At 41.3% G+C, this 115,343-nt stretch carries 87 protein-coding genes, 1 tRNA gene, 2 pseudogenes and 2 riboswitches (2 of these 92 only partly in view); of the genes and pseudogenes, 49 read left to right on the forward strand and 41 right to left on the reverse strand.

Annotated features, from left to right (window positions below):
• Nucleotides 1–1,070, reverse strand: the 5' portion of a protein-coding gene (gene mgtE, locus ABWU87_RS14230) for a magnesium transporter (protein WP_353331830.1). It extends 271 nt beyond the left edge of the window; only the first 1,070 of its 1,341 coding nucleotides appear in the window; it begins with the start codon at nucleotides 1,068–1,070; the stop codon falls past the left edge of the window.
• Nucleotides 1,071–1,091: 21 nt separating this feature from the next.
• Complete coding sequence (gene rsmA, locus ABWU87_RS14235) at nucleotides 1,092–1,898, reverse strand: 16S rRNA (adenine(1518)-N(6)/adenine(1519)-N(6))-dimethyltransferase RsmA (protein ID WP_353331832.1); 807 nt, start codon at nucleotides 1,896–1,898, stop codon at nucleotides 1,092–1,094.
• Between the two features lie 113 nt (nucleotides 1,899–2,011).
• Between rsmA and ABWU87_RS14240 the strand changes: the two genes are divergently transcribed.
• The 6 genes from ABWU87_RS14240 to meaB all read left to right on the forward strand — a co-directional run bounded on the left by ABWU87_RS14240 (nucleotide 2,012) and on the right by meaB (nucleotide 18,984).
• Entirely contained in the window at nucleotides 2,012–2,992 is a 981-nt protein-coding gene (locus tag ABWU87_RS14240) for a lysylphosphatidylglycerol synthase transmembrane domain-containing protein (RefSeq protein WP_353334486.1), read from the forward strand.
• Between the two features lie 5 nt (nucleotides 2,993–2,997).
• Nucleotides 2,998–4,458: an aminoacyl-histidine dipeptidase gene (locus tag ABWU87_RS14245; protein WP_353331834.1), complete on the forward strand. Its 1,461-nt coding sequence runs from the start codon at nucleotides 2,998–3,000 to the stop codon at nucleotides 4,456–4,458.
• Nucleotides 4,459–4,742: 284 nt separating this feature from the next.
• Entirely contained in the window at nucleotides 4,743–10,625 is a 5,883-nt protein-coding gene (locus ABWU87_RS14250) for an alpha-2-macroglobulin family protein (RefSeq protein WP_353331836.1), read from the forward strand.
• A gap of 240 nt (nucleotides 10,626–10,865) precedes the next feature.
• Nucleotides 10,866–16,706: an alpha-2-macroglobulin family protein gene (locus ABWU87_RS14255; protein ID WP_353331838.1), complete on the forward strand. Its 5,841-nt coding sequence runs from the start codon at nucleotides 10,866–10,868 to the stop codon at nucleotides 16,704–16,706.
• Between the two features lie 92 nt (nucleotides 16,707–16,798).
• Nucleotides 16,799–17,887, forward strand: coding sequence for a DUF1573 domain-containing protein (locus tag ABWU87_RS14260; RefSeq protein WP_353331840.1), 1,089 nt, complete (start codon nucleotides 16,799–16,801; stop codon nucleotides 17,885–17,887).
• A complete protein-coding gene (gene meaB / locus ABWU87_RS14265; RefSeq protein ID WP_353331842.1) occupies nucleotides 17,884–18,984 on the forward strand; it encodes a methylmalonyl Co-A mutase-associated GTPase MeaB in 1,101 nt (366 codons plus the stop codon). Before ABWU87_RS14260 ends, meaB begins: the two co-directional genes overlap by 4 nt.
• 75 nt (nucleotides 18,985–19,059) lie before the next feature.
• On the opposite strand, the gene pfkA is transcribed toward meaB, so the two are convergent.
• The 4 genes from pfkA to porQ form a co-directional block, all read right to left on the reverse strand.
• A complete protein-coding gene (gene pfkA, locus ABWU87_RS14270; protein ID WP_353331844.1) occupies nucleotides 19,060–20,040 on the reverse strand; it encodes a 6-phosphofructokinase in 981 nt (326 codons plus the stop codon).
• A gap of 114 nt (nucleotides 20,041–20,154) precedes the next feature.
• Nucleotides 20,155–21,024 carry a 4-hydroxy-3-methylbut-2-enyl diphosphate reductase gene (locus tag ABWU87_RS14275; RefSeq protein ID WP_353331846.1) on the reverse strand — a complete coding sequence of 290 codons (870 nt, stop codon included), beginning with the start codon at nucleotides 21,022–21,024 and terminating at the stop codon, nucleotides 20,155–20,157.
• Nucleotide 21,025: 1 nt separating this feature from the next.
• Nucleotides 21,026–21,733: a (d)CMP kinase gene (gene cmk, locus ABWU87_RS14280; RefSeq protein WP_353331848.1), complete on the reverse strand. Its 708-nt coding sequence runs from the start codon at nucleotides 21,731–21,733 to the stop codon at nucleotides 21,026–21,028.
• Between the two features lie 22 nt (nucleotides 21,734–21,755).
• Entirely contained in the window at nucleotides 21,756–22,733 is a 978-nt protein-coding gene (gene porQ, locus ABWU87_RS14285) for a type IX secretion system protein PorQ (RefSeq protein ID WP_353331849.1), read from the reverse strand.
• Nucleotides 22,734–22,979: 246 nt separating this feature from the next.
• Here porQ and ABWU87_RS14290 point away from each other — a divergent pair, with 246 nt between their 5' ends.
• From ABWU87_RS14290 to ABWU87_RS14315, 6 genes are all read left to right on the forward strand, one after another.
• The gene (locus ABWU87_RS14290; protein WP_353331851.1) at nucleotides 22,980–23,675 is read left to right on the forward strand and encodes an energy transducer TonB; all 696 of its coding nucleotides are present in this window, start codon (nucleotides 22,980–22,982) and stop codon (nucleotides 23,673–23,675) included.
• Nucleotides 23,676–23,707: 32 nt separating this feature from the next.
• Nucleotides 23,708–24,682, forward strand: coding sequence for a polyprenyl synthetase family protein (locus ABWU87_RS14295; protein ID WP_353331853.1), 975 nt, complete (start codon nucleotides 23,708–23,710; stop codon nucleotides 24,680–24,682).
• 20 nt (nucleotides 24,683–24,702) lie between these two features.
• Nucleotides 24,703–25,404 (forward strand): hypothetical protein, encoded by a 702-nt coding sequence (locus tag ABWU87_RS14300; protein WP_353331855.1) that lies wholly within the window; start codon nucleotides 24,703–24,705, stop codon nucleotides 25,402–25,404.
• Between the two features lie 964 nt (nucleotides 25,405–26,368).
• Nucleotides 26,369–27,142: a TatD family hydrolase gene (locus ABWU87_RS14305; protein WP_353331857.1), complete on the forward strand. Its 774-nt coding sequence runs from the start codon at nucleotides 26,369–26,371 to the stop codon at nucleotides 27,140–27,142.
• A gap of 62 nt (nucleotides 27,143–27,204) precedes the next feature.
• A tRNA-Ser gene (locus ABWU87_RS14310) sits at nucleotides 27,205–27,292 on the forward strand.
• A gap of 741 nt (nucleotides 27,293–28,033) precedes the next feature.
• Complete coding sequence (locus ABWU87_RS14315) at nucleotides 28,034–28,381, forward strand: hypothetical protein (protein WP_353331859.1); 348 nt, start codon at nucleotides 28,034–28,036, stop codon at nucleotides 28,379–28,381.
• Between the two features lie 137 nt (nucleotides 28,382–28,518).
• Here ABWU87_RS14315 and ABWU87_RS14320 read toward each other — a convergent pair whose 3' ends face one another.
• On the reverse strand, nucleotides 28,519–28,788 hold the full coding sequence (locus ABWU87_RS14320; RefSeq protein ID WP_353331860.1) for a zinc ribbon domain-containing protein: 270 nt from the start codon (nucleotides 28,786–28,788) through the stop codon (nucleotides 28,519–28,521).
• A gap of 100 nt (nucleotides 28,789–28,888) precedes the next feature.
• Nucleotides 28,889–30,145, reverse strand: a complete 1,257-nt coding sequence (locus ABWU87_RS14325; protein ID WP_353331862.1) for an LruC domain-containing protein — start codon at nucleotides 30,143–30,145, stop codon at nucleotides 28,889–28,891.
• A 743-nt stretch (nucleotides 30,146–30,888) separates the two neighbouring features.
• Between ABWU87_RS14325 and ABWU87_RS14330 the strand changes: the two genes are divergently transcribed.
• From ABWU87_RS14330 to ABWU87_RS14345, 4 genes are read left to right on the forward strand one after another with little or no spacing between them, the layout of a single operon-like run.
• Nucleotides 30,889–31,689, forward strand: coding sequence for a MotA/TolQ/ExbB proton channel family protein (locus tag ABWU87_RS14330; protein ID WP_353331864.1), 801 nt, complete (start codon nucleotides 30,889–30,891; stop codon nucleotides 31,687–31,689).
• 16 nt (nucleotides 31,690–31,705) lie between these two features.
• Nucleotides 31,706–32,164, forward strand: a complete 459-nt coding sequence (locus ABWU87_RS14335; RefSeq protein WP_353331866.1) for a hypothetical protein — start codon at nucleotides 31,706–31,708, stop codon at nucleotides 32,162–32,164.
• On the forward strand, nucleotides 32,161–32,751 hold the full coding sequence (locus ABWU87_RS14340) for an ExbD/TolR family protein (protein ID WP_353331868.1): 591 nt from the start codon (nucleotides 32,161–32,163) through the stop codon (nucleotides 32,749–32,751). Before ABWU87_RS14335 ends, ABWU87_RS14340 begins: the two co-directional genes overlap by 4 nt.
• Entirely contained in the window at nucleotides 32,748–33,203 is a 456-nt protein-coding gene (locus tag ABWU87_RS14345; protein WP_353331870.1) for an ExbD/TolR family protein, read from the forward strand. The genes ABWU87_RS14340 and ABWU87_RS14345 overlap by 4 nt, the downstream gene beginning before the upstream one ends.
• Before the next feature lies 1 nt (nucleotide 33,204).
• On the opposite strand, the gene ABWU87_RS14350 is transcribed toward ABWU87_RS14345, so the two are convergent.
• Complete coding sequence (locus tag ABWU87_RS14350) at nucleotides 33,205–33,756, reverse strand: GNAT family N-acetyltransferase (RefSeq protein ID WP_353331872.1); 552 nt, start codon at nucleotides 33,754–33,756, stop codon at nucleotides 33,205–33,207.
• A gap of 9 nt (nucleotides 33,757–33,765) precedes the next feature.
• A complete protein-coding gene (locus ABWU87_RS14355; protein WP_353331874.1) occupies nucleotides 33,766–35,007 on the reverse strand; it encodes a M64 family metallopeptidase in 1,242 nt (413 codons plus the stop codon).
• A 172-nt stretch (nucleotides 35,008–35,179) separates the two neighbouring features.
• On the opposite strand from ABWU87_RS14355, the gene ABWU87_RS14360 reads away from it, so the two are divergent.
• Nucleotides 35,180–35,656, forward strand: coding sequence for an Lrp/AsnC family transcriptional regulator (locus ABWU87_RS14360; RefSeq protein ID WP_353331876.1), 477 nt, complete (start codon nucleotides 35,180–35,182; stop codon nucleotides 35,654–35,656).
• A 4-nt stretch (nucleotides 35,657–35,660) separates the two neighbouring features.
• Here the strand turns inward: ABWU87_RS14360 and ABWU87_RS14365 are convergent, their stop codons facing one another.
• Genes ABWU87_RS14365 through ABWU87_RS14375 form a run of 3 tightly spaced genes read right to left on the reverse strand, consistent with a single transcriptional unit; the run spans nucleotide 35,661 to nucleotide 37,940 of the window.
• Nucleotides 35,661–36,155, reverse strand: a complete 495-nt coding sequence (locus ABWU87_RS14365; protein WP_353331878.1) for a dihydrofolate reductase — start codon at nucleotides 36,153–36,155, stop codon at nucleotides 35,661–35,663.
• 13 nt (nucleotides 36,156–36,168) lie between these two features.
• Complete coding sequence (locus tag ABWU87_RS14370) at nucleotides 36,169–36,963, reverse strand: thymidylate synthase (protein WP_353331880.1); 795 nt, start codon at nucleotides 36,961–36,963, stop codon at nucleotides 36,169–36,171.
• A 56-nt stretch (nucleotides 36,964–37,019) separates the two neighbouring features.
• Nucleotides 37,020–37,940 carry a DMT family transporter gene (locus ABWU87_RS14375; protein ID WP_353331882.1) on the reverse strand — a complete coding sequence of 307 codons (921 nt, stop codon included), beginning with the start codon at nucleotides 37,938–37,940 and terminating at the stop codon, nucleotides 37,020–37,022.
• Nucleotides 37,941–38,158: 218 nt separating this feature from the next.
• Between ABWU87_RS14375 and ABWU87_RS14380 the strand changes: the two genes are divergently transcribed.
• Together ABWU87_RS14380 and ABWU87_RS14385 are read left to right on the forward strand one after the other, a co-directional pair.
• Entirely contained in the window at nucleotides 38,159–39,427 is a 1,269-nt protein-coding gene (locus tag ABWU87_RS14380; RefSeq protein WP_353331884.1) for a hypothetical protein, read from the forward strand.
• A 12-nt stretch (nucleotides 39,428–39,439) separates the two neighbouring features.
• The gene (locus ABWU87_RS14385; RefSeq protein ID WP_353331886.1) at nucleotides 39,440–40,240 is read left to right on the forward strand and encodes a phosphate ABC transporter substrate-binding protein; all 801 of its coding nucleotides are present in this window, start codon (nucleotides 39,440–39,442) and stop codon (nucleotides 40,238–40,240) included.
• 65 nt (nucleotides 40,241–40,305) lie between these two features.
• Here the strand turns inward: ABWU87_RS14385 and ABWU87_RS14390 are convergent, their stop codons facing one another.
• Together ABWU87_RS14390 and ABWU87_RS14395 are read right to left on the reverse strand one after the other, a co-directional pair.
• Nucleotides 40,306–42,288 (reverse strand): OmpA family protein, encoded by a 1,983-nt coding sequence (locus ABWU87_RS14390; RefSeq protein WP_353331888.1) that lies wholly within the window; start codon nucleotides 42,286–42,288, stop codon nucleotides 40,306–40,308.
• Between the two features lie 105 nt (nucleotides 42,289–42,393).
• Nucleotides 42,394–44,409: a DNA topoisomerase 3 gene (locus tag ABWU87_RS14395; protein ID WP_353331890.1), complete on the reverse strand. Its 2,016-nt coding sequence runs from the start codon at nucleotides 44,407–44,409 to the stop codon at nucleotides 42,394–42,396.
• 181 nt (nucleotides 44,410–44,590) lie between these two features.
• On the opposite strand from ABWU87_RS14395, the gene ABWU87_RS14400 reads away from it, so the two are divergent.
• Complete coding sequence (locus ABWU87_RS14400; protein WP_353331892.1) at nucleotides 44,591–45,820, forward strand: ROK family protein; 1,230 nt, start codon at nucleotides 44,591–44,593, stop codon at nucleotides 45,818–45,820.
• Nucleotides 45,821–46,203: 383 nt separating this feature from the next.
• On the opposite strand, the gene scpA is transcribed toward ABWU87_RS14400, so the two are convergent.
• Together scpA and mutA are read right to left on the reverse strand one after the other, a co-directional pair.
• Entirely contained in the window at nucleotides 46,204–48,354 is a 2,151-nt protein-coding gene (gene scpA, locus ABWU87_RS14405; RefSeq protein ID WP_353331894.1) for a methylmalonyl-CoA mutase, read from the reverse strand.
• A 7-nt stretch (nucleotides 48,355–48,361) separates the two neighbouring features.
• Nucleotides 48,362–50,260, reverse strand: a complete 1,899-nt coding sequence (gene mutA / locus ABWU87_RS14410; RefSeq protein ID WP_353331896.1) for a methylmalonyl-CoA mutase small subunit — start codon at nucleotides 50,258–50,260, stop codon at nucleotides 48,362–48,364.
• A gap of 239 nt (nucleotides 50,261–50,499) precedes the next feature.
• On the opposite strand from mutA, the gene ABWU87_RS14415 reads away from it, so the two are divergent.
• Nucleotides 50,500–52,179, forward strand: coding sequence for a putative transporter (locus tag ABWU87_RS14415; RefSeq protein ID WP_353331898.1), 1,680 nt, complete (start codon nucleotides 50,500–50,502; stop codon nucleotides 52,177–52,179).
• 158 nt (nucleotides 52,180–52,337) lie between these two features.
• Here the strand turns inward: ABWU87_RS14415 and ABWU87_RS14420 are convergent, their stop codons facing one another.
• The 4 genes from ABWU87_RS14420 to ABWU87_RS14435 form a co-directional block, all read right to left on the reverse strand.
• Entirely contained in the window at nucleotides 52,338–52,967 is a 630-nt protein-coding gene (locus ABWU87_RS14420) for an AAA family ATPase (RefSeq protein WP_353331899.1), read from the reverse strand.
• Nucleotides 52,968–53,194: 227 nt separating this feature from the next.
• Complete coding sequence (locus ABWU87_RS14425) at nucleotides 53,195–53,524, reverse strand: DUF5056 domain-containing protein (RefSeq protein WP_353331901.1); 330 nt, start codon at nucleotides 53,522–53,524, stop codon at nucleotides 53,195–53,197.
• Nucleotides 53,511–54,056: an RNA polymerase sigma factor gene (locus ABWU87_RS14430; RefSeq protein WP_353331903.1), complete on the reverse strand. Its 546-nt coding sequence runs from the start codon at nucleotides 54,054–54,056 to the stop codon at nucleotides 53,511–53,513. The genes ABWU87_RS14425 and ABWU87_RS14430 overlap by 14 nt, the downstream gene beginning before the upstream one ends.
• Complete coding sequence (locus ABWU87_RS14435) at nucleotides 54,053–54,769, reverse strand: DUF6249 domain-containing protein (RefSeq protein ID WP_353331905.1); 717 nt, start codon at nucleotides 54,767–54,769, stop codon at nucleotides 54,053–54,055. Before ABWU87_RS14435 ends, ABWU87_RS14430 begins: the two co-directional genes overlap by 4 nt.
• A gap of 141 nt (nucleotides 54,770–54,910) precedes the next feature.
• On the opposite strand from ABWU87_RS14435, the gene ABWU87_RS14440 reads away from it, so the two are divergent.
• Nucleotides 54,911–56,296: a methyltransferase RsmF C-terminal domain-like protein gene (locus tag ABWU87_RS14440; protein ID WP_353331907.1), complete on the forward strand. Its 1,386-nt coding sequence runs from the start codon at nucleotides 54,911–54,913 to the stop codon at nucleotides 56,294–56,296.
• A 279-nt stretch (nucleotides 56,297–56,575) separates the two neighbouring features.
• Entirely contained in the window at nucleotides 56,576–57,307 is a 732-nt protein-coding gene (locus tag ABWU87_RS14445) for an SDR family NAD(P)-dependent oxidoreductase (protein ID WP_353334487.1), read from the forward strand.
• A gap of 66 nt (nucleotides 57,308–57,373) precedes the next feature.
• Here ABWU87_RS14445 and ABWU87_RS14450 read toward each other — a convergent pair whose 3' ends face one another.
• The 3 genes from ABWU87_RS14450 to ABWU87_RS14460 form a co-directional block, all read right to left on the reverse strand.
• Entirely contained in the window at nucleotides 57,374–58,786 is a 1,413-nt protein-coding gene (locus ABWU87_RS14450) for a DUF4434 domain-containing protein (protein WP_353331909.1), read from the reverse strand.
• A 179-nt stretch (nucleotides 58,787–58,965) separates the two neighbouring features.
• On the reverse strand, nucleotides 58,966–60,603 hold the full coding sequence (locus tag ABWU87_RS14455; protein WP_353331911.1) for an ABC-F family ATP-binding cassette domain-containing protein: 1,638 nt from the start codon (nucleotides 60,601–60,603) through the stop codon (nucleotides 58,966–58,968).
• A gap of 12 nt (nucleotides 60,604–60,615) precedes the next feature.
• Nucleotides 60,616–62,703: an RNA degradosome polyphosphate kinase gene (locus ABWU87_RS14460; protein ID WP_353331913.1), complete on the reverse strand. Its 2,088-nt coding sequence runs from the start codon at nucleotides 62,701–62,703 to the stop codon at nucleotides 60,616–60,618.
• 62 nt (nucleotides 62,704–62,765) lie between these two features.
• On the opposite strand from ABWU87_RS14460, the gene ABWU87_RS14465 reads away from it, so the two are divergent.
• From ABWU87_RS14465 to ABWU87_RS14475, 3 genes and pseudogenes are all read left to right on the forward strand, one after another.
• Entirely contained in the window at nucleotides 62,766–63,257 is a 492-nt protein-coding gene (locus ABWU87_RS14465) for a metallophosphoesterase family protein (protein ID WP_353331915.1), read from the forward strand.
• 39 nt (nucleotides 63,258–63,296) lie between these two features.
• Nucleotides 63,297–64,097 (forward strand): hypothetical protein, encoded by an 801-nt coding sequence (locus ABWU87_RS14470; protein WP_353331917.1) that lies wholly within the window; start codon nucleotides 63,297–63,299, stop codon nucleotides 64,095–64,097.
• A gap of 44 nt (nucleotides 64,098–64,141) precedes the next feature.
• Nucleotides 64,142–64,231 (forward strand): annotated as a pseudogene (locus ABWU87_RS14475) (metallophosphoesterase family protein); the annotation flags it as partial.
• On the opposite strand, the gene ABWU87_RS14480 reads toward ABWU87_RS14475, so the two are convergent.
• Nucleotides 64,232–64,861 carry a hypothetical protein gene (locus ABWU87_RS14480; RefSeq protein WP_353331919.1) on the reverse strand — a complete coding sequence of 210 codons (630 nt, stop codon included), beginning with the start codon at nucleotides 64,859–64,861 and terminating at the stop codon, nucleotides 64,232–64,234.
• 275 nt (nucleotides 64,862–65,136) lie between these two features.
• Between ABWU87_RS14480 and rfbA the strand changes: the two genes are divergently transcribed.
• From rfbA to ABWU87_RS14515, 7 genes are all read left to right on the forward strand, one after another.
• The gene (rfbA, locus tag ABWU87_RS14485; RefSeq protein ID WP_353331921.1) at nucleotides 65,137–66,009 is read left to right on the forward strand and encodes a glucose-1-phosphate thymidylyltransferase RfbA; all 873 of its coding nucleotides are present in this window, start codon (nucleotides 65,137–65,139) and stop codon (nucleotides 66,007–66,009) included.
• Between the two features lie 3 nt (nucleotides 66,010–66,012).
• Nucleotides 66,013–67,152, forward strand: a complete 1,140-nt coding sequence (gene rfbB / locus ABWU87_RS14490; protein ID WP_353331923.1) for a dTDP-glucose 4,6-dehydratase — start codon at nucleotides 66,013–66,015, stop codon at nucleotides 67,150–67,152.
• Entirely contained in the window at nucleotides 67,149–68,291 is a 1,143-nt protein-coding gene (locus tag ABWU87_RS14495) for a DegT/DnrJ/EryC1/StrS family aminotransferase (RefSeq protein WP_353331924.1), read from the forward strand. The genes rfbB and ABWU87_RS14495 overlap by 4 nt, the downstream gene beginning before the upstream one ends.
• Nucleotides 68,278–68,862: an acyltransferase gene (locus tag ABWU87_RS14500; RefSeq protein WP_353331926.1), complete on the forward strand. Its 585-nt coding sequence runs from the start codon at nucleotides 68,278–68,280 to the stop codon at nucleotides 68,860–68,862. The genes ABWU87_RS14495 and ABWU87_RS14500 overlap by 14 nt, the downstream gene beginning before the upstream one ends.
• Nucleotides 68,863–70,683: 1,821 nt before the next feature.
• Nucleotides 70,684–71,310, forward strand: a complete 627-nt coding sequence (locus ABWU87_RS14505; protein WP_353331928.1) for a hypothetical protein — start codon at nucleotides 70,684–70,686, stop codon at nucleotides 71,308–71,310.
• 65 nt (nucleotides 71,311–71,375) lie between these two features.
• The gene (locus ABWU87_RS14510; RefSeq protein WP_353331930.1) at nucleotides 71,376–71,762 is read left to right on the forward strand and encodes a hypothetical protein; all 387 of its coding nucleotides are present in this window, start codon (nucleotides 71,376–71,378) and stop codon (nucleotides 71,760–71,762) included.
• Between the two features lie 552 nt (nucleotides 71,763–72,314).
• Nucleotides 72,315–72,788: a hypothetical protein gene (locus ABWU87_RS14515; RefSeq protein WP_353331932.1), complete on the forward strand. Its 474-nt coding sequence runs from the start codon at nucleotides 72,315–72,317 to the stop codon at nucleotides 72,786–72,788.
• A gap of 421 nt (nucleotides 72,789–73,209) precedes the next feature.
• Here the strand turns inward: ABWU87_RS14515 and ABWU87_RS14520 are convergent, their stop codons facing one another.
• The gene (locus tag ABWU87_RS14520; protein ID WP_353331934.1) at nucleotides 73,210–74,106 is read right to left on the reverse strand and encodes a 1,4-dihydroxy-2-naphthoate polyprenyltransferase; all 897 of its coding nucleotides are present in this window, start codon (nucleotides 74,104–74,106) and stop codon (nucleotides 73,210–73,212) included.
• A 218-nt stretch (nucleotides 74,107–74,324) separates the two neighbouring features.
• Here ABWU87_RS14520 and ABWU87_RS14525 point away from each other — a divergent pair, with 218 nt between their 5' ends.
• Nucleotides 74,325–74,786 carry a hypothetical protein gene (locus ABWU87_RS14525; RefSeq protein ID WP_353331936.1) on the forward strand — a complete coding sequence of 154 codons (462 nt, stop codon included), beginning with the start codon at nucleotides 74,325–74,327 and terminating at the stop codon, nucleotides 74,784–74,786.
• 77 nt (nucleotides 74,787–74,863) lie between these two features.
• Nucleotides 74,864–75,712, forward strand: a complete 849-nt coding sequence (locus ABWU87_RS14530) for a metallophosphoesterase (RefSeq protein ID WP_434533892.1) — start codon at nucleotides 74,864–74,866, stop codon at nucleotides 75,710–75,712.
• On the opposite strand, the gene nadD is transcribed toward ABWU87_RS14530, so the two are convergent.
• From nadD to ABWU87_RS14545, 3 genes are read right to left on the reverse strand one after another with little or no spacing between them, the layout of a single operon-like run.
• Entirely contained in the window at nucleotides 75,700–76,278 is a 579-nt protein-coding gene (nadD, locus tag ABWU87_RS14535) for a nicotinate (nicotinamide) nucleotide adenylyltransferase (protein WP_353331938.1), read from the reverse strand. The two genes, ABWU87_RS14530 and nadD, sit on opposite strands and share 13 nt — an antisense overlap.
• Before the next feature lie 34 nt (nucleotides 76,279–76,312).
• On the reverse strand, nucleotides 76,313–76,879 hold the full coding sequence (gmk, locus tag ABWU87_RS14540; RefSeq protein ID WP_353331940.1) for a guanylate kinase: 567 nt from the start codon (nucleotides 76,877–76,879) through the stop codon (nucleotides 76,313–76,315).
• 1 nt (nucleotide 76,880) lies between these two features.
• A complete protein-coding gene (locus tag ABWU87_RS14545; RefSeq protein ID WP_353331942.1) occupies nucleotides 76,881–77,756 on the reverse strand; it encodes a YicC/YloC family endoribonuclease in 876 nt (291 codons plus the stop codon).
• A 67-nt stretch (nucleotides 77,757–77,823) separates the two neighbouring features.
• A riboswitch (cobalamin riboswitch) is annotated at nucleotides 77,824–78,020 on the forward strand.
• Nucleotides 78,021–78,136: 116 nt separating this feature from the next.
• On the opposite strand from ABWU87_RS14545, the gene accC reads away from it, so the two are divergent.
• The 11 genes from accC to ABWU87_RS14600 all read left to right on the forward strand — a co-directional run bounded on the left by accC (nucleotide 78,137) and on the right by ABWU87_RS14600 (nucleotide 90,545).
• A complete protein-coding gene (gene accC / locus ABWU87_RS14550; protein WP_353331943.1) occupies nucleotides 78,137–79,651 on the forward strand; it encodes an acetyl-CoA carboxylase biotin carboxylase subunit in 1,515 nt (504 codons plus the stop codon).
• 14 nt (nucleotides 79,652–79,665) lie between these two features.
• Nucleotides 79,666–80,181, forward strand: coding sequence for a biotin/lipoyl-containing protein (locus ABWU87_RS14555; protein WP_353331945.1), 516 nt, complete (start codon nucleotides 79,666–79,668; stop codon nucleotides 80,179–80,181).
• Nucleotides 80,182–80,188: 7 nt separating this feature from the next.
• Nucleotides 80,189–81,721, forward strand: coding sequence for an acyl-CoA carboxylase subunit beta (locus tag ABWU87_RS14560; protein WP_353331947.1), 1,533 nt, complete (start codon nucleotides 80,189–80,191; stop codon nucleotides 81,719–81,721).
• A gap of 70 nt (nucleotides 81,722–81,791) precedes the next feature.
• On the forward strand, nucleotides 81,792–82,481 hold the full coding sequence (gene tsaB, locus ABWU87_RS14565; RefSeq protein WP_353331948.1) for a tRNA (adenosine(37)-N6)-threonylcarbamoyltransferase complex dimerization subunit type 1 TsaB: 690 nt from the start codon (nucleotides 81,792–81,794) through the stop codon (nucleotides 82,479–82,481).
• Between the two features lie 30 nt (nucleotides 82,482–82,511).
• Nucleotides 82,512–83,111: a DUF4290 domain-containing protein gene (locus ABWU87_RS14570; protein ID WP_353331950.1), complete on the forward strand. Its 600-nt coding sequence runs from the start codon at nucleotides 82,512–82,514 to the stop codon at nucleotides 83,109–83,111.
• A gap of 18 nt (nucleotides 83,112–83,129) precedes the next feature.
• Nucleotides 83,130–84,440, forward strand: a complete 1,311-nt coding sequence (murA, locus tag ABWU87_RS14575) for a UDP-N-acetylglucosamine 1-carboxyvinyltransferase (protein WP_353331952.1) — start codon at nucleotides 83,130–83,132, stop codon at nucleotides 84,438–84,440.
• Nucleotides 84,437–84,976, forward strand: coding sequence for a ribosome maturation factor RimM (gene rimM, locus ABWU87_RS14580; protein ID WP_353331954.1), 540 nt, complete (start codon nucleotides 84,437–84,439; stop codon nucleotides 84,974–84,976). The genes murA and rimM overlap by 4 nt, the downstream gene beginning before the upstream one ends.
• Nucleotides 84,977–86,002, forward strand: a complete 1,026-nt coding sequence (locus tag ABWU87_RS14585; RefSeq protein WP_353331956.1) for an ABC transporter ATP-binding protein — start codon at nucleotides 84,977–84,979, stop codon at nucleotides 86,000–86,002.
• A gap of 335 nt (nucleotides 86,003–86,337) precedes the next feature.
• On the forward strand, nucleotides 86,338–87,498 hold the full coding sequence (locus ABWU87_RS14590; protein ID WP_353331958.1) for a 1-deoxy-D-xylulose-5-phosphate reductoisomerase: 1,161 nt from the start codon (nucleotides 86,338–86,340) through the stop codon (nucleotides 87,496–87,498).
• A 13-nt stretch (nucleotides 87,499–87,511) separates the two neighbouring features.
• Nucleotides 87,512–88,864 (forward strand): RIP metalloprotease RseP, encoded by a 1,353-nt coding sequence (rseP, locus tag ABWU87_RS14595; RefSeq protein ID WP_353331960.1) that lies wholly within the window; start codon nucleotides 87,512–87,514, stop codon nucleotides 88,862–88,864.
• 217 nt (nucleotides 88,865–89,081) lie between these two features.
• A complete protein-coding gene (locus ABWU87_RS14600; protein ID WP_434533927.1) occupies nucleotides 89,082–90,545 on the forward strand; it encodes an arylsulfatase in 1,464 nt (487 codons plus the stop codon).
• A gap of 39 nt (nucleotides 90,546–90,584) precedes the next feature.
• On the opposite strand, the gene nrdG is transcribed toward ABWU87_RS14600, so the two are convergent.
• From nrdG to ABWU87_RS14625, 5 genes and pseudogenes are all read right to left on the reverse strand, one after another.
• A complete protein-coding gene (nrdG, locus tag ABWU87_RS14605; protein WP_353331964.1) occupies nucleotides 90,585–91,055 on the reverse strand; it encodes an anaerobic ribonucleoside-triphosphate reductase activating protein in 471 nt (156 codons plus the stop codon).
• A gap of 203 nt (nucleotides 91,056–91,258) precedes the next feature.
• Nucleotides 91,259–93,646, reverse strand: a complete 2,388-nt coding sequence (locus ABWU87_RS14610; RefSeq protein WP_353331966.1) for an anaerobic ribonucleoside triphosphate reductase — start codon at nucleotides 93,644–93,646, stop codon at nucleotides 91,259–91,261.
• A gap of 165 nt (nucleotides 93,647–93,811) precedes the next feature.
• Nucleotides 93,812–93,997: riboswitch (cobalamin riboswitch) on the reverse strand.
• A 304-nt stretch (nucleotides 93,998–94,301) separates the two neighbouring features.
• A pseudogene (locus tag ABWU87_RS14615) lies at nucleotides 94,302–95,939 on the reverse strand (amino acid permease); the annotation flags it as partial.
• 248 nt (nucleotides 95,940–96,187) lie between these two features.
• Complete coding sequence (trhA, locus tag ABWU87_RS14620; protein WP_353331968.1) at nucleotides 96,188–96,838, reverse strand: PAQR family membrane homeostasis protein TrhA; 651 nt, start codon at nucleotides 96,836–96,838, stop codon at nucleotides 96,188–96,190.
• 8 nt (nucleotides 96,839–96,846) lie between these two features.
• Nucleotides 96,847–98,277 (reverse strand): CCA tRNA nucleotidyltransferase, encoded by a 1,431-nt coding sequence (locus ABWU87_RS14625; protein WP_353331970.1) that lies wholly within the window; start codon nucleotides 98,275–98,277, stop codon nucleotides 96,847–96,849.
• Between the two features lie 106 nt (nucleotides 98,278–98,383).
• On the opposite strand from ABWU87_RS14625, the gene ABWU87_RS14630 reads away from it, so the two are divergent.
• A complete protein-coding gene (locus tag ABWU87_RS14630) occupies nucleotides 98,384–99,211 on the forward strand; it encodes a hypothetical protein (protein WP_353331972.1) in 828 nt (275 codons plus the stop codon).
• 290 nt (nucleotides 99,212–99,501) lie between these two features.
• On the opposite strand, the gene ABWU87_RS14635 is transcribed toward ABWU87_RS14630, so the two are convergent.
• The 4 genes from ABWU87_RS14635 to ruvA all read right to left on the reverse strand — a co-directional run bounded on the left by ABWU87_RS14635 (nucleotide 99,502) and on the right by ruvA (nucleotide 110,309).
• Nucleotides 99,502–100,131, reverse strand: coding sequence for a CHASE domain-containing protein (locus ABWU87_RS14635; RefSeq protein WP_353331974.1), 630 nt, complete (start codon nucleotides 100,129–100,131; stop codon nucleotides 99,502–99,504).
• Between the two features lie 298 nt (nucleotides 100,132–100,429).
• Complete coding sequence (locus ABWU87_RS14640) at nucleotides 100,430–100,942, reverse strand: hypothetical protein (RefSeq protein ID WP_353331976.1); 513 nt, start codon at nucleotides 100,940–100,942, stop codon at nucleotides 100,430–100,432.
• 1,369 nt (nucleotides 100,943–102,311) lie between these two features.
• A complete protein-coding gene (sprA, locus tag ABWU87_RS14645; RefSeq protein ID WP_353331978.1) occupies nucleotides 102,312–109,715 on the reverse strand; it encodes a cell surface protein SprA in 7,404 nt (2,467 codons plus the stop codon).
• Nucleotides 109,716–109,718: 3 nt separating this feature from the next.
• On the reverse strand, nucleotides 109,719–110,309 hold the full coding sequence (gene ruvA, locus ABWU87_RS14650; RefSeq protein WP_353331980.1) for a Holliday junction branch migration protein RuvA: 591 nt from the start codon (nucleotides 110,307–110,309) through the stop codon (nucleotides 109,719–109,721).
• A gap of 224 nt (nucleotides 110,310–110,533) precedes the next feature.
• Between ruvA and ABWU87_RS14655 the strand changes: the two genes are divergently transcribed.
• Nucleotides 110,534–111,433, forward strand: coding sequence for a diaminopimelate dehydrogenase (locus tag ABWU87_RS14655; protein ID WP_353331982.1), 900 nt, complete (start codon nucleotides 110,534–110,536; stop codon nucleotides 111,431–111,433).
• Nucleotides 111,434–111,445: 12 nt separating this feature from the next.
• Nucleotides 111,446–112,267: a prolipoprotein diacylglyceryl transferase gene (gene lgt, locus ABWU87_RS14660; RefSeq protein ID WP_353331984.1), complete on the forward strand. Its 822-nt coding sequence runs from the start codon at nucleotides 111,446–111,448 to the stop codon at nucleotides 112,265–112,267.
• A 235-nt stretch (nucleotides 112,268–112,502) separates the two neighbouring features.
• On the opposite strand, the gene ABWU87_RS14665 is transcribed toward lgt, so the two are convergent.
• The 3 genes from ABWU87_RS14665 to ABWU87_RS14675 all read right to left on the reverse strand — a co-directional run.
• Nucleotides 112,503–113,705, reverse strand: coding sequence for a threonine/serine ThrE exporter family protein (locus tag ABWU87_RS14665; protein ID WP_353331985.1), 1,203 nt, complete (start codon nucleotides 113,703–113,705; stop codon nucleotides 112,503–112,505).
• Between the two features lie 421 nt (nucleotides 113,706–114,126).
• A complete protein-coding gene (locus ABWU87_RS14670; protein ID WP_353331987.1) occupies nucleotides 114,127–115,026 on the reverse strand; it encodes an alkaline phosphatase in 900 nt (299 codons plus the stop codon).
• Nucleotides 115,027–115,163: 137 nt separating this feature from the next.
• Nucleotides 115,164–115,343 carry the 3' end of a M24 family metallopeptidase gene (locus tag ABWU87_RS14675; protein WP_353331989.1) on the reverse strand. Its footprint extends 990 nt past the window's final position, so the window shows 180 of its 1,170 coding nt (coding positions 991–1,170); the start codon falls outside the window, past its right edge; the stop codon is at nucleotides 115,164–115,166.

A 115,343-nucleotide genomic window follows, 5' to 3' on the forward strand; every position in this document is an offset into this window, starting at 1 on the left:
GATTCTTTTCCAACCTGTTTGAATGTTTCTTCCACTTCCAATGAACTGTTGGCTAACCCCTGAACAACGATCGCGGACGATTGTGTTCCCACATTTCCACCGGTTCCGCCAATCAAGGGGATATAAAGAGCCATTTCGGGGTGAGTCGCAAAGGTTTCATCGAAATTTCCTAATATCATGGAATTGCCTATTCCTCCAATCATTCCAATAAGTAACCATGGGAGACGGGCAGTTGTTTGTCGTGCTACATTATCGTGTGTTTCCACGTCTTGAGAAAGACCTGATGCCAATTGATAATCTCTTTCTGCCTGTTCACGGACTTCATCCATTACGTCGTCAACGGTAATTCGTCCCACCAGTCGCCCAATACTGTCGACTACCGGAATAGCTACAAGGTCATATTTTTCAATTGTCTGTACTACTTCTTCTATTGGGGTGTTTACATGAACTGAGATGGGATCTTTCTTCATCACATGTCTTACTTTTGAGACCGATGGACTAGTTATCATCTTTTTCAGAGGAAAAACCCCTTTCAGCCTTTCATCGTCATCGACCACATACACATAATATATTTCGTCCATCTCTTCTGCCTGCTGACGCATCTCTTTCAGACATTCGGGCATACTCCAGTTCTCGTTTACCACCACCATTTCCGTGCCCATTAAACCGCCGGCAGTGTCTTCATCGTATTTAAGCAGATCAACAATATCGCCAGCTTGCTCAATATCTTCAATGTGTGACAGGACTTCCTCCTGCTTGTCCTCGTCCATTTCACGGATCAGTTCTACCGCATCATCGGTATCCATATAATCCAGAAAACGTTTGGCAATGATTTCAGGTGGCAATAAATCCAGGAATTCTTTGCGGACGTCCTCATCCATTTCGATGAGCACATCGGCGGCTAGCTCATTATCCAGCAACAGATAGACAAAACGTGCCTCTTCAGGACTAAGCTCATTGCAAAGCTCTGCTATATCAGCAGGATGGAGGTCGATGAGGAGCTCCTTTACCATATCAGAGTCTTTTTGTTCAATTAACTCTTTTACTTTTTCAATTACTTCTTCCTCCATTTTGCCAGAATCAAAGGGTTGTTACTCGATTTGTATCTCCGGTTGTTCTGCCAGTGCTTTTTCAACGCGGTTGGTCAGGCTGATAAATTCAGCCACAGACAGTTGCTCGGGACGTTTATTAAAGATTTCATCCCTATAAATAGGGCACTCTTTACCCAGAATGGGTTTTATAGAATTTCTTAATGTTTTTCTCCGTTGGTTGAAGGTCGTTTTTACCACCTGTTTAAAAAGTTTCTCGTTACAGCCCAGCTCTTGTGTCTCGTTACGTGTCATCCGTATTACTGCGCTTTTTACCTTTGGTGGTGGGTTGAAAACCGTTTCGCTTACGGTAAATAGATACTCTACATTGTACCAAGCCTGAATCAGTACGCTCAGAATGCCATATGTTTTGCTGCCCGGACCGGCGGCAATCCGTTCTGCCACTTCTTTCTGAATCATTCCAGTGCAACAGGGGATAAGATTTTTGTTATCGAGCATCTTGAAAAATATCTGACTGGAGATATTGTAGGGATAGTTACCTGTCAGAACAAACTGCTGTCCGTCGAACACCCTTTCCAGTTTCATTTTCAAGAAGTCATCCTCGATGATATGGTCTTCCAGGGAAGGGAAATTCTCGCGAAGATAAGCTACCGACTCGAAGTCAATCTCCACTACCTTCACAGTTCTTTGTTTCTTAACCAGAAATTGAGTGAGCACTCCCATACCCGGTCCTACTTCCAAAACGGGAAGTTCGGGCACTACATCTACTGTATCCGCAATATCTTGGGCTATTTTTAAATCTTTCAGGAAATGTTGCCCGAGGAATTTCTTTGGTTTTACTACTCTCATTCTGTTAATTTAATTGTTTAATTCTTCGCTCTTTTTCAGATAACCTATTATCTTTGCAGCTTACAAAGGTATTAATAATAATTCATTTATTTATAATTTTGGGAACAGCTCCGATTAAAAAGATAGTAAAAAAGACTCTTCAAATTGCTCTGCCTATTGTTTTAGGTGGGTTTATTCTGGTTTGGGTCTATCGGGATTTTGACTTTTCAAAAGTAGGTCATGTCCTCCTTCACGAAACAAATTATTGGTGGATGTTTATCTCCCTTATCTTTGGAGTGCTAAGCCACGTATTCAGAGGGTTACGATGGAAACAGACGCTGGAACCACTTGAAGCCTACCCCCGGACAAGCAATTGCGTGAATGCCATTTTTATATCCTATGCAGCCAATTTGGTTTTACCCCGTGTAGGAGAGGTGTCACGGTGTACAGTGCTTACAAAGTATGATGGAGTCTCTTTCTCAAAGTCGCTGGGAACGGTTGTCACCGAACGAATCATTGACACCATCATGGTAGCGGCAATCACAGGAACTACATTGTTGCTTCAGTTGGGTATATTCAGAAGTTTCTTTGCACAGACAGGGACCAGCCTCGATTCTATAGGCGATGTTTTCATATCCCCTAAATTCTATATCATTCTACTGTGCATAATCGGAGTCTCTATATTGCTTTATCGCATGGTAAAGCTGCTTTCGTTCTTCGAAAAAGTGAAAGGGATAGTTCTCAATGTGTGGGAAGGTATCCAGACACTGAAACATGTAAGGAATATACCTCTTTTTGTTTTATATACATTCCTTATTTGGTTCAGCTATTTCATGGAGTTTTATCTCACGTTCTTCTGCTTTGATTTTACATCAAACCTAGGAATTATGTGCGGACTGGTTTTGTTTGCTGCTGGTAGTGTGGCGGTAGTTGTTCCTACTCCTAATGGCGCCGGACCGTGGCACTTTGCAATAATCTCCATGATGGTTCTTTACGGAGTCAATCCCGTCGATGCAGGAATATTTGCTCTGATTAAGCACGGAGTACAGACTTTATTATTAGTTTTGTTAGGAATATATGGTTTAGCGGCGCTGCCGTTCACAAATAAAAAATAATGCGTATGAAAACAATTCAATCGTTAGCTCCTGAAGCTGTGTGGAAGCATTTCTACTCTTTGACCAGAATACCTCGTCCATCAGGCTTTTTGAAACCTGTAACCGATTTTTTGGTGGACTTCGGTAAGAGTTTAAATCTGGAAACATTCACCGACGAAGTAGGCAATGTTATTATCAGAAAACCGGCTACTCCGGGAATGGAGAACCGTAAGGGCGTAATTCTTCAGGCGCACATGGACATGGTTCCGCAGAAAAACAACGATAAAGAACACGACTTTGAAAAAGATCCCATTGAAACAATCATTGATGGCGATTGGTTAAAAGCCAACGGAACGACCCTTGGAGCCGATAATGGCATGGGGGTTGCTGCAATCATGGCTGTTCTCGAAGATAACACTCTGAAGCACGGTCCACTGGAAGCATTGATTACTGCTGATGAAGAAACAGGAATGTTCGGAGCATTCGGTCTGAAAAAAGAATCAATCAAGGGAGAGATTCTTTTAAACCTCGACTCGGAAGATGAAGGCGAACTCTATATTGGCTGTGCCGGTGGCATTGATGTAACTGCCACTTTCCAATATAAAGAAACCGAAGTGGAAGAGGGTGATATTGCAGTTAAAGTTACCTTGAAAGGGTTGCGCGGTGGACACTCCGGTCTCGAAATCAATCAGGGACGTGGCAATGCCAACAAGCTGATGGTTCGTTTCCTTCGCGAAGCGATTGCCACTTACGAAGCCAGACTGGCTGTTTTTGAAGGTGGAAACATGCGTAATGCTATTCCTCGTGAAGCATACGCCATCGTTACCATTCCTGCTGAAAACGAAGAGGAACTAAGAGAATTGGTAGAATACTGCGAAAACCTCTTCAATGAAGAGTATGCAGGAATCGAGGAAAACATCAGTTTTCAAGCTGAAAGAACTGACCTTCCTAAAGGACTGGTTCCAGAAGAAATTCAGGATGATATTATTAACTCCATTTTTGCCTGCCAAAATGGTGTGATGAGATTTATTCCTTCAATTCCCGATACCGTGGAAACTTCGTCAAACCTAGCCATCGTAAAAGTAGCCGACGGAGTGGGAGAGGTGAAGATTCTTGCCCGCAGCGCTTCCGATTCCATGAAAGAGTTCCTCACTACCAGCATTGAGTGCTGTTTCAGTATGGCCGGAGCCAAAGTGGAAATGTCTGGCGGCTATTCAGGTTGGGATCCCGATGTGAACTCTCCGATTCTGAACGCCATGAAATCATCCTATAAAGCTCAGTTTGGTGTTGAACCAGCAGTGAAAGTTATTCATGCCGGATTGGAATGTGGCATCATCGGAGCTAATATTCCGGGATTGGATATGATCTCTTTCGGACCCACATTGCGTTCTCCTCACTCACCAGACGAACGTGTTTATATTCCTTCCGTGAAGAAATTCTACGACTTCCTGATTGCCACCCTCGAACAGACTCCTGTAAAAGCGTAACAAAAAGTCGTAAAAAGAAATATTCAGTGCGGGAAAGAGCAATCTTTTCCGCACTTTTTTATTTATTCACGACCAATTAAAATTATCCTGTACAAAACAATTCATTCTTTCGTAGAGAACAATTAATTCTTTTGTACAGAAGATTGCATTCTTTTGTACAAGATAATTCAGACTTATCTAGTAGTTTTTGAAATTATTCTTTTTCTTTTTTCATTCTTCCATGCATGGTTTTCAGGTTTAAATCGTTTACTTTGTTAGTAATACTAGAATAATAGATGAAAGATATGAAAATCAGACTGTTTAGCCTTTTGGTGTTTGTCATGACAGGGCTCTCTTTATTTGCCCAGAAACAGACTTACGAGAAGATGTGGAAAGAGGTGGCGACTTTGGAAAAGAAAGACCTGCCCAAATCGGTTATTAAAAAAACAGGTGAAATCTATCGCAAGGCGCTTGCCGAGAAAAACTCTCCGCAAATGTTCAAAGCCTATCTCTACAAAGCGAATGCAAAGTTGAGAATAGATGCCGATAGTTTTTATGTCAACCTGAAAGGTTTGGAAAAGTGGGAAGCTGAAACGAAAGTCCCCATGGATAAGGCTATTCTGAACTCCATGATCGCCGAATTTTATGCTGATTATGCGAAGGAGAATTCCTGGCAGTTACGCAATGGCAAGCAACTAACTGGAGAAACACCCGAGGATATCCGCGAGTGGAGCGCCAATCTTTTCATCCGGAAAGCCTTTTCCTGTCTGCGCCTTTCACTGAAAGATCCGAAACTGTTGCAGAACACTTCCACTTCCTCTTATGCTCCCATCGTGAATAAAGGGTGGACGAGCGACTATTTCCGTCACGACATGTTTCATCTGTTGGCTAAACGTGGGCTTTCCATACTCACTTCACTGGAATATCTTTCAAAAGATGTTTATCCACAGACCTTGCTGAAATCGGAAACAGCTTTTGCAAAAACAGCCGATTTTCTGAAAACCCAGATTCCTGCCGCAAGCGAATGCGATGTTGTTGCAGAGAAATACCTTATTTATAAAGAGTTGGCAGGTTATTACCAGTTGGAGAACAATAAGGATGCCGTTTTACTTACCGAACTGGAACGGTTGGGATATAGTAAATCCAAGTTTGCTGAGACAAATGCCAATGAATGGGAAGCCATTCAAGAAATGGAACTTGCCAGCAATCCATATATTGTAGCACTGAATAGCCTGATTTCTCAGAATGCTTCCAGTGACGTTTGCGCGGAAGCCTATTTGGTAAAGGCAAACTATGTTTCAGGAAAGCAGAACCTTCCTCTGGCATTGGAAATATTAAATGATGGCATTCAGAAATATGCCCGATATGAACGGATCAATGCGTTGCAAGAACAGAAAGAATCCATCTTGACTTCTGCTTTGAGAGCGGAATCTCCCCCGATCATCTATCCGGGTGAAACGTTTGGTTTGAAAGTCTCTCACAAGAACCTGGATGGATTCACGGTTAATTTTTACAAAGTGAATCTTCCGGTCACTTCTCCCCAATTAAAGGAAAACATAGACAAGAAGTTTATTGAGAAATATACCCAACCATTCACCACCGAGCATTATTCCCTGGTGAAGCCGTCCGATTATAAGCAGAAAGATTCTTTGTTTAAAGTGAAAGCCCCAGCGTTGGGACTCTATCTGCTGGAAATTGTTCCCGACTCAAAGGTGGAAAATGTTTCGGCAAAGTTAATTTCATCTTCAGCTTTTAAAGTTCTGACACGTGATCTTGCAGAAAATAAAACTGAAATTATTACGCTCGATGCCAAAAGCGGTCAGCCAATACCCGAAGCTACAGTCACTCTTTATGTGAACAGTAAAGGTGAGCAAAAAGAACACTCAAAAGTAATCACCAGTCATAATGGGAGTATCGTTATTAACAATATTGATGAACTGAGATGGCTGGCAGTCTCAAAAGATGATGACATGGCTTTGCCGTTGCAGAATATATATGTCAGCCGATATAATTTTCAGGCAACTGAAATAGAAGAAGATGAAGATGAGGATGAAGGAAAAATAGAAGAAGATGAAGAAGAAAGAGGAGACGAAACAATCACCCTACTGACCGATCGCAACCTTTATCGTCCTGGTCAAACCGTTTATGTGAAAGGCATTGCTTATAAAAAAGCATTGAATTCAGCATCAGTTGTGCCGAAAAAAGCCTATACTCTAATATTATGCGATGCCAATAATAAAATGATTGCCGAGAGGAGGCTTCTCACCAATGAGTTTGGTTCTTTTACAACGGATTTTTCTCTGCCGGCAAACGTACTGAATGGTCAGTTTGAGCTCCGAACCATTCACGGACAAACCGTTATCCGTGTGGAAGAGTACAAACGCCCCTCTTTTGAGATCACGTTTCAACCCTTGGAAGGCAGTTATACATTCAATGATTCCGTAAGGGTGAAAGGTTCTGCCAAAACATACTCCGGTGTTGCGCTACAGGGGGCTCATGTGAAATATACCGTAACTCGTGCTCAGCCATTCTGGTGGGAATGGGCAGAAGATGATGTAGATGAGGTTGCTTCAGGTGAAGTGAAAGTGGATGAGAAAGGAGATTTTATAGTCCCGTTCCGTTTGACTCCGAACCTTAAAGACGATCTTGAAGATTGCTATTATATTTATAAGGTTAAGGCAACGTTAACAGACAATGCCGGAGAAACACAAGAATCAGAAACATCCGTATCGGTTGGGAGCACATCATTCATTCTTTCTTCCAACTTAGGTGATGAAATCTGTCGGGACAAACCGATTTCCGCCATATTCACGGCTGACAATCTAAGCAAAAAACCGGTAGACGTGGAAGTTACATACCATCTTTATAAGAAAGGAGATAAAAAACCTCTCATGGAAGGAAAGGTTGCTTCAAATAAAGTACAAGACCTGTCGACATGGAAGAATTTACCTTCAGGGGAATATTTCCTTGAACTTTCTGCTTTTGACGTGAAGGGGAGAGAGGTGACTGAAGATAAATTGTTTGTGCTTTTTTCATTGAATGATCAAAAGTCACCCGTTTCCAAGCCGATCTGGTGCAAACTGATGGACGATACTTTTGCTCCTGACAAGCCCGCAACCATATTGTTCGGTTCCGTCGAGAAAGATGTGCATGTGCTTTACGATGTATTTGTCGGTGGCAAGCAGATTGAAAGCCGCCGCATCACTCTTTCCGACTCCGTGCAACGATTCGAATTCCCTTATAAGGAAGAGTACGGCGATGGCATTTTCGTGAATTTCTGTTTCGTAAAGAATGGAATAGTTAGCCAGCAGGGCAATCGTATTCAGAAAGTTTTGCCTGATAGGAATTTGACCTTGAAATGGGAAACATTCCGTGATAAATTACAACCCGGACAAAAGGAAGAATGGAGATTAACCATTAAGAATTCAAAAGAAAAACCTGTCAAAGCAGAACTCCTGGCTAAGATGTACGATGCTTCTTTGGATAAAATATGGAAAGGAAATCAGGGATTGTATATAAATTATAACAGGAATATTCCTGAAGTAAGGTGGGAATTTGAAAACGGTTATAGTAATTTTTACAATTTTTATTTTTCTCTAAAAGATCATTCTTTTAAGAATCTTGCTTATGATTATTTTTTGAGAATCGGTACAAGACCTTATTATCTCGGCGACTTTGATGATGTCGGTGTGATAGGTTTTGGTATGAAAAAGGATAAAAATGTGGTGGTGCGTGGTGTAGCTTCTACTCTTGAAGGGAAGATAGCAGGGGTAAAAACGGCGAATTTAGCTTATTCTGTGGTATCTGTTGATGAAGAGGATTCCGAAGAACCAAATAAATCCCAGGACGAACCCTTAGACACCACCGTCCCGGTTCGTGAGAACTTCAACGAAACGGCTTTCTTCTATCCTCAGTTAAGAACCAACGAAAAAGGGGAAATCAGTTTCTCCTTCACCGTGCCCGAAAGCCTTACCCGCTGGAAGTTCAAGGGGATTGCCCATACCAAGGAGATGCTTACCGGAACCATCGATGGCGAGACAGTTACCAGTAAGGAGTTTATGCTCTCTCCCAATATGCCGCGCTTTGTTAGGGTGGGAGACCGCAGTTCCATTTCGACCCGCATCATCAATGTTTCCCCGAAAGATGTGAAGGGAGAGGTGAAGATGCAACTGTTCGATCCGGCAACAGAAAAGGTGTTGTTCACGCAAAAACAACCTTTCTCTGTAAAAGCAGGTGAGACCGGCAGTGCTTCGTTTGAATTCATGGCCGATGAAAGTCATTCACTGCTGGGCTGCCGGTTGGTGGCCGATGGTGGCACCTTCAGCGATGGCGAACAGCACCTGCTTCCTGTGTTGAGCAACAAGGAACGGGTTATTGAAACACTGGCCATGCCCATTCGTGGGAACCAGACACGTGAGTTCTCCACGAAGGAGCTTTTCAACGGAAACTCAAAAACTGCTACCGAGCGTAAGCTGACGGTGGAATTTACAGGCAATCCGGCATGGTATGCCGTGCAGAGTCTGCCCAGCCTTTCCAACCCGACCAACGATAATGCAATATCCTGGGCCACGGCTTACTATGCCAACTCTCTGGCTTCGTCCATTATGAACACGCAACCCCGCATGAAACTGGTGTTCGACCAGTGGAAGTCGGAAGGAGAAACCAAGGAAACGCTGTGGAGCAACTTGCAGAAGAATCAGGACGTGAAGAATATCCTGCTCGAAGAATCTCCCTGGCTCACCGAAGCCACAAACGAAGCTGAGCAGAAGCAACGGCTGGCTGTGCTGTTTGATTTGAATACCATTCAGTACAAGAACGATCATGCTTTGGCAAAACTGAAAGAGTTACAGCTGTTTGATGGTTCATGGCCTTGGTACAAGGGAATGAGCGGTAGTCGTTACATCACCCAGTTTGTACTCGAAACCATGGGACGACTGAGCAAACTTTCCGCAAAACCGCTGGAAGGTGATGCCTTAGATATGCAGCAATCGGCATTCAGTTACCTGCACAAAGAGATGCTACAGAAATACAAAGAGTTGAAGAAAGACGAAAAGAAGAACGGTCCTTCCCTGGGCTTGGACGATGAGTCGCTGCACTACCTTTATCTTTGCGCACTGACCGGAGAGAAGATTCCTGCGGAAAACACGGAAGCCTATAACTATTACCTGAGTAAGGTGAACCAGACAATGACCAACCAGACACTGATGGGAAAAGCCCTCTCGGCCATCGTTCTGGCAAAAGCGGGCAAGCATGCCGAAGCTAAGGACTTCCTCAACTCGATGAAAGAGTACGCAGTCAATACGGATGAGATGGGCATGTTCTATGCCTCAAGCGTGAATCCTTATTACTGGTACGGCAATAATATTAAAATGCAGACCGCCATACTGGAAGCCTTTGACGAAACATCAAAGGATGCTGCTTCGGTGGAAGAACTAAAAATGTGGCTACTGAAGCAGAAGCAGGCGCAATCCTGGGATTCTCCCGTTTCTACGGTGAATGCCGTTTATGCATTATTGAAGCGAGGCAGCAACCTGCTGGATAGCCCGGGTGATGTGCGCATTACTTTCGGCAACGAGGTGCTGGAGACCTATTCTCCGGCCAAGACAACGGTGCCTTCAACCGGATACATCAAGAAATCGTTCGAGGACAAGGCTGTTACCTCTTCGCTGAATAAAATTACGGTGGAGAAACGCGATGCCGGCATTGCCTGGGGAGCCGCCTATGCGCAGTATCTGGAAGAGATAGACAATATCAAGCAGCAAGGCAAGGAGCTGAATGTTTCTAAGACGTTATATGTGGAACGCCAGGTGAACGGAGTGAAGGAACTCCACACATTGAAGGGGAATACCACTCTGAAAGTGGGTGACAAGGTGGTTGCCCGCCTTATAATCAAGGTAGATAGGGACATGGACTTTGTGCAGTTGAAGGATCAGCGTGCCGCCTGCTTTGAACCGCTCGAATCCCTGTCGGGTTACCGCTGGGGAGCTGGCACAGGATACTACGTTGCCGTGAAAGATGCTTCCACGAACTTCTTCTTCGATGCCCTGAGAAAAGGAACCTATGTGTTGGAACACTCCTTCTTCGTGACCAGAGCAGGAAACTATTCCTCTGGAATTGCCACCCTGCAGTCGGTCTATGCACCGGAGTTCGCCTCCCATTCCGCTTCGGAACGGGTAGTTGTGGAGTAGTTATACCTTTAAAAGAGCCATATTCAATCTTTTTTGCAGATTGAATATGGCTCTTTTTATTTTGAAAAGTTACAAATTATAATTCTTTCAGATTTATAAGTGCCCTTTGATACATCTACTTTCAAAAATGATTGAAAAGATGTTGTATAAAATATTATCCTTTTTTTATTCTTCCATATATGGTTTTTTTAGTTTAAATTGTTTACTTTGCTGAAAAAGTAAAAATAATAGATGAAAACTATGAAAATCAGACTGTTTAGCCTTTTGGTGTTCGTTATGGCAGGGCTCTCCTTGTCTGCTCAGAAACAAACCTACGAGAAGATGTGGAAAGAGGTAGCGGTTTTGGAAAAGAAAGACCTGCCCAAATCGGTTGTCAAAAAGACAGATGAAATCTATCGTAAGGCACTTTCCGAGAGAAACTCTCCGCAAATGTTCAAAGCCTATCTATACAATGCGAATGCAAAGTTGAGAATAGATGCCGATAGTTTTTATGTTAACCTGAAAGGTTTGGAAAAGTGGGAAGCCGAAACGAAAGTCCCCATGGATAAGGCTATTTTGAACTCTATGATTGCCGAACTTTATGCCGATTATGCGAAGGAGAATTCCTGGGAATTACGCAAAAGTAAGCAGCTAATCGGTGAAACACCCGAGGATATCAGTGAGTGGAGCGCCAATCTTTTTATCCGGAAAGCCTTCTCCTGTCTGCGTCTTTCACTAAAAGAACAGACGTTGCTACAGAATACTTCCACTTCTTCTTATGCTCCTATTGTGAAGAAAGGATGGACAAGCGACTATTTCCGTCACGATATGTTTCATCTGCTGGCCAGACGCGGACTTTCAATCCTCTCTTTCCTGGAAGGACTTTCAAAAGATGTTTATCCACAGACCTTGCTAAAATCGGAAACAGCTTTTACCAACACAGCCGATTTCCTGAAAACCCCAATTTCCGACGCAAGCGAATACGATGTGATAGCCGAAAAATTGAGAATTTTTCAGATGCAGCTGGCGTATTACCATTCAATTGGTAATAAAGAGGCGGTATTGCTCACAGATCTTGAACGACTGGAATGCATAAAAAATCAGTTTGAGGGGGAAAATGGCGACGAATGGGAAGCAATGAAAAAAAGAGAGCTGACCAACGATCCGGTTATTGCCGCATATAACTATCTGATTCAACAAAATCCTTCCACTGAAGTTTGTGCAGAGGCCTGTTTAGCAAAGTCAAACTATGTTTCAGAAAAGAGCAATTTACCTTTGGCATTGGAAATATTAAATGATGCAATTAAGAAGTATCCTAAATATAAGTGTATTGATATTTTGAAGTACCAGAAAAAAATGATTATAAGCCCGGATTTCAATGCAGTATCTCCACAAGTTGTATATCCAGGTAAGGAGTTTGATCTGAAAGTAAACTATAATAATTTGGCTGGATTCACGGTTAACTTTTACAAAGTGAATCTTCTAATTACTTTTCCCAAATTGGATGAATGCATCAAAAAGAAATCTTTTAAGAAGCATCTTAAATTAATTACTTCTGAACATCATTCTTTGGTAGGACCATTGGATTATCAGCATAAAGATTCTTTGTTTAAAATAAAAGCTCCAGCAGTAGGGCTATATCTGATGGAAGTTGTTCCCGATTCAAATAACGATTATGTTTCTGGCCAACTTTTTTCCTCCTCAGCTTTTAAAGTCCTGACACGTAATCTCGCAGAGAATAAAACAGAGATTATTACACTCGATGCCCAAAGCGGACAGCCAATATCTGGAGTAACAGTTACTCTTTATGTGAACAATAAAGGTGATCAAAAAGAACATTCAAAGGTAGTCACCGGTCATAATGGAAGTGTGGTTGTTAATAATCCGAAGAAGTTGAGCTGGCTGACTGCCTCAAAAGGAAATGATGTGGCTTTGCCATTGCAGGATATAGTTGTAAGTCAATATAATTTTGAGGAAACGAACCGTAATAAGGAAAAAATCACTCTGCTGACCGACCGCAGCCTTTATCGTCCTGGGCAGACGGTTTATGTGAAAGGGATAGCTTATAATTCGGCTTTGGACACAGCTCATGTAGTCCCCAATAAAAAGTATACACTTCAATTGTTGGATGCCAACAGAAAAATGATTGTAGAGAAGACTTTGCAGACTAATGATTTTGGTTCATTTACAACAGAGTTTTCTCTACCTATTTCCTTGTTAGATGGCCAGTTCCAAATCAAGACAGATTATGGAAGCACTACTTTCCGTGTGGAGGAATATAAACGTCCGACATTTGAGATGACTTTTCAACCTTTGGAAGGAAGTTATACTTTTAATGATTCTATAAGAATGAAAGGCACGGTGAAAACATTCTCCGGGATAGCGGTTCAAATGAATCCGGTAGGATATTTCGTAACCCGAATTGCTTGTAACAGATGGGGCGAATATGATGATAATGATATGATAATTGCTACAGGTGAAGCAATTGTTGATGACAAAGGCGTTTTCGAAATTCCTTTTAAATTAATTCCTGGTTTAAATAATGACGATGACGATAATAATATCTATACAGTAAGAGCGATATTGGTCGATGCAGCAGGAGAGACACAAACAGTAGAGGGGTCTGTCGTTGTGGGCAACCATACGTTGATTCTTTCCACAGATTTGGCCGATGAGATTTGCCGGGACAGGGCAATTACAGCAACATTCAATGCCGAGAATCTGAATAATAAACCGGTGAGTGTGGAAGGCACCTATCAGCTATTTAAAATGAATTCTAAAGAAGCGGTTTTAACAGGAACATTTACCTCAAAAAAATCGCAGAAACTTTCTGCTTGGAATGAATTACCTTCGGGGAAATACAAGTTATCCTTGTCTGCAATGGATGAAAAAGGGCGGAAGTCTACGTCTGAAAAGGAGATAGTTCTCTTTTCCGTGAATGACCAAAAGTCTCCTGTGAGGAATCCTATGTGGTGCAAATTAATGGATACGACCTTTGCACCCGGTAAACCGGCAACCATCTTATTCGGTTCAGGCGAGAAAAATGTGCATGTCCTTTATGATGTATTCTCCGGGGGCAAACAAATTGAAAGTCGCCGCATATCTCTTTCTGATTCCGTTCAACGATTTGATTTTTCTTATAAGAAAGAGTACGGCGATGGCATTTTTGTGAATTTCTGTTTTGTAAAGAATGACACAGTTTATCAACAAGGCAATAGCATTGATAAAGCTTTACCAGATAAGAAGCTTTTCTTAAAATGGGAAACATTCCGCAATAAGTTACAACCGGGACAAAAGGAAGAGTGGAAATTAACCATTGCTGAGGATCCAAAAGATGCGCCTGCAAATGCTGAGCTTCTAGCAACTATGTATGATCTCTCTCTGGATAATATCTGGAAAGGTGCTCAACAATTACGTACATATTGCGAAAGGAATGTGCCGGCAATTAACTGGAAATATTCAGAATATGACAAAAATTTCTTTGGTTTTTATAGTTCTCTAAAAGTCGATTTATTAAAGGGGTTTTCTTATGACAATTTAATGAGGACTTATCTAGATGATTATGAAAGCGGTACTTTAGAATGTACAAGTCTGAAAGTAAAAGAGACGGGTAAAATGTCATTGGCTAGCTCAACGTTTGTTCCTCCACCTCCTCAATTAAAGAGCTCTGTTAAATTCGTTGCTCCGATAATTAATGAGGACTCCGAGGTTAACGAAAAGTATGAAATCGAGGAATTCGAAAAAGCGGATGAATCCCAGGATGAACCTTTAAACACCACCGTCCCGGTACGTGAGAACTTCAACGAAACGGCTTTCTTTTATCCTCAATTAAGAACCAACGAAAAAGGGGAAATCAGTTTCTCCTTCACTGTACCCGAAAGCCTTACCCGCTGGAAGTTCAAGGGGATTGCCCATACCAAGGAGATGCTTACCGGAACCATTGATGGTGAAACGGTGACCAGTAAGGAGTTTATGCTCTCTCCCAATATGCCACGCTTTGTTAGGGTAGGAGATAGCAGTTCCATTTCGGCCCGCATCATCAATGTTTCCCCGAAAGATGTGAGGGGAGAGGTGAAGATGCAACTGTTCGATCCGGCTACCGAAAGGGTGTTGTTCACGCAAAAACAACCTTTCTCTGTAAAAGCAGGTGAGACCGGCAGTGCTTCGTTTGAATTTGTGGCCGATGAAAGTCATTCACTGCTGGGCTGCCGGTTGGTGGCCGATGGCGGCACCTTCAGCGATGGCGAACAGCACCTGCTTCCTGTGTTGAGCAACAAGGAACGGATTATCGAAACACTGGCTATGCCCATCCGTGGGAACCAGACACGCGAATTCTCTACGAAGGAACTTTTCAACGGAAACTCCAAGACAGCCACCGAGCGTAAGCTGACGGTGGAATTTACCGGCAATCCGGCATGGTACGCCGTGCAGAGCCTGCCCAGCCTTTCCAACCCGACCAACGAAAATGCGATATCCTGGGCCACTGCCTTCTATGCCAACTCCCTGGCTTCGTCCATTATGAACGCACAGCCCCACATGAAACTGGTGTTCGACCAGTGGAAGTCGGAAGGAGAAACCAAGGAAACGCTGTGGAGCAACCTGCAGAAGAATCAGGATGTAAAGAATATCTTGCTCGAGGAGTCGCCCTGGTTGACCGAAGCCACAAATGAAGCCGAGCAGAAACAACGTCTGGCTGTGCTGTTTGATTTGAATGCCATCCAATACAAGATTCAGTATGCTTTGGCAAAACTGAAAGAGCTGCAAGTGGATGACGGGTCTTGGTCCTGGTACAAGGGAATGAATGGCAGCCGTTACATCACCCAATTTGTGCTTGAAACCATTGGACGATTGAGCAAACTTTCCGGGAAACCGCTGGAAGGTGATGCACTCGCCATGCAGCAATCGGCATTCAGTTTCTTGCACGAAGAGATGCTGCAGAAATACAAAAAGCAGAAGAAAGACGAAAAGAAGAACGGTCCTTCCCTGGGCTTGGACGATGAGTCGCTGCACTACCTTTATCTTTGCGCACTGACCGGAGAGAAGATTCCTGCGGAAAACATGGAAGCCTATAACTATTACCTGAGTAAGGTGAACCAGACAATGACCAACCAGACACTTATGGGAAAAGCCCTCTCGGCCATCGTTCTGGCAAAAGCGGGCAAGCATGCCGAAGCTAAGGACTTCCTCAACTCGATGAAAGAGTACGCAGTCAATACGGATGAGATGGGCATGTTCTATGCCTCAAGCGTGAATCCTTATTACTGGTATGGCAATAATATAAAAATGCAGACCGCCATACTGGAAGCCTTTGACGAAACATCAAAGGATGCTGCTTCGGTGGAAGAGCTAAAAATGTGGCTACTGAAGCAGAAGCAGGCACAATCCTGGGATTCTCCCGTTTCTACGGTGAATGCCGTTTATGCGTTATTGAAGCGAGGCAGCAACCTGCTGGATAACCCCGGCGATGTGCGCATTACTTTCGGCAACGAGGTGATGGAAACCTATGCTCCCGCCAAGACAACAGTGCCTTCAACCGGATACATCAAGAAATCGTTCGAGGACAAGGCTGTTACCTCTTCGCTGAATAAAATTACGGTGGAGAAACGCGATGCCGGCATTGCCTGGGGAGCCGCCTATGCGCAGTATCTGGAAGAAATAGACAATATGAAGCAGCAAGGCAAGGAGCTGAATGTTTCTAAGACGTTATATGTGGAACGCCAGGTGAACGGAGTGAAGGAACTCCACCCATTGAAGGGGAATACCACTCTGAAAGTGGGTGACAAGGTGGTTGCCCGCCTTATAATCAAGGTAGATAGGGACATGGACTTTGTGCAGTTGAAGGATCAGCGTGCCGCTTGCTTCGAACCGCTCGAATCCCTGTCTGGTTACCGCTGGGGAGCTGGTACAGGATACTACGTTGCCGTGAAAGATGCTTCCACAAACTTCTTCTTCGATGCCCTGAGTAAAGGGACCTATGTGTTGGAACACTCCTTCTTCGTGACCAGAGCAGGAAACTATTCCTCTGGAATTGCCACCCTGCAGTCGGCCTATGCACCTGAGTTCGCCTCCCATTCCGCTTCGGAACGGGTAGTTGTGGAGTAATGCAAGCTTTTTTAGCGAATGGAATTGCTTTATGTGAAGGAAAAAACTTAAATTTGTCAGCAGAAGTATGAATATTAATAAAACAACTATACATGAAACGTCTCTTTTTGCTCACATGTTCTCTGTTTTTTCTTTCACAGGCAGTCTGGTCTCAGGCGAGAATCTCAACCAATGAAGATGTCTACGATTTTGGAATCATACCGAGAAACAAACCGGTGACAAAAGAATTTCTGATTACCAATACAGGAAATCAGCCATTGGTGATATACAATGTTGACGCTTCATGCGCATGTACTGCGAATGGATGGACAAAGAGACCGATTGCTCCGGGAGATACGGGACATGTCCGTTCAACATTCGATGCCAAAACGATGGGACATTTCTATAAAACAGTAAATATATACAGCAATGCATCCAATGGAGTTAAGCACGTTGGATTGAAAGGTGAAGTCGCTCTTGACGTAATAAACTATAAGAAAGAACTGGCTTACGAAATAGGTCCGTTCCGTTTGGATAAAAGATACATAGAATTCCCCCCGGCAAATAGCGGAGATATGCCAAGTGCAGAAATCCAAGTAGCCAATACTTCTGAAAAAGCTTTGGATGTTACATTGATGCATTTGCCATCATATCTGAAAGCGGAAGCCACTCCAAAGATTCTGAATCGTGGACGAAAAGGGAAAATTACATTGACTCTCGATACAAAACAACTGAAAGAACTTGGGTTGACTCAAGTACCGGTCTATTTGGCACGTTATTCGGGAGATAAGGTAAGTCCAGATAATGAGATTGATATTTCGGCAATATTGCTTCCCGGGTTCTCCGGAATGACTCCGTTCCAGCAGAATAATGCTCCAAAGATCAGTCTGTCTGCAACGGAACTAAATTTAGGAGAGATTCCACTGAAGGGAAAAGTATCGCAAACAATAATTATTACCAATACAGGAAAAACCCGTTTGGAAATAAAGAAACTGCAAGTGTTTAATTCTGCTGTGGGAGTTAGTTTAGGAAAGAAGAATATTCAACCTGGACAGACAACCAAGCTTAAAGTTGATATCAGCGGAAAATGGCTTAAGAAGACCAAAGGTGAAAAGAAAGTCATGATGATTACCAATGATCCGGCAAATCCTTTGGTAATGATTAATCTGAAGGTAAAAATTAAAGAAGATACAAAAAAATGAAACATCCCGAGAATAGTGACGATTACAAAGGATTGACCGTTAATAAGGGTATAGAACAGCCCTCATCCGTTAATCCTTACCTGAAGTTGCGTCGTCCGCCCAGGAAACGTAAACTTACAGTCGGTGAATATGTGGAAGGTATTGTGAAGGGTGATGTTACCATTCTGAGTCAGGCTGTAACTTTGGTTGAGAGCATCCGGCACGAACATCAGGCAATAGCTCAGGAGGTTATTGAGAAATGTTTACCCTATTCAGGAAATTCCATCCGTGTCGGAATAAGCGGCGTTCCCGGTGCAGGGAAAAGTACTTCGATTGATGTGTTCGGTATGCATGTGCTCGAAAAAGGAGGAAAGCTGGCTGTTCTGGCCATTGACCCCAGTAGCGAACGTTCCAAGGGAAGTATCCTGGGCGACAAAACCCGTATGGAGAGCCTCTCTGTCCATCCCGATTCATTTATACGCCCCAGTCCTTCGGCTGGCTCATTGGGTGGAGTGGCGCGCAAAACTCGGGAGACTATCATTCTATGTGAAGCTGCCGGATTTGATAAGATCTTTGTGGAGACTGTAGGGGTAGGGCAGAGCGAAACAGCTGTTCACTCCATGGTCGATTTCTTTTTACTTATCCAGCTGGCAGGTACCGGTGACGAACTTCAGGGGATTAAACGAGGCATTATGGAAATGGCCGATGGCATTGTGATAAACAAGGCCGATGGAAACAACATTGAAAAAGCGAAACTGGCACAGACACAGTTCAGCAACGCCTTGCATCTGTTTCCCGCACCCGAGTCGGGCTGGACTCCACAGGTACTTACCTATTCAGGCTTCTATAACATCGGAGTAAAAGAGATATGGGATATGGTTTATGCCTATGTCGACTTTGTGAAAGGGAACGGCTATTTTGATTATCGCAGAAACGAACAGTCCAAATACTGGATGTACGAATCAATTAATGAACATCTTCGGAGTAGTTTCTATAATCATCCTGTGATAAGAGAGATGCTCGAAGAGAAGGAACGTCAGGTTTTGAATGCAGATCTCACCTCTTTTGTGGCTGCGAAAAGACTGCTTGATACCTATTTTAGTGAGCTGAAGAAATAAAAACTAAACGATATACAACAATAAAGGCCATCTTTGGAGGTGGCCTTTATTGTTGTATATCGTTAATACAAGGAATCAGATGGAAAGTGTGCGAAGCACATTAACCAGCTCCTTATTAATAGGTTTATCGTTCTTGATTGCTTTAGTGAAAGGTACATAAACCACCTGATCGTTTTCAATACCGATCATTACATTGCGCTGACCTTCCAGAATTGCATCGATACTTGCGGCACCCAGACGGCTTGCCAGTATGCGGTCGTGTGCAGATGGGCTTCCACCACGTTGCAGGTGACCTAAGATTGTTACACGAACATCATACTGAGGATACTCGTTTTTTACACGTTCTGCATAGTGCATTGCCCCACCGGTTATTTCGCTTTCTGCCACAATAACGATACTACTGTTTTTTGATTTGCGGTAACCGCTCTTGATGAACTCTTCCAACTGGTCTACTTCTGTGCTGCATTCCGGAATGATTGCTGCCTCTGCTCCGGATGCGATTGCACCGTTCAGCGCAAGGAAGCCGGCATCACGTCCCATTACTTCGATAAAGAACAATCTTTCGTGCGAAGTGGCTGTATCTCTGATTTTATCTACCGCCTCAAGAATTGTATTTAATGCAGTATCGTAACCAATTGTGGTATCCGTTCCAAATAAATCATTGTCAATTGTTCCAGGAAGCCCAATGCAGGGAATGTCATATTCCTGTGCAAAGATACGTGCTCCTGTTAAGGAACCGTCTCCTCCGATTACAACCAAGGCATCAATGCCTTCTTTAACCATTGTTTCATGTGCTACCTTTCTTCCTTCGGGAGTCAGGAACTCCTTGCAGCGTGCAGTTTTCAGGATTGTTCCACCTAATTGAATAATGTTACTTACGTTTTGGCTTTTAAACTCTTGGATCTCCCCAGTAATTAAGCCTTTGTAACCTCTGTAGATGCCTTTTACCTGAAGGCCGTTATATATAGCTGCGCGAGTTACTGCGCGGATTGCTGCATTCATACCAGGAGCATCTCCTCCGGAAGTAAGTATTCCTACACATTTTACCGTACCCATACCTTTTTTGTTTTAAATTGTAGGTGCAAAGTTAAGAAAATCTACGATTAAACAGATTTCAATCTCTTTAATCTAATACTGATTCTTATAAATAAAGTTAATGAATGGCCTTTTTTACGATTCAACAATGATTTTGTTGATGTATGTTTGAACCTCCTCCATCAACCATTTTGGGGTTGAGGTTGCCCCACAAATACCAATGGATTTTACTCCCTGTAACAATTGTGGGTTAATCTCTTCGGGACTGTCAATCAGGAAAGAGTTTGGATTTACTTTGCAACATTCATTAAAAAGTATCTTGCCGTTGGAGCTCTTTTTCCCACTGACAAAGAAAATCAGGTCGTGCGAAGCTGCAAAACGTTGTATGTGTGGCATGCGGTTTGCAACCTGACGGCAGATGGAATCATAAAACTCGAATGTCGCATCCGGTGAGATATGTTCCTTGATGTATTCCACTATTTTCTGAAATTCGTCCAGCGATTTGGTTGTTTGTGAATAAAGACGGATGTTCTTGTTGAAATCAAGCTTTGTCACCTCTTCCAGTTTCTCAATGACAATGGCCTCGCCAGAGGTTTGTCCTACCAATCCAAGTACTTCAGCATGACCATTTTTACCGTATATCACAATCTGTCTTTCCTTGTCGGGCATTGCATACTGCTGTTTAATCCGCTGCTGCAGTTTAAGCACCACAGGGCAGGTTGCATCAATAATCTCTATATTGTTTTCTTTGGCAATGGCATAAGTTTCGGGTGGTTCGCCGTGTGCCCTGAGTAACACCTTGGCATTATGCAGTTGCTTGAACTCCTCGTGATTGATAGTTATTAGTCCCATCTCTCTGAGTCGTTCCACCTCTTTGCTGTTGTGTACAATGTCTCCCAGGCAATAGAGGGTTTCCCCTTTTGCCAGTTCTTCCTCTGCTTTCTTTATGGCTGTGACCACTCCGAAGCAGAATCCTGATCCTTTGTCAATCTCAACTTTAATCATGTTAGTTTGATGTTTGGGTAGCCTTCTCAAATTGCTGGAGCAGCCAATCTTTTTGTTCATCGACGGTCAGCAGACTGTTATCCAGTAAGATTGCGTCAGCTGCTCTTTTCAGAGGACTTACTTCACGATTCTGGTCCTGATAATCCCTGTCTTTCACATTCTTCAGAATCTCCTCAAATTTAACTTCCATCCCTTTAGCCACCATTTCGTCGTATCGGCGAAGAGCTCTGATTTCGGGTGAGGCGGTTACAAATATCTTCAATTCCGATTCAGGGAAAACGGTAGTTCCTATGTCGCGCCCGTCCATCACAATACCTTTTTCTTTCCCCATCTCCTGCTGCTGATTAACCAATGCCTCACGTACAAAATCTATCGCGCTTACCCGGCTTACTTTTGAAGATACTTCCATGGTACGTATCTCTTCTTCCACATTCTCACCATTCAGATAAGTCTGAGGGAGGTTTGTCTTTTCATCCAGTTTGAATGATATATGGATATCTTTGATCCGGAGTTCCAGTTCGGGAATGTTTATTTCACCATTGGTAAAGAGCCCGTTTTTAATGCAATAAAGTGTTACGGCGCGATACATGGCCCCGCTGTCGATGTAAATATAGCCAATTGCTCTGGCAAGATCTTTTGCCATAGTGCTTTTACCACAGGAAGAGAAACCGTCAATAGCTATGATTATTTTTCTTGTAGAGTTGTTCATGTTTTTTTAATCTCATTAAATATTATAATGTCATTGCAAAATTGAATAGCAACGAAGAGCTTGATGTGTGATATTTAGCATACGATGCTCCGATTTTTAATCGTTTAATCTGAATGCCGGCACCCAAGGCCATACCCGACCATCCGCTGCTTTCGTTCACTTTCATTTCGCTTTTCCGTTTGCAGTTATATCCCAAAGAAACGTATGTGGTTTCGGATGGAAGAAAATCTACACCGAAAATAAAGTGGTTGAATAGTGTCTTGCTGAATTTTTCTTTTTCTTCTGAACCGGATTTGGTTGGAGATGATGACCAGTCGGTTAGGTCGTGCATTGTAACCGATAACCTGAAAGGTGCATGAGAAAGTTTTTTGCTGAACCCGGCAAGCAGATCGAATGGTAGTTTCTCTCGCTCTTCGTCAAAAGCTTTTATTTGTCCGCCTAGGTTTCTGGCTACAATCGATGCTGATAATCCAGTATTTTCATTGAAATAGTTCAATCCAAGATCAACTCCCACGGCAAACGAGGAATATTTCTCATAAGTGGAATAAATCATCCTGCCTGTTATCCCACCACTCCAGTAGTCTGACAGGTCATATGAATAGATTCCCGAAAAGGCCATGTCCTTAGCCGAGAAGGTTCCTAGTTCAACATCTTCTTCCGTTGTCTGTTTAAAGTCTCCATAGTTCACATACTGAGCGGTCACTGCCCACACTGACCGTTCGCCTAATGCTCTTGAGAAAGCTGCACTTCCAACTCCTACACCACTTATATAACTCATGTAGTTTAAGTTCAGTGTTTTGTCCGATACGAACGAAAGTAGTGCCGGATTATGGACTGCCATGGTAATGTCATCATCATTGATAGATACATTATCACCTCCCAATGCTGCTGCATGAGATGAAAAAGGCAGCTCCAGGAACTTAAACACGCTTGTACCACTCTGAGCATGTGCCGTTATACTCATGAGGAATGATAGCAAAATCAGAAACTGTTTTCTCATTGACCGTTCTAAATTTCTGCCAAATATACATCATTTTTTAGAATCAGTGATTCACATCCTGATGAATCTTAAGGCAATGGATTTGTTTTGCTTTTAATAACGTGAAAAATGTCGTTTTAGGGTGTAAGAAGATTTAAATAAATGAAAAAGTAAATAGGGAACGGAAAAAGAGGTTATTACGGAAGACGAATCTTAAAAATAAATGCTATTTTTGCGAAACAGAGTCGCATTTATGGAGTAAGTAGTATGGAAATAAGGAAAATGCCTAAATTGGATTTAGAAAGAAAGAGACCTCTTGGTTTCTTGATAGGCTTTGCTATAGCTCTGCTTCTTTTGTTGGCTGCTTTTCAACTTAGTGTTTCACAGCCTGCTTATACAAGAATGCTGGCAAGTACCGCCGGAAAAGAAGAAATGGTGCCAATTACAGTGCAGGAAGTGCCGAGAGCTCCGTTGAAGACAAAGACTGTTGAGAATGAACTTACAATACCTTCAACAGAAAATTTCGCACAGCAGGTTGAAGAAACGGAAAATGTTTCTTATTATACTGAAGAACCCAGGATGATTATTGTTACAAGTCATTATTCCATTAAACTTTCACAACCTGAAGAGCCTAAACAACAGGAAGAGATTCCGGCTAGAGTGACAGAATACCAACCGGAGTTTCCAGGAGGACAAGCAGCGCTTCTTGCTTATCTAAGAAGGAATGTGAATTATCCGGTTCTAGCTCAGGAAAGTGGCATTCAGGGAAGAGTAATTATTCAATTTGTAGTTAATCGCGATGGTACCGTTACGGAACCGGTCGTTCTGAGAAGTGTGCATCCGGTTCTTGACAGAGAAGCAGTTCGTGTGGTTTCGTCCATGCCAAGATGGCGGCCGGGAATGCAGGATGGGAAACCAATCAGAGCAACATATGCCATCCCAGTCTCATTTAAATTAAATTAATCATAGGATAAGTATCCTGAAACAGATATAAAATGTATACATCGACAAAAGTATTAGAGATAATCAATCAGTATATTTCAGAATTGTCTTATTCACATGCCCCCAAAAAACTTTATGATCCGATAGAATATATTCTTTCACTTGGAGGGAAACGAATACGCCCGGTTCTGATGTTGATGGCTTACAATCTTTATAAGGAGGATGTAACCCGAATTTTGTCTCCTGCTGCTGGTCTGGAAATTTATCATAACTTTACTTTGCTGCACGATGATTTGATGGATAAAGCAGATATGCGAAGAAACAAACCTACTGTGCATAAAATGTGGGATGATAATACGGCAATTCTTTCAGGCGATGCTATGCTGATAATGGCTTACAGGTATGTAGCCGGTTGCTCTTCCGAATATCTGGGAAAGGTGCTGGATACTTTTACCCAAGCGGCTCTTGAGGTTTGTGAAGGACAGCAGTACGATATCGATTTTGAAAGCAGAACGGATGTGAAGGAGGAGGAATATCTGGAAATGATTCGACTGAAAACTTCTGTGTTGCTGGCTGCTGCCTTGAAGATGGGAGCAGAACTGGCCGGAGCTTCTGATGAAGATGCTGCTCACCTCTATGATTTCGGAGTCAATATTGGTATTGCATTTCAATTGAAAGACGATTTACTTGATGTATATGGTGATCCGAAAGTTTTTGGAAAGAATATTGGAGGAGACATTCTCTGTAACAAGAAGACTTTCATGTTGATAAAAGCTTTGGAAAATGCCAATTCAGAGCAAGCTGCGGAATTAAAAAGCTGGATTGATAAGGAAGTGTTTGATTCCAAAGAGAAGATTGAAGCTGTAACCGCACTATATAATCAGATTGGAGTAAAACAACTCTGTGAAGCCAAAATGAAAGAGTACTACACCAAAGGAATTGAAAGCCTTTCTTTAGTCGGTAGGTCTGAAGAAGAGAAAAGCGGTTTGAAAGGTGTGGCTGAAAATTTAATGTATCGGGAAATGTAACAAAGAAAAAACCTTAATCTATGCCTTACAGAAGATTACCAAACACAGATCAGGCACGCATCAGAGCTTTAAAAAAAGCTATTGATAAAGAAGAAAGTTTGAATGCAGATAACAATTCTGTTATATCTGTTAAAACATTGAATGAGGCGCAGAATTTTCTGACTCGGTTTGAGCAGGCACATAATTACTATGTTTATTGTTACAATAACCAGATATCATCCAGCCAGAAATACCAGCCTAGTGTAAAGACGGCAAGACTTTATGTCTCTCACTTTATTCAGGTACTAAACCTGGCTGTGACGCGTTCGGAAATCAAAGAAGAATATAAAGCCTTTTATGGTCTAGACCCGAAAGATTATGCGGTTCCCGATCTGGCAAACGAATCTTCTATTATTGAATGGGGTGAAAAGATTATAAAAGGTGAAAAGGAACGAACTCGTAAGGGAGGTGCTCCCATTTACAATCCCACCATTGCTAAAGTGACTGTTCATTATGAGATTTTTAAAGAGGGTTACGAGCAGCAGAAGCATCTACAGTGGCTCACTTCCCGCAGTTTGGGAGCATTAGCCGCGATGCGTGAAAAGGCAGACCAAATAATATTGGATATATGGAATCAGATAGAGGGATCTTTTGAAACCTTGCCACCGAATCACCGACTGAATGAGTGCCAGAACTATGGTGTGGTCTACTATTACCGCACAGGTGAAACGAAGCCTCAATAATTATCTGAGAATAATCCTTCAGTTGGTTTACTGAGGTTTTTTACATGTTTTCCAATCACCTCCCCATAAAATGTTTTTCAAAAAGTAGCATAAGTCACGCAAGTCACGCACTTTTGTTGTAACGTGCTTAATGCCAAGGTGGTACTGGTGCGTGACTTCCTGCGCGACTTCTCACAAGTCACGCGACATCGGTAAGCGTCTCGGCGGTGCCATTTTGTAAAATGTAAGTGTCTCCACGATGTCGTCTTAACCAGTATACATTTTACCTTTACTATTGTCTTTAAAATATCAATCGTAGGCTAATGATTTTGTTGGTTCATCCAACAAATGTGTAGTTCTTATCTGATATTCAAAATGTGCTTTGTCTAAAAAATAAGCTGGGAAATTCATATCTTTTTTATCGTCGCAGTTTCATCTTCCTATCCGGGTCTACCCGTTCCCTCCACCCGGATCTACAGATGCCTTACACCCGGGTGTACAGGACCCGTACATCCGGGTGTACAGAAAGAAACAAGGCGTTTGATTATGAAATCATGCCGATAAAATAGGCTTAAACCTGCATAAAAAAGGGTGGTTGTCATAATCTGATATTAAGTCTCTCTATATATCGACAAGTGATTCAAGTTTTATATATACAGATGGCTACGTTTTTATATGCGAAGCGGGAAAAAGAGTGTGGTGCCCGGGTGGGGGAGGGTGCGTGACTTTTTTGAAGTCACGCGCTTTTTTAGTCGAAGTCGCGCACCTGTATCACGTTGATAGACAATAGGATGTGGCGGTTCTGCGTGACTTGCGTGACTTGCGCGACTTTTAAAAATTATTTTTATGGGGAAATGAGATTTCTGTTGATATTCCCCGATTGATTAAAATGATTTAGTAACTTTGTTCCATTCAAATGAAATAACATATTTATTTGCTTCAGTGCAGCGATTTGTATATTTAACAGCTACAAAGTAACTTTTCAATGAATTTTATCGATACACATTCTCATCTTTTTTCGGAAGAATTTACAGACGACCTCCCGCAGGTGATTGAGCGGGCAAAGGCGGCAGGAATTAGTCGCATCTATATGCCCAATATTGATTGTTCTACCATTAAACCATTACTTGATACAGTGTCACGTTTTCCCGGTTATTGCTTCCCGATGCTTGGGCTTCATCCCACATCGGTGAATGAGAATTTCAGGGATGAACTGTCTGTGATGAGGAAAATGTTGGAAGAACCCAACTCTTTTGTTGCTATCGGAGAAGTAGGAATGGACCTCTATTGGGATAAAACATTTCTGCAAGAGCAGTTGGAGGCATTTGATACGCAAATTCAGTGGGCGGCGGAATATCAGTTGCCGTTGGTGATTCACAGCCGCGATTCCTTTGATGAGGTGCTTCAGGTGATGAAGCAAAACCAGGATAGGGTACTGAAAGGTATTTTCCACAGCTTTACAGGTACCTTGGATGAGGCTGAACAGTTGCTGCAGTTTGATGGCTTTTGTCTTGGTATTAATGGGGTGGTGACCTTTAAAAAGTCAACTCTTCCCGAAGTGCTGAAACGTATTCCATTAGAACGAATTGTGCTCGAGACCGACTCCCCGTACCTTACGCCGGCTCCCAACCGAGGCAAGAGAAACGAAAGTGCCAATCTGAAGGATACCCTCTTGAAGCTGGCGGAAATTTACCAGTGCACCCCGGATGAAGTGGCTGAAATAACCACCAGGAATGCGCTTAAGATATTTATTTCATAACTTTTTTCAGGCCGGATTAGGAAGGAAAATAAAAAAAGTCTATCTTTGCACAACCAATAAAAGGAGAGGTGCTCGAGTGGTTGAAGAGGCACGCCTGGAAAGCGTGTAAACCCCTAAAGGGTTTCACGAGTTCGAATCTCGTTCTCTCCGCATAAAAAAGACAGTTTCAAGGATTTGAATCTGTCTTTTTTTATGTTCTTTTTTGGAGACTGGTTTGCGTGAAATTATTAGTAACCAGTCAATTTTATGTTGCTGTTGATATCTTCATTTTTCATATTAAATCAGTTTATATTAGCTGCAATTTAAGAAAAAGAACCTGATAATGAACTTGAAAAATATCATATCTTAGCGTCTATTTTATGATCATCCATCAAGAAATATTCAGCTTGGCCAAGATGATAAAACTTTAACTCAAAGAATCTGAAAATCAACAAAGATTATGGGGATAAACTCGTTATATTACTTATCCATATGCTATAAGATTTACTACATTTTTGCTGATTAAGGAGTGGCTTGATTTTTCTTATTTTTTTCTTTTTTAAACAAATACTTTTCTCTATTTTTGTATCTATTTCAAAATCGGTAATACTTTTTTAGAAAAAAACGAAGCGTTTAATATATTATCTTCGTTTAGAAAATTGCTAAACTTTAGAATATTCTACAGAAAACCTTTTAAAAACTGAAAATATGATACAATATTATTTGCAAATAATTATTGAATTTACTATAATAATCTCAATCCCAGTTCTAATAATTTATGGAATAGTAAAGTTGTTTAAACGTAATAAATAATATATAATAATTCACATATAAGAATGTTATTCTTATTAAAATAATACTTGCTGAAGTTGTTTTTCTTGATCTATTAATACATACACACACATTTATATTATGCCAAAAATTGCATGGATTATCATTGGAATTATAGTTTATTTTTTAATTGGATGGATTGCTAAAGATATCACATTTTCAATGATTGGAATTGATAATGAAACCACATTAGGGGAACTTACTCTATATGAAATGATTACTTATTCAGCCGTAGCTGGGGGCTACATCGCTGTAATGAGTTTTATTCAGGGAGATAATGAAGGTAGTTCTGTTGTGCCAATATTAGTCTTAGCAGCTAGTTGTTATGTAATCTACAAACTACCTATTTCAATTGGAGCTATTATCTTATACAATATAATCAACATTGGATGCATAATATGGAGTGCCTGTAAGCTAAAAGATTATTAGTTAACCATATTGATAATCATAGAAAGATTATATAGACCTCTCTCCGTAAAAAAGGACAGTTTCAAATCATCGAAACTGTCCTTTTTTCGGGGGGGAGGTCACTTTTTTTATATCTTTTTAGAAACCGTCTTTTTTTCTTACTTCCACCGCTTCAATGTAGATAAAAACTGGCGCAAAATTGGACGAGCTTCATCTATTGTAAAGTTGTTTCCTGTTTCAGCATTCCAATGATCGAGATATTTCAGGTTGCTCTCCATCATTTCCTCCATCGTTACATTACGTGTAAAAGCTCCTTTTTGATAACAATAGTTACAATACTCCATGTTTTTTGTATTGTCGGCATTAGTACCAAAATCTTGCTCAGCTTTCATATTCATACCGCAACTTTGACAAATATTCTCTTCCATGATATATTTTTTTAAATGAGTATTATAATAAGGTTATATAAAATAACGGGATAACCTCCTTGTTATGAGACTACCCCGTTGATATAAATTAATCTGAAGTTTATTCCTTTAAAGTAATAACGCTGTTTGGGTCTGGATCGTTATACCAGTCTTTGCTGTTTTTTCCATCAGTAGTTACCCAGTTTTTAAACTTTTTGTACGCTTTGGTGAAGTCTGTTCTTTCACTGGCATGCTTAATTGCAGCAGGAACTTTAATACCCCATACCAAATTACTATTGCTGTAATAACTGATACCCTTATGTCTTGGATCTTCATTCGCGTAGTTGGTATACAGTTTGGTGGGCTCATACCCTCTAAGATGGATCTCACGATTATTATTCGGATTTCTTAAAAAGAAATTGAATGCTGTACTGGGATTATCACAAGTATTTTTAAATGCATTATATTCGTCAGCATTATACGCATTGCTATTATCAATTGTGCATGTGATGGTTGGCAATTCGCTTTCTTTGCTTAAGGTTGTACCAGGCACTGTATTATAGTAGTTTTCACCGCTTCCTTTAAGTTTGTCGAGACCTGTGATTACAAGAATGGCTTTTTCATCTCCATTTTGAGGGAGCAATTTCATGGTAACACCATCAATATTGCATCTGACAGTCATGTAATCTTGAACATATTTAGTTGGAATATAACCTAATTGTACACAGAGCTGGTAAGGGAGCGAGCCTCCTAGAGCACGTATCTGGATGTTCAGCTCTAATCCCTTCAGTGCACCAACTATATTTCCGCAGTAACTATAAGTGTTATAATATGCAACGAAATCGTTTAAGTCGTAGTCTCCGAGTTCAGGGAACAGATCTTCGAACATTAATGTTCCGTAGGTGTTCTTGGCGGGAGTATATGTCTGGCTGAAAATTAAATTATTATCTGTTGTTGCATTTTCAGGAAGTGATATCACTGCTTTCTTGCTATCAACTGTACTTTTTGTTGCAACACTGTTTAGATCCACTTTCTTAACCTGTTTTCCTGAAGCAGTAGGATACTGAACATAAATAGCTGTTGAGCTGGTAGGAACTTCAAGGGTGATTGTTGTGGAATTCTGACTTACAGGGATTGTGGCTATTAATCCCTTTTCAGTACATGATTCATCCAGGAAGATGGATGTAGTAGTAGGCATAGGTGATGTGATAGAGCATTCAATGTTCTGGGTTGTAGCCCAGCTGAAACCGTCGGGGATCTGCAAATCTGTAACTTTCTCTGTGCTTTCCGGGTCATAAAGATTCTTATCTTGTGAACAGGAAGTAACCAGAAATACTGTTCCAAACAGTAAATAAATCATTTTACGTACTTTCTTCATATGATGTTGTTTTTTCAAAAATTTGGTTGTTGGTGCAAAGATATTAATTTTTTGTTAACTATAGATAATTTTTTTAGTTTTATATGTTAAAATCAATGTTGTATATAAAGTTAAATGATTTTTATCCTAATCAGAATACTTTTATCTATATAAAAAGAATATATAAGGTCTTATATAATCATGTCAATAATTTATATAAAACATTGATATGAAGTTTTATATATTCACATTAATTAAAGTGCCTATTATCCGTTTTTTTGATCTATTAATAGTCTTTATAATATCTATAAATTCCTATATAATAAGCCATATATGTTGATAAAAATGCCTTTTTAATATGTTTTTTCAGTATTTGACAAATGTATTTATATTCTTTTGTAAAGTTCATCATTATTTATTGAACAAGAAAATAAAATATATGTCCTAGAGATTGGTTTTGTTTCTTACAAATATGATTTAAACTAAGTAATAAAACAAATTTTTTACGGATGCGATTTGGTTGTTCTTTTTTAACTTTTATCTCTTTGTTTTATTCCGTTTGCAAAGCATACAATTGTTTCGCTTTAAATCTCTATTTTTATGATAGCAAGACTGTAAAATAACAATTGTTCAGCAATTGCCGGTCAGACTATGCTGAAAACTCTTCTTAAATCTATATAATTAATGGAAGTCTTCGTTGTATAATTCAAAAAGATAGTGTATTTTTGAGCTTTAACAGACAATAAAACTAATTGAATCATACAATGAAAAAAATTGTGATGGCACTCGCTTTTTCAGGTTTTCTTTTTCTTAGTGGTGCAATAACAGCTCATGCTCAGAATGAAATACCTGCGGACCAACAGGAAACCACTGTTAATCCGGATGAAAAAGCCGACTCTGACGGAACGACCAACGTTGTGAAGAAAAGTGTTAGTGTAAAGTTGAAAGAGAAATTTGTTGAAGGCAATCCTTTGTATATGGGGCTGGTTGCTTTTTCCTTGGTTCTAGGACTCTCTTTTTGCATTGAACGGATTATTTATTTGAACCTTTCTGAAGTAAATACGCAGCGATTACTGGAAGACATTGAGCTGGCTCTTGAAAAAGGAAATGCTGATGCAGCAAAAGAGATCTGTCGTAATACACGTGGTCCGGTTGCTTCAATTTGTTACGATGGATTAATGCGGATTGAACAAGGTGCTGATGCAGTGGATAAGGCTGTGTCAACCTGTGGAGGTGTGCAATTAGGGCTTCTTGAAAAGGGCTGCTCATGGATTTCTCTATTTATTAAGATTGCACCGGCATTAGGTTTTCTGGGAACTGTTGTTGGAATGGTGCAGACATTTGACAGTGTTCAGATTGAAGGAAATACTTCACTTGCCATTATCTCCGGAGGAATGAAAATGGCGCTGCTGACTACTGTATTCGGACTTATTTCTGCCGTTATTCTGCAGGTGTTTTATAACTACATACTTTCCAAAATAGAATCACTTACCCATGAGATGGAAGAGGCTACAAATTCATTAATTGATTTCGTGGTGAAATATAACTTGAAATACAGACAATAAAAAGGAGGAGCAATTCATGAAACCGGATAAGTTTTCCAGATATACACTATATTTGCTTCTGCTCATTTGTACAGTAACAGCAGGATTTTATTTCGGAGGTGCTAAGGTAGTCTCAGAAATCCATGCATTGGTTCCTGTTTATACTGGGCTGCTTATTTGGGTTGTTGTCGGTCTTCTGAGTATTGCTTTAGCAATTGTCATCTTTTTCGTTATTATCAAGTTTATTGACCGCTACCGCCGTTCGCCTAAAGAAGCTGTTCGTTCAGTTCTAGGCTTATTTATATTGGCTTTTCTGATGTTTTTCTGCTGGTTATGCAGCAACGGAAATCTGCTTTCATTGCCGGGCTATAAAGGTCAATACAACACTCAGGTTTGGATAAAAATTACCGATATGTTTATTTATAGCACCTATGTACTGATTGGTGCAGCAGCTTTGTTTATTATTGGCTTTTTTATAGCCAGGAAAGTGAGATGAAAATGAAACGACTCCAACGTACCGTTACGGAAATAGATATTAACCTGACAACAGGAATTGTATTTTTACTGTTGGTTTTCTTTATTGTAATTACATCGGTTAACCCGGATCAGGGCTTGGAAAGACGTTTACCGCCCGCAATTGGAAAATATACCCCTATAAGTGTAGAACCTCGTAACGTACTGAATGTGCTCCTTACGGATAATGATGAACTTGTATGCGGGAACCAGATAGTTGGGATTGGCGATCTGAGAGAACTGGCAAAACAGTTTATATCTAATCCTCAAAATGACCCTAAACTACCAGAGAAAGAGGTTCGTAATATTAATCTCCTGGGAAAAATGGCTGTTACCTCAAAACATGTTATTTCAGTACAATGTGGCCGCGAGACTACTTATCAGGCATATATTGATGTTCAAAATGAACTGATTGGTGCTTACAATGAACTTCGAAATGATTTGGCTCAAAAGAAATGGAACAAGAAATATATGGAACTCACTCCTGAACAGCAGAAAGCGGTAAATTCCTGTTATCGGATATGTATCTCTGAAGCGGAACCTTTATCCAGAAAAGGAGGTGGCAGATGAGAAGACGTTTTGTTAACATGGAAAGACCGGAGATTCAACCATTAAGTGGGCTTGCATTGCCGACTATTTTTCTTATTCTCATTTTCTTTCTGGTGATGCTTACCAATATCCGAAACGATAAGATGAAAGTGGGAAAGGTAGAAGCGCCTCAGGCTACAGAACTCTCCGTCGCAATGAAGCACGCCATTGTGACCACTATCTATATTGGGAAAACCGGAGGTCGGTCTGCTGTAAGATACCGTATTCAGCTAAATAACCAGGTAATGACTCTGGCAAAGGTTGAGGCTTTTATCAAAAAAAGCAGAATGGCTTTAAAACCGGATGAGCGACCATTGATGACGGTGATGCTGAAGGTGGATAAGGATACTCCTATGGGAATAGTGTCGGATGTGAAACAGGCATTACGTAGGGCGAATGTTTTGAACATTATCTATTCTGCACGTCCGGAATAAGTCACTCCTTTGTAAGTTTCGTAGCGTTGTTATATACTTCTTTGTAGATGCAATCTCTGACAACTTCGAAATCTTTTTCGCAATTTAAATCCCCATCTGCCATTAACCACATGGGTAGGTAGCCATCTCCTTTCCTATAAGGAGGTTGTTGATACTCTTCTTTCCAAAGCTGAAATCCGTGACGCTGATAAAATCCAATGCGGCGTATGCTGATTTCTTCCTCCGGCAGTTCCACTTCAAGAACAATTGGGCATTGCAGTTTCTCTTTCAGGGAGGTTAGAACTTTTTGTCCATATCCATTGCTTCTCAGAGAAGGATCGATGGCAAAATGTTCCACATAACAAAAACGATCAAAGTCCCAGTATGAAATAAACCCTACGGGTTCCTCATTAGAGAGCAGGATGTTGTTATGGAACCGGTTGTTATGGTCAGTATAATCCCTCTGCAAAGAGAGCTCCCTGCGCTCTTCCACCGGAAAAGCGTCAGCGAGTAGGTTCTCTGCAAATCGATAATATTCTTTATCGGATGTATGTATGCGTTGAATTGTGATCATTTAAATAATTTACGGGCGGGTGTAGAAATCGATCAACCGTGTGATTGCTCTCTGACAAACCGGACAGAAACCCGGACAGGTGTTGGTTTTCATTCGACAATCTTCGGCTCCACGATAGATGTTTTTGAAAGAGTAACCTCCTCCTTCAACAAGTTTTGCCGTGCCTTGCTCAACCATGTCTTTCCATTTTGATGCGAAATCAACTTTTGTGGTGATATTCTGCTCCCAAGGTTCCACATCAAAGGGGTAGATGCCGTTGAACAAGTCTTCTTCGTAATAATATTCATCGGCAAGACCGGCAAAGCTGTGTCCGAACTCATGTACCACTACCGGGCGGAAAAATTTGTGATGAGCTGTGGTAAGTGTAAATGAATTGTAGATTCCGCCGCCACCATACTGGTCTGTATTAGCCAGTATAATGATGTGCTCATATGGAATCCCCGCAAGGGAATTATGAATATCTTTCAGGTTGCTACTGGTAAGGTATCTGTCTGAATAGAAACTGTCAAAATGTGAACCAAAAGCAGTATTTTTCCATATTCCGTTTTTTGGTGCACTTACGCCGCTGTCCTTTGAAGGGCTTTGAACTGCAACAATATTAAACCGCTTTTTCATTGCAGAAAAAGGCTGATGAGCAAACAAGGCTTCACAGGTTTTCCGGGCATCTTCAAGAAAGAGGTTCATCTCCCCAGGAGTATAACCTTCTGCTAGAATGGCAACATCAATACAATCTTCCGGTGAACCATTTTTAACCAGATAGGTGTGTGGAGTTACATGTGTATTTTCAAGTTTCTTGATGAGGATATCACTTGGATTAACCTGATGTTTCAATATTGGATTGTAGTTTCCTTTTTTATCTCTGAAAGAGACGGTAATCTCAACCGGTTGTTTAGGGTAGGGAAGAAGGTATGTATTCTCGAATGCACGATTCAATGTTTTTGCCTCATCGGTATCAAGCCATTCCTGAAAAAGAGTGCTGAAAGAGGTTTTATATATACAAGCTCCGGTCTTTATGTCATTCATCGAAATTTGACCATTACCTTCCAGTGGAAGTTGGGCGAGATGATATCTACGGCCTGCCCATTCCGAAAGCTGTGATAACTCTTCAACAGAAACGTTCTGTTGAGAAGCTGTTCCCGAAAATATATAATCTACCCTAAGTGTTTTATTGATGAAATAATCATTAAAGTTTTGCGCTTTTGCATTAATAAGCAAAAAACAGCAAATAATTATGGTCACGATCTTTTTCATATTAATTGAATTTTCTGCAAAGTTAATACTTTTTTAATGAATAATATCAAGAACTTTACGACTGTCCATACTAAAGTATTGGATTATTATTTTTTTAAGAATTAAAGTAATAATTTGTGCTTTTTCAACTAAAAAAAATATGTAACTTTGCATAAATAATCAAATAATATATATGGGATATCATCAATTAGATCGTTTGGATAAAGAAATACTGAAACTGATAGCAGATAATGCCCGGATTCCTTTTTTGGAAGTAGCCCGTGCATGTAATGTTTCAGGAGCTGCTATTCATCAGCGTATACAGAAGCTAACCAATCTTGGGATACTGAAAGGATCAGAATATGTCATCGATCCGGAAAAGATTGGCTACGAAACTTGTGCATATATTGGATTATATTTGAAAGACCCCTCAGATTTCGAGGTAGTAAGGAAGGCTTTGGAAAAAATACCGGAAGTGGTGGAATGCCATTTTACAACCGGGCAATATGATATGTTTATCAAAATCTATGCAAAGAATAATTTTCACCTGCTGAGTATTATTCATGATAAACTACAGCCGCTTGGGCTTGCCCGCACAGAGACCTTGATCTCTTTTCACGAGGCAATCAAGCGACAAATGCCGATTCTTGATATAGAAACGGAAGATTAACGAATCAGCGTTTTTCGTAATTGATAAAAATATACGGGTAGCGATGCTTTTCGTCCACAGGATGAGGCTCTCTGCCCGTTTCTGTCCATTCCTCTTTGCTGATTTGCGGAAAGAAAGCATCAGCATTTTCCGTTACATCTTCAATCAATGTCAAGTAAATGGCGTCTGCTACTCCCATAGCCTGTTGATAAACACTGGCTCCTCCGATAATAAAAACCTCATCTTCATCTTTGCAGGTTGCAAGTGCATCTTTTAGAGAAAGGAAAATTTCCGCCCCGGTGAAAGTTATGTTGGGGTTTGTAGTGAGAACCAGATTGCGACGATTGGGTAAAGCTCCTTTAGGCAGTGACTCGAACGTGTGCCGGCCCATGATAATAGTATGTCCGGTAGTGAGTGCCTTAAAGCGTTTCAAATCGTTGGGCAGCCAGTAGAGCAGTTTGTTGTCACGGCCGATAGCATTGTTTTTTGATACAGCTACAATAATCGATACTTTACACATACTTATTGATTATTTAAACGGATACCGCTCCCTTGATATGTGGGTGCGGATTATAGTCTACCAGTTCGAAATCTTCAAATTTAAAACTGAATATATCTTTTACGTCCGGGTTAATCTTCATGGTTGGAAGATGGCGTGGTTCTCTTGACAGCTGAAGTTTAACTTGTTCCAGATGATTAATGTAAATATGAGCATCACCGAGAGTATGGATAAAATCTCCGGCCTTCAACCCTGTGACTTGTGCCATCATCTGAAGCAACAGAGCGTAGGAAGCTATGTTGAACGGTACACCCAGGAAGATGTCGGCGCTGCGTTGATACAATTGCAAACTCAATCGCCCGTTGGCAACATAAAACTGAAACAGGATATGACAAGGGGGAAGTTTCATGTTATTCAAATCAGCCACATTCCAAGCGCTTACAAGCATGCGTCGTGAATCGGGGTTGTTCTTGATTGTTTCCACGATTTCCTTTATCTGATCGATATGTCCGCCTTTATAATCGGGCCATGAACGCCACTGGTAGCCATAGATATGTCCCAGATCGCCGTCTTCGTCGGCCCATTCGTTCCATATTCTTACACCATTTTCCTGAAGATATTTCACGTTGGTGTCTCCCTGTAGAAACCACAGAAGTTCGTGTATGATAGATTTTAGATGAAGTTTCTTTGTTGTAAGACAAGGGAAACCTTCATCCAAATTAAAACGCATCTGATGTCCGAATATGCTGATAGTTCCCGTACCGGTACGATCGTCTTTTCGGGAACCTTCTTTCATGACTCTGTCAAGTAGATCCAAATATTGTTTCATTGATGTTTTATGTTTTGTCTGCAAACTTAGCTAAAAAAAGTTGCAATGTGATTCTTTTATGATCGTTTTTTACCGAAACCTTTTTCTGCGATATAAACCCCACTGAGAATAAAAATGGCTCCCATGATTGCAAAAAGAGTTATAGGTTCGCCAATAATTAAGGAAGAAGCAATCAATGTGACCAATGGAACAATATAAACATAGTTGGTAGTACGAACTGCTCCCAAGTTCTTTACACACATATTCCAGAGGATATAGCAAAGCATTGAAGCCACTAATCCCAGAAAAAGAAGATTGCCATATACCAATGGGTTGAACAAAATCTTTTTATCTGTTGTCAGTGGCGAGAAGAAAAACGCTGGCAGCAAGGTAATGATTCCATAAAAGAAAACTTTTCGGGTTATGAAAAGAGTGGTATATCTGCTGTCCAGCTTCTTTAAAATGATGCCATAAAAAGCCCACATTAGAGAGGCGACAATGGTGAGTATATCTCCGGCTGGATTTATTTTAAGTACAAAACTGCCGTTGAATACAACAAAGGCTACACCTGCTAAAGCAATAAGTGAACCCAAAATCAGATTCTTTTTCAACCGTTCTCCTTTTACAAAAAGATGAGAAAGAAAAGCTGTAAATATAGAGGTGGTACATAGAATAAGGGCCACGTTTGATGCAAGTGTAATACCAAGTGCTCTATTTTCTGCAATGAAGTAGAGTGAACCGCCGCATGCTCCAGACATAATAAATAAAAGCTCATCTTTCAGGTTATATGCGAAAAGTTTGCGTGGACATATAATCCATATGCTTAGATAGGCCAACATGAAACGATAAAATAGAATATCCTCGGGACTCAGGCCATTCTTCATCAGAACCTTGGTCGAAACAAATGTTGTTCCCCATATACTTACAGTAAATAGCGCCATAAGATGGTAGAGTGCCTGACCTCCCGGTTTTTTGTTGAAAGCGATCTTATTAGTCATTAAGTCTGAATAATTTTTTGTTCCGACAAAGATAATAAAATTCTCTGTTATTCGAAAAAGATGTATTAAATCGCTGACAATCAGCAAACAATCAGCCATGAGGATTGTTTGTAATAGAATAGTAACATATATGTATTTACAATGTAATTATCTGGAAATAAAAATGAAATGTTTCTGAATTTACTTTGCAGTGTCAAAATAATAATAAGAACAGAAAAATGAGAAAAATTTTATTAGGCTCTCTATTATGCCTGTCAACCCTAGCTATGGCCCAAGAGGTTGAACAAACGCCACTCGAAAAAGTGCAGACTGAGACAGAAAGAATAGGTTCCATTGTAGATGACTTGAGTAAATGGAAAATATCCGGATATATCCAGGGAGATTTACAGATTGGACAGAAAGATGCAAGTTTCAAGGTTGGTGCAACAAAAGCAGATGCCGATCAGTCAGTACTGAATCGTTTTGGTATCCGTCGCGGACGTATCAAGTTTGCCAATACAGAACTTGAACTGGGACAGGTAAAAGGTACGGCTGTGTTTCAGCTGGATATCACTGAAAAAGGTGTAGGTTTTAAAGATGCGTACTTTACTTTAACAGATCCCTGGGGTGGATGGGCAACATTGAAAGCGGGTGTGTTCGACCGTCCATTCGGTTATGAAGTTTCTTATTCATCAAGTTCACGTGAAACTCCTGAACGAAGCACCGGATGTATTACTCTTTTTCCTGATGAACGTGATTTAGGAGCAATGTTTGTTATCCAAGCTCCCAAAGGTCATGTGTTGAATCCCTTTAAACTAGAAACCGGACTTTTTGCCGGAAATGGAATCAAGCAGGAAACCGATAACAGAAAAGACTGGATTTCTCACCTCTCCTATAAAAAGACCTATGATAATATTCAATGGGGTTTAGGAGGTTCACTCTACCTAGGTGGTGTTTATCAGGGAACTAACAACGTTTACGAGATGTCTGGAAAAGAGTTCGTGGCTGTTAATAATGCAAAAGTTGGTGAGTACTCTACTCGTTGCTATTACGGACTGGATGGACAGTTCCTGTTGAACTCCGGTGCCGGGCTGACAACCTTACGTGCTGAAATGATTGCCGGTAAACAACCCGGAGCTCTTGGCGACTCAAAAAGCCCGAACGCCTCCACATTGCCAACAATAGACACTTACCGTCGTGACTTCCTTAGCTATAATATCTACCTGATTCAGGATCTTGGCGAATCAAAGCACTCGCTGGTGGCAAAATATGATGCTTACGATCCGAACACAAAACTATCTGGCAATGAAGTTGGCCTGGGTGGTAGTGGAAAAGGCGATGTTAAAAAGTACAACGTGGGATTTGGTTACCTTTACCGCATGAGTAACAACTTCCGCCTGATGGCTTACTATGATATGGCTTTCAATGAAAAGACACAAAACATCAGCGGATATAATTCCAATATAAAAGACAATATTTTCACATTAAGATTACAGTATAAATTCTAATAATTAAGAAAGATGAAAAAGATTATTTTAGCAATAGCATTGATTTGCAGTGTAGCTCAGGGCTCATTCGCACAACGTATCAAAGGTAGTGACACCTTGTTGCCGTTAGCTCAGGAATGGGCTGAAAGCTTCAAGGGTGGAAAAGTAACAGTAACAGGTGGTGGTAGTGGTGTTGGTATTTCTGCTCTGCTTGCAGGTACTACAGACATTGCAACAGCATCTCGCAAAATGAAGTTCGACGAAAAATTGAAGTTCAAACAAGCAGGTAAATCCCCAGTAGAAAAGATCGTTGCATACGACGCTTTGGCCGTGGTTGTGAATCCAAGCAACAATGTAAGCCAGTTAACCCGTCAGCAGTTGGAAGATATCTTCACAGGTAAGATTACAAACTGGAAACAGGTGGGGGGCGCCAATTTGGAGATTGTTGCCTACTCAAGAGAAACAAGCTCTGGGACTTACGAATTCTTCAAGGAACATGTGTTGAACAACAAGAACTACAAGAAGAACATTCTTTCCATGCCTGCTACAGGAGCCATCATTCAGTCTGTAAGCCAGACAAAAGGGGCTATTGGCTATGTAGGCCTGGCTTATGTGGAAAAAGGTGTAAAAGCATTGAAGGTATCTTATGATGGAAAGAAATTTGTGGCTCCATCAGTTCAAAATGCAAAGAACAAAAGTTATCCCGTGGTTCGTCCTCTTTTTATGTACTACGACAAGAAAGATGCTGCAAAAGTAACTTCGTTTCTGAACTATGCAACTTCTGACCAAGGTCAGAAAACTGTTGATAAAGTTGGATACATTTCATTGAAATAAGAACAATAAACTATATACTTTCAATAATCTCACTTCCGGGTTAGCGTACCTGGAAGTGAGATTTTCTATTTGTACAGATTATAAGTGGTTCTTACAACTTTGAACTCAGTGCGTCTGTTCAGTGAATTGCAGATCTCTTGTTGTTCTTTGGTTAGCTTGAGGATGAACTCTTCAGTTAAGACATCACCTTCTTTGAGGAAGGTAAGCTTCTGCGCCAAGCGTTTGTTAATAACTTTAGGTTGCTCTTTACCATATCCTTTAGCTGTGAGCCTATCTTTCGCAATACCTCCATTTATCAAGAAGTCAACAACCGACTCGGCTCTTCGCTGAGATAAACGTTGGTTATATTCGTCACTGCCTTTATAGTCGCAATGAGCACTTAATTCAATAGTGACATTAGGGTTATCATTTAACATTTTGATAAGTTCATTAAGCGCCTTTGTCGATTCTTCAGTCAATGTAGCCTTATTAAACTCGTAGAAAATATTCTCTATAAGTACAGGGCGGGTGATGGATGCCAGTGGAAAGTCTAGTTCGTACTCTTTGTTCTGGCTGATAGTATCGGTCTTCAGCTCCTGCTTGAAGTTAAGGTATCCGCGACAACTGGCAAGCATTACATAGCTTTGTCCTCGTTCCACTTTTTGGGTAAACGATCCGTCTCCCTTTACACTGATCTTAATATTTGTTCCATCTTTCCCCACAATGCTAACGATGGCCTCGGGTAATGCCTCTCCCTCTTTATCGTAGACCCATCCGGTTACGGTGTGCACCAGTTCGGGTAGTTCGAACGTATATATATGGTCCCATCCACGGGCATCCCCTCGATTAGAAGTGAAGAACCCTTTCTGAAAGCCTGATTCGAAAGTCATTCCAAAGTCATCACCTGCCGAATTCATCGGGTATCTCAAGTTCTCGACACTCCATTTTCCCTCATTATCCTGATATGCTCTAAATAAATCGAGACCTCCCATGCCGGGATGCCCGTCCGACGAAAAGTAAAGTTCACCATTTTCCTTGAATGTTGGGAACATCTCATCTCCGGGGGTGTTGATATCTTCTCCCAGATTCTCTACCGCACCGAATCCGGAATTTGAGACCGGTACTCTCCATATATCTTTTCCACCATATCCACCTGGCATATCAGATGTAAAGTAGAGATAATGCCCATCGGGAGAAATGGCGGGGTGAGCGTACGATGAAAGAGAGTCTTTGGTTATCACACATTTCTGCGGAGCACCCCAGTTTGCTCCGGTTCGTTGAGAAACATATATTTCGGCATAGGCAGGCAGATTCTGGTCAAACCTGCATCGTGTAAAGTACATGGTCTTTCCATCTGCCGTAAAGCAGCATGCCCCGTCTTCAAATTCAGAATTGACTTCAGTTTCTAATGGTTCAGGCTGTTGCCACACCTTTTTTTCATTTTTTCTCGACATGAAAACGTCTGCACTCTTCATGCCGGTAATTCCGTTTAGGTTGTTCCCTTTAGCCTTGTCGCGAGTAGAGGTGAAATAGATCTGGTCGGTCTCTTTGCCGGCATACATGGGAGAGTAATCGCAACGGTTGGAGTTGAATATTGTTGACTTCTTGACAATATAACGAGTCGGATTCTTCTTCCATTCAGGTGCAAGGGTGCACGATTTTATTCCGTTCTCTGCCAGTTTATTACCTATTTTGTGCACAAGATAGGTTTCGTAATTTTTGATTGCACTTTTATAATCTCCGCTTTTTCGTTCCGATTCAGCAAGATAAAAATAGGCAATGCTATCGGGATATTTATAGCGGATTGCATTCATGTATCCTCCTTTAGCACGGACAGAATAGTTTATCAACCGGTAACATTCAGCCATTTTAAAGGCAGTTTCGCCTCTTTTCTTTCTTTCCTTGGATGGAATGTTGGAATAAGCTTTCTTGTAATATTTCGCAGCATCATAATATTCTCCCAAAGCATAACTTTGGTTACCTTTTTTGATGCTGTTTTCCCATCCACAGGAGTGCAGAAGTAAAATCAGGAATCCGATAAGAGTCGTTTTGTTGAATAATTGTTTCATTATATTGATGATAAACTACTCTATAATAACTAAATTTCGGTTAGTTTATTGTGATTGACAGTCTGCTAATTCTAAGTAAACAACCTAACCTGGACGTCGATATCTTTATTCCTCAAACCCTTTTCTGAATGTGCAACCATTTTTCCATTCAGAGCAACCGTATGCACTTTTTCCCTTAATGATTATCCCTTTGCCACAAAGCGGGCAGGGCTGACCAATAATGTCATCCGGGTTCTTTTCAGCTGTCGGCTTTTCCTCTTTTTTCTTCGGCTTGGGTGCTGTGGCTTTCCGTTCGCGCTTTTTCGGTTCTTTTTTGTTCTTCTCTTCTTTTGTTGTATCCAGAATTGTAATATGCCGGTTCGAGTTATCGGACAGAACATTGTGCACCACCTCCGTCACCATCTGTTTCAATTCTTCCAGAAATGTTTTGGCTTCGTAGTTCTTCTTCTCTATTTCTCTTAACTTCTTTTCCCAAAGACCCGTCAGCTCGGCCGATTTCAACAATTCTTCGTGAATGATCTGAATCAGTTCCACTCCTGTGGGGGTAGCTATCAGATTCTTCTTCTCTTTCCGGATGTAGTTCCTTTTAAACAAGGTTTCGATGATGGCTGCACGTGTTGAAGGGCGGCCTATTCCGTTTTCCTTCAATGCGTCGCGAAGCTCGTCATTGTCCACCAGTTTTCCGGCTGTTTCCATGGCTCTCAGTAGAGTAGCTTCTGTGTATGGCTTAGGAGGTTGTGTCCATTTCTCATTCAAATCGGGTTGATGAGGTCCACTTTCTCCTTTAACAAAATCCGGCAATGTACGCTCATCGTCCTCTTTTTCTTCGGTCTGTTCCTTAGCAAAAACCACTCTCCATCCCGGTTCCAGAATCTGTTTTCCAGTTACTTTAAATTCAATTTTTTCCACTTCTCCTAGGACAGTGGTTGTGGAGACCTTGCAATCCGGATAAAAGATGGCAATAAAGCGGCGGGCAACCAAATCGAATACCCTTTTCTCCATGTCGGTCAGGTTCATCGGATGTACACCGGTAGGTATAATAGCATGGTGGTCGGTAACCTTGGAACTATCGAAAACCTTTTTTGATTTTGCCAGTTTCTTGCCTTCTAAAGATACGGTAAGTGGGGCGTAATCCTTGATTCCTTTCAGGATGGCCGGACATTTGGGGTAGATGTCATCACTTAGAAAAGTTGTATCCACACGAGGATAGGTGGTCACCTTCTTTTCGTATAATGATTGAATCAACTTCAATGTTTCATCTGCCGAGTAACCAAATTTTTTGTTGCATTCCACTTGTAAAGAGGTAAGGTCGAAGAGGCGGGGAGCATACTCTACTCCTTTTTTTGCTGAAACATCTGTGATAGTAAAATCCGAGTATTTCACTTTTTCAAGGAATTCGTATCCTTCTTCTTTTGATGTGAATTTTCCTTTCGTTGCTGAGAAGGTGGTATCACGATAAATGGTTTTCAACTCCCAATAAGGTTCCGGTTTAAAGTTCTCAATTTCCAATTGACGGTTGACTATCAATGCCAGGGTGGGAGTCTGCACTCTTCCTATGGATAAGACTTGTCTGTTTTGTCCATACTTAAGAGTGTACAACCTTGTTGCATTCATTCCCAGTGTCCAATCTCCGATAGCTCTTGATAGTCCGGCTTCGTACAGTGGCTGAAATTCCGATTGGTCCTTTAATTTAGCAAATCCTTCCCGTATTGACTCTTCTGTCAGAGAAGATATCCAAAGCCTCTTAACCGGACATTTAGCGCCGGCTTTCTGCATTACCCAACGCTGAATGAGTTCTCCTTCTTGTCCCGCGTCACCACAATTAATGATTTCGTCGGCATTTGCAATCAGTCGTTCAATTGTTTTAAACTGTTTCTCAATAGAGGGAGATTCTATTATTTTTATGCCAAATCGGGGAGGAATCATGGGTAGATTTGCCAAGCTCCATCTTTTCCATTCCGGAGCATATTCATGAGGTTCTTTTAGTGTGCATAAATGGCCGAATGTCCAGGTTACCTGATATCCGTTACCTTCAATATATCCGTCTTTTTTATTCTTTGCACCAAGGATATCGGCAATATCCCTGGCTACACTTGGCTTTTCGGCAATGCAAACTATCATATTTAAATTTTCTTTTAAGCTAGCAAAGGTAATTAATTTGCCAGAGACCCGCAAAATTGTATTTTTTTTTATGTAATAAAGCAGTGAAACGTAGTTAAATATAGTTAATAAGAATAGAAAATGGGCGGATTGCATTATTTTTGGGAAATCAATATTATTTAAAATCTCGAAAAATATATATATGACTCTTTCAAAATTATTTGATCCGCAGGAGGGCATGCCTCTTTCTGCATTAAAAATGGCTCGTCTGAAAAAAAATGTGATCCAAAAGCTTATGCTTGAGGAAGGAACCACAATTGCGGATATCTGCAAGGAAACCGAATTCAGTGTTCCAACCGTTACTAAAGTAGTGGTTGAACTTATTGAAGAAGGTATCGCTTTCGAGAAAGGGAAAATAGATACGGCAGGAGGTCGTCGTCCTTCTATCTATTGCATCAACCCCAATTCAGCTTTTTTTCTTGGTGTGGATGTTAGACGTGATTGTGTCAGTATCGGTTTACAAAACTTTAAAAATGAATTCCTGGAATTAACAACCCGTATAGAGTTTGTTTTGAAGAATACACAAGAGTCTTTGGATACTCTATGTAAAATGATAAATAGTTTTATTGAAGACTCTGGCGTTAATAAAGAAAAGATTCTTGGTGCATGTGTTGTATTATGCGGTCGAATCAATTCAGCTAAAGGATATAGCGACAGCTATTTCTCTTTCGAAAAAGAACCACTCAGCAGTTTGATTGAGAAAAAAATTGGGATCAAAACCTTTATCGAAAATGACTGTCGTGCTGTAGGATATGGTGAATACTGCTTTGGTGCCGGTGCCGGTGCCGAGTTTAAGGATGTCATTTACATTAACCTGAACTGGGGCTTTGGTATTTCTATGATTCTTAATGGTATGCTTTATTATGGTATGTCAGGTTTTTCGGGTGAATATGGTCACAGTCCTGTTCTTGACAATCAGATACTTTGCCAGTGTGGAAAGAAAGGATGTCTTGAAACTGAAATCTCTGGTCAGGCGCTGGTTCGTCGTTTCAAAGAAAAACTTGCCGATGGATCTACAACAATTGTAACCAGTCAGAAGATAATCAGTGATATCAATATGTATGATATTATCAATGCTGCAACAAAGCACGAAGATTTGCTGGCAATCGAGGTTGTTGAAGAGGTCGGAGAAAAACTGGGACATTATATGTCTTTACTATTGAATATTTTCAATCCTGAAATGGTTATTCTTGGTGGTGAACTTGCAAATTGCGGATCCTATCTTACACTTCCTCTTGAAACAGCTCTTCATAAGTATTCGTTGAATCTGGTGTTGCAGGAAATGAAATTCAAGATCGGAGAACTGGGCGACAGAGCTGGTGTTATAGGTGGATGCTACATCCTTCGTGATAGACTTTTCAATATGCTTTAATGAAAAAACGAGGTTGTTTCAACAGCCTGTTGAAACATTTCTGATTACAGAATATAAAAGTAAGGTGCTCAAAAGGCACCTTTTTTATGTACTAAGAGTTTGAATAATTATGTTTAAATACCCTTATACAATCCACAATATTCTTGAATAAGATTTCTCAATAGGCATCATGTATGAAAGTGAATATATTGAGATTTGCCCTCATTGGAAATATGACTTCCAGTTTTGATGAAAAAATAACTCAGATAGAGCTTAATATAGAGTTAGGCTTAGATTATAATAGAATAAAGAATACATTCTTTTAAACACTCAATAAAACAAAGAGGGGATATTGCACCGGTACAGTGCAATATCCCCCTTTATTTATGGAGTAATCAGTTTGATTAATCTTCTTCTTCGAGCAAGATTTCAAGAATCTGGCAAGCAGCTTTCGCAACCGGAGAACCTGGACCAAAGATGGCAGCAACACCAGCCTGATACAGGAAGTCGTAATCCTGTGCAGGGATAACACCACCGGCAATTACCAGGATATCTTCACGTCCCAGTCTCTTCAATTCGTCAATAATCTGAGGAATCAAAGTCTTATGACCGGCAGCCAGTGAAGAAACACCCACTACGTGAACGTCGTTTTCAACAGCATCACGAGCAGCTTCTGCCGGAGTCTGGAACAATGGTCCCATATCTACGTCGAAACCACAGTCAGCATAACCGGTTGCAACTACTTTTGCACCACGGTCGTGACCATCCTGACCCATTTTAGCAATCATGATACGAGGTTGACGTCCCTCTTTCTTGGCAAACTTCTCGGCAAGTTCACATGCACGTTGGAAGTCTGAATCGTTTTTACTTTCTGATGAATACACGCCTGATATAGTTCTAATTACAGCTTTATAACGTCCTACAATCTTTTCGCAAGCATCCGAGATTTCTCCCAGAGTAGCCCTTACACGAGCAGCTTCAACAGCCAGTTCAAGCAAGTTGCCTTCTTTGGTTTCCACACACTTGGTGATGGCTTCTAGAGCAGCTTGTACTTTTGCTTCGTCACGACCTTCTTTCAATTCCTTTAGACGTTCAATCTGATCCAGACGAACAGCTGTGTTGTCAATTTCAAGAATATCAATTGGAGCCTCTTTCTCGAGACGGTACTTGTTCACACCTACAATGGTCTGAGAACCGGAGTCGATACGAGCTTGAGCACGTGCAGCAGCTTCCTCGATACGGAGTTTAGGCACACCTGTTTCGATAGCTTTGGCCATACCGCCAAGCTTTTCGATCTCTTCAATGCGTTCCCATGCTTTGTGAGCCAGTTCGTTTGTCAGGCTCTCTACATAGTAAGAACCACCCCATGGGTCAACGTTCTTGCAGATGTAAGTCTCTTCCTGTATATAGATCTGTGTGTTACGAGCAATACGGGCAGAGAAGTCGGTTGGCAAAGCAATCGCTTCATCAAGCGCATTGGTGTGAAGTGACTGAGTGTGACCCAGTGCGGCAGCCATCGCTTCGATACATGTACGTCCCACGTTGTTGAACGGATCTTGCTCTGTGAGCGACCAACCTGAAGTTTGACAGTGTGTACGAAGTGCCAATGATTTTGGGTTCTTCGGATTGAACTGTTTTACAATCTTTGCCCACAACATACGAGCTGCACGCATCTTGGCAATTTCCATGAAGTGGTTTGTTCCGATTGCCCAGAAGAAAGAAAGACGAGGTGCAAAGGCATCGATGTCTATTCCTGCGGCAACACCGGCACGGAGATACTCCAAACCATCGGCCAATGTGTAAGCCAATTCGATATCGGCGGTAGCACCTGCTTCCTGCATGTGGTATCCGGAGATAGAGATAGAATTGAACTTAGGCATGTTCTTGGAAGTATATTCAAAGATATCAGAGATAATCTTCATGGAAAATGCAGGTGGGTAAATGTAAGTGTTACGCACCATGAATTCTTTCAGGATATCGTTCTGGATAGTACCTGCCATCTCTTCGAGTTTAGCACCCTGTTCCAACCCGGCATTGATATAGAATGCAAGGATAGGAAGAACGGCACCGTTCATGGTCATGGAAACAGACATCTTGTTCAATGGAATTCCGTCGAACAATGTTTTCATGTTTTCCAGTGAGCAGATGGAAACACCGGCTTTACCCACATCACCCACTACACGTTCGTGGTCGGGGTCGTATCCGCGGTGAGTAGGAAGGTCGAATGCAACAGACAAACCTTTTTGTCCGGAAGCCAGGTTACGGCGATAGAATGCGTTTGACTCTTCAGCTGTTGAGAATCCGGCATACTGACGGATGGTCCAAGGGCGAAGAGTGTACATTACAGAATAAGGACCACGAAGATAAGGAGGCAGACCGGCAGCATACTCAAGATGCTCCATTCCTTCCAGGTCTTCTTTGGTGTAAACAGGCTTCACGTTGATGTGCTCCGGAGTGTTCCAGTTGGCCTCAATCTTGTTAGCCTTTTGCCATTCAGCGGCATCAGTGTGCTCGAATCCGGCATATATATCGATATTTTTAAAATCTGGTCTCATGATGTTTTTACTTAATTCCTAGTTTTGCATTATATTCTTTCAGGGTATCCAATACATTGACACGCACGTGAATGAAGTTTTCAATTCCATTCTCTTTCAGCATGTCCATGCAGGCCGGAGCACCGGCAACTATAAATATAGCACGGTTGTTCACCGCTTTAAATGCCGGAATAGCATATTCTGCATATTCATCATCACTTGAGCAAAGAACTACGATATCGGCTTTAGCTTCCATGGCAGCTGCAACTCCTTCTTCCACAGTTTCGAATCCCAGATTGTCGATAACTTCATAACCGGCACAAGCCAGGAAGTTGCATGAGAACTGAGCTCTTGCCTGACGCATGGCCAGGTTACCGATGGTCAACATAAATGCCTTTGGCTGACGACCAGAAGTTTCTGTTTGTAAGCGGAGTGCTTCAAATTCGCTTGCTGCGCGGTCCAGATTCAGAACAGGTACAGTTGCTTCGCAGGAGTTAGAGCTACTGCAGCAGCATTTCTTTTCCACTGGTCTCTTTTCACCTGCTTTTTCAGTGAAGTTAGGGAATTGGTTGGTTCCTAAAAGAATTTCTTTACGACTTGATACTGCTGCTAGTCTTGCCTTGCCAGACTGGTTGATGTCAGCCTGTACACTTCCCGCCTTAACAGCTGCATAGAAACCACCTTCGTTTTCTACCTTTAAGAAGATATTCCAAGCCTGTTGAGCAATAGAAGCTGTCAGATTTTCAATGTAGTAAGAACCGGCTGAAGGGTCAACCACTTTATCGAAATTTGATTCTTCTTTCAACAATAGTTGTTGATTGCGGGCAATGCGTTCCGAGAATTCGTCCGGAGTCTGATATGCTTTATCAAACGGAGTTACGGTCAGTGAGTCAACACCTGCAAGAGCAGCACTCATGGCTTCAGTTTGAGTACGAAGCATATTTACGTGAGCATCAAACATGGTGAGGTTGAACGTAGAAGTTTCCGCATGTATTTTCATTTTAGCAGCGCAGCGACATTCTTCATCTTCAGCTTTATTAGGACAGTCTCTGTTGCATATAGGGCTATATTCGCTAACGATATTTGCCCATAGCATACGAGCTGCGCGGAATTTTGCTATTTCCATGAAGTAGTTTGAGCTGATACCGAAGTTGAATTTAATCTTCTTCGCAGCCAGGTTTGCCGGAACTCCGGCTTCAACCAGCATATTTAGATATTCATTTCCCCAGGCAAGTGCATATCCCAGTTCCTGAGAAATATAAGCTCCGGCATTATTGAGTGTCAAGGCATTTACGGCGATGACTCTGTAGAATGGCAGAGGTTTGATTGCATCAACCAAATCTTTTACTGTTTGTGCAAAGTTCTCTTTTTCTTTGCCTTTAGTCAGCATCTTATTGAAATAATCGTGATTGATAGAACCTTGCAACTTAGTTACATCGTAATTCTTTTTTTCGAAATATGCAACCAGTAATTTAGCAAGTTCTACTACATGATTCTGGCAAGTAGAGAAGTTCAATTCTACACAATCAGCACAAATTCCATTAAGCAAAGTGTCGATAAGCTCAGCGTTTACATCTTTTCCTTTGATGCTGAATCCGAGTGAATCAACTCCTTTGTTCAGGATGTCGAGTGCTTTAGTGTTGGCTTCTTTCGGACATTCTACCTGAATGTTCTGACGAACCAACCATACATTGTCTTTCTTTGTTCCCCGAAGGTAAGGAAACTCGCCCGGCAAGCTGTCGGTTGTTTTCAGACCTTCCAGATCTTCCATTCGGTAGAATGGTTTAACTTTAAATCCTTCGTTTGTCTTCCAAACGAGCTTCTTTTCGAAATCAGCTCCCTTAAGGTCGGCTGTTACTTTTTCCATCCACTGGCTGGTGCTCACCGGGGAAAAGTCCGAAAAGAGTTTTTCTTTACTATCTGCCATAGTTTATTATTTTAATTTACAAGATTGAAAAATGTATTATAATTCAAATTGTCAAAATCTAAAGTGCAAAGATACTTAATTACTGATAATAGAACTCATTTTTAAAGGAAATTTCGAAGGTTAGAATTTTAAAGGTCGTATTTTAGTATTTTTATAGAAAAGTATTAAATATATGCTTGATATGCAAAAATAGAATAACTACCTTTGCGCGAATTTTAAAAAATGATAAATTAAACACTATGAATTGGTTGCAAACATTGCTGACAGATCCCAACTCGGTCGCACATATAGTGGCGCTTTATGCCTTTGTGATTGCTGCTGGGGTTTTGTTAGGGAAGATTAAATTTTTCGGAATTTCGCTGGGAGTTACATTTGTATTATTCGTAGGTATTCTTGTAGGCCATTTCGGACTTACTATAAATACTGAGGTGTTGCATTTTATGCGTGATTTCGGATTGATTTTATTTGTTTTCTGTATTGGTCTGCAGGTTGGACCCTCTTTTTTCTCTTCATTCAAGAAAGGAGGCATGAGAATGAACATGCTGGCTGCTTGTATTGTTTTTCTGAACATTGCAGTTGCACTAGGACTATACTATGCTCTCAACGGCAGGATACAATTGCCTATGATTGTTGGTATTCTTTCGGGCGCAGTAACAAATACACCGGGACTGGGTGCGGCTCAAGAGGCTCTGAATCAGCTTCAGTCGTCGGGTGTCATCAATGAAGTTCCCAAAATTGCGCTGGGATATGCAGTTGCTTATCCGCTTGGCGTTGTCGGAATTATCGGAGCTATTATATTGATACGTTTCATATTCCGCATTGATTTCTCCAAAGAAGAGGCTGAATGGAACTCTACAGCCGATGATAATCAGAACAAACCTCGCCTGATGCATATTGAAGTAGACCAACAAGGTGTTTTTGGTAAAAAGATATCTGAGGTGATGGCTCTTTCGGGATGCCCTTTTGTTGTTTCCCGAATTCTGAAAAATGATAAGGTAACCATTCCGTCTCCTGATACAATACTGGAAGAAGGCAATCAGATTTTTGTTGTTTGCTCGGAGGGTGATGCTGAAACAGTGATAAACCTGATTGGAAAAGAGGTTTTTGTAAACTGGGAAGAACTGGATTCTCCAATGATTTCCAGACGTGTGCTGGTTACGAAGTCTGAAATGAATGGCAAAAAGCTGGGCTCACTGAAACTTCGTAATCTGTATGGCGTAAATATAACCCGCATAAACCGTTCTGGTGTTGACCTGTTTGCAAATCCCAACTTGGTGCTTCAGGTAGGTGACCGTGTCACAGTTGTAGGTGCTGAAGATTCAGTACAGCGTGTGGCTGATGTGATGGGTAACTCCATGAAACGTCTAAACGAACCTAATATCGTTACTATCTTTATCGGTATCCTTTTCGGTATCCTATTCGGAAGCCTTCCTTTTGCATTCCCCGGCATTCCTACTCCGGTGAAGTTAGGTCTGGCTGGTGGTCCGCTGGTTGTTTCAATCCTGATTGGACGTTTCGGTTATAAATTCAATTTGGTAACCTATACTACTCAAAGTGCCAACCTGATGATGCGCGAAATTGGTATTACTCTTTTCCTTGCAAGTGTGGGAATTGGTGCCGGAGGCGAATTCTTCAAGACTGTTGTCGAAGGTGATGGCCTGTTGTGGGTAGGATGCGGATTCCTCATCACATTTATCCCATTGATTATTGTAGGTATTGTAGGCCGTAAATATTTCAAAATTAACTATTTCATGTTGATGGGGCTTATTGCCGGTAGTAATACCGACCCACCGGCATTGGCATACTCATCTCAGGTAACCGGTAGTGATGCACCGGGTGTTGGGTATTCAACTGTTTATCCACTGGTAATGTTCCTGCGCGTGTTGTCCGCACAGCTCATTATCCTGATGTTTATGTAAAAACAAACTCTCAATAAAAAACAGCGTTCACCTAAACCAGGTGAACGCTGTTTTTTTATGTCTTTATCTTTAATTCTCCCTCTGTAACCTTCAATTCTCAAAGAGTAAAGATTGCTTTCCAGACAGCCTCTTTTTAATGTTTTTAGCGCAACCTTTCTTTATAATCTTAGTTTCTTTTCCACAAAGAGCTTTAGAAACTCCACCGTACCATAAATACCTAGGGCCGACGAATCAATACATAGGTGGTAGGTAGAAGCTGCTCCCCATTCCTTGTAGCTGTAATAGTTATAATAGGATGCTCTTTTCCGATCGGTTTTTTCTATCAATTCCTCCGCTTCATCCGGGTTGATATTCAACTTAATGCAAAGACGCTTGATGCGATCCTCCATAGAAGAGCAGATAAATACGTTTACACATCGGGGATTCTCCCTTAATATATAATCTGCACATCGGCCCACGAACAGACACGATTTCTCGTCTGCCAGTTTACGTATCACATCGCTTTGTATTTTAAATAATGCGTCATTACTCAGGCAGTTATCGTAAGGAATCGTACCATCGTTGATAAAGGGTGAACGGATGCCGAAAATCCTTCCCACAAAACTCTGGGTTGTTTTCTCGTCTGCTTTCTCAAAGAACTCCTCGCAAAGGCCACTTTCCCTCGAGGCTATGTTGATAAGTTCCTTGTCAAAATAGGATATATCCAGTAATTCAGCAAGTTTGGCACCTATTTCCCGACCGCCGCTTCCCAGCTGCCTTCCTATATTAATTACATAATTGTTGTTCATACTTCTGTAATTTGGTTACAGCAAATATAATAATTATATCTTTCCAAGGTGTTTATCTTCAGAAAAAATTGGATGCTGATGTATTTTGCATGGCTGTTATCCACCGGCATAGAGATTAATGCTATATCCATCCCGGTAAATAATAAGTCCGGACTGTTTAGCAATACCTGTTTGCTTAACAGTCCGGACTTATAAACCTTTAATCTCAAAAAAGAAGAGATTATCTATTATTCGCTTAGCGTTGCAACTTTTCTTATTCCTAATGCGATGAGCACAACTGCGGCAATTGCCAAAGACTTGATGTCGATATTGGCAAGTCCTTTTTCCATGGCTCCGTCAAACGCCTCGCGCAGGATATTAAGGATGGCATCCAATCCGTTGAAAAGGAAGAATAGAATGATTCCGATGGCGGTGCAAAACATTGCCCAGATATTCGAGAGCCTCTTTTCACGGTCTGGCAGACTGTTCATCACACGACGGGAGAAGCCATTATCTGCAATTTCTTTCTTCTCTTTTTGGAAGAAATCTGCTAAAACTTTGTCATCAATTTCCTTCATATCCGTTTTGTTTTAGGTAAATAGCTAATTTTTCTTTTCCCCTTGAAAGATGAGATTTCACCGTTCCGGCGGGGCACCCTACAATTCCTGCAATCTTATCAATGCTTACATCTTCCATGTAAAATAAGGTGACGCAGGTTCGTTCCACTTCTTTGAGCGTCTTGAGCGACTGATAAACATCCATCTTTTGCCCTACATTTTCCTGTTCGGTACAGTGTATTGCATCCACCTCACGCGCATCAATCTCTGTGGTCTCTTTCCGGCTGCGAATATAATCATAAAACACATTATATGCAATACGGTAGAGCCAGGTAGAGAAATTCGACAGGTTTTTAAAAGTGGATATATTGGTATATGCCTTTATAAATGTTTCCTGTGCCAGGTCGTCACTCAATTCGCTGTCGCCCAGTGTCTGGTGAAGAAAGAACCGCCGGATAGCCGACTGGTATTTCTTTACCAACTGGTCGAAGGCCCTGGTGTTTTTAAATACCACGACCTGTGCGACTAACGATATGTCATTGAGTTGGCTCATTCTTTATCTGACATTTGCCCGGATAAATCTGTCTCCTTGCTGGCGGGTTCGTTTTCTCCCATTCTGGTGCTGCTTTCTCCGGCTCTATTGTCATTATGCATGTCGGTGAAAGGCCTTTCTTTTCCATCTTTCTTGTTAGATTGAGCTATCAGCCATTGTCCTATTCCGAAGAACATAATCATAAAGCCGATGCATCCCAATCCAAATTCACCTGTCAGAGCCCAGAGGAAGATTCCCAATCCGATTCCCACAAAGATGTTCTTTATTCCTTTCGACCTGATATCTGTCTCTTTAGTTTTAGAGAAAAGTCCTTCGGGTATGTCTTTCCCGTTTTCGAGCGCTTTTTCCGCCAACTTGTACTGCGCTTTTCTGTTTTTATAATTAACAATCGAAACGATTAAAACGATTAATACAGGCATTCCGAAAACTGCAATTATAGCAATAATCGGGACTATGGACGAGTCTTTGCCAAACGGAAAGTCAAAGTGTTCTCCTTTTGATTCAAATTCGCCGCCTTTCAATGACTTAAAGGTATCTTCATCCTTGTTTGCAACAGAATCGGTACTTGCTGAATCTGCAGCCGCAGTGCTTACCGTTACGGTAGTTGTTGCTGTCTGCTTATTGGCCTCTTTTGCTTTCTGGGTTGAGGTTTGTCCCATCACGGTGATACTCATAAATAGCATCATCACGAATACAGTCATAAGTTGTTTCATATTCATTCAGTTTTAGTTGTTTAACGCTTCAATTGTTAGACGGATGGAATTTATTTAAAGTTGCAAATAGACGAATTATTTTTTATTTTCCTTCAAAAAAAGTGAGAATTACTATATTTGCAGCCTAAATTTTTTAATCAGATGGATTTACCGTTTCCTTTTATAAATCAGACAAAAGCACTTTTAGGTGATGATGAATATGAACGGCTTTCAGCTTCTTTGCAAGAAGAGACTCCCGTAAGCATTCGTGTGAACGAAACCAAACCTTTCCCGGTTCAGCAAGAAAACCATGTGCCCTGGTGTTCTGCGGGATATTATCTGGAGCAGCGACCTACCTTCACATTCGATCCTCTTTTTCATGCCGGATGTTATTATGTGCAGGAAGCTTCTTCGATGTTTGTGGAACAGGTGCTTCGGAATTATATCACAGAACCCGTGGTTGCTCTTGATTTATGTGCAGCTCCGGGCGGTAAATCCACCCATCTTCGTAGCTTGCTTCCAGAAGAAAGTTTCCTGGTGGCTAATGAGGTGATACGAAATCGCTCGCAAATTTTGGCTGAGAATATCATAAAATGGGGGCACCCAGATGTTGCTGTTACTAATAACGACCCGGCCGATTTTTCAGAAAAAGGATTGCTCTTCGACCTGATTCTGACCGACGTTCCTTGCTCCGGCGAAGGGATGTTCCGAAAAGATTCGGGAGCCATCAACGAATGGAGTCCCGAGAATGTGAATATCTGCTACCAACGACAGCGACGCATCATTGCCGATATCTGGCCCAGCCTTAAAACCGGCGGTGTGCTAATATATAGCACTTGTACCTATAACCTTTCAGAAGATGAAGAGAATATCGAATGGATAAAGTCAGAACTAGGTGCTGAGTCGCTCTCTATTGAGGTCCCTTCCGAATGGGGCGTAACCGGAAATTTGGCCGGTGGACAGACTCCGGTATACCGTTTTCTTCCGCATAAAACAAAAGGAGAAGGATTCTTCCTGGCGGCATTACGTAAAACAGGTGGGGAAGAGGTGATACCTGGTCGCTCCAAAAATAATAAAAAGAGCAAAAAGGAGAAACTACCAGAAATTCCCCCTCAGGCAAAAGAGTGGTTGCTGCACCCCGAATGGTTTGAACTGGAACGTAAAGGCGATGTGGTTACCGCTTGTAATATCACTTTCTCGGGATTGGTTGCTCAATTAAAACAGCAAATGCGGGTGGTGCATACCGGCATTACATTGGGAGAGATGAAAGGCAAGGACCTCATTCCTGACCATTCACTGGCCATGAGCAACGAGCTGAACATGGATGCTTTTCCAACTTATGAACTGACTTATGAACATGCTATCGCCTATTTACGGAAAGAGGCGATTGTGCTTGATGCTTCGGCTCCCAAAGGCTATTTATTGTTGACTTACAAATCAATACCGCTGGGCTTTGTGAAGAATATCGGCAACCGGGCGAACAATCTCTATCCGCAGGAATGGAGAATCCGCAGTGGATATTTACCCGAAGAGGTGCGTTGTCTCTGACAAGCCCCTTGTTTCCCTGGTTTTTTCGGATTGTGAACCAGAAACCTATTTTAAAATCGGGCTAATTTATTTTCTCGATATTATAAAATATTCTTTTTGGAGAAGGGTAAGCTGCAATGTCAGAGTTTTACGACCTAAAGAAATTCAATTGAAAAAATGTTTTTTGAAAAGGTACGCTTTTGCAAGCAATCCTTTTCCCGATTTATTTGTTATTTTTGGTAACGATGAATATTAAAGCGATGTATTACCACCCAAATTCGAAAAGTATTTATGAAAACAATGACTGGCAAAAGGGTATTTGTTACCGGAGGTTCACAAGGAATCGGAAGGGGAATAGTTGAGGCTTTTGTTGCTGCCGGAGCAACCGTTGCCTTTTGTGATATTCAGGAACCCGACTCATCCTTTCTGTTGTCGGAAAACAGTATCTTTCTGAAGGCGGATGTGACCAGTGAGCTTGCCCTGTCGGGTGTCATGTCCGAGCTGTTGATAGGGTGGGGAGATATTGACATTCTTATTAATAATGTAGGAATTAGTGAGTTTTCTCCATTGACTGAAACTGCGGTGCAACAGTTCGACCGGATTCTTGCCACCAACCTTCGACCGGTTTTTATCACTTCCCGATTATTGGCCATGCATCGTACTAAGATGACCACTTTGCCACACTACGGGCGAATTATCAACATCGCCTCCACCCGCTATCTGATGAGCGAGCCTGGTAGCGAAGGCTATGCCGCTTCGAAAGGAGGCATTGTTTCGTTAACGCATGCCTTGACAGTTTCACTCTCTAAATTGCACATTACTGTGAATTGCATCAGTCCGGGATGGATTGAAACTAAAGATTATGATTCGCTTACCGTAGCCGACCATGACCAACATCCTTCCGGTAGGGTGGGTACTCCTGAGGATATTGCCCGGGCCTGCCTCTTTCTGTGTGACCCGGATAACAATTTCATCAACGGACAGAATATGGTGATTGATGGCGGCATGACCAAGAAGATGATTTATATTTAGTCGGCCTGCAAATAAGCTAAAAATAAGGGATCAAAAACCGTTTTTTTTGCTCCTCCTGACTAATGATCAGGGTTTTTTAGTGTATTGAACGCTGCGTTCTGAAGAACATCCATTGATTGAGTTATAAGAGCACACACTGTATTGGTAACTACCTGCACTTAAATTTTCGTTTTCTGTATAGGTTGTCTGGCAAGAGTAGTCTATGCTATACTGATAATTGGCAATTAACGTCCCATTTCTGAAAACCTGAAAACCAACTAAATTACTTTTATCGGAGGGAGGATTCCAACTGATGCTTATTTTATTGGAATCAGTCGTTCGTAGAATGAGATTTTCTACTGGATCAGGATTTGATAGTTGGGGTAGATGGCCATTGACAACATAGTACGAATACGCTTCATCAAAATATTTATTCACCTTGTAAGGACTATAATAATAGCTGTATGTAAAAGAGATATAATTGCTTACATAAGGCTTGACAACCTGAAGCTGTTTGGTAAAACGATCCAGGGTAGCTGACGTCCAGAAACGTTGATCAAAATTTTCGGCATTTGACCAAAATAATAATCCCGGTTTGGCTTTTACTGCTTCAGCTAGCTGGCTAAACCACTCACTGGCATTTTCAAAGGTTAACCCACCGGCGCCTATGCAATCCTGAGGACTGAAAATGTCCCCTCTACGGAAATGAACCCCGGCAAATATTTTCTCCCACATTTTCCCGTAATTATAGGCATTGTCGCCTACTCTGTAATTCATGAAAGGAGAGAATATAATCGGCATTCCAGGAGTCAGGTTATTCAAATAATCGATATTTAGATTTAATGCATTGATCAATGTTTGCTGAAGGCTGTTAGTTGTATAATTCAGATTATCAACTTCCCAGTCCCAATACCATCCATACATTGTTTCCGGGTAACGACTTTTATATTTCCCTACCAATTCCTCGGCAATCCTATTGCCAAATTCCATTTGTGTATATAACCAGCCCTCTGAATCAGTCGTCCACCATGACCACCATTTTTCATTGGAATTTAATCCCACGAAAACTTTAAATCCGAACTTTGATGCATTCCTTAAACAACTCTCAACGACATCTTTGTTAGGATAATACGGTGTACCATTCTTGCTAGGATAGATTGTATGAGTTGCATTGTTTTTATCAGTGAAAACAGTTGGCGAGAGAATCAGATAATGCATGCCAAGTTTTTTAAGATTGGCCAATTCCAGTTCCCAGCGACTGTCATCCCAATCGGGAACTAAGTAGAAAGGAATAAATGTACCATCAATGATCGGAGTTCCTGTAATAGGTTTGTTAATCGAATCATTTATGGGAGGATTGCTTTTTTGATCAATCGGAGAGGAACAGGAAATAGCAGTAACGCAATTTAAACAAATTACGATTATGACACTTAAGCAGACTAAATACCCGTAGAGCCTTTTCCTTCTGAGTCGGAATATGTAACAATCTGTATTTTTCATCTTTATAATATCACCACTCGCTGAACGATAAATAATCATTCACCTAACGAGAGTATATCATAAAAGCAAAAATAGAATAATATTCTGAATATCAGGTATAACTAATTGATAAAAATAGAATTAAACCTGTTTTGAGCATCACTTTTCCATCATCACCTGATAAGGTTATCCTTCTCTATTTATTTCTTCCGTTCCAGTTCGGCTAGCGAATCCATCTTTTTCTTTTCGAGGAACTCGTAAATGCCGCACAGATGTTCTGTAACCTTCTTGTTACCGAATTCATACACCTTGGTCACTAATCCGTCCAGGAAGTCACGGTCGTGCGATACCACGATAAGTGTTCCGTCGAAATCTTTCAGTGCCGATTTCAGGATATCTTTTGTTTTCAGGTCTAAGTGGTTGGTTGGCTCATCGAGAATCAGTAAGTTAACCGGTTCCAACAGTAACTTAATCATCGCCAGTCGGGTGCGTTCTCCTCCCGAAAGCACCTTTACTTTCTTTGTCGACTCTTCGCCGCCAAACATAAATGCCCCCAGCAGGTCGCGTATCTTGTTGCGGATATCCCCCACAGCCACATCGTCAATAGTCTGGAAGACAGTCAGATTCTCATCTAAGAGTGATGCCTGGTTTTGTGCGAAATATCCAATTTGAACATTGTGTCCCAGCGTCAGTGTTCCGGTATGTTCAATCTCCTTCATGATACATTTCACAAGGGTTGACTTACCTTCACCGTTCTTCCCTACGAAAGCCACCTTATCACCACGTTCAATGGTGAGGTTGGCGTTGCTGAATATCAGCTTTTCTTCATAGGTTTTACCTACACCCTCCATAACAACAGGATAGTTTCCCGAACGGGGAGAAGGAGGGAATTTCAATCGTAACGCAGAGGTGTCTTCCTCGTCCACTTCCAGAATCTCCAGCTTTTCCAACATCTTTACGCGGCTCTGCACCTGGTTGGTTTTTGAATAAGTACCTTTGAAACGTTCGATGAATTCCTGATTCTCAGCAATCATCTTTTGTTGTTCCTCGAATGCTTTCTGTTGTTGTTCACGTCTTTCCTGACGGAGTTGCAAGTATTTAGAGTAGTTTACTTTATAGTCGTAAATGCGCCCCATGGTTACCTCGATGGTACGGGTGGTAATGTTGTCGACGAATTTGCGGTCGTGACTGATCAGGATTACCGCTTTGGCGCTGTTGATAAGAAAATCTTCCAACCATTGAATTGACTCAATGTCGAGGTGATTGGTTGGCTCATCCAGTAAGAGCACATCCGGTTTTTGCAGTAGCAGTTTAGCCAGCTCGATGCGCATACGCCATCCACCGCTAAAGTCGCTTGTCTGTCGGTCGAAGTCTTCACGCATAAATCCCAGACCCAGTAATGCTTTTTCCACATCCGCCTCATAATTGGTGGCGTCAATGGCATAATATTTTTCGCTGATGGCAGACACATGCTCAATAAGTTCCATGTAGCTGTCGCTTTCGTAGTCCGTTCTGGTTTCCAGCTCTTTGTTCAGCCTTTCAATTTCAGCCTCCATTTCATGAAGGTGTGCAAAAGCCTGCGCTGTCTCTTCAAAAACAGTGCGCCCGTCTTCCGTCATCAAGTGCTGAGGCAGGTAAGCTATCACGCTATCCTTCGGGGCTGATATTTTCCCCCGGGTAGGTTGGCGTACTCCGGCAAGTATCTTCAATAAAGTACTTTTGCCTGCACCGTTTTTCCCCATCAGGGCAATACGGTCTTTCTCATTTATCACAAAAGAAATATCACTGAAAAGGGTGCTCCCCCCGAACTCAACTGTTAATCCGTCTACTGAAATCATTCTCTGGTTTTGCTAATTTGGGCGCAAAGGTAGTGAATTTTTGTCTTTCAGAAAATTGTAGATAACATATTGTGACCTTATAGGTGCTTCCGACGGATTGTATTTAAACCTATTTTGCAAATTCTCGTCCACAAAGCACGCCTTCTTATTGTCCTGCAGCTGAATGTTCAGTATATCAATTATTTCCTGTTTCAGTTCCTCATCGAGAATCGGGGTGACAGCCTCAATGCGCCGGTATAGGTTTCGTCGCATCCAGTCGGTTGAGCCGATAAATACTTTTGGGTTTCCATCATTATGAAAATACCACACCCGTGCATGTTCCAGAAAACTGTCCACAATACGTGTAACCTTGATGTTCCTGCTGAAAGGCTGCCCCGGAATCAGACAACAAATACCTCTCACAATCAGATCAATCTCCACTCCACTTTCCGAGGCGCGGTAAAGTTCGTTGATCATGCTCTGATCCTGAAGCGCGTTCATCTTTAGAATAATTTTTCCCTTCTTCCCCTCTCTTGCCAATTCTATCTCGTGATTAATCATTTTGATGAGTTCCGGAATCAGGTTAAACTGGGCCACCAGTAGTTTCTTGAACTGTGCCCTTTCAACCTTCTTTTCCAGTGTCAGGAATAAGGTATGCAAGTCTTCAACAATTTCCTTATTCGATGTAAATAACCCCATGTCCGAGTATACCTTTGCGGTTTTTTCATTAAAGTTTCCGGTACTGATGTATGCGTAGCTGGGTATGTACTTGTCGCTATTCTTGTCGCTATGTCTCAGAATCAGGGCTACCTTGGCATGAACCTTCAGTCCTGGTATGCTATAGATGATGTTAATCCCTGCCTTATGCATCAGTTCTGCCGTTTCCAGATTGTTTTCTTCGTCAAACCGAGCCTTCAGTTCCACGAATACGGTTACTTTTTTCCCATTCTGCGCAGCACTGATTAGTGTATTGATTACGGCGGAGTTTTCCGCAGCCCGGTATTGAGTAATCATAATTTCCTTGGTCATGCTATCGTGAACCGCTTCGTATAGGAAATGGATGAAATGTTCGAAAGAATGGTATGGGTAGTGTACCAGCAAATCCCTCTTTTTGACATACTTGAAGATAGAAGAGCTCTTGTCCAGGTAATTCAATCTCATGGGTAGGGGCTTTTCGTTTATCCTCAGCAGCTTATTGGGGTTGGGCAGATGGCACAAGTCTTCCAGGTTCAGGTGCTTCTCACCCTGTACCAGTTCATTCAGGTTAATATGGAAAGCATCCATCAGAAAGCTGAGAAAATCGCCCGGCATCTGACGGTCGTATACAAAACGGCATACGGCCCCTATTTTGCGTTTTTTGACCTTTTTCTTCACCTGTTCTACAATGTTTCCACTCAATTTATCGTCAATCAGGATATCTGCATCTCTCGAAATCTTGATGTTGTAACAGCAGTCCACATCGTATCCCGGAAAAATGGTGTCGATATTAGCTTTAATGATGTCTTCCAGATACATCAGATAGTATTTTCCTTCGTGCTGAGGAAGCTCTACAAAGCGGGGCGCCTTGCTGTATGGTAGTTTAATAACAAAATACTGAACCCGTGAAGGGTCTCCTTCAGGACAGTTTTTCCTAAACAACCTCACTGCAAGGTAAAGCCGGTTGTCTCTCAGAAACGATACAATTTCACCTTTAGAAATCAGTACGGGTTGTAAGAAAGGAAAGACCTCCTCTCTAAAGTAGTTCCGTACAAACTCTTCATGAAAAGGTTCCACCTCTTTGCTCTGATAGAAAATTACATTATTCTCTCTCAGTGCAGGAATTATTTTCTTTTCATAAATACGTACCCTTTCTTCCAATTGTTTGTTTACCTCATTATTGATCTCTTCAAGCGTATCCAGTGAGCTCTGAATAGATTCCTCATCAGTCCGGGCACCCGAAACATTGGCTTTATGGTCGGCAACCCGGATTTTATAGAACTCTTCCAGGTTTGAAGAATATATTGAAATGAAATTAATGCGCTCATAAAGAGGAAGGCTTTCATCATCAGCCTCCAGCAGCACACGATAGTTGAAAGACAACCAACTGATATCGCGTTTAAAGTATCGATAAGCGTTTTCCATAGCAACAATTTTGCCGTAAATATAAGTAATTAACTATATTTGCAATCATAAAAATGCAAAAAATGGTAAGAATAGGGTTACTATCAGATACTCACGGCTATTGGGATGAGAAATATCTGAAGTATTTTGAGGAGTGTGATGAGATTTGGCATGCAGGAGACATTGGGTCGATCGAAGTGGCCGAAAAGCTTGCGGCTTTCAGACCGTTGCGGGCGGTTTATGGAAATATAGACGGACAAGATATCCGGAAATTGTATCCTCAAATCAACCGGTTTACAGTGGAAGGAGCCGAAGTTTTAATAAAGCACATCGGTGGTTATCCGGGAAATTACGACCCGTCAATTCAGGGAAGTATCCTGGTTCGTCCGCCAAAGTTGTTTATCAGCGGACACTCGCACATACTCAAGGTAAAATACGACAAGACCCTAGGAATGCTCCATATAAATCCGGGAGCGGCGGGGATATACGGTTTTCACAAAGTACGTACCATGGTTCGCTTCGTGATTGACAAGGGAGAGTTCAAGGACCTGGAGGTGATTGAACTTGCCGGGTAATTACCCAACCTGTTAATAATCCATCTATATTGATATTGTATGAAATGCATGTTGTTGTTTATCAGTTTTTTATCATTGTTGATAACTCCGGCGGTAGCTCAAGATAATAGATCTCCTGAGGCTGAGTTTGATATAGCTACCAAACTAAACTGGAAACAAGTGTTTACAGACGATTGTAAAACAAAGTGGAAAAATAAGTGGTTTTTGGATGGTGAACAAGCGCGAATAATAAATGGTCCTGATGGAATGGATTTCTATGCAGGAAAATGTATAGATAATGATGCTTCGCATGCTGTACTTTGGACTAAACAAACATTCTCAGGTGATATTCGCATTGAATATGACTTTACCCGATTAGATACCCTTTCGGTTCCCAACAACGTAAATATTATCTATCTTTTGGCTGAAGGAAGTGGGATGGGAGAGTATACAAAAGATATCTATTGCTGGAGGTCGTTAAGAAAAGCTCCGTCAATGGATATCTATTTTAATCACATGTCTGCCTATCACATCAGTTATGCTGTAAACGGTGCGGGTGGAACTGAAAAAAACTATCTGCGAGCACGTCGTTATATCCCCGAAACAGGTAAAGGTCTTCAAGGTACAGCCTTAACCCCCGAATATTCAAATATTCTTTTTTTCGAACCGGGTGTAAAACATCATATAACCATAATTAAATGCAGAAACATGATTTATATGATGGTAAAGAATAATGAAAGAGAGACTCTTTTTCACTTTAGTACGGCCAACCATAAAGATCTTAAATCAGGAAGAATTGGACTGAGACATATGTGGAAAAGAGATTCAAGGTATGCTAATTTTACAGTTTATCAGCTCTGATTAACCTGCGAATACCCCATATAACCTCCGGAGTAGAGAGGATATACGGTTTCCACAAGGTACGTACCATGGTTCGCTTCGTGATTGACAAGGGAGAGTTCAAGGATTTGGAGGTGATTGAACTTGCCGGGTGATTAATAGTTGAAACTGACTCCTATGCCGATGCCAAGTTTTCCGGAAAGGTTTTTGGGGGCCATTATTTTTGTCTCAATAACTTCACGGGTATAGGCATCGGTTACTTTATATGTATAATCAACTTTTTGTAAGAATTGTGTGTAATCAACATCCAAGTTGAAAAGAATCTTTCTATACTTGTAACCCAAACTAATTCCGGGGTTTAAGAAAAGAAGATCGTCAGTTCCCGTCTCACTGTCACCTGCGGAGTATCTAATTTGATAAAGATTGTTGCCTCCCTTTTCTTTCAGGTTGAAGTCTGAATTCTTTGCCAACATTTCTCCAATACCGAATCCTAATCTGGTACGGATAATCCAGTTCTTCTTTTCAATACGGTATGTTCCCCCAACACTTCCGTCAAAAAGAACTACATTGTTGTTTCCATCGAAAAAACTCCCCAGGTTATAATAACCGTCTGGTATTAATGTTGAAACATCTTTTCCAGAATGTGTTGCAGAAGCTATCTTTAAATCGATGAATGCTCCCCATCGGGAATTAAAAAAATAGCTTAATCTGCTTTTAATAAAAGGAGAGATTGTTTTGGTGCTTAACAGACAATCCGAGGCATTTCCAAACTTCGGTTCAAACATATTCACATTGGCGCCGGTCGTTATATCTATTATTGTGCGTACGGGGTATACTGTTGTTGTGTGTTACAATCGCATCCCATGCCTAGGAAGATAGCTAAGACCAGCATTGATCGTAATAAATATTTTATAGATTTAGATTTAATTGATGTGTAAAGATATCCTTTTATTTCTATAAACGTAAGAATTTAATAAAAACTGCTCTATCTCTCGTTGAATTATTTTGCAATATCAAATAACTTTCCGTAATTTGCGTTTATAACATAACAATTCAGACTATGAAAGGAATTATTCTTGCCGGCGGAAGCGCAACCCGCTTATATCCGCTATCGAAAGCTATATCGAAACAGATAATGCCGGTGTACGATAAACCGATGATTTATTATCCGTTGTCCACATTGATGCTGGCCGGAATTCGGGAAGTACTGATAATCTCTACTCCCCGCGACCTTCCTATGTTCAGAGAGCTGCTGGGTACTGGAGAAGAGCTAGGCATGAATTTCCAATATAAAATTCAGGAGAATCCCAACGGACTGGCGCAAGCTTTTGTGCTTGGAGCCGAATTCCTGAACGGTGAACCCGGATGCCTGATTCTGGGCGATAACCTGTTTTATGGACAAGGGTTTTCAAAAATGCTGGAACGGGCTGCTAGTACCACAAATGGTGCATGCATCTTTGGCTATTATGTAAAAGACCCCAGGGCTTATGGCGTGGCAGAGTTCGATGAAACCGGAAAGGTGATTTCTCTGGAAGAAAAACCTGAACAACCCAAGAGCAATTATGCGGTGCCGGGGCTCTATTTCTATGACTCCACAGTGACCGAGAAAGCTGCTAAACTGCAACCTTCGGCTCGTGGAGAATATGAAATTACCGACCTGAACAAGATGTATCTGGAAGAGGGCAGTCTGAAAGTGGAATTGTTTGGACGCGGATTTGCATGGCTCGATACCGGAAACTGCGACAGCTTGCTGGAAGCATCTAATTTCGTGGCAACCATTCAGAACCGTCAGGGCTTTTATGTAAGCTGCATCGAAGAGATTGCATGGCGCAACGGATGGATTTCTACCGAACAGCTGCTCACTCTGGGCAAGAAGTTAGATAAAACAGAATACGGTAAATATTTGATTGAACTGGCTAAAATAAAAAAATAACATATGAAAACTTATTTGGTAACCGGAGCTGCCGGATTTATCGGAGCGAACTACTTGAAATATATTCTGGCAAAACACACGGACATTAAAGTGGTGGCGCTGGATTTGCTGACTTATGCGGGTAACCTGGGCACTATTGCCAATGACATAGACCATACCCGTTGCGAATTCGTGAAAGGAGATATTTGCGACCGTGAACTGGCCGACAAACTTTTTGCTGAGTATCAGTTTGATTACGTGGTGAATTTCGCCGCAGAGAGTCATGTAGACAGAAGTATTGAGAATCCACAGCTTTTTTTGCTGACAAATATCCTTGGGACTCAGAACCTGCTCGATGCCGCACGCCGCTCATGGGTTACCGGTAAAGACGAACAAGGTTATCCCACCTGGCGAGAAGGGGTACGCTTCCATCAGGTTTCTACCGATGAGGTTTACGGAAGTCTTGGAGAAACAGGCTTCTTTAAAGAAACAACACCGCTTTGTCCGCACAGCCCATACAGTGCATCAAAAACCAGTGCAGATATGTTTGTGATGGCTTATTTCGATACATATAAAATGCCGGTCAGCATCACTCGTTGTTCCAATAACTATGGTCCTTACCATTTCCCCGAAAAGCTGATTCCACTCATCATCAAGAATATTCTGGAAGGAAAGAAGCTTCCGGTTTACGGAGATGGAAAGAACGTACGCGACTGGTTGTATGTAAAAGACCACTGTAAGGCAATTGATATTGTGGTGCGTGATGGACGTGAAGGTGAAGTATACAACGTGGGCGGACATAACGAGAAGCAGAACATAGAGATTGTGAAGCTAACTATCTCCACCATCCATCAGATGATGACGGAGAATCCGGAATATCGCCAGGTACTCAAAAGGAAAGAATACAACGAAAAGGGAGAAATCTCTATCGACTGGATAAACGAATCTCTTATTACGTTTGTGACTGACCGTCTTGGTCATGACCAACGATATGCAATTGACCCCACTAAGATTACAAATGAACTGGGCTGGTTTCCTCAAACCAAGTTCGAAGTGGGTATTGTGAAAACAATAAAGTGGTATCTGGAAAATCAGGCGTGGGTGGAAGAGGTCACCAGCGGCGATTACCAGCATTACTACGAAAAGATGTACGGTGACAGATGATACAAAGTGACACGCAAATCCCCATGGTAGACCTTAAAGGTCAGTACCTGAAAATAAAACCTGAGATTGACAGCGCCATTCAGGATGTAATAGATTCAACCTCATTTATTAACGGTTTGCCGGTTGGGGAGTTTGCAAATAATTTGGAGAGCTACACCGGGGCACGCCATGTGATACCCGTAGCCAATGGCACCGATGCGCTGCAGATTGCATTAATGGCACTGGGGTTGAAACCCGGCGACGAAGTGATTGTTCCGGCTTTTACTTATATTGCCTCGGCAGAAGTGATTGCCTTGCTGGGAATGGTGCCGGTAATGGTGGATGTGGATTACGATAATTTCAACGTATCGGCGGCTCACATCAGGAAAGCCATTACCAACAAAACAAAAGCGATTATTCCGGTCCACCTGTTCGGACAGAGCTGCCCGATGGAGGAAATCCTTCAGCTGGCGGAGGCGAACGACCTGTATGTAATAGAGGATAATGCCCAGTCCATCGGGGCTGTTCATACCTTTACTGACGGAAGAGAACAGCAAACCGGTACAATGGGGCACTTTGGCTGCACCTCATTTTTCCCTACCAAGAACCTGGGCTGCATGGGCGATGGCGGTGCATTGATGACTAACGACGATGAACTGGCATTCCGGGCAAAGATGATTGCCTCTCATGGCCAATCCAAGAAATACATTCACGATGTAGTAGGTTGCAATTCCCGTCTTGATACCATTCAGGCGGCTATTCTAAATGTGAAGTTGCACCATCTGAACGACTATATCGAAGCAAGGCAGACAGCTGCCAACCGCTACTACGAAGGTCTTTTCGACCTCCCTTCGCTGGTTTTGCCTCGAAAGATGCCGTACACCACCCATGTGTTCCATCAGTTTACGCTGAAGGTGACCGATGGCAGCCGTGACGAGCTGAAAACGTTTCTGGCTTCGCACGGCATACCCAGCATGATTTACTATCCGCTTCCGTTGCAGAGCCAGCAGGCTTTTGCAGATATTGTGCGAGAAGGAGAGCAGTTAAACACCTCGGAACTACTTTGTCAGCAGGTGCTCTCGTTGCCAATGCACACTGAACTCACGGAAGAAGTGCAGAACTTTATCATCGAAAAGATACGGGAGTATGCAGAGCAGTGAGAAAAGCTATTTTGTTCACCAAACGGCGGTGGTCGATTCCGGCTGCCAGATAGGGGAGGGCACAAAAATATGGCATTTTTCTCATCTGATGACCGGTTGCAAGTTGGGGAAGGGTTGTAACATTGGGCAGAACGTGGTTATTTCTCCACAGGTAGTGTTGGGAAACAACGTGAAGGTTCAGAATAATGTATCGGTTTATACCGGCGTTACTTGTGAAGACGATGTGTTTCTGGGGCCTTCGTGTGTCTTTACCAACGTAATCAATCCCCGTAGCTTTATCAACCGAAAGGAAGAGTTCCGTAAAACCCTGGTGAAACGTGGGGCAACCATCGGTGCCAATGCTACCATTGTCTGCGGAAACTCCATCGGCGAATATGCCATGATTGGTGCCGGAGCCGTGGTAACCAAAGAGGTTTCCGCTTATGCACTGGTTATGGGAAACCCTGCCCATCAAACAGGATGGGTAAGCCAATATGGTCACAAACTAACTTTCAACGAACATGGTGAGGCTACCTGTCCCGAAAGTGGGCAGCGATACCTTCTGAAGGAGGGTTCTGTTTCCTGTATTTAATCAAATCGATTGTAAATCAATAGTATATAAAAGAGGTAGTCTTGCAGAAAGGCTACCTTTTTTAAGCTTTTATCAAAAGATAAAGTTGGCATAGAATGTAGATGTAAAGTATTTTAGTGGCAGTGTGGCAGAGAAAACATTCTTTTTCTCGTTTTGTAAATCGTAAAACCAAAAAAAATCTTTTTGAAGAATTTTCGTTTTTCATTTTCTGAAACCGGATAAACCTTATTTTTACTGACACTACTGACACTAAAATTGTTCACAAAAGAAAGAACGACTCAGGATAAAGTCATTTTCATAACTACCGGGGTTGAGAGGGTGGAGTAAAATAGTCCTATTTTCGGTTTCAGAATTTCATATTTGAAAAAAAATATTTTTGAGGATTTTTCAAATTTCATTTTCTGAAACCGAAAAACCTTTGTTTTCTCTCCACCCTCTCCACCCTCTCCACCTAGAGAACGTTCTTGTAGTGATATGTGTCTGATTATCTGTGTTGTAGTTCTTAAAGACAACCCAAATCAGGGTTAAGAGTTCATTGGTCAACCCATTACAGATTTTAAAGCAACATTAGTCAACCCAAAACTAACGATTAGAGAAATCAGGCCGTGAATTACCCCGGATAACACTGACAATTACCCCAATCATGTACAAGATTAGGGGGTAATCATGTACAAGATTGCATCCAAACATGTACATGATTGAAGTGAAACATGTACAAGATTGGGATAATCATTGCCGTTGTTTTGGTTAGTTCTTCCTGTTGTTTTGATTACCTCTTCTCGAATGCAGGATTAGTATATTAGCGCAGTTCCCTTATCCAACTATTGGATGTTGGTTGCTTACAAACAGCATTGCTTCAACCCACCATAGTTAATAACCCGATTTGTGGGATGATAAAGAAGCTATAAAATGCTATTCTTTATTAGCCTGTCCCCATTTAACCCGAGTATGCTAAGGTCAACTCACACAACAGAGTAGTGATGTGCTGTATTTATCCGCTCTCAATGCCTACCCCCCCTCGTTTATATCTCTTTCTAGTGACGTTTTCGTTTGAAAGAATTGCTCTATACCACTTTTAGTCAGATGTAATGTGTTGATTAATAGCTGTATAAAAAAGGGTGGTGTAGATGGTGCACTAAAAACAAGCTTATTACGCTTCCAGAAAATCATATTTAAAAAAAAGTATTTTAGAAGAATTTTCAATTTTCATTTTCTAAAACCGAAAAACAGTCGTTTTATCTACACCATCTACACCATCGTGAAGCATTGTTAGCCAGTAATGAGCCCAATACTAGGTTTAAAATGGTAGTGTAAGCAATTGTCTGCCACCGCGAATCTTTTATTTATAAATTATACACCATTGATAATGAGTGAAGTGTACAACAATGGGTGGTAGAGGTGGCAGAGAAAACAACCCTTTTACCTTTCTGTAAATCGTAAATCGAAAAAAAGTATTTTAGAAGAATTTTTATTTTTCATTTTCTGGAACCGTAAAACACTCTTTTTTAGTGCCACCTGTGCCACCCCGCTTTAATCCAGTTGAATAAATATTATATTAAAAGGCTTAAAATGAAATATAATTGTTTACATTTGTTGTTCAGCACATGAATTTTTCATAACAGTGAATTGTTGATATGTTTATTCTTGAAGAATATAAACCATTAAGTTCAAATAATCCATGAAAAATCTATTAAGGGTAATATATGTATTAGGGTTTATTAAATTAGTCTCTTCTTTTTTCTTTGACGAATATGTTCCGTCCTGTCTTAAGACCGGTTTTTTATCAGCTACCCTTTTGGCTCTGTTAATTGTACGATAAAAATGAAAAAGGTATATTTTTTGATTATAATTGCTGCTATAAATTTTGGATGTAGAAGAGCCTCCACTGAATTGAGTTTCTTTAAAAACATGAATCAATATGCTAAGTTCGATTCTGTAAAAGATAGGTCAATATTGCTTGGAGTTGACTCCATCATGTTGAAACCAATATATTATAAAAATAATATCCAATATTGTGAGTTGCTTACCCCTAATAAGGGGGTCTTTGATATTAAAGGGATTATCTGGTTGAAAGATAGCATCGTTTATATAAAAACATTGAAAGGTAAATATTTAGACACAATTAAAACACAGGAGTTGTTTGACTTTAAAGCTAAAAATAAAACATCAGAAGTCTGTTATTTGAATCCATATCCATGTTACTTACTTATTAATATGCAGGGACGGTACTATAATCCCCAATTAAAGGACAGTATAACGATCTTCAGAATAGAACAAGATTTGAGAATGGGTTATGCTGACCCCTATTATATTACAGCATCTTTGAAGCATGGGTTTGTTGAATTTGTTCACTGGACTTCAAATCGTACATATTATATTGATTTTTTGCCGAGTCAGAAAGCTTATGTGAAAGTGACTAAGAAGAAATATTTATACCTGCTTAAGTAAAGATTAGTTCTGCAATAAGTTTTGTTACAAATAAAAATTCGATAAAAATAAATAAATTGTTATTGATGTTAGGTGTGCTATGTATTGGATTGTTCTTCATGAGTTTTTATTTCACCTACTCAGATAGAAATATTAGAGTTAATGGAACTCTAATTAAAGCTCCTATTGTGGAATTTTATGGCAGAATATCTAGGCCCAATGGAGGATGTTATGTATTAATAAACGGAATGAAAATTAATGCAGGGAAAATTGATAATCTAAATTACTCATTAGGTGATTCTATTTTGGTAAGATATATACCTGGGGAATATTGTGTTGTTCAGGAGAGGGTAAATCCTTATCGATATTATTTATATTTTACATTAGAAGCCATTCTGCTGATAATTGGGGCTGTGTTGATAAATGAATCATTCAAAGGTAAAAGTATTTGGGAGTATAAGTCAAGAAACTAATTTTGATTTCGGGGGGAGGTCAGAAGCAGCTAAACTAAGTTCAGCCTCGGTGTAAACTACTGTCACTGATAGTGGTATTAAGTTTATTTTATTAGAACGGAAAATTTAAAATCGATAATTGTGAATTTAAATATTAAAAAGTATATAAATTATATAGTTAATTTAATTATAAGCATTCCTATTCTAGGAATATTGTTTTTTGTCTCATCTGTTTCTCTTGCGAGTGCAGAAAGACAGAAAAAAATAATTTCTGATAGTCTTATGGATTATTTTTTTACAAGATTATTAGTTGATTTTGTTATAATATTAATTGCTATTCTTATTTTATGGATTGTTAATAAGTTACTTAAATATTGCCTTTCAATAAGTAGCTATAAAAGTAAAATATTATTGTATGAATTTATAATTTATTTGCTGGCTTCAATAATGTTTATAATTTTTAAAATTATTTCAGTTCAGAATTATAGCATTCCTCTTAATTAGCTGTGGATTTGCAAACTTTCTGTCCGGAAAAAGTTTGCATGTCCAGTTTAACTATAACATTAAATAATTATGAAAAACTATCTTATATTGTGCTGTTTGCTTTTTCTAAGTTCCTGTTTTATTATATCTGGAAGTTATCCTTATGCTGAATACTACAAGTTCGATATGCCAACTGATTCTTTGATTGCAAGGATCAAAGACCTAAAGAAAAATAATCCTCAATACAATGTGATTACAACTTTTGAAAATGGAGAAGAAGGTATATACCCAGATCATTATAACAATAATTTCTATATTTGTTATTTCTATGTGAAAAGTATAAAAACAACGATGCATTGTGTTATAAATGTCAGCAAAGAGGTGAAAGATGTTCAAACAGAAATTGGTTTTGATGGAGTTACAACATCTCCTAATTTTGCAAGTTGGAAAACAATAAATTCCAAAGAGCTGAGTAAAGAAGAAAACTTAAAACTGAAAAAGGTTTTTGAACTTGTTATTCTAGATAAACTCGGTGTGTGGAAAAAAGATTGTTGCTTAAATTAATGATATTTTGATAAAGTATTTGTTTTAAAGGATGTCCTATTATTTAATTAACCAAAAATCAAAAATAAGATGAAAACGATAATTATTATACTTGTAACACTATTCGTAATTTTGATATATGCATTAACCGCTATCAAAATATATAAAAATGCCAATACTGCCTCTTTAAACCCTTTATGGCTGATCTTGATTTTGATTCTGCCTGTATTAGGCCCTTTGTTCTTTCTATCGTACGGACTTCCTCGAAAAAAGAAAAATTATTTGTAGTTGATAGGCCAACTTTATCATGAATCTAAATATTCAGGGTAAGAACATTTTTGATTGATCTTATCTTGTTCTGGCTTGTTTTTATTTTATTTTTAACAGCAATCTTCATTATTACTGTTAAGAATAATAGGATGGAGATGGCGCCAGCTTCTTTTTAAGTCAGCATTAATCCCAGCGAAACAAGTATTGCTAGATAGAGCATGTTGCGGGAAGTCTCCCCAAGAATTACATTCAATCCTTTTCCGTTGTTAATCCTTACCATTCGTTGCCAGGTTTTGAAATGAGGAATCAGATAAAACTGTGGAAGAAGGGCTGCCCACAGATGGCCGGTTAGGACGAAATAAAGGCAGAACTCGCATGCCGCGATTCCCAGGAAGAGATAGAGGTAACGGCCAAAAGGTTCTCCGAAGCGGACCACCACCGTCTTTTTACCACTCAGGGCATCGGCTTCACGGTCGCGGTAATTGTTCAGTACAAGCAAAGTATCTATAGCCAATCCACTGATTAATGAACCGATAATTACGTTGGGGGTAAGCGTCAGAGCCTGCACGTAGTAGGTTCCGCATACCGGCACAAAGCCAAAGAAGAGCAGCACCAACACATCTCCCCAGCCGTGATAAGAGAGGGGATAAGGGCCGGCGGTGTATAGAAATGCGAAGATAACGCAGACAACTCCTACCAGAATCAGCCACCATCCGCCATACAAGAGCAACGTGCTGCCTATGGCACAAGCCAGTGCAACGGTCACGATGATTCCTTTCTTCATGGCTCCCGGAGTAATCCAACCCTGTGCACAAGCTCGTTCGGGGCCCAGGCGGTCTTCCCGGTCGGTTCCTTTCATGTAATCGAAAAGGTCGTTTATCAGGTTGGAGGCAATCTGCATCAGGAAGGCGAACAAGCAACAAATTAGTGCCGGAAGCCAGTTGAACTTTCCGTCGGCAAAGGCAAGTCCGCTTCCTATTAATATTGGCACCAATGCTCCGGCCAGTGTTTTGGGACGAACAGCCAGGAGCCATGCTTTGGCTGAGTTCTTTTTTATAATATCGTTCATCTTTTTCGTTTTAACAGAACAAAGATACAATGATTCTGAGGAATATTTTGAATGATAGAGATAAAATGGGATTATAACATTGATATTTATTTATAAAATAAAGCTATAGTGTAGTTTTTTTAATAAGATTTTTATCTTTGTTTCGTGTTTGTGTTGTAACTAGATGTTTGAATTGTATAATTATATTAAAAAAAATAATGAGAGGTAAACGTAAAAAGATGTATCTGATTATTTCTTTAATCATTCCTGTTTTATCCACTTTTTTGGTTATAGCATATATAAGGTTGCAGAATTTTGCAACAACCATAGCGGAAGAAGATACATCCAGCCTTTTTGCTTATGAGAAAAAGATTTTGTCTGATAATACCTTTAGTGGCAAGATAATTGCAAAGGAAAACTGTCAGAATGATTATCGTTTGTTTATTAAACTTGATTCAAAAACGAGAATACCGGATTTCATAGATGCTTCTTCATTTTATTTTTCCGATCATTATAAATATAAGTACTTCAAATGCACTGATTATAAATATAATGGTTATAGTGTAAGTTTCTTAAATGGAGTTATGAATCTGAAAACATCTAAAACTTTATATTATTATTCCAGATTAGGAGATATTATGGAAAAAGATTCCTGCTCTGATTCTATCAGAGTAAATAAGCGAAAGTTTTTTTATTTCTGACGATTGCACGGTCATCGTATATAAAATAAGATAAAACAAGGTATCTTTGCCTCTGATTGGAATCGTATCATATAAATATGAAAAGATGCATTTTTACATATATTATTTTAATAGGATTGGCACTGACATCCTGCTCCACCACAAAGAATCTTTCGCGGCGGGGGGCTCAGCATGTAAAAAGGTATGAGTTCTCTCATCAGGATCTTCCGAAAGCATTCGATGGGTTTCGTATTGCCTTTATTTCCGACTTGCATTATAAGAGTGCGTTGCAGGAGAAGGGATTGGTAAAGTTGGTGCATCAGTTGCAGGCTGTCAATCCCGATTTGTTGCTGATGGGTGGAGATTACCAGGAGGGTTGTCAGTATGTGAAAGAGCTGTTCGACCGCCTGTCGGAGGTTCACCCTCAATATGGTATTGCCGGAGTATTGGGAAACAATGATTACGAACGTTGTCACGACGAGATTGTGACGGAAATGCAGCGGCACGGCATGCGGGTGCTAGAGCATCTTTGTGACACGATAACCAAAGAAGGGCAACGGATAATTGTTGCAGGGGTGCGTAATCCGTTCGATTTGAAAATCAATGGCGTTTCGCCCACTCTTGATTTGAAGCCGGAAGATTTTGTTGTTTTGCTAACCCATACACCCGATTATGTGGAGGATGTGGATGTTTCGAATACTGACCTCGCTCTGGCAGGGCATACGCATGGCGGGCAGATCACTTTGTTCGGGATTTATGCTCCTGTAACTCCTTCTCATTATGGCAGGAAGTTCCTGAAAGGGAAAAAGAAAACATCGGCTAAGGTGCCGGTGATTATTACCAACGGCATTGGCACTTCGTCGAAGAACATCAGAATGTTTGCGCCTAGTGAAATAGTAGTGATTGAACTGCGTTGCAAGAGTCCGGAATTCCACTACAAAAAATAGCCCTCTTCCTTGATTTTCTGGTAAACAGCCGGATGCATAAAATAGCGGATGTCCTTTCCGCTTTTAATGCCATCTCTAATAAAGGTGGAACTAATGTCTATTTCGGGCACGTTGGTGAGTTTTACCGAAGGAGGAAGTGTGCTTTTATCTATGGTTGAACCGGGGCGTGGATAAATCCAGATTTCATTCTCGTTAATGATTCGCTGATAATCTCTCCACTTATCAAAAATAAGCCAGTTATCTCCGCCGATGATGAGAATGAATTCCCGGTCGGGATAGGCTTTCTTCAGTTTGTCGATCGTATCGCAGGAGTAAGAAGGTTTGGGCAGGTGGAACTCAAAGTCAGATGCAAGGAATTTGGGATATCCTTCAATGGCCAGTTTTACCAGCTCCAGACGAATGTTGTCGTCCAGAAAGTCGCTTTCTTTCAACGGGTTTTGCGGGGTGACTAAAAACCATAGTTCATCGAGCTCCTCGAACTCGCAAATATAATTTGCCAGTGCGAGGTGCCCGATGTGAATAGGATTGAATGTTCCACCGAATATACCCGTCTTTATTTTCTTCATATCAGAAAAATGATGATATCCCTGAAAAAGGGAATTATCTATTTAGGAAGTCTTGGATTACCTTAAGTGCTTTGTTACGTGCCTCTTCCAGATTGTCGTTTATTATCACGACATCGAACTTATCGGCAAAACTTAGTTCGAATTCCGCTTTTGCAAGACGATTTTCGATAACTGAAGGCTCGTCGGTTCCTCTTCCTACAAGACGCTCACGAAGCACTTCCATGGAAGGGGGTTGTATGAATACAGAAAGCGCGCGGTCTCCGTAGAAATTCTTGATATTACATCCGCCAACCACGTCGACATCGAATATCACATTCTGACCGGCAGCCAGCTGTTTTTCGACTTGTTCTTTCAGGGTGCCGTAGAAACGGTCTTTGTACACCTCTTCGTATTCCAGGAATTCATCGTTGTTGATTCGCTGACGAAACTCTTCCGGTGAAAGAAAGAAATATTCCACTCCATGCTGTTCGGTCCCACGAGGCGGACGGCTGGTTGCTGAAATTGAAAAGGCAAGTTTAAGGCCCTGTTTCAACAGGTAGTTAATCATGGTTGACTTGCCAGCCCCGGAAGGTGCTGAAAATATAATTAACTTTCCTTTCATATTACATTACGTTTAAAACTTGTTCTTTGATTTGTTCTAGTTCGTCTTTCATCTGAACCACTATTTTCTGCATCTCCGCATTGTTGGATTTGCTTCCGAGGGTATTGATTTCACGCCCCATCTCCTGAGCGATAAAACCTAGCTTCTTTCCTTGTCCGCTGCCCTCTTCCATTGTATTGATAAAGTAGGTCAGGTGGTTGGCTAGTCTCTGCTTCTCCTCATTGATGTCCAGCTTCTCAATATAATAGATGAGTTCCTGTTCAAGGCGGTTCTTATCAAAATCTACACTGGCTGTCTTTTCCAGTGCATCCATGATGCGTGTCTTTATCTTTTCTATACGCTCTGCTTCATGTGGTGATACCGACTCGAGTAATGACCGGATGTTCGCAATTTTCTCCCGGAATTTCTTTTCCAGAGCCGAACCTTCCTGTTTGCGGAAGTCTACCAAGTGCTGAATAGCTTCTTGTACTGCTTTGTGTGCCTCTGCCCACTCTTCCTCAGAAAGCTCCTGAGTCTCCATCTTGGACATCACATCGGGCATGCGAAGCAATATTTTAAACCAATCGTTCGGCATCGGAATTTCCAACGCATCAGATAGCTGTCTGATTTGTCTGTAGTAACCTTCTACAACAGCTGCATTGATTGGAGTAACCACATCTGCATCGCTCTTGTCTATCCAAAGGCTGAAATCAACCTTGCCTCTTTCAAGCGATTTTGCTATTTCATTACGTATCTCCATCTCCTTTTCCCGATAGGCAGGAGCGATACGTGTTGATAAATCCAGAGCTTTACTGTTGAGTGACTTTATTTCAACGTTAATCTTCTTGTCAACCAGGGTGATAGTGGCTTTCCCGTAGCCGGTCATTGATTGTATCATAGTTGGTAAATTTTCTGCAAAAATAATGTTTTCTATCCAATTATGTCTCATAATTCTTCAGAATTGTTACCTTTGCCCCCGAATTGGTTTGCTGTTGTTTATCAACGATAGCAATTAAAAGGGAATCGGGTGAAAATCCCGGACAGGCCCGCTGCTGTGAACCTCTGTAAATCATCCTGATAAAAACTCTTGCCACTGGCTGTTGCCGGGAAGGCGTTCAGGATGGGAGTAAGTCAGAAGACCTGCCAATCTGTTTCATGTTTATCTCCTCGTGGAGTGGGAAATGAACCTTTGCGTACTAAAATCTGTTTTTGAAGGAATTTAATAGTAATTGTTCTGCCTTATTGGCGGAATGAATTGTTGTACCAAATATCTGAGAAATGATTAGAAGAATCTTGGTTGCTAACCGTGGCGAGATTGCGGTGAGAGTTATGCGCTCCTGCAGGGAAATGGAGATTGAATCGATTGCGATTTTCTCTGAAGCCGACCGGACGGCAAAACATGTCTTGTATGCTGATGAAGCCTATTGTGTAGGTGGAGCAGCATCAAAAGACAGCTATCTGAATGTAGAAAAAATCATCGAAATTGCCAAAGCTCATCAGGTGGATGCAATCCATCCGGGCTATGGTTTCCTCTCTGAAAACTCCCTTTTTGCCAATCGCTGCAAGGAAGAAGGTATAATCTTTATAGGGCCTGATGCTGGAACAATGGATGCGATGGGTGATAAGATATCTGCACGTAAGCAGATGATTGCAGCTGATGTACCTGTTGTTCCTGGTACTGAACAGAGCCTGAGAGATGTGAAAGAGGCAATCGATGTATGTAATAAAATTGGCTATCCGGTGATGCTGAAGGCATCGATGGGCGGTGGCGGAAAAGGGATGAGGCTGATTCACAATGAAAGCGAAGTCGAAGAGGCTTATACTACAGCAAAATCGGAGGCACTCTCATCATTTGGTGATGATACCGTATACCTGGAAAAGTTTGTGGAAGAACCTCACCATATTGAATTCCAGATTTTGGGTGATAATTATGGGAATGTGGTTCATCTGTGTGAAAGAGAGTGCTCTGTACAACGACGCAATCAGAAGATTGTAGAGGAGAGTCCATCTCCATTTATTACTGCGGAGTTGAGGGAAATGATGGGAAAAGCGGCGGTTGCTGCAGCAAAGGCTGTGAACTATGTCGGTGCCGGAACAATTGAGTTTTTGGTGGACAAGAACCGTAACTTCTACTTCCTGGAAATGAATACCCGGCTGCAGGTAGAGCATCCTATAACAGAAGAGGTGCTTGGCGTGGATTTGGTAAAAGAACAGATTCACATTGCCAACGGCATTCCTTTGCGTTTTAACCAGGAAGATATCGTGCAGCGTGGACATGCCATTGAATGCCGTATTTGTGCCGAAGATACTGAATTTAATTTTATGCCTTGTCCGGGTGTGATTCGACAGATAACAGAGCCTAATGGTATAGGCGTTCGCATTGATAGTTATGTGTACGAAGGATATGAAATTCCGATTCATTACGACCCGATGATTGGTAAACTGATTGTATGGGCTACTACCCGTAAATATGCTATCGAACGGATGCGCCGGGTGCTTCACGAGTACAAGATAACCGGAGTTAAAACTAATATTGGTTACCTGAGAAGCATCATGGATACTCCGGACTTTGTAAAAGGTGCTTATGATACCGGCTTTATACAGAAGAATACAGGATTGCTGTTGAAAGGCATTCCTACTGACGAGGAAGAAACCGAAAATATTGCAATGGTGGCAACGTATATAGACTATCTGATGAATCTGGAAGAAAATAACTCGAATGTATCTACCGATAATCGTCCTATCAGCCGCTGGCGTGAGTTTGGTTTACACAAAGGGGTATTGAGAATCTAAAAGAAAGCAAACAAATGGAAATACATATTGGAAAAAGAACTGCTGAAATAGAACTTCTTTCAAAGGAGGGCAATAATGTGCGCCTTACCATTGATGGAAAAGAGTTTGAAGTGGATGTGGTAATGGCGGAAAACGGAGCCTGTTCTATTCTGCATAATGGAAAGTCGTACAATGCAGAGCTTATTCGTTCGGGGAATGGGAAGAGTTACAAGGTAAATACCCACTTCTCTTCTTATAATGTGGATATCGTCGATACAAAAGCAAAGTATTTGCGAATGAAAAAGAAAGAAGAGGTGCGACAGGATGATAAAGTGGTATCACCAATGCCTGGGAAAGTGGTGAAAATACCTGTGAATGAAGGTGACCTGGTGGCTGCCGGAGAAACAGTGCTGGTTATTGAAGCCATGAAAATGCAGAGTAATTATAAAGTGACTTCCGATTGCTATATCAAAGAAATCCTGGTTAACGAGGGTGACTCTGTGAATAGTGACCAACAGCTGATATTGCTGGATTTAAATGTTGAAAAATGATTAAGTAATGGAAAAAGAAAAAATATATAACCGTTTTCTGGAAAAGGATAAAATAGCCGAATTGGGTGGAGGCGTGAACAGGGTTGAAAAGCAGCATCAGGCTGGCAAAATGACTGCCCGCGAACGTATTGAGATGTTGCTGGATAAGGGAACCTTTACAGAACTGGATAAGCTAATGGTACATCGTTGCACTAATTTTGGAATGGATAAGAATATAATTCCGGGAGATGGTGTGGTTTCAGGATATGGAAAGATTGATGGACGGCTGGTGTTTGTATATGCATACGATTTTACTGTGTATGGCGGAACGTTGAGTGCAACAAACTCACGCAAGATTGTTAAAGTACAGGAACTGGCTCTGAAAAACGGAGCGCCTGTTATTGCTCTGAACGATTCTGGTGGAGCCCGTATTCAGGAAGGGGTAGAGAGCCTGACTGGCTATGCTTCTATCTTTTACCAGAACACCATGGCTTCGGGAGTAATTCCTCAGATCTCGGCAATATTGGGTCCCTGTGCAGGCGGGGCTTGCTACTCTCCTGCATTGACCGACTTTATTTTTATGGTGAAAGAGAAAAGTCATATGTTTGTTACCGGGCCTGATGTGGTGAAAACGGTAACTCACGAAGAGGTAAGTAAAGAAGAGCTTGGGGGTGCTTATACTCACAGCAGTAAGAGTGGGGTTACTCACTTCCTGAGCAATTCGGAAGAAGAATTGCTGATGGGTATCCGTGAGCTGCTGAGCTTCCTTCCTTCCAACAACATGGAAGATGCTCCTTTGTCTGCAGCTACTGATGATATCCGACGTGAAGAGGAGTCGCTGGAGAATGTAGTCCCGACCGACCCTAACATTCCTTATGACATCAAAGATATCATTGAACCGGTAATGGACGACCACTATTTCTTTGAAGTAATGCCTCACTTTGCCAGAAATGCTGTAATTGGTTTTGGTCGCCTTGGTGGAAAATCAGTCGGTGTGATAGCTAATCAGCCCGCTTATCTGGCCGGTGTGCTTGATATAGATGCTTCCGATAAGATTGCACGTTTCATACGTTTCTGTGATTGTTTCAATATTCCGTTGGTTACCTTTGAAGATGTGCCGGGATTTCTTCCGGGTTGCATACAAGAACACAACGGTATAATCCGTCATGGGGCGAAAATTGTATATGCATATGCCGAAGCAACGGTCCCTAAAGTAACCCTGATTACCAGAAAAGCGTACGGAGGAGCATATATTGTGATGGCAAGCAAACAGACAGGTGCAGATGTAAACCTGGCTTATCCGAATGCTGAAATTGCAGTGATGGGGGCCGAAGGAGCCGTGAATATTCTCTTCAGAAATGCTGATGAAGAAGCTAAGAAACAGGCAATTGAGGATTATAAAACCAACTTTGCCAATCCGTATCAAGCAGCAGAATTGGGATACATTGATGAAATTATTCTTCCGCGTCAAACTCGCTTTAAACTGATTCAGGCGTTGGAGATGGCTCATAACAAGATGCAGACTAACCCGCCGAAAAAGCACGGAAATATGCCATTATAATTTATTTTGGAAAAAAGTGGGGGTTTTCTATGTAAAAAGTGTATTTTTGCACAGATAAAGAAGAAATTTTATGTCTTGTATTTTACATATAGAAACCTCCACTGCCGTTTGTTCGGTAGCTATCAGTGAGGACAGCCATGTTATCTTTAGTCAGGAAGATTTCAATGGTCCGTCTCACGCAGTCTCTTTAGGCGTTTTTGTAGATGAAGCTCTTTCGTTCATCGATAGTCGTGCCATTGTGCTTGATGCCGTTGCGGTAAGTTGTGGCCCCGGGTCCTATACAGGATTAAGAATCGGAGTTTCAATGGCAAAAGGTATCTGCTATGGGCGAAACATTCCATTGATAGGCATTCCAACATTGGAAGTACTCAGCGTACCCGTGCTTCTGTATCACGATTTGCCTGAAGATGCTCTGATTTGTCCTATGATTGACGCACGCAGAATGGAAGTTTATGCAGCTATATATGATAGAGCGCTGAAGGTGAAGCGACCCATTTCTGCAGATATTGTTGATGAGAATTCATACATGGAGTTTCTTAATGAACAACCTGTTTACTTCTTTGGCAACGGAGCCGCTAAGTGCAAGGAAAAGATTACTCATCCTAATGCACATTTCATTGACGATATACACCCGTTGGCAAAACTGATGTCTCCACTGGCGGAAAAGGCATTTATTAATGGTGATTTTAAGGACGTGGCCTATTTTGAACCATTCTACCTCAAAGAGTTTCTGGTAACCAAGCCAAAGAAACTACTGTAAAAAACAAACATAACGAATAAATTGTAATTGATGGAATATAACACTCAACAAAGAGTATTACCGCTTCCCGAATACGGACGAAGCATTCAGAACATGGTTGATTATGCTCTGACAATTGAAGACAGAGCCGAAAGACAGCGTTGTGCAAATACCATTATAAACATCATGGGGAATATGTTTCCTCATTTGCGCGATGTACCCGATTTTAAACATAAACTTTGGGATCACTTGGCTATCATGGCCGACTTCAAACTGGATATCGATTTTCCATTCGAAATAATTAAAAAAGATAATCTGATTACTAAACCGGATATGATTCCATACCCAAGTTCCAAAATCAGGTATCGTCACTATGGACGTACATTGGAAAAACTGATTAAGATTGCGTCTGATTATCCGGAAGGAAATGAGAAAAAACAACTGATTGCTTTGGTGGCCAATCATATGAAGAAAAGCTTCATGAACTGGAATAAGGATGTTGTAGACGACCGGAAGATCTTTGATGATCTGAAAGATTATTCACGTGGTAAGATTGAAGTGGACGAAGATACGTTGAAACTGATGGAGACAAGGACTATCCTTAGTCGGAAAACAAAGGTGAATAATAATCAACGTCGTTATTCAAAATAATAATTTAACACAGAAACTATGGCTTCATTTGTAATCGAAGGAGGGCACAAGCTTTGTGGAGAAATTGTTCCTCAAGGTGCTAAAAACGAAGTGCTGCAAATTATTTGCGCAACATTACTCACATCGGAAGAGGTGACAGTATCTAACATTCCTGATATCCTGGATGTGAATAATCTGATCCAGCTAATGAGGGATATGGGGGTAACAGTGTCAAAGAAGAGCATTGATACCTATTCGTTTAAGGCGGAAGCTGTAGACTTGGCATATCTGGAGAGTGATGAATTTCTGAAGAAATGTTCAAGCCTAAGAGGGTCGGTAATGCTGATTGGCCCGATGGTTGCCCGTTTTGGTAAGGCAATGATTTCTAAACCGGGTGGCGATAAGATAGGACGCAGACGTCTGGATACCCACTTCCTGGGTATTCAGAAACTAGGAGCGGATTTTGAATATAACGAAGAACGAGGAATTTACGAAATAAAGGCCGATAAACTGACAGGAACCTATATGTTGCTGGATGAGGCTTCGGTTACCGGAACAGCTAATATTGTGATGGCAGCAGTGTTAGCAATGGGAACAACCACGATTTATAATGCTGCATGCGAACCTTACTTGCAACAGTTATGCAAAATGCTGAACCGGATGGGAGCGAAGATAAGTGGTATAGCCTCGAACCTACTCACTATTGAGGGAGTTGAAAGCTTAGGCGGAACCACACATACAGTTCTTCCAGATATGATTGAAGTAGGAAGTTTCATCGGAATGGCAGCAATGACACGCAGTGAACTTACTATTAAGAACGTTTCATACGAAAATCTGGGTGTTATTCCTGATAGTTTCCGTAGGTTGGGTATCAAACTGGAACAACGCGGTGATGATATCTATATTCCTTCGCAGGAACATTATGAGATAGAGTCCTTTATTGATGGTTCAATTATGACCATTGCCGATGCTCCTTGGCCGGGACTTACTCCCGACTTGTTAAGCGTGATGCTGGTCGTTGCTACTCAGGCAAAGGGAAGCGTACTGATCCATCAGAAGATGTTCGAAAGTCGCCTTTTCTTTGTGGATAAGCTGATTGATATGGGAGCTCAGATTATTTTATGCGATCCGCACCGAGCTGTTGTTATTGGTCACGACAGGAATCTTACTCTGCGTGGCGGTAATATGACATCGCCTGACATCAGGGCGGGTATTGCTTTGCTGATTGCAGCTATGAGTGCTTCAGGAATCAGCCGGATTAATAACATTGAACAGATTGACCGTGGTTACCAAGATATTGAAAGACGTCTGAATGCCATTGGTGCACGCATTACACGTATACAAGAATGATAAGACGCGAGGACGTATATAAAATAGGAATATTCAATAAGCCGCACGGCATTCATGGTGAATTGGCATTTACCTTTACGGACGATTCGTTCGACAATGGAGAATGCGATTACCTTATCTGTCTGCTTGATGGCATTTTTGTCCCTTTTTTCATCGAAGAATATCGTTTTCGCTCTGATTCTACAGCACTTGTTAAGCTCGAAGGAATTGATTCAACCGAAAAGGCCCGTAGGTTTACCAATGTAGATGTCTATTTTCCTGTAAAATATGCAGAAGAGACGACGATGGAAAACCTCTCCTGGGATTTCTTTGTGGGTTTCCATGTGACAGATAAACGTCTGGGAGAAATTGGTACGGTGGTTGATGTGGATGATTCGACCATTAATACACTCTTTGTAATCGACAGAAATGGCGAGGAATTACTTGTTCCGGCGCAAGAAGAGTTTATCCTGAAAATGGATGCCAAAAAGAAACGGATGACAGTGAATCTACCCGATGGGTTGCTCTCACTTGAGGATGTGGAAACGTTGGATTGATTGATTTCTTTTTATGGAATGATGCCCGATGCAATAATACAAACCCGCAACCTGACCATCGGATATGTAACCCGAAAGGAGACTTATCCGGTTCAGACGGACTTGGATCTGGAGGTTTTCCAGGGAGAAATGGTCTGTTTGATTGGACCCAACGGTTGTGGGAAGTCTACCCTTTTACGTACTCTTGCCGGACTTCAACCTGTTCTTCAGGGAGAGGTTTGCATTGATAAACTACCCTTGGGCAAGCAATCGCTCTCCAACAAGGCGCGCTTGCTTTCGTTGGTGTTAACCGATCGTGTAGATGTAAACAACCTCTCCGTGTTCAACCTGGTGGCCATGGGCCGGAATCCCTATACCGACTGGCTGGGCCGGCTGACAGATGCCGATCATGAACTGGTGCATACAGCTTTATCGCAAGTTCATCTGGAAGGGTATGCCAATCGGTATATCAATCAGCTATCCGACGGGGAGCGACAACGTGCCATGATTGCCAAAGCTCTGGTGCAGGATACCCCGGTAATTATGCTTGATGAACCGACTGCCCACCTGGATATTAACAATAGGGTAGAGGTAATGATGCTGCTTCATGAACTCGCCCGGCGAACCAATAAAGCCATTGTGCTTTCCACTCATGAACTGGATCTGGCTCTGCAAACCGCGGATAAATTATGGTTGATGACTCCGAACAATGGAATAGCGGTGGGTGCTCCCGAAGATTTGATTCTTACCAATAAATTTCAAAAGGTTTTTGCACATAACTCTTACCGTTTCGACTCTTTAACTGGAAACTTCATGGTAAAACATGCCGATACCCCCCGGATGGTGAGCCTGAAAAGCAGCGTAAAGGGTAACCGTACATATTGGACTGAACGTGCCCTGCTACGTAATGGGTACAGAATTTCTCCCGATGCCTCTCTTATAATTACAGTCGATGAAGATTCTGATTCGTGGCTTCTTTCAACAGAAGAAGAGGTGCTAGCCAGTTCTTCCCTGCAAGAGCTTCTCCTACAGATGGAATCACTGTGATCTTCCGCCGGTAAGAGGTTACTTGAAATGATTTATGCTGAATAACTACCTTAACATTGACTGGCTTTTCCTTTATTTATCCTTTTTTCTTTAAAATCAGTCAAGAAAGCACTGTTTCTTTCTGCTAAATTCTTACATTTGTACTTTTTAGAGGCAGTCTTTTAAAAAGGAAGATGCATGAATGTCTTCTGAAAGTAGTAAGCAGTAATGGGCGGAGATGGCTTATGTAGAAAAAGTTTTCACTTAATGCTGCGACTAACAGAACGGACTGTCAGAAAAAGAACTTTATCGGAGGTTCGCAAGAACTGAAAATGGATTATCTTTTAACAAAAATAATGAAAAAACAAATAGCGATATTAGGTTCCACCGGGAGTATCGGTACACAGGCATTACAGGTAATTGCCGAACATCCCGAATTATTTGAGGTATATGCATTGACTGCCTATAACAAGGTAGATTTGCTGATTCAACAGGCCCGTCAATTCATGCCAGAGGCGGTAGTGATAGGGAATGAGGAGAAGTATTTGCAGCTTAAAGAGGCGTTGAATGATTTGCCAATCAAAGTGTATGCCGGAGAGGATGCCTTGGCACAGGTGGTTGAAGCCGATCCAATTGATATTGTACTAACCGCAATGGTAGGTTATGCCGGACTGAAACCAACAATTAATGCTATTCGTGCTAAAAAGAAAATTGCGTTGGCCAACAAGGAGACACTTGTTGTAGCCGGAGAGCTTGTAAACGAACTCACTCAGCAATATGGCACTGTTATTTTGCCGGTTGACTCTGAACACTCTGCTATATTCCAATGTCTTGCAGGAGAAGTTGGAAACAAAATTGAAAAGGTGATTCTTACTGCTTCGGGTGGTCCTTTTCGTAATTGTACCCTCGAACAGTTGCAGCTAGTAACAAAAGTTCAGGCGTTGAAGCACCCTAACTGGCAGATGGGAGCGAAAATAACCATTGATTCGGCTAGCATGATGAATAAAGGATTCGAGGTTATTGAAGCAAAATGGCTGTTTGGACTATCTCCGAAACAGATTGACGTGGTGGTTCATCCCCAGTCAATTATCCATTCGATGGTGCAGTTTGAAGATGGTGCCGTGAAAGCACAACTCGGTATGCCTGACATGCGAGTACCTATTCAGTATGCTTTTTCATATCCTGATCGGGTTTGTTCCTCGTTTGAACGTCTCGACTTTTCGGTATTTAATACTCTTACCTTTGAAAAACCAGATACCACACGTTTTAGGAATCTAGCTTTGGCATACGAGGCACTTCACCAAGCAGGTAACATGCCATGTATTGTAAATGCTGCCAATGAGGTTGTTGTAGCTGCTTTCCTAAGGAATATGGTGAAATTTCTGGATATGAGTGATGTGATTGAGAAAGTGATGCAAAAAGTAAACTTTATCAAGAAACCATCATACGAAGATTATGTGGCAACCGATGCAGAAGCACGTGAAATTACGAAAGAACTTTTGAATTTTAAATTTTAATAGATAATTATTGATGGAAACATTTTTGATCCGTGCCCTGCAATTAATAATGAGCTTATCATTATTGGTTGTTATCCATGAAGGAGGGCACTTTCTCTTTGCTCGCCTCTTTAAAGTTAGAGTAGAAAAATTCTGCTTGTTCTTTGACCCATGGTTCACCCTTTTTAAATTTAAACCGAAGAACAGCGATACAGAATATGGAATTGGTTGGTTGCCTCTGGGAGGATATGTTAAGATATCCGGAATGATTGATGAGTCAATGGACAAGGAACAGATGAAACAACCAGTGAAACCATGGGAATTCAGAGCTAAACCGGCAGGCCCCCGATTGATGATTATGATAGGTGGGGTGTTGTTCAACTTTTTGCTGGCTCTGTTTATCTATTCCATGATTCTCTTTACCTGGGGTGAGTCTTACATCCTTCCAAAAGATATGAAGATGGGGATGCAATTCAGCGAAGTGGCCAAACAGGTGGGATTTCAGAACGGAGATATCCTTCTTTCCGCTGATGGCAATGAACTGGTGCGTTATCCTAAAATGTATCGTCAGATAGTAAATGCAAAAGAAGTGGGCGTTTTACGGAATGGTCAGAAAGCTACGATACAGATTCCGAAAGATTTCATGAATAGGTTGATGGCAGCCAATACATATCTATCTGAATTCAGAATGCCATATGTGATGGACAGTATTATGCCAAACGGAGGTTTTGCAAAAGCCGGACTTCATCGTGGTGACAGTGTGATTGCCCTGAACGGCATTTCCACTCCTGCATTTAATGACTTTTTAAGTGAAGTGGATAAATTGAAAGCAGGAGCAGCAAAAGATAGTGTTAAAGGTGCATCACGAAATGTGACGGTTACTTATGTTCGTGCAGGTGTAACCGATACAGTGGCTGTTCAGCTGGACTCACTTTATAAAGGCGGAGCAACCCCTTACGGTCCGGAACGCTTCTTTAAAGTACATGATAAGAAGTATGGCTTTTTCGAGTCATTCCCAGCGGGAATTGCACTTGGGGTAAATACGCTTAAAGGATATGTGAGCGATATGAAATATGTCTTCTCCAAAGAGGGGGCTAATAGCCTGGGTGGTTTCGGAACTATCGGAAGTATCTTCCCGGCTCAGTGGGATTGGCATCGTTTCTGGGAAATGACTGCATTCCTTTCCATTATTCTGGCCTTTATGAATATTCTTCCTATTCCGGCGCTTGATGGAGGACATGTGCTATTCCTGCTATATGAAATTGTTGCACGCCGCAAACCGAGCGAGAAGTTTATGGAATATGCTCAGATGACCGGTATGGTTCTGCTGATAGGATTGCTTATCTGGGCCAACTTTAATGATATTCTGCGCTACTTCTTCAAGTAGCTTCAAGCATAGTTATGAACAGAATCTTCACAGTCATTTCATTGTATTTTGACTGTGAAGATTTTGTTTTTTACCACTGTTTATTATTAGTTTTGCATTCAGAAATTCTGCAATTGCAGAATTCACCGATTTACGAAATCAATGTCTGGAATAACTACAACCTTTATATATGAAAACATCTAATCTGATAAAATGCTCTTTGGCCGTAACAGCGGGAATGAGTCTAACCAACAGCTTTGCCGCTCGACGCCCTCACATTATTCTCATCATGGCCGATCAGCATCGGGCCGACGCTCTCGCTTGCATGGGAAATTCGGCTGTTATTTCACCCAATCTCGACTCGTTGGCGCATGATGGTACATTGTTCATGAATGGCTATTCTTCCGCTCCAAGCAGTACTCCTGCCCGTGCCGGATTGCTGACTGGTTGTTCTCCCTGGCACCACGGAATGCTTGGTTATGGACAAGTGGCTCCCAAGTATACACATGAAATGCCGCAAATGTTACGCAACCTGAACTATTTTACTTTTGGAATAGGAAAAATGCACTGGTTCCCACAAAAATCTCTTCATGGATTTCATGGAACACTGATTGATGAGAGCGGTCGAGTTGAATCTCCTGACTTTATCAGTGATTATCATTTATGGTTTCAAACTCATGCTCCGGGTGAGAATCCGGATGCTACCGGCATCGGATGGAACGATCATGGGGCTGCGGTATATAAACTTGCCGAACAGTTGCATCCTACGGTCTGGACCGGACAAACTGCCTGCGAGTTGATCCGGAATTATAATCAGAAAGAACAGCCACTCTTTTTAAAAGTTTCATTTGCCCGTCCGCATAGTCCGTATGATCCTCCTCAAAGGGTGTTGGATAAGTATGCGAATGTAGATGTACCAGCTCCGTTTATAGGCGATTGGTGTGGAGAATATGCCACTCCGCTCGACCCGGAGAAGGCGGCGAAAGATGCTCCTTATGGAAATTTTGGTGACGAATATGCGAAGAAATCCCGACGTTATTACTATGCCAACGTTACCCTCATTGACGAACAGGTAGGTGAGATTATACATACCTTGAAAGAAAAGGGAATGTATGATGATGCCTTGATATTTTATGTAGCCGATCATGGCGATATGTTGGGAGATCATTACCATTGGAGGAAAACCTATCCTTACGAAGGATCCACTCACATACCGTATATCGTAAAGTGGCCTACTGGTTATGGGTTTAAGGCAGGTGGAAAGATTACTCAGCCAGTTGAATTGCGAGATGTTCTACCTACGTTTCTCGAAGTTGCCGGAGGGGAAATTCCGTCTGACATGGATGGCAAATCCTTAAAACTTTTGATGCAGGGCAAAACTGATCAATGGAGGAAATACATAGACTTGGAACATGCCACCTGTTATTCGGAAGATAATTACTGGTGTGCGCTTACTGATGGGAAAATTAAGTACGTCTGGAGATTCCATTCAAGAAAAGAAGAGCTGTTTGACTTGGCAAAAGATCCTCATGAACTGAAGAATGTTGCAGGAATAGCGCAATATAAGAAGAAACTGAATGAAATGCGATCCGAAATGGTGAAGCATTTATCCGAAAGAGGAGATGAGTTTGTGAAGGATGGGCAACTGGTTGTCAGGAATAAAACAATGCTTTATAGCCCTTTTTACCCAAAAAAGAAATAGTTTGCATATATCTGAAATGGGAGCTCTTGAAAACGGCTACTATTTCAGATGTATAATGCGTTGGTTGGCACTTCCCCTGAATTCCAAAAAGGGGGAGTACTCAGCCTGCACAAACCGTCCGTCTACTAATGTGTCAATAAAGGGTAGTACTGCACTCAGACTTTTGTCTGCCAGAATCTCCTCATAAGTATATCCGGTATAACACCAGATGTTTTGCCCGGTTTCCTGCTTTATCCGTCTTATCAATAGTAGAAAAGCTTCCGGATTGTAGAGAGGATCTCCGCCTGAAAAGGTAATGCCATCAAGCAATGGATTGGCATTAATCTCATGTATGATTTTAGTTATGACCTCTTCTGTAAGTAGAGTCCCCTGCACCGAATTCCATGTGCTGGGGTTCTGGCATCCCGGACAATGGTGCCGGCATCCTGCAAGATAAATGGAGTAACGGATTCCTTCCCCGTCAACGATGGTTTCGGGATAGGTATATAGCAGATAAAGTTGTTCCTGCATGTTTCTTTTCTTTGTGAGGAGATTGATCGCTGTTGGAAGTCTCCTTTAATATGTCGCTTTATTTGCCCGATGATGAATTCTATTGGGCTTTTAGTTCGAATTGTCAGTTGTTTTTTCCGGATATTCATTATAAGACCGTTTTCCAGATAGTTATTATCCTATCCGGGAAACGATTTTGTTTTTATATTCCGAGGCGAAAGTTGTTAGTGATGTTTCACCCTGTCTCTTTCCTCAGCTCGTTTGGATGAATTCCATGTGCTCAGGTCACCAGTCAGGTATCCGGTGATTCTGCGCATTCTGAATACATTCTCGCTTTGGCATACTGGGCATTTTTCGTATATCACACCTTTATAACCACAAGCGTTGCAGGTGTCTACCGGGTGGTTTATTGAACCGTAACCAATACCTTCGTCGTGCATTACCTTCACTATCTTGGCAATTGCTTTCACGTTTTTCTGAGCCTCTCCATCCAGCTCCACATAAGTGATGTGCCCGCCACGAGTAATTGCGTGGAATGGAGCCTCTTTTTTAATCTTTTCCAGAATACTGATTGGCTCTTTTACATCTACATGGAAGGAGTTGATGTAATACTCCCTGTCAGTCACACCTGGAATCAGGCCGTATTTTCTCCGGTCCATTCGGGTGAATCGTCCTGATAAACCTTCAGCCGGAGTAGCCAGCACCGAGTAGTTCAAACTGTATTTTGCTTTGTATGCATCGGCAACCTTGTTTATCTGCATGATCGCCTCATAAAGCGTATCCCATGCTTTTTGGCTGTGGCTGTGACTCTCTCCGTAGAGTGCCATCATTGCGTTATGTCCTCCTATAAAACCGATTCCCAGTGTTCCGCTGTTTAGCACATCGCCTACTTCGCCGTTTGGTTCCAGTTCTCCTCCACCTTTCCACACATCATTTCCCATCATGAAGGGGAACTGGCGGGCAAGTGCAGTGCGTTGGTACTGGTAACGGGCATACAGCTGATCGGCCACTAGCTTTGCCATGTCTTGTACCGACTTGAGAAACGCCTCTTTACTCTCTTTTTCCAAAGCATCCTTATTGGATGTCTCCAGCAGATTCTCTGCTTTTATTTTGGCTTCTATGGCCAAACGCGGCAGGTTGATTGTTGTAAATGAAAGATTTCCTCTTCCTAGTGAGCTTTTTTTTCCATTCACATTTTCGAATACACGTGTACGACAGCCCATTGTTGCCAGCTCATAGCGGTAACGTTTCGGGTCTTCTGCTCTCCATAGGTCGTTCACATTATAGGGCGCATCCAGGAACATGAAGTTCGGGAAGAGCGCCTTTGCTGTAGTTTGACATGCTTTCAGGAAAAGGTCGAAGTTAGGAGCACTGAATCTGATTTTTCCACTCATAGCTCCTTCAAAATCGGACATCGCTTTCAGATAGTCCTCTTCAGAGTAGGAAACTCCATCCTTTATCTTAAAGATTTGGATAGGGAATACCGGCACTTCTCCTCGAGTACCCAGTCCCTCCATGGTGGTGCTTAGCAGTTCTTCCATTACCAATCGTCCTTCGGCTGAAGTATCTGTTCCATAGTTGATGGAGCTGAATACCACCTGATTGCCACCTCGTGAGTGCATGGTATTCAGGTTATGGATAAATCCTTCCATCGCCTGATGGGTATCTTTGCGAGTAGAAGAGTAAGCCTTCTCGATGATTCGGTTAAGTACCTCTTTCTTTAGATTAACCCGTAGACTGGTCATTGCCATGCATAACATCTCCCGGTGGTAATCATCCGGTTTGATAGAAGTAATGTGTTCTCTTACTAGTGTTTTTATTGATTTCTCCTCCGGTGCTTCTCCGTCCATTGATAGGTGAAATCCCAGAAAAGAGGTAAGGTGCTTCTGAAAAGACTTCAACACACCTTTTGCCATAAAAAAGTCGAATGCCGGAATCGACTGTCCGCCATGTTGTTCGTTCTGATTGGTCTGGAAGATAATCGTTGCCAGTGTGGCATAGCTCTGAATGGATTGAGGAGTACGGATGCTGCCATTCTTAGTACGGAACCCCCGTTCAAAGAGATCGTCCATGTCATACTGAATGCAGGTTGTTGTCTTTGTTGGATAATAATCCAAATCGTGTATGTGGATGTCTCCCATCTGGTGAGCAGTAGCAAACTTTTTCGAGAGAAGATATTTATAAGTATAATCTTTAGTCACCTCGGAAGCAAATGTCATCATCTGTCCTGCCGGAGTGTGGCTCGACATGTTAGCATTACTGAGGTTTACATCATTCTTATCGATGGCCACAATGCCATCCATGATATGTTTAATCTGAGTCTTTTTATCTCGCTCGGTATTTCTCCATTCACGGTATATAATGTATTTCTTTGCAACCTCGGGGCGTATTTTCATCAGTTCTTTTTCAACCAGGTCCTGAATCTCCTCCACCGTAATTGTCGAGGTGGCAAAGTTTCCGATTACCCGCATGGTTACATCAGCTATCAACTTATCTTCGTCGACAATACCTGTCGCATTGAATGCTTTCGTAATTGCATTCTTGATTTTACTGATCGAGAAATCTTCCTTCTTCCCGTCTCTTTTGATAATACAGATCTCAGCGTAGTTCATAATTCTTTTTTTGTAAAATTTGTGATACTAGTAAGTTATCACATAAGAAAACATTGCTGTGGAAGTGGGTGTAGAATAGGGCGGCATGAGACCTGCGCCTGAAGGATGACTCATCCTGGCGTTTTTCCTGTTCTTTTTGCTTTAACTCCCGAAAGCATAAGATTTTCTATGTGTTTAGTCTTGGCAGGTCTTCTGACTTATCTCTCCCTTGAAGTGCCTTCCCACAAAGAGTTGCAGTGGCTTATACCCAAGTTCTTCAAGAATCACAGCAGCGGGTACTGTTACCGGATTTCACGGTATTCCCTTTTTCTCCTAAAGCATTGCTTTGTTACCAAAACTGATACAAAGATAATGTATAATCCTATATGTTGTTCTGTTCAGAGATGTTAATTATGTAAGTTTTGGAAAACTTTTTTTTGAAATATCTCTGAAAAGTTTACCATTTTAGATAACTATTAATTCATAATGAATGGGTTAAACGATAAAAAAAAGACCATTCAGAATCTAAATTCTGAATGGTCTTTTGTCGAGTATATAAAAAGATTTTTTTCTCAACTTATTCTCTATCCGATTTCCCGGTAACTTGTTCTCTGTTTACAACTTTCTGGTAGAATAATCTCATTTTCCCGAATGCCGGATTCAATATAAAATCTTTCTTTAATAAACGCATGCCGAATATGAACATATGCACCACCGAAAAGGAAAGAGCTGAGAATAGCAGGAACTTGCTGGACTCCCATCCGGCTGTTACCTGATGCCAGAATCCCGCCAAAATCAGTACCACGGATAGTACGATTACAGTTATGTTCAATACATTCTGCCCTGGTCGCTCTTCCTTATAAATAGAACCAATCTTACTGTTCTTCATGCCATATGCTGTGTAGATGTCCAGTCCAATCAGCATCCATAGAATCAAACGAATCCAAGTGTCGGCCGGGAGGAAGACCATCATGAAAAGGCAGGTCAGCACTCCGCAGATAGGAACAAATGGAACCAATGGTGTTTTGAATGCTCTAGGGGCATTCGGCATTTTCTTTCGCAAAACAATAATACCTATACAAACCAGGATAAAGGCCAGAAGAGTACCGATACTGGTCATCTCGCCGGCCACTCTCGAAGGAATGAATGCCGCAAACAGACTGACAAGTAGCAGGAATAGCAGGTTGCTCTTTGCCGGAGTGCGAAATTTTGGATGGATATGCGAAAAGAACTTGGGCAGAAGTCCGTCTTTGCTCATGCTATAGAATACTCGGGTTTGTCCCATAAGCAGTACCATAATAACCGATGAATATCCGGCTAGGATGGCCAGGATAATGGCACGATTCAGCCATGGATAATCGGGGTGAATCAATCCGTCGGCGCCGGCATGTCCCATATGTTCGATGGCGATGGCTACCGGGGCTATTCCGTCATGCCCTTTGAACTCCGTGTAATTAGCTACTCCGGTCATCACGTGAGCAAAGAGAAAGTACAATACTGTGCAAATTAGAAGTGATATCAGAATACCGATGGGCATATCCCGTTTTGGATTTTTTGCCTCCTGGGCAGCGGTGCTCACAGCATCGAATCCAATGAAAGCAAAGAATACAACAGCTGCTGCCCGAATAATCCCTGTCCATCCGTAAGCACCAAATGTTCCTGTATTTTCGGGTATATAAGGAGTGTAGTTTTCCAGATTGATGTATTTCCATCCCAGAAAGATAAAGATAAGAACCACCCCAATCTTTAGCGATACAATAATGTTGTTGAACCGGGTACTTCCTTCGGTTCCTTTGATTAGAAGCAGACTCATCAGAACGACAATAAACACTGCCGGCAAATTGACAATTCCCCCTTCCCACGGACAGGCAACCAAGCTCTGAGGGAGGTGGATACCGAAGCCATCAAAGAACTTTATCACATAACGACTCCAGCTGATGCTGACGGTTGCAGCTGCTACAGCGTATTCCAGCACCAGGTCCCAGCCTATAATCCAAGCAATGAATTCTCCCATCGTGGCGTATGAATAGGTATAGGCACTTCCGGCTACCGGAATCATCGAGGCGAATTCTGCATAGCATAATCCTGCAAAACAACAGCCAATGGCTGCAATTAAGAAAGAGATTGTGATAGCGGGTCCAGCCATTTCGGCTGCTACTCCACCGGTTATCGAAAAGAGGCCGGCTCCAATGATGGCACCCACTCCTAACGCAACAAGCTTGCCTGGGCCTAAGGTTTTCTTTAGTGAATTACTGTCAGTCTCGTTTGCCTCTTTCAGCAAACCATCGATTGATTTTTTAACGAATAAATTCATGCTACTCTATGTTCTAGAAAATAATTTTGCAAAGATAGAATTTATTTCGTCGAATTATGAAAGTGGTATAAAAATGTGGTATTTTCTTTTAATATTTATGTTTTATTTGGTATTAAAGTTTCATATTGATACGATTTAAACGTATTTTTATTAATGAGATTTACTGGAAAAAGCATGGCTCTGTCAGAGAAAAGAGTGATTTCCCTTGCAGAGCCATGCTTTTGAATATTGAATAAGGGCAGAAGTAATTACAGAATGTTGTAAATTGCCATGATGTGGCACACGCTTCCTCCTAAAACAAACAGGTGGAATACCGAGTGCATGTAGCGAACTTTTCTCCAGGAATAAAACAGTGCACCGATAATATAGGAAGCTCCTCCGGCTATTATCCAGTAAACTACATTCATGGAGCCCGTCAGTGATAGCGAATCTATCAGGGGCTTAAAGGCCACAATGATTGTTCCACCCATAATAACATAGCAAATAGTTTCCAGATTGCTGTGATCCTTAAGCCGGACAAAGCTCAGAATGAATCCCACGATGGCTGCCAGCCACACGAAAGTGAAGAGAGACCATCCCCAAGCTCCCGATTCCCGGAGCACCACCAGAGTGATAGGTGTATATGTTCCGGCAATATGTAGATAGATAGCTCCGTGATCAAACTTTCGAAGCAACTTTTTCCTGCGTTCATTAGTACAGGCGTGATACCAAGTGGAGGTAATGTATGAAGATAGCATCCCCAACAGGTAGATGGCGAAGCTCACCATAATCCACGGGTTATTTGTTCGATAAGCGCTATTCATCAGGAAAACGCCAACCGTTATCCCCAGAATGATGCCGAGTCCATGCGAAGTGGCATTGGCTATCTCTTCTCCTCTTGTGTATCTTTTATTACTCATCTGATTGTTTATTCAATAGGTTTCAGCTTCATTTTTCGAGCTTTTTCAAGCATATAGTTGTAGGCTGCTTCATATTCGTTAGGGATTACTCCGTCCAGAATGGCATCCTTTATTGAACTTTTAAGTGCACCTATCTCTCTACATGGACGCAGACCAAATGTTTCCATAATCTCTTCGCCCGAAATAGGGGGTTGAAAATTACGGATTCTGTCTTTCTCCTCAAGGGTTTTCAGCTTGTGGCGCACCAGTTGGAAGTTATCCAAGAACTTTTGTTTTCGTTCTTCGTTCTTGGAGGTAATATCGGCTTCACAAAGAGCCATAAGGTCGTCAATATCGTCACCGGCATCGAATAACAACCTACGTACGGCCGAGTCGGTTACAATATCTTCGGCAAGAACAATGGGGCGCATGTGCAGTCCCACCATCTTTTGCACATACTTCATCTTCTCGTTCATCGGCAGCTTCATCTTGCGGAAGATGTTGGGTATCATCTTTTCGCCCACAAAATTGTGGTTATGGAAAGTCCATCCGGCTTTGGGTTCATATCGTTTGCAGGTGGGTTTGCCTATGTCGTGCAACAGGGCCGACCAACGGAACCAAAGATCGTTGGTGCGTTTTGCTACATTGTCAACTACCTCGAGTGTGTGATAGAAATTATCCTTGTGTGCCCGTCCGTGCTTGTTTTCCACTCCCCGCAATGCCGCCAATTCGGGGAAGATGAGTTCCAGTAGTCCGCTTTCGTCCAACAGTACAAAACCGATGGATGGAACCGGAGAACCAAGTATCTTGTTCAGCTCATCGGCAATACGTTCTTTGGAGATAATCTCAATACGTTCTTTGTTTCGGGTAATTGAATCGAATGTTTTATCTTCAATCTGGAAGTTGAGCTGGGTGGCAAATCGAATTCCCCGCATCATTCGGAGCGGGTCGTCGCTGAAGGTGATGTCCGGGTCCAAAGGAGTACGGATGATTCTGTTTTTCAAATCCTCCATTCCGCCAAATGGGTCAACCAGTTCTCCGAAGCGTTCCTTGTTCAGGCATACAGCCAGCGCATTGATGGTAAAGTCTCTGCGGTTCTGGTCATCTTCCAGTGTGCCGTTTTCCACAATCGGTTTGCGTGAATCTCTTTGATATGACTCTCTTCGTGCTCCTACAAATTCAACTTCTATATGATGGTACTTGACCTGTGCTGTTCCAAAATTCTTAAAAACGGAGACATGTGCATGTCTGCCTAACTTCTTTCCCAATGCCTGTGCCATTGTGATTCCACTTCCAACCACAACCACATCTATATCTTTCGACGGGCGTTTCAGGAAAATGTCACGCACATATCCGCCTACCGCATAACATTCCAGGCCGAGGTGCTCGGCAGTTTCGGAAATGGCGGTAAATATATCGTCGCTAAAGTATCCTTGTAATTCTTCTGTTGTTAATTGCATGTTATCCTACGTTCATAAAAGAACACAAAAATACAATAAATTAAGTAGCTAAAATGCAGGTTTGCTATTTTAATTGTATTTTTGCTCTCTATAACAATTGGTTTATATGAAAAAATTAGGAATAGCAGCATTGGTTGCGCTTGCACTGACAGCATGCGGCGACGGTGGAGAGAAGAAAGCGGCCCTGAGACTGGACGCAGCAGAGAAAGCATTGGCACAAGGTGATTACAGTGAAGCCAAATTGCAGTTGGATAGTATTAAGATTCTTTATCCAAAAGCATTTGATGCCCGCCGTAAAGGCATTACCCTGATGCAAAGGGTGGAGCTGATGGAGCAGGAAAAAAGTGTGGTTTATCTCGATAGCGTGTTAAAGATAAAGCAAAACGAAGCAGACTTGAAGAAGAAGGGACTGATTCTGGAAAAGAATGCCGAATACCAGAAGGTGGGCAACTACATGCATCCGTCACAGGTTGTAGAAAAGAATCTTCATCGAAACTATCTTCGTGCACAAGTAAGCGAAACAGGTATATTTGCACTGACTTCCATCTATTGCGGTGGCTCGAATATACACCACCGTTCTATCCGGATATCTGCACCCGATGGAAGTTTTGCCGAGACTCCTGCCAGTCGTGACTTCTATGAATCAACCGACATGGGCGTAAAATCAGAGAAAGTTGATTACCGTATGGGTGCCGATGGGGGAGTGGCTAACTTTATTTACTTAAACAAGGAACAGAACCTGAAGCTGGAGTTTATTGGCAGCCGCCGTCAGGTAGTCAGCTTTGCACCGGCCGACCGCAAGGCATTTGTCCAGGTTTACGAACTGGCCCAGACACTATCCTCAATTAACCAGATTAAAAAGGAGCTGACAGAGGCTAATCTCAAGATTCGCTTTGTGAAAAAGAAGATGGAGCAGGAGGCTCAGGGGAAATAAATCAAGTACGAATATTCTTCGAAATATAAAACAACAAAGAGGCTACCCTAAAAATGAAGGGTAGCCTCTTTGTTAAAGCATTAGCTATTTATCTAAATCTATTCAATATCAGTAGCTCTATCTTGCAAAGTTTATCCTATTTATGTAATATCATTATTTAGTGTTCAATTTATACCGTGGATGTATTGTATGTTTTTAATTATATAGCTCAATAAATAATAGTGTTATTAATCCATCCAAAAGAGTGAAACCGGCAATTTACCTGTCATAGCCGTTTTATTCATTCTCATTTACCATATTACAATCCAATATATTATAACACTTTTATTTTTGTTAATACTAATGCCTTTACTATAACCATTCTTCCATTCATTCGGTAAATAATTAACTCCTGCTAATCCATCCCAGAACTTACCAGGTTTACTATCTATTATATATATATCAAAATCATTTGTTAATCCTGAAGGTGTTGAGTTAGAATATATATTATAACCAATTACTTTTTGCGTTGCTGCATTAAATGGCTCTAAATAAAGTATTGGATAATATATTTGATCCTGCTTTTTTAATATTGGATGTATAACTCGTTTTGTTTTATCATTATCAGTATAGTTTATATTTTTTATTGTGACTAATGATGTATCGGCTGCATTGTATTTTACTAAATATTGAATTTTATTAATTAATAAAGAGTCTTTGTTGTCAAATACATAATTTGCAAAATAAATACATTGGTTTGCTGTTTCGAAATTTTCTCTATAATAATATATTTCTGATAAATGTTTTGGGAAATAACTTACCATGCTACCAGGAAATTTTTTTAATGAACTTTCATAGCTATCGATAGTTTTTGTTTGTTGACTACTACAATTTATAAAAAGGATATTGCAAAAAATGAGAATAAGTAATCTTAAGTTCATTGTATTTAAAGTTTTATGTTTTTTATAAGAAGGTCTATCAGATTTATTCCAGCATTGATATTATTTGCAGTTCGTTGCTCTTCAAAATAGGAATATTTATATGGTGATTATTCACATGGTCTATAATACTTCTCCCCTCATTTAGTGATCACAAATATATGAACATAATTTAGTTATTTAATATTTTATTTTCAACATATCAGATAACAGTGAATTTTATGACTTGTTGTTAAATGTCACATAGACGTGTGTTGACCATTTGTGATTTTCTTTATTTGAATTCACATTTTCTGCCAAATCAATTATTGATAATACCTTCAATTTCATTCTTTATTATTTTACGCCATTCAATCCGATATTTCTGATAGTTTTCATCGGGAGAATAAGTTACAGGGGTATTTTCATCTTCGAAGTAGAAACTTCTTTTTGAGTCAATGTATATTATTATATTACAACAAGATAATGGAGGTACAAACTTTAATTTATCCTCAGTTACACGAACTCCTGTTTTTAAGAAATGTCTATATGAAAAGATCGAATCATTTCTTATTTTACCAGTGTTTAATATAGTGTCATTTTTTATTTTCCAAAAACGAACAGATTTACCTTTGCTAACTAATAATAGACTTGTGAAATCTAAAGTCTCTAAAGAGGGCTGATATATTAAAAGTTTTTTTTCTTCTTTTGCGTAATCTTTTACTATCTTATTTATACTTTTTTTGTCTGCATACCAATTTGATACAGATATGTATTTTTGAGAATATACGTTAACTGTAAAAAATAGTAATATTAGCACTTTAATTGTTTTCATGTGTTTAGCCCTAATAGATTAACATTCTTCAGCGGTAAACTATCTTTCTATTGAGTCTATAAACTATAGGTCTATGATAATACACAAGTTTATGGCACCATAAAAGATTATGCGTTATCTTTATTGTTTGAATAACACGAAGATGCAGTAAATATATTGATTATGCAACTTATGTATAAAATATTTTCATTTCAAATATTTGCCCGCAATGTTGATGTCTCTGTAACTCATTATTTATCGTGGTTACAGAAGATTTTAATGAATATCCTGATTAAAGTAACCTAGATAAGAACGACAAATAAGCGTGTAAAGAATTTTAGTGGCAGTGTGGCAGAGAAAACATTCTTTTTCTCGTTCTGTAAATCGTAATTCCAAAAAAATCCTTTTTGAAGAATTTTCAAATTTCATTTTCTGAAGCCGGATAAACCTTATTTTTACTGACACTACTGACACTAAAATTGTTTACAACAATAGATGTATAATCCAGAATGTTAAATGTTTAGGGGAATAGTTCCTAGTTTTAGCAGCCCGTTTGGCGGAATATATCAAGGGCAAGATGGGCATTTTGAAGAATGATGAGCTGGCAATGCTTGCTTTTATTGCAGCGGGGAAGGGTGCATCAAAGGCATGATGAGCATTGCCGAGACCTATGAGCCGGTAAAGTTCGCTGTTTTGTGCAACAGGCAAAATGCAGCGATAGCAAGAAGGGTGTTGTCGTGAGCAAAAAATGATTGTGAAGCTAGGACGAAATTTGAAATCGCTGAATTTTCAGTTCATGAAATGCAAGGTGCAACCCTGTAAAAAGTCATTCTTAAAACAGGGTGGAGAGGGTGGAGTAAAATAGTCCTTTTTTCGATTTCAAAATTTCATATTTGAAAAAAAATATTTTTGAAGAATTTTCATTTTTCATTTTTTGAAATCGAAAAACCTTTGTTTTCTCTCCACCCTCTCCACCCTAGAGAACGCTATTATAACTATATATTACAGATTATCTGCATTATAAGCACAAAAGACAACCCAAAGCAGTGTTAAAAATCCATTAATCAACCCATTACAGAATTTAAAGCAACATTAGTCAACCCAAAACTGGCGATTAGGCAAACCGGGCAATGAATTAACCCGGACAACACCGACAATTACCCCAATCATGTACAAGATTAGGGGGTAATCATGTACAAGATTGAATCCAAACATGTACAAGATTGGAGCTAAACATGTACATGATTGGACTAATCATTGCCGTTGTTTTGGTTAGTTCTCCCTTATGCTTCGATTAGTTCCTCTCTTAAAATGGAGTAGTTTCTGCCGACAGCTTTGATAAAATCACTCGGCAAATCGGCAGATGTCTTATTAACAGCACCTATCTTTCTTATCTCGTTAATGAGAACTTCAGACTGAATCCGAAATCGGAATTGGTTACCGGATAGGAGGCGGAAGATACCAGCGGCGTGTTCTGCTGACGGTCGTAATACATCCGCACGGTGAGCAGTTTTGAGAATGTATAGTCGGCAGAGAAAGAGAACTTGGTCGACTTATTACCGCTGGTAGGCTGTGTAATGTACCTTTGGATATCTCTGCAAAGAGCCGATTGATTCCTGAAAGTAAGGTCTGCCTGAAGATTTAGGTCGTTGCTGACTTTGTTCTTGCTCTTTCCGGCTCCGAACAGTTTCAGGTCCACAATTTTATATCCCATGCCGAACACCATGTCCTTGGAAAGGGTCTCCACTATCTGATTGGCAGTCATGCTCAGTGTCAGGATACGTGTTTTTTTGTATTCCACATGCGATGTGATGCCGTTATTGAAGGTCATGTTCACACCGAATAGAGGGGCAAATTGCTCGTTGATGGATACGGTACCAATATCAAATACGGCAGAAGGAATAGGATTGCCGGTCTGCGTATCTTCTATGAATCCCAGATTGTCCATGAACGACATGAAACTCTGGAATGTGTTGTAGGAACCCACCGAATAGGTACTCTTGTAGGCATGATTCAGGGTGAAGTTCTTGAATCGTTTCTTAAACCAATCCAGTTTACTCAGTCCATCGTAGGTAACACGCCAGTTGGGCATCATAGACAGGAGGTTCGGGAAGAGGTCGAGTGATATTTTATCTACATTTCTTCCGGTATAGGCTGCCAGGAAGGCCGGTATCATCACATCGGGCGAATTCTTGTTCACCGTGCCGTTGGCGGGGTCGAAGGTTTCCCCAGCCAGCTTGCTTCCTGCCGGATAAACCGCACCTACGTACTGAGCTTCCACTCTTTTCTGTATAATATCCAGGTTCTTCAGGAACTTATCAAAGGTTTTCGAAGCGTATGCATTGCCCGCATTGCTCTTGTCAAAAGCACTGCTTAGTGAAATGACGCTCATGCTGAAACTTCCGTTCTGGGTAGTTGGCATTCCTTCGAACATAAATTGCATGCTTTTCGATTTATTGATGGTGCGGTTTGCCGATAGGTCTATTTTAAAATCCCTTATTGGTTCCAGTGTCATGCGGAGCTGCATATCTTCCATGGCATTGGTCGTTGCGGCATCAACCACGGTATCGTTCATCAAAAGCCAGTTTTTGCGTGCCGCCTTCTGAATATACCCTTCACCTGCCAGGCCGAATGCGAAATCTACTCCCGGAGCAAATATCCCGTCAATTTTCTTTTGTCCCAGAATGTCTCCCACCTCGGGCAGATAGCCGGGAAGTGTCATGGCAAAGGTGTTGCGGTAAACAACACTGAAGTTCCTAACCATCATTCCAACTCTTGCTGCCGATTGTGCCAGTTTATACCATTCTTGGTCTTCCGGTTTAGGCCCCGGAGTAATTGTTAGCTTTATCTTTAATGAGTCGCGGTTATTAATCTGAATCCTGTTTGCATCCAGCACATTGTATTTAAGCAGATACCTCTTGCCATCGGCCGTGATAGCTTTTACCCTCACATATTTTGTTTTCATGCCATGTGATAGGGTGACGGTGGTATCACTCTTCAGCTGCACCTCTTTTTCAAACTTCTTTTTCTTCAACTCCTGATCTTCCTTTTTCAGGTTATTGCTTCTTACGTTTGATGCGAAACGTCTGTTTGCCTCTTTCAGGAAAGGAATTTTGTTGTACAGCGTTTCCATGTTGAACCGGCTGTTTACGTCGATGGAACGCTGGTTGGCAATTCTATTTCCGAAGGAACTTCCCTTTACCATGTCCACACCGCGGTTCCAGTTGTAAGATGAGGAGAACTTCAAATCGCCGGATATCCAGTTCATTACCGGAATGAGGTCGAATGGTACTTTATAGCTGGTGTTGAATGTCTGCTGGAAATCGAGTGGTCGTCCCAAATGCAGGAGACTTCTTTTGATGGAGTCTTTCCGGGCTTCGTATTCATCAGGATAGAGGTTCTTGTCAATGGTGCCATAAGGTTCTTCTATTTCAGCACGCGTTGCCGAGGTGAAGTTCATGCGCAGGTTCTTGGTGAGGTCCCATCGCAATGAGAAATCACGGTTCCACAGGAACTCTTTCGCCACGGAAAGAGGAATCTGCGTATCGCCGAACGGATTATCCAGGTCTCTTAACTGTAGTTCGTAATAGTGACGCGACATGTCGGAGTTGAAAGAGATGTTCTGTGGCAACCAGTTCAGGTTAAATGCCTTGATCAGTTTCGTCCAGGAAGATTTGCTCTTCATGTTTTTCAATGGCTCCCAGGCTTTCATAGCAGGAGAGTAGTTGTATCCGAAGTTGGCTTTCCAGTTCAGATCCGACTCCCAGGCAGTGGTATTTCCCTGATTGTATTTTCTAGTAAATGAATAACCCAGCGTAAAGTTTGATGGGTCGTAAGGCATTGGTTTCTTACTGGTGATATTCATCCTCACATTGCTGAGACTGAAGTTCTTGTAGGTAACCAGTTCACGTGCGATGTTCAGAACCGAGTCACGCTGTGCTTTTTCGGGATAGGTATCCAATACATCCGATAGTCGCAAGTCTTTGTTCATCGGATCGTATTTCGGTGATATTATTTCCTTGGAGTAGGAGTAATAGATTGGAGCCGAAAGCTTTGCTTTGGCAGGGAAGAATTTACCCAACTCAAAACTGGTGGTGAAGTTATATTGGTAATAATCATCCAATCTTCTCTGGCTTACGCTTTGTTCCAGTCCGCCAAATCCGGCAGTCTCCATGTGTCCGCCCAGATTTATGTTTCCCAAATCGGAGAGCTGTACATTCATATTTCCTTGTGCAGCCCATCCGCCCGATTCGTCGAAATCAGTAAGGCGCAGTTCGTTTACCCATATTTCGGCCGATTTCTGAGTACGGGCATTGTTACGTACACCAATCATGATGGTCTTCACCTCGGCCAGACTCGGATTACCGATGATACTGATTTTGTTGCTTGGCTTATCAGCATCATACGTGTAGTATAGTTTGGAATAGCTGACAGTGGAACCGGTTGCATTCTTTGCCGTGTTTCGTTCTTTTTTCAGCTTGGTAAACAGTTCGAAAGGAATATCCAGCATGTTTTCTTTGGGCCATACCGCTTCGCATCCGCTTAGTGTGCTTCCGTTGTACTGTCCGTGAGGAGTCAGTTTCAATGGTATTTCATATTCGTAATAATTGTTCTTGTAATCGGAGCCAAGACGAATGAACACCGACATTTCGTTATCTTCCAACTGGGTTACGTCATCCAGCAGCTTTTCACCGTGAACAAACATTTGCAATCTTTTATACTGGCGAAGGTCCAGCCCCGAGTTTTTGTATACAGCGCGTGCATCTCCGGGAGCCAGGCTCTGTACCTTCATGCTCATGGATTGCTCGTTCTCCTGTTTCAGCTGAGGCTGTGACGGGTCTATCACCCGGCTGATACCCGGAGGTAGTACATAGTTAACCGGAGTTTTATCACTGTTCTCTTCAATGTTGACAGCCGATACATCAAGCGACCCGCTCATAGAAGGTGCCGGTTGCTGTGAATTATACAAAGCCTGTTCGTAGTTTCTCCACTCCCCGCGAACCAGGTCGAGAGTGGCAAAACGGAGTACCACCGGATCGACAAAGTTGGTGAGGTACATACGCATAAAACGGATGGATTTGAAGTCGGAAATGGAGCCAACAGCCTTCTCGTAATTCTTTACCGGAATCTTAAACTGATACCAGTTCACCTCTTCTGTTTTTCCATTGCGCAGCTTTACGCTTGCTGTACGTTTATTAGTGATGTAATTGCTACCCACTTTCAGGTCTTCCGGAGTAAGACTGATTTTGTACTGGAAGTACTTCTCATACTCATTCAGGGTGTTGTCCTGATTGATATCTTCCACGTCGGGAACTGTTTTTGATGAAACGTCATATCTTTCCGGAGAATCTTCCGAAGCGGTGGAGTTTCCTTCAGTGTTGTTATAGTACTTATAACGTTCCAATATGCTTTTTTGCTCCTGATCGTAGTCCGTTCCACGATAATAGTGGTACAAATCGCCCGACGGACTCTTTTCAAACTGAGGATAAACAGTGGGAGCGAGAACCGGTTTTACCTTATCCAGATAAGTTTTGTAGGCACCAAATGTTTTTTCTTCTTCGGACGACAGACCGTTTAATCCCACATCCTGTTTCTTTCTAGCACCCGTTGAGGTGTCGAAAGCATAAACAATACTTTGGTTTCTGGGAACCTTTCCCCAAACAGTTTCCTCCACTTTTGTATTGTCGCCGTCAATGGGCAGTCCATTTTCAAAGAATTTCTTACCATCTTTCAGGATATCTTCCGAAACCTCTCCCAGGTTTATGTAGAGATCTCCTCCGCGTCGGTTCCCGGTTGTACTTTCGTAAATAAACGGGTCGAGCATCCAGAACTCAATGTATTCGATGTTTGCTGTTTCAAAATCGCTGGTTTCAAGTTTTCTCATGATTCCACCCCAACGTTTTTCCGGATTAGTTAGGTAGCCATTGGAAGTAAGATTCGCATCGAGGTTATATGGGCCACGTTCGCTTGGATAGTAAGCCAGGTTGAGGATTGACATGGTAGCTGTTTCCATGTACGAAGTCTGTTTCTTCGGAAAAATTTCCTGCTCATAAACTTCACGTACATAATGGTTGGAAAGCTGATCCAAATCGCTTTTGATATGAGCCGGGGTCAAGGAAGAATTCCGGCGGGTAAAGATTCCGTCGATATTGTACCAGGCCAAAAGAGACCTGTTCATACCGTAAGTAATATCGTTTGTTTTGGAAGCTTCCGGGAATTTAGCGTTCGATCCACTTTCGTATGGAGTACTGGCAAGCATCCAGTAAGATGGTTGCCTTAAATCAATACCGGTTTTTGTCGATTCAAAATCATCGATATACGATGCATTGCCTTGGGTGCCCGGCGCAAGGCCCGGAACAAGCTGGGCATATTCCGCAGTGAGGCTGATACGTGATGGTTGTGTGGCTTTTACAAAAGGCAGTTTATCAACCATATTGGTGAGCCACTGGCTCTCTTTTTTCCAGGAAGTATTAACTCCCCATATCGTATTGCTGATAGGTTCGTCACCCATAGCAATTTTCGATGTCATTGGTTTCTCCTTGAGGTGCATCATGGTACCCCCAATCTGGAAATCTTTCGAAAAATCGTAGGTGAAGTTCATGCCAATCATCGTTTTGCGCTGGAGGTTGAAATTACTGTTGCTTTCCAGGTTTACGCTGACGGAAGTTCCTGCGTCAATAATGCTTTGGTTGAGGATGGTGACAACTCCCATTGAGTAGTCCACCGTGTAATCCGAGTTTTCAACCAGAGTAACGCCTCCGGCTGTTACCTTTACCGAACCTACCGGAATGTTTGTGGATTCCAGCCGTATCTCATTTCCGGATGAGGCTTTGTATTGCCCCATTAATTTGAACTTATTCTTTTCGGCAATCTGTTTTGCCACTGTTTTAGTTGAGTCGTACAGCTCTTGAAATACATATTTTTTCGCAATAGCATCGTCTCCGATAGCTTTTCGCAGATGGCTTCCGAAAGGTTCAACAACGGGGAAGAAGATACGTCCGTTCTGTGCCGTAACTGTATAACCTTCCACATAATCGAAGAAACCGTTAGAGTTTGGCTGATTGTTGGCATCCAACCTATCCAGGTTCATTACCCGGAGAAGTGGTTGCTTATTGATTTTCCCTTCGGGAATATAGTTTAGGTACACCCCTGTGGTGTCGCTTTGATACTTAATGTCGAGTTGGAACTTGTCTTTTTGAAGCTGATAGGCATTCAGTGAATAGACGTTCTTCATCATCAGCTTCCAACAGCCCGAAGCCGGAGAGTTGGAGGTGTTTTTCAGTAGTTTGAGGTAAAGTGCCGATTGGGTCTCCTTAATATCAGATGCCAATTCACCCACCTGATATCTTTTTCCCTTGTAGGTATATTCAAAGGCAACGGCCAGCACTTCGTCCGGTTGCAGGGCTGCCTTCAAAGAAATATAACCCAACGAACTGTTGAGTGTATATTCCGAGCTGGTGAGCAGACGTGCGCTTTCCAGTTTTTCGTAATCCATTCCTCCTTCCAGCTGAGTGATAGCCCCCAGAGTGGTGTTTACCATGTTGATATTTCGAGCGGCGGCATAGTCGGTTACCATCCGTGTATAGACATCATTTGCACTGTTTGATGGTAATTTGTCGGAACCGGTTCTTGTCCAGAACGGATTACTGATATGTTCATTTTCCCCCAGGTCGGTTAGTGCCACCAGGTTTCTCGGGTTATCATAATTTCCTCTTTTGTTGGTTATCCACACCTCAATACGGTTGATGGTTACCCCTGAAATTACATTGGGCAACTGGCTCATGTTCTTATCGTATGTATCCCTGAAGTACTGAGCCAGGAAGAAGTGTCTGTTTTCGTCGTAATTGTCGGCTGAGATTTCAAAAGGAGTAGTTTGTGCCCCACCTTTGCTCTTCACGGTTTTCGATTCGGATTCCTGTTGTGATACAACCGTTTGCAGTTTCAGTTTCCCGAATTGCATATCCGTACGTATACCGAAGAGCGATGTAGCCCCTCGAATAAGAGAAGAATTGGTTGGCATCGAGACATTTCCTGCCTCCAGCAGTTTGATGATTTCGTCCTCTTTTCCTTCGTATTTCAGCTTAATGTTTTTGGTGTCAAAGTCAAATGTAGCATCGGTGTTGTAGTTCATGTTCATGTTCACCTTGTCGCCCACTTTTCCGTTGATGTTGATGTTGATCTTCTCGTCAAAGTCGAATCCGGTTGTCTTTCTGCTGCGTTCTGGTAAAGAAGGGTTTTGCACATTTCTGCTTTTAAACCCGAAGCTCAGTTCGGCGTTTCCCTGAGTCTTAATTTGAACACCGCCCGGGCCGAATATTTTCTCTGCAGGGCCAAGGTCGAACTTCAAATCCATGAAGTTGAACTCATTTTTCCCTTTGCTGAATGTCTCTGCATTCTTGGCTCGGTAGAAATCCTGGATGGATTTTTTTAGACTCCAGTCGGCATATTCTTCCGGTGTAAGGAACAAAGGGACATCCAACAACGTGCTTCCGGCTTTGGTACTTACTTTGTATACGTTTGCTTTCTCGTCATATTCAACCTCTGTTTTGATATTTTCTGGAGTACGAAGGTCGGCGGTTGACTTTTTCATGTCCTCCAGCTTCTCCGGTGCGGTTTTCCGGACGGAATAGCGTGGTTTTAATGAATCTTCGGGAGCCGTTTCCCTTGGTTCGGATGGAGGATATATTGAAATTGGGCTGCCTGCCTCAAAAGACACGCCTTTGCTGATTACTGCTCCGGTTTGGATACTCAGAACTATCAGCAACAGACAGGTAAGCCATTTTCCAATCTTCATCTGTTATAATCTCTTCAACGCCAGTTTGATAACCTGCTCTACTTTAGCCTGAGGGTCTTCCTTAATAATTGCTGTTACGACCTTCTGTGATGCTGCCGTGTTGAAACCTAGCATGGTCAGTGCTGCCACAGCTTCCTCCTGAACTTCAGAATTCAGACTGATTGTTCCCATTGCATTGCTGCTTACGCTTTCGGATGTCTTGATTTTGTCTTTCAAATCCACAATAACCCGTTGTGCAGTTTTCAAACCGATACCTTTCACCGTTTTCAGCATATTCACATTCTCTGTGCCGATTACGTTTGCTAATTCGCTGGGCGAGAATGCTGAAAGAATCATCCGGGCAGTATTTCCACCAATACCCGAAACTGATATTAGTAGCAGGAATAAGTTGCGCTCCTGCTTATCGGCAAATCCGTAAAGAACATAGGCATCTTCACGGATAGCTTCATAAATATAAAGCTTTGCACTGCTAAGATTATGAATAGCAGAATAGGTGTTTAGTGAAATGTTTATAAAATATCCAAGTCCGTTACAGTCAATCACTACAGAGGCAGGACCAAGCTCTGCAATATCTCCTTTTATATATTCAATCATTTGTATTCAGGTAAATTTAGTAAATTGAGACAAAAATACTAAATTATTGTATTCACGCCTCTCTCTACGAAAGAAACGTTTAATTATACCTATTTATTGTATTGAATTGTTTATTGTCGGGATTATTTTCAATATATTACCTCCGTGAACCTTTGTATATAATTCAAAATGATTATTTTTGTTGCTCGAATAAAGAAATATGTCAAACTAAAGACCCTAAAAGGATGAAAAAAATTAGAGCTGCCATTGTTGGTTATGGCAATATTGGAAAATATGTGCTGGAAGCACTTCTTACTGCCCCGGATTTTGAGGTGGCAGGTGTTGTACGTCGTAGCGGTTCTGCTGATAAACCAGCTGAATTGGCTGATTTTGATGTGGTTAAAGATATCAAAGAACTGAGGGACGTAAACGTTGCTATTCTTTGTACTCCAACCAGAAGCGTTGAAAAATATGCAAAAGAAATTTTGGCTCTTGGCATCAATACAGTAGACAGCTTCGATATCCATACCGGAATTGTAAATCTTCGTCGTGAACTGAACGCTGCAGCTAAAGAACATAACGCAGTATCAATTATTGCTGCAGGATGGGATCCGGGAAGTGATTCAGTGGTTCGCACTCTACTTCAGGCTATTGCTCCAAAGGGTATCACTTATACAAACTTCGGACCGGGTATGAGCATGGGACACACTGTTGCTGTTAAGGCAATTGATGGGGTTAAGGCTGCATTGTCCATGACTATCCCTACAGGCACAGGTATTCACCGCCGTATGGTTTATATTGAAGTGAAAGATGGATACAACTTTGCAGAGGTTGCCAAAGCAATTAAGGCTGATGCTTACTTTGTAAATGATGAAACTCACGTAACTCAGGTTGACAGCGTAGACGAACTACTTGATATGGGCCACGGAGTAAACCTTACACGTAAAGGCGTTTCAGGAAAAACTCAGAATCAAATGTTCGAATTCAACATGAAGATTAACAACCCGGCTCTAACCGGACAGGTGCTTGTTTGTGTGGCACGTGCTTCCATGTTGCAGAAGCCAGGTTGCTACACAATGATTGAAATCCCTGTAATCGACCTGATTCACGGAGATCGCGAAGACTTGATTTCACACTTAGTTTAATAATTCGAGCGTATGTTGGCATATATAACATGGGATGTGAATCCTTCCATCTTCACAATCTTCGGTCGTGAAATAAGATGGTACGGTTTGCTTTGGGGAATTGGTTTTCTGATAGGTTACGAGATGATGAGTCGCTTGTTTAAGCATGAAAAGCATCCGGACAACTGGGTGGATAAACTTTTTTTCTATACCATCATCAGTTCTGTGGTAGGTGCTCGTCTGGGACACTGTCTTTTCTATGACTGGGACTACTATAGCGCTCATCCCATGCAGATATTTGCAATCTGGAATGGTGGATTGGCTAGCCATGGCGGGGTATTTGCCCTGATTCTGGCACTAATATTTTATTCCAGAAAGGTTACTCATCAAAGTGTGTGGTGGTTGTTCGACCGTATGATACCTGCCATTGCTGTGGCATGTGCATGTATCCGTCTGGGAAATTTGATGAATTCAGAAATATTCGGTTTTCCTACTACAATGCCCTGGGGATTTAAGTTTGTACGTTCGGCCGAATGGGTGAGAGATTTCAACGGACTTCCTTGTCATCCTACACAGATATACGAAATGCTTTATTGCATTGTTGCATTGATTGTCTCATTAGTAATGTACTGGAAGTTTAATCTGCAGAAAAAGGTCGGTCTGATTACCGGAGTGAGTCTGATAATCTTCTTCGGAGCACGTTTCGGACTCGAATTCCTGAAGAATCCTCAGGTGGCATCCGAAGTGGGAATGCAACTCAATATTGGTCAACAGCTAAGTATTCCATTGATTCTTCTTGGACTCTATTTAGCAATCAGCGCCATTGTGAAACCAAATATCAAACGACTGTTTTAACAGCGCTCTGAAATAAAATAAAAAATAGCCTGTCGGTTTTCAAAGGACCGTCAGGCTGTTTTTTTTGTTCATTTCACTATTGTGGGAGAAGTATTTAGCTGCTATCGCCAACAAATCAAGTTCCACTTACTAGTTGGTAAAATCGGATATTGCACGCTGTTCAATAGTCTATTTAGTGCAGTAAGAATGGATAGATTAAGTTATTGCTTAAATCCATGCAATGTTAATAAAATGATTAATCTTCAGGTTTAAAGACTCCGCTGAAGAGCAGCCCTCCAAGAATTCCCATCAGAATGTAGGCAACCTGTTCGCCTATGTTACCTACATTTACAATTGTGGTATTTAAAAAAACATTGCTCAAACCGAATAATGTTTTGCTACCAGGCACCAACATGATGATTCCTTGCGTAACATATACAACTTTGGGTGTTTTGGTTATTTTACTGAATAAATGGCTGAAGATAACCACTCCGATGGAACCGACGAATGTACTTAACAGAATTCCCGCAACAGAAAACGAATAGGTAAGAAAGAAACCTACAGCCCCTGTCAATACACCAAATAACATATCTTTTTTACGGACTTGGAAAATGGGGAGCAAACTGATTGAGAACAAAGGGATTGCCAAAAAGATAATCCAATTGGGAATATTAGAGTAATGATTGAAAATCTCAAAGTTGATCAGGAATTTTAAGCTGGTTAGTCCCAGGATTACTCCGAAAAACTGCTTGAATAAGGAGATCAGTGCGTCGAATAGCTTCGCGGTTCCGGAAACAAGGCTCTTTGAGGTAATCTCTTCAAGAGCTGTGGTGATGGCCAGTCCGGGCACAAAGATAATTATTGCAGAGATAATGGTTAACCCAACGTTCAAATCAGGAAAGACCAATGATAATAGTCCGGCAATGATAGTAGCAAGAAATGAGGCTATCGATTCGAGTACGGAATTTAAATAGACATACTTTGTTGATAGATAAGTTAAGAGATAAACAAATGCACCTAATAATAAGGCGAAGAACACGGATATCCAATTGCTTCCAATCATTAGATTGAACATGCCCGCAGAAAGGGCATAAGCAATGGTTAATGCCAGATGGTTGACTTTTACCGTTTTTTCATGAATGGTTTTCAGCCGGCTGTCGATTTCCGTTATATCAATTTCGTTTGCAATCAGTTTGTCCGTAGTCTCTACAATTCTTGAAAAGGCACCCAGATTCAGAGTTCCCGGAGCAACACTTTCAATGTAATTATAGGTTTGCTCATCACCATTTTCGTAGAATACATAATTTATCCAGGTGGGCGAATCCATGAAGGTGCCCCTTACACCCATGTTTTTGGATACTTTGGATAGATATGCCTGAATTCTGTAGGACGGAATACCATAATTATGCAGGGCTTTCCCCAACTGAATGATGAATTTGTACTTTTCGGGTATGCTCATTTGTTCTGAATATTTGAGCGGCAAAAATACTCTTTTATTTTGAATCAATACATTCCAAAGATCTAATTTTACAACCTGGGCTTACGATGTTTAAACGGAGGAGAAAAGCAGTATATTCAATATCTCCATCAACTACCATTTATTGTCACAATTTTCAGAGAAATAAACTCTTTATTGACTAGCTAACCAAAAAACAATGATGACTGCATAAGTTGTGCTCAATCCAAATGAGACATAGTTTTTTGCGTCCAAAAATAAAAAGAGCCATTTCAATCCATAATATATGATGAAATGGCTCTTTAAATTATATTGTAAATGTTGATAAATGGTAATCTTGTAATTACCTTCGTTAAAATCAGATGTATTAATATAGCTCTGTTGGTCTCTTAAATATTGCTGATTGTATTAATAAGCAACGTATTTATTTGAAAACTTGTTTCATAGGTCGGCCTATCCACACTTGAGGAGTTTTCAGATTAAAAATGTATGCAATTGTCGGAGCTACATCGAACTGCATCATACTTTCATTAAATTCGGGATTCTTTTTTATGTTCTTTCCCGAAATAATGAACGGGGTTTCCATTTCCTCCATTGTTTTACCACCATGTCCTTTGTTTATTCCACCATGGTCTGAAGTAATTATAAAGATGGTTTCTTCTAATATACCAGCATCTTTAGCTGCATTTACTATCTGTCCAATATATGAATCGAGCTCCTTTAAAACCTGGTAGTATTCAGGAGTATCATGTCCTTTTGAATGCCCTATTCCATCTGGGTTGTCAAATATAACTCCTAAGAAATTTGGTTTTGACTTTTTTATATACTCAACAGCTTTTTTTGCTGTGATTGATGGATCGTTTTTCCTATCTTTAATTTCCTCGTAGTAATTCATGGCTTTTATATCAGCCAGAAAATACATGCCTTCCCACTCATAGATGTATCCTATTTCAGCATTGGGGTCAGAATCTCTCAATAATCCCCAGACGGTAGGAAAGATGCCATAATGACTAATTTCTCGGGAAGGAAGTTCGGGTTTTTGCGAGCCCCATTCGGTATATCCATGAAGCTCAGGGCCTGCACCCATAAACATTGAGGCCCAATTTACTGCGCTTGATGACGGGAGTACGGTTCTTTTCTTTAAGGTATATGCACCTTCCGACATTAGTCTTTTGACAGTGGGCATCTCTGCTTTCTCTACACTGTAAGATCCCCATCCGTCTAATCCGATAAAAATTACATGTTTTGCTTTCCATTTAGCTGCATCTGCAGAATTTACGATAAGAAATAAACAGGATATCACCAATAGAATACTCTTTTTCATTTTTATTTAAGTGTTAACAAATAACCCGTTGTCAGAAAAATATCTGGTTGAAATTATTTCCTCCAATGGGTATAATATATTATATTAATAAACTGTAAGATCACTAAAGACAAACCTTGTAATCAATAGTTGTATTTTTATGCTTCCAGGTCAAGAATCTCTTCGGGACAGAACGTTAGCTTTTCTGCTCCATGTTCATTTATAACCCATGAGTTTTCAATTCCAACAGGGCCAATTCCCGGTAAAACAATCTTAGGCTCGAGAGCAATAACCATCCCTGACTCCAGTTCTTGCTTTACTTTTGGTGCAAGAACGGG

Source organism: Bacteroides sedimenti (assembly GCF_040365225.1).
GTDB lineage: Bacteria > Bacteroidota > Bacteroidia > Bacteroidales > Bacteroidaceae > Bacteroides > Bacteroides sedimenti.

What these genes read in the sequence shown, in the direction of transcription:
- rsmA (WP_353331832.1), bottom strand. Translation starts at nt 1,898, where the DNA reads ATGAGAGTAGTAAAACCAAAGAAATTCCTCGGGCAACATTTCCTGAAA.
- ABWU87_RS14245 (WP_353331834.1), top strand. Translation starts at nt 2,998, where the DNA reads ATGAAAACAATTCAATCGTTAGCTCCTGAAGCTGTGTGGAAGCATTTC.
- ABWU87_RS14250 (WP_353331836.1), top strand. Translation starts at nt 4,743, where the DNA reads ATGAAAATCAGACTGTTTAGCCTTTTGGTGTTTGTCATGACAGGGCTC.
- ABWU87_RS14255 (WP_353331838.1), top strand. Translation starts at nt 10,866, where the DNA reads ATGAAAATCAGACTGTTTAGCCTTTTGGTGTTCGTTATGGCAGGGCTC.
- ABWU87_RS14260 (WP_353331840.1), top strand. Translation starts at nt 16,799, where the DNA reads ATGAAACGTCTCTTTTTGCTCACATGTTCTCTGTTTTTTCTTTCACAG.
- meaB (WP_353331842.1), top strand. Translation starts at nt 17,884, where the DNA reads ATGAAACATCCCGAGAATAGTGACGATTACAAAGGATTGACCGTTAAT.
- pfkA (WP_353331844.1), bottom strand. Translation starts at nt 20,040, where the DNA reads ATGGGTACGGTAAAATGTGTAGGAATACTTACTTCCGGAGGAGATGCT.
- ABWU87_RS14275 (WP_353331846.1), bottom strand. Translation starts at nt 21,024, where the DNA reads ATGATTAAAGTTGAGATTGACAAAGGATCAGGATTCTGCTTCGGAGTG.
- cmk (WP_353331848.1), bottom strand. Translation starts at nt 21,733, where the DNA reads ATGAACAACTCTACAAGAAAAATAATCATAGCTATTGACGGTTTCTCT.
- porQ (WP_353331849.1), bottom strand. Translation starts at nt 22,733, where the DNA reads ATGAGAAAACAGTTTCTGATTTTGCTATCATTCCTCATGAGTATAACG.
- ABWU87_RS14290 (WP_353331851.1), top strand. Translation starts at nt 22,980, where the DNA reads ATGGAAATAAGGAAAATGCCTAAATTGGATTTAGAAAGAAAGAGACCT.
- ABWU87_RS14295 (WP_353331853.1), top strand. Translation starts at nt 23,708, where the DNA reads ATGTATACATCGACAAAAGTATTAGAGATAATCAATCAGTATATTTCA.
- ABWU87_RS14300 (WP_353331855.1), top strand. Translation starts at nt 24,703, where the DNA reads ATGCCTTACAGAAGATTACCAAACACAGATCAGGCACGCATCAGAGCT.
- ABWU87_RS14305 (WP_353331857.1), top strand. Translation starts at nt 26,369, where the DNA reads ATGAATTTTATCGATACACATTCTCATCTTTTTTCGGAAGAATTTACA.
- ABWU87_RS14315 (WP_353331859.1), top strand. Translation starts at nt 28,034, where the DNA reads ATGCCAAAAATTGCATGGATTATCATTGGAATTATAGTTTATTTTTTA.
- ABWU87_RS14320 (WP_353331860.1), bottom strand. Translation starts at nt 28,788, where the DNA reads ATGGAAGAGAATATTTGTCAAAGTTGCGGTATGAATATGAAAGCTGAG.
- ABWU87_RS14325 (WP_353331862.1), bottom strand. Translation starts at nt 30,145, where the DNA reads ATGAAGAAAGTACGTAAAATGATTTATTTACTGTTTGGAACAGTATTT.
- ABWU87_RS14330 (WP_353331864.1), top strand. Translation starts at nt 30,889, where the DNA reads ATGAAAAAAATTGTGATGGCACTCGCTTTTTCAGGTTTTCTTTTTCTT.
- ABWU87_RS14335 (WP_353331866.1), top strand. Translation starts at nt 31,706, where the DNA reads ATGAAACCGGATAAGTTTTCCAGATATACACTATATTTGCTTCTGCTC.
- ABWU87_RS14340 (WP_353331868.1), top strand. Translation starts at nt 32,161, where the DNA reads ATGAAAATGAAACGACTCCAACGTACCGTTACGGAAATAGATATTAAC.
- ABWU87_RS14345 (WP_353331870.1), top strand. Translation starts at nt 32,748, where the DNA reads ATGAGAAGACGTTTTGTTAACATGGAAAGACCGGAGATTCAACCATTA.
- ABWU87_RS14350 (WP_353331872.1), bottom strand. Translation starts at nt 33,756, where the DNA reads ATGATCACAATTCAACGCATACATACATCCGATAAAGAATATTATCGA.
- ABWU87_RS14355 (WP_353331874.1), bottom strand. Translation starts at nt 35,007, where the DNA reads ATGAAAAAGATCGTGACCATAATTATTTGCTGTTTTTTGCTTATTAAT.
- ABWU87_RS14360 (WP_353331876.1), top strand. Translation starts at nt 35,180, where the DNA reads ATGGGATATCATCAATTAGATCGTTTGGATAAAGAAATACTGAAACTG.
- ABWU87_RS14365 (WP_353331878.1), bottom strand. Translation starts at nt 36,155, where the DNA reads ATGTGTAAAGTATCGATTATTGTAGCTGTATCAAAAAACAATGCTATC.
- ABWU87_RS14370 (WP_353331880.1), bottom strand. Translation starts at nt 36,963, where the DNA reads ATGAAACAATATTTGGATCTACTTGACAGAGTCATGAAAGAAGGTTCC.
- ABWU87_RS14375 (WP_353331882.1), bottom strand. Translation starts at nt 37,940, where the DNA reads ATGACTAATAAGATCGCTTTCAACAAAAAACCGGGAGGTCAGGCACTC.
- ABWU87_RS14380 (WP_353331884.1), top strand. Translation starts at nt 38,159, where the DNA reads ATGAGAAAAATTTTATTAGGCTCTCTATTATGCCTGTCAACCCTAGCT.
- ABWU87_RS14385 (WP_353331886.1), top strand. Translation starts at nt 39,440, where the DNA reads ATGAAAAAGATTATTTTAGCAATAGCATTGATTTGCAGTGTAGCTCAG.
- ABWU87_RS14390 (WP_353331888.1), bottom strand. Translation starts at nt 42,288, where the DNA reads ATGAAACAATTATTCAACAAAACGACTCTTATCGGATTCCTGATTTTA.
- ABWU87_RS14395 (WP_353331890.1), bottom strand. Translation starts at nt 44,409, where the DNA reads ATGATAGTTTGCATTGCCGAAAAGCCAAGTGTAGCCAGGGATATTGCC.
- ABWU87_RS14400 (WP_353331892.1), top strand. Translation starts at nt 44,591, where the DNA reads ATGACTCTTTCAAAATTATTTGATCCGCAGGAGGGCATGCCTCTTTCT.
- scpA (WP_353331894.1), bottom strand. Translation starts at nt 48,354, where the DNA reads ATGAGACCAGATTTTAAAAATATCGATATATATGCCGGATTCGAGCAC.
- mutA (WP_353331896.1), bottom strand. Translation starts at nt 50,260, where the DNA reads ATGGCAGATAGTAAAGAAAAACTCTTTTCGGACTTTTCCCCGGTGAGC.
- ABWU87_RS14415 (WP_353331898.1), top strand. Translation starts at nt 50,500, where the DNA reads ATGAATTGGTTGCAAACATTGCTGACAGATCCCAACTCGGTCGCACAT.
- ABWU87_RS14420 (WP_353331899.1), bottom strand. Translation starts at nt 52,967, where the DNA reads ATGAACAACAATTATGTAATTAATATAGGAAGGCAGCTGGGAAGCGGC.
- ABWU87_RS14425 (WP_353331901.1), bottom strand. Translation starts at nt 53,524, where the DNA reads ATGAAGGAAATTGATGACAAAGTTTTAGCAGATTTCTTCCAAAAAGAG.
- ABWU87_RS14430 (WP_353331903.1), bottom strand. Translation starts at nt 54,056, where the DNA reads ATGAGCCAACTCAATGACATATCGTTAGTCGCACAGGTCGTGGTATTT.
- ABWU87_RS14435 (WP_353331905.1), bottom strand. Translation starts at nt 54,769, where the DNA reads ATGAAACAACTTATGACTGTATTCGTGATGATGCTATTTATGAGTATC.
- ABWU87_RS14440 (WP_353331907.1), top strand. Translation starts at nt 54,911, where the DNA reads ATGGATTTACCGTTTCCTTTTATAAATCAGACAAAAGCACTTTTAGGT.
- ABWU87_RS14445 (WP_353334487.1), top strand. Translation starts at nt 56,576, where the DNA reads ATGACTGGCAAAAGGGTATTTGTTACCGGAGGTTCACAAGGAATCGGA.
- ABWU87_RS14450 (WP_353331909.1), bottom strand. Translation starts at nt 58,786, where the DNA reads ATGAAAAATACAGATTGTTACATATTCCGACTCAGAAGGAAAAGGCTC.
- ABWU87_RS14455 (WP_353331911.1), bottom strand. Translation starts at nt 60,603, where the DNA reads ATGATTTCAGTAGACGGATTAACAGTTGAGTTCGGGGGGAGCACCCTT.
- ABWU87_RS14460 (WP_353331913.1), bottom strand. Translation starts at nt 62,703, where the DNA reads ATGGAAAACGCTTATCGATACTTTAAACGCGATATCAGTTGGTTGTCT.
- ABWU87_RS14465 (WP_353331915.1), top strand. Translation starts at nt 62,766, where the DNA reads ATGGTAAGAATAGGGTTACTATCAGATACTCACGGCTATTGGGATGAG.
- ABWU87_RS14470 (WP_353331917.1), top strand. Translation starts at nt 63,297, where the DNA reads ATGAAATGCATGTTGTTGTTTATCAGTTTTTTATCATTGTTGATAACT.
- ABWU87_RS14480 (WP_353331919.1), bottom strand. Translation starts at nt 64,861, where the DNA reads ATGTTTGAACCGAAGTTTGGAAATGCCTCGGATTGTCTGTTAAGCACC.
- rfbA (WP_353331921.1), top strand. Translation starts at nt 65,137, where the DNA reads ATGAAAGGAATTATTCTTGCCGGCGGAAGCGCAACCCGCTTATATCCG.
- rfbB (WP_353331923.1), top strand. Translation starts at nt 66,013, where the DNA reads ATGAAAACTTATTTGGTAACCGGAGCTGCCGGATTTATCGGAGCGAAC.
- ABWU87_RS14495 (WP_353331924.1), top strand. Translation starts at nt 67,149, where the DNA reads ATGATACAAAGTGACACGCAAATCCCCATGGTAGACCTTAAAGGTCAG.
- ABWU87_RS14500 (WP_353331926.1), top strand. Translation starts at nt 68,278, where the DNA reads ATGCAGAGCAGTGAGAAAAGCTATTTTGTTCACCAAACGGCGGTGGTC.
- ABWU87_RS14505 (WP_353331928.1), top strand. Translation starts at nt 70,684, where the DNA reads ATGAAAAAGGTATATTTTTTGATTATAATTGCTGCTATAAATTTTGGA.
- ABWU87_RS14510 (WP_353331930.1), top strand. Translation starts at nt 71,376, where the DNA reads ATGTTAGGTGTGCTATGTATTGGATTGTTCTTCATGAGTTTTTATTTC.
- ABWU87_RS14515 (WP_353331932.1), top strand. Translation starts at nt 72,315, where the DNA reads ATGAAAAACTATCTTATATTGTGCTGTTTGCTTTTTCTAAGTTCCTGT.
- ABWU87_RS14520 (WP_353331934.1), bottom strand. Translation starts at nt 74,106, where the DNA reads ATGAACGATATTATAAAAAAGAACTCAGCCAAAGCATGGCTCCTGGCT.
- ABWU87_RS14525 (WP_353331936.1), top strand. Translation starts at nt 74,325, where the DNA reads ATGTATCTGATTATTTCTTTAATCATTCCTGTTTTATCCACTTTTTTG.
- ABWU87_RS14530 (WP_434533892.1), top strand. Translation starts at nt 74,864, where the DNA reads ATGAAAAGATGCATTTTTACATATATTATTTTAATAGGATTGGCACTG.
- nadD (WP_353331938.1), bottom strand. Translation starts at nt 76,278, where the DNA reads ATGAAGAAAATAAAGACGGGTATATTCGGTGGAACATTCAATCCTATT.
- gmk (WP_353331940.1), bottom strand. Translation starts at nt 76,879, where the DNA reads ATGAAAGGAAAGTTAATTATATTTTCAGCACCTTCCGGGGCTGGCAAG.
- ABWU87_RS14545 (WP_353331942.1), bottom strand. Translation starts at nt 77,756, where the DNA reads ATGATACAATCAATGACCGGCTACGGGAAAGCCACTATCACCCTGGTT.
- accC (WP_353331943.1), top strand. Translation starts at nt 78,137, where the DNA reads ATGATTAGAAGAATCTTGGTTGCTAACCGTGGCGAGATTGCGGTGAGA.
- ABWU87_RS14555 (WP_353331945.1), top strand. Translation starts at nt 79,666, where the DNA reads ATGGAAATACATATTGGAAAAAGAACTGCTGAAATAGAACTTCTTTCA.
- ABWU87_RS14560 (WP_353331947.1), top strand. Translation starts at nt 80,189, where the DNA reads ATGGAAAAAGAAAAAATATATAACCGTTTTCTGGAAAAGGATAAAATA.
- tsaB (WP_353331948.1), top strand. Translation starts at nt 81,792, where the DNA reads ATGTCTTGTATTTTACATATAGAAACCTCCACTGCCGTTTGTTCGGTA.
- ABWU87_RS14570 (WP_353331950.1), top strand. Translation starts at nt 82,512, where the DNA reads ATGGAATATAACACTCAACAAAGAGTATTACCGCTTCCCGAATACGGA.
- murA (WP_353331952.1), top strand. Translation starts at nt 83,130, where the DNA reads ATGGCTTCATTTGTAATCGAAGGAGGGCACAAGCTTTGTGGAGAAATT.
- rimM (WP_353331954.1), top strand. Translation starts at nt 84,437, where the DNA reads ATGATAAGACGCGAGGACGTATATAAAATAGGAATATTCAATAAGCCG.
- ABWU87_RS14590 (WP_353331958.1), top strand. Translation starts at nt 86,338, where the DNA reads ATGAAAAAACAAATAGCGATATTAGGTTCCACCGGGAGTATCGGTACA.
- rseP (WP_353331960.1), top strand. Translation starts at nt 87,512, where the DNA reads ATGGAAACATTTTTGATCCGTGCCCTGCAATTAATAATGAGCTTATCA.
- ABWU87_RS14600 (WP_434533927.1), top strand. Translation starts at nt 89,082, where the DNA reads ATGAGTCTAACCAACAGCTTTGCCGCTCGACGCCCTCACATTATTCTC.
- nrdG (WP_353331964.1), bottom strand. Translation starts at nt 91,055, where the DNA reads ATGCAGGAACAACTTTATCTGCTATATACCTATCCCGAAACCATCGTT.
- ABWU87_RS14610 (WP_353331966.1), bottom strand. Translation starts at nt 93,646, where the DNA reads ATGAACTACGCTGAGATCTGTATTATCAAAAGAGACGGGAAGAAGGAA.
- trhA (WP_353331968.1), bottom strand. Translation starts at nt 96,838, where the DNA reads ATGAGTAATAAAAGATACACAAGAGGAGAAGAGATAGCCAATGCCACT.
- ABWU87_RS14625 (WP_353331970.1), bottom strand. Translation starts at nt 98,277, where the DNA reads ATGCAATTAACAACAGAAGAATTACAAGGATACTTTAGCGACGATATA.
- ABWU87_RS14630 (WP_353331972.1), top strand. Translation starts at nt 98,384, where the DNA reads ATGAAAAAATTAGGAATAGCAGCATTGGTTGCGCTTGCACTGACAGCA.
- ABWU87_RS14635 (WP_353331974.1), bottom strand. Translation starts at nt 100,131, where the DNA reads ATGAACTTAAGATTACTTATTCTCATTTTTTGCAATATCCTTTTTATA.
- ABWU87_RS14640 (WP_353331976.1), bottom strand. Translation starts at nt 100,942, where the DNA reads ATGAAAACAATTAAAGTGCTAATATTACTATTTTTTACAGTTAACGTA.
- sprA (WP_353331978.1), bottom strand. Translation starts at nt 109,715, where the DNA reads ATGAAGATTGGAAAATGGCTTACCTGTCTGTTGCTGATAGTTCTGAGT.
- ruvA (WP_353331980.1), bottom strand. Translation starts at nt 110,309, where the DNA reads ATGATTGAATATATAAAAGGAGATATTGCAGAGCTTGGTCCTGCCTCT.
- ABWU87_RS14655 (WP_353331982.1), top strand. Translation starts at nt 110,534, where the DNA reads ATGAAAAAAATTAGAGCTGCCATTGTTGGTTATGGCAATATTGGAAAA.
- lgt (WP_353331984.1), top strand. Translation starts at nt 111,446, where the DNA reads ATGTTGGCATATATAACATGGGATGTGAATCCTTCCATCTTCACAATC.
- ABWU87_RS14665 (WP_353331985.1), bottom strand. Translation starts at nt 113,705, where the DNA reads ATGAGCATACCCGAAAAGTACAAATTCATCATTCAGTTGGGGAAAGCC.
- ABWU87_RS14670 (WP_353331987.1), bottom strand. Translation starts at nt 115,026, where the DNA reads ATGAAAAAGAGTATTCTATTGGTGATATCCTGTTTATTTCTTATCGTA.